Raw genomic sequence first — 85405 nt, 5'->3', positions numbered from 1 at the left:
CGTTTAAAATGTTTGATGAAGAAGTGCTGAAAGCACTGCAGCTTCAGTACATAGCACCTGATGATGTGGTACTAAGCCCGAAGCTGCTTAAGCATTAAACGATAAAAATACAAGCCACCATATCCCGGACAACTTTCACATCATCATGTCCGACCTGTAGGAGTTAGTCTTGCAAGTCGATCTCCCAGAGGTCTGTTTGCTGTACCCGGTTTATGGAGTTTCTTATAAATTCATATTTATTTTAGCACGTAATGGCGCAAATGTGATGAAAAATTTCTTTAAATCAGTACGTTTTTTAATGGTACGTGGGATTTAGTCTTGCATACAGGGTTCAGTTTTGGAATTCACGAATATTTATTTACGTTTTTTACCCTCAGATTACTTTCTGTGGGTTGAGCAGTCCTTTTGGATCGAATACGCGTTTTATCTCCCGCATCAGCCGTATCTGTTCATCTCCCACCTGTTTCCTGAGATATTTTTTCTTCGCATATCCGACGCCGTGTTCGCCCGAAACCGCTCCTCCCAGTTTTAACGCCTTTTCGTACATTTCCGCGAAAACTTCTGACAAAGTACATTTCCACTCTTGTTCTGCAAGCCGGTCCCGGCAGATATAGATATGCAGGTTGCCGTCTCCCGCATGCCCGAAACTGGGAATCCTGATATTGAATTTCTTAGAAAGGCTGTGGGTAAATAGTATAAATTCGGCCACACAATTTCTCGGCACCACCACATCACACTCATCCATCTCCGTAGTTGATGCTTTGATCGCTTCTAGAAAAGCCCCCCTTGCAGACCATACCGCGTCTCTGCGCTCCGGCGTGTCTACAATAAAGACATCTCTGGCTCCATGCTCCAGACAATACTGTGCTACTGTCTCGTATTCTGACTCAACCTGCACAGAAGAACTACCGTCGAATGTAAGCAGAAGGTAAGCTTCACTTTTTGTATCCGGAAACTTTCTTCCCAGAAATTCTTCCGCAAAAAGCAGGACATTTCTCTCCATAAATTCAATAGCCGTGGGAGTCGTTTTTAATTTGATAATCTTTGGTACTGTTTCGATCGCATCTTCTATTTTTTCATAGGGAACCAGTAAACTTACACTTTTGTTTGGTAAAGGCACTAATTTCAAAATCGCCTCTGTAATGATACCAAGCGTACCCTCCGAGCCGACGATCAGATCTTTTAAGCTGTACCCCGAACTATTCTTTACTATTTTGCCGCCAAATTTCTCTACTTTCCCATTGGGAAGCACCACCGTCAGTCCTCTTACATAATCTCTTGTAACACCATACTTCACCGCCCTCATTCCTCCGGCGTTTGTACTTATATTTCCCCCTATAGTCGCCGACTTTTCCCCTGGATCAGGCGGATACAGAAAACTGTGTTCCTCTGCAAACTGTGCCAGTTCCATCAAAAGGACACCGGGTTCAACCGTCACTGTGAGATTCTCTTCATCCAGTTCTAGCACATGATTCATCAAGGTTGTCTCGATCATGATCCCCCCGCATACGGCTACTGCCGCACCTACAAGTCCGGTCCCTGCGCCCCTGACTACAACGGGAATATCCTGTTTATATGCATATGTCATGATTTTTGAAACTTCTTCTGTCGATATCACTTTTATAAGAACATCCGGATACGCGGTGATACCTCCCAGCTCATCATGACTGTAGTCTTCTCCGATCTCTTTTCCTGTCTGTATTCTTGCTGGCTCTATCAGCCTTTTTAAATAAATGAGCTGTTCCTCGTTTAACTTCATTTCGCACCGCCTTTCAATTGTCTCAGTAATACCGGGAGCACTTCATACAGATCTCCTGCAAATCCGTAATGGGCTACATCAAAAATACCTGCATGCTTATCCGTATTCACCGCAATGATACACTCTGCCGCCCTCATTCCCGCGACAAATTGAACAGAACCTGAAATGCCCAGAGTTATCAGCAGTTTCGGCTTTACGGTCCTCCCGCTTAATCCGATCTGATGTCTGGCATCAAACCATCCTGCTTCAATCAGTGGTCTTGTACATGCCACCTGTGCATTCAGCAGGCCCGCAAGCTCTTTCACCATGAGAAGGTCACTCTGGGTCCGGATTCCCCGGCCGACTGCTATAATTGTCTCTGCCTCTGCAAGATCAACCTCTCTGGGTTTTTCAACTCTGTGAAGTACTTCTATTCCTGATTTCATCTTCTCTTCCGGAATATCCATACTCTTGATGATGCCATCTGCGCCCTCATTTCGCTCAGGCGCGGTGAACACTTTGTACCGGACGGTACATAGCTGCGGGCGGGAGTTTGGTGTATTTATCTGCGCCATGATATTCCCTCCGAAGGCTGGTCGGATCTGTACAAGATCTGTGTTGCTTTTCATTTCAAGCGATGTACAGTCGGCTGTCAGTCCTGTCCTGAATCTGGCCGCAATCCGTGGTGCCAGCGACCTGCCTTTTATCGTTGCTCCAAACAGCATGACTGATGGGTGGACTTTTTCCACAAAGTTCTCTACAATATTGGCATAAAGAGATGCTTTAAATTCGAGGAATCTCTGATCCTCATAAGTATAAATGCAGTCAACCCCGTAATGTCTGAGTTCCTCCCCCGCTTTTCCCAGCTTGTCCCCAATCAGAAGGACCGATACCGGCTGCCTGTTTACCTCCGCCAGCTCCCGTGCCTTTCCGATCAGTTCAAATGTCACAGGATGAATACGGTCATCCTCCCATTCAGCATATACTACAATTCCTTTCCACGCATCTTTGTCTATCTCCGGCCTCTGAAATTCCTCATATGTAATGACACCTGAACTCCCCTTCTTTACACACGCTTTACACATCCGGCATCCGGCCCCGATTTCCAGCTTTTTACCTTCATATGTGATCGCATGGAAAGGGCACATTTTGCACATTTCCTCCGCCGTTTCTTCATTTACCCGGTCCTGATGCACTTTTAAAACTCCCATATCTTATCCTCCTGAGTCTTTGCAAAACCGTTATCCACCTAAACTACAAACTTCTTCAGTTTCAAAATCTCAAATATCCGGTCACCAAGCTCCCTGCCCGGACCTTCAAATAACTGTCTGGATTCATTCTTCTCGGGAGGGAAAATTCGCTCTACCTGAGTCGGAGAACCCAGCAGCCCATAATTTTCTTCATTTACATCCTCAAAATCTGAGAGCGACAATTCAACTATATCCGGGTTTTTCATTTCCGTCTTTCGTTTATAAGAAGGCAGTCTGGGAGAGTTTACATCTTTTTCAATTGTCAGGAGGCAAGGCGTTTTCAGACGGATTTTTCTAAAACAATTTTCTTGATTTTCCGTCACCAGAACCTCATAACCTTCGACTGCTGATATCTCCTTTACATTTGTTACATGCTCCATATCAAGGAACTCCGCTGTTTCCGGTCCGACCTGGGCTGTATCTCCATCTGTTGTCTGCTTCCCGCAGAGAATCAGGTCATACTGTCCTGCCTTTTTGATCCCCTGAGAGAGTGTATAACTGGTTGCAACAACATCAGCCCCGGCAAATTTCCGGTCACTGATCAAAATTCCTCTGTCAGCCCCCATATAAATAGCTTCCTCGAGAACCGCCTTTGCCTGGGCTGGTCCCATTGTAATTACATCTACATTTCCACCGTACTTTTCCTGCAGGATAAGCGCCTGTTCGACCGCATAGAGATCAAATGGGTTCATTTTTGATTCTACGCCATCCCTCTTCAGGACACCCGTCTCAGGATCGATTTCTACAGAAGTTGTTCCGGGAACCTGTTTAATACAAACTAGAATTTTCACTGTATCCCTCCTAAATCCGGGTATACAAAAAATGCCTCAAAATATCCTGTTGTCTACTTCGAGGCTTCTTTTGTATCCGGCACAGTTTGCTAATACATTTTATCTATGATAGACTGTGCAGTTTTCTGATTATACTCATAGCTGGATTCATATGTTTTTCGATAGTATTCGATATAAACAACCTCCATGATATACATCTGGCTCATCACAGCCGTTGTTGAGCCCCCCTGCAGGGGGCCCTCATTTGCGCCGCACAGTAAAACAACATCCGCATAATTCGTAAGAGGTGATTTTGCAAATCTTGTAATATCTGCTACATAGGCTCCTGCCGCCTTTGCCAGTTTGGCAATTAAAATCGAATCTTTTGTTGAACCGGAGTAAGAGATTACGATTGCCACATCATCCTCTGTCAGTGTAGATGCCACCATCGTCTGCATGTGTGAATCTGTATAGCAGTAAACTTTATTGACAATCCTCAGGAACTTATTTGCCGACATCATCGCCATAATCTGGCTCGCCCCCACACCAAAGAAGAAGATCCTCCGTGCCTGAATCAGCTTGTCTGTAAGTTCTTCTATTTTCCCGTAATCGAGCAGAGCCTGCGTTTCCATAAGCACACTGACATTCGAATTCAGAAGTTTTTGGGACATAACCTGAAAGCTGTCTTCCATACTGACGTTTTCTGTCAGAATTTCCTGGCCTTTATTCCTGTCTTCATCCTGAATACTAAGGGAGAGCTGAATCTTAAATTCCTGATACCCCTGCAGTTTCAAGCTTTTACAAAAACGAAATACTGTCGTTTCCCCGACTTTGCACGCATCAGCCAGATCTGTAATCGACATGTACAGAACTTCAGAAGCTTTCTCCAGTATGTAATCTGCAACTTTTTTCTCCGCCTTTGTTAAATGAGGATATGCCGAGCGTATCTGCATTGTAAAGTTATCCTGGCTCATATTTCTACCTCTCCCATATGATCTTGCTTAACGCATAAGTTTTAATCTCATTTTAACCCCTGTTCTCAGTGCAGCACAACAACTTTATTCATAAATTTTTATTCTGATCCGCTATCTCTTTATAAAACCTCGACAAATTTTTTCGTAATTTCCATCGGCCGCGTAATTGCCGTTCCTACTACCGCAGCCAGAACACCCGTATCTAATGCGGCTTTCAACTGCCTGGGCGTCCAGATGCCTCCCTCTGCTATAACCGGTTTTTCTACCTTTTCTACCAGCGTCCTCATCATCTCAAGATCCGGGAGGCGGACATCCTTTGTATACTCTGTATACCCCCTCAAAGTAGTCCCGATAAGGTCAAATCCTAATTCTGCTGCCCTAACCCCTTCTTCCAGCGTAGAACAGTCCGCCATAAATAACTGGTCTTTGTATTTTTCCCTGACTTCTTTAAAGAAATCTTCCAGACTGATATTACCGGGTCTCCTTCTGTCTGTGCCGTCGAGTGCAACAATCTCAGGACGAATCACCATTAACTGATCAATCTCTTTCATAGTAGGTGTAATGAAAACATCTGAATCGCCGTATACTTTTTTTATAATCCCGATCACAGGAAGATCTACCACTTCTTTAATTTGAACGATATCTTCGACCGTATTGGCGCGAATTCCTGCCGCACCTCCCTGCATAGCTGCAACAGCCATCCTCTGCATAATAAAAGAACTGTGCAGAGGTTCATCTTCTAATGCCTGACAGGAAACGATCAGGCCGCCTCTGACCGCATCCAATATTTTGTTTCCCATATAAATTCCTCCCTGAGCGATTATGATATTCTAATGTCAGATAATTTCCTGAAAAGCAAGGTTTAACCGCTTCAGGTCATCTTCATGTACAATATTATTTTTCATAATATTATATTCCCTTAGTTTTGCCACGTTTCCTTCCGTCGGTTCGACCCCTATATCCTTCAGTTTTGTAGGCATATTCATTTCTTTCATCATGGAAAGGATATTCTGGTATTCCTCCTCCGGGTCCCCATTAAAGCGCATCTGCATCAAAATCCCTACTGCCACAATCTCTCCGTGAAGCGCCCCTTTTGATTCTTCCGGGAAGAACATCCGCGTCCCGTCATACAGCCCGTGCGCAACCGCAAGCTGATCGGAACCACTGGAGAAGCCGCTCACCATAGATGTAATAATCAGATTTATGAGCACCAGGTCCGTGAGGAGTCTCTCATCTGCCTCTGGGTTCTGGTACACCTTTAATCCGTTTTCCGTTAAAAACTTATATATAAATCTGGAGTTCGTATATGCCATATATTTATAGATCGTAACCTCGGGGTAATCCATCTCTTTTCTGCCATTTACGATTTCGGGAAGCTTCGCTATTGAGTCCATGATTCCGGAAGCAAAAAGCCGCTTCGGAGATTTCCCGATAATATCCAGATCTGCAAGTACGGAATCCACTTCTTTTTCTTTCGGAATCGAACAGTCATAACGCCCCTCTTCTTTTGTATACATAATACTTACAGCCGATGCCCCTGCACATGTAGCTACAGATGTCGGCACTGTTATAAGCGGCAGGCCGGCCAGATCTGAAAATACTTTACACAGGTCCATACATTTACCGCCGCCAATTGCTACGATAACCTCTGCCTTCTCTTTACCTGCATCTGCTGCCAGCCTTTTTGCAAAATCAACAGAATTTGGTTCATCCATGATTACCCAGACCACTGCAATCTTTTTCTCCCTCATCTGTGTATCTACCAGACCTCTGACTAAGGGCAGTGTGGTCTTCCCCCCAACCATAAATGCCTTGCTTCCATACCTCAAAATCTCGTCCGGCAGTTGTTGAATCACACCTTTTCCATATAGGAACCTGCTGACACCAATCTTTAAAATCCCTGTTCCATCCATATTTTCCTCTCCTTTTTGTTATTCTCTTTCCCTGATTACATATAAACACGACTCCACACAATAGCCACTATTTATCGCTGCCAGCCGTCAGGCCCCCAATCAGATATTTCTGCGCCATCAGATAGATCAGGATTGGTGGAACGATAGCCAGCACAGTTCCTGCCATAATCCAGTTCCAAGGTGTTACAATATCAACCATTCTGGATAACCCGACTGTCATAGAAACTTTCCCAGCCGAGGATGTCAGAATCATTGGATACAAATAGGCATCCCACCCCGTAAAGAAGGATAACGCGAATGCAGTTGTCACTGCCGGCAATGAAATCGGTAAAATTATTTTCACAAGCGCCATTACTTTCGTACATCCGTCAACCGCCGCAGCCTCCTCCAGATTTACTGAAATACTATCGAAAAATCCTTTCAGCAATAGGATTGGATTTGCTATTGCAGACGCCACCATCGCCAGAATTACAACAATGTACGTATCATACAGACCTGTGGAATTAGAGATTCCATATAATGGCGTTACTATTACGATCTGTGGAATAACCTGGATAGCGACGATCAGCATCATAAACGCTACCCTGAATTTAAATTTAAATCTGGATAACGCGTACGCTGCCAGAATTGAAATCACTATTGTAAAGATACTGGTACCGAGGGCATAAATGACGGAAGCCTTTAAGTACTCCCACATCGGCGTCTGTCCGGCCAGTTCCACATAATTCTGCCAGTGAAAGTACTTCGGATACAACATTTTTTCTCCCAGTTTTTCAAATGGGGTTAAAGAAGTCATTACCGCTGTATAAATTGGAAGAAGGGCAATGATTACCCACATAATTATAATAAAATACCGGATGACATAGTTTTTTATCTTTTTACGCTTCTTTATATTCATCATCTAATTCTCCTCCTTCGCGTTATGTCTCATAAGGAAGAATGCTATAATAGACACGAATATCATTGTAAAGATTGCTATAGCCGCCGCACCGCCTAAGTCAGAATTGATAAATGCCTTTTTGTATATGGTAATACTCAACAGTTCCGTTACATTTAAAGGACCGCCTCCTGTTATGACATATACCAGATCAAAGATCGTGAATGACCACGCCATCAAAATGGTACCGCTCATAATCATGACCGGTTTCAAAAGCGGAAGTGTAATGTGCCAAAAATATTTCAGACCAAGAGCACCATCAAGCCTTGCAGCCTCTTCCACTTCAGAAGGTATCGTCTGTAGTGCAGACAAGAGGCTCATAACAAGGAACGGTACACCTTTCCAGATTCTGATAAAAATAACCGTAGCAAGTGCAAGGTCCGCCCCCAGAAAACTAATCGGCTGATTTATAATCCCCAGACTCAGAAGAATGGTATTTACAATCCCATTTGAAGAATTCAGCACCCAGCTCCACATCGTGCCTGCGAACACATGCGGTATGACCCAGGGAATAATAACAACTGTACGGAAAAAACCTCTTCCCGGTATCGGTTTATTAAGGGCCAGCGCCAGTGTCGTCCCCACTAAAAAGATTCCGGCGATACCGCATACTACCCAGATCAGAGTCCTGACCAACGTTTTTCCAAACGCCGGGGTGAGCAGGTATTCATAGTTTTTCAGCCCGACCCATCCTCGGAAATTACCGATCAAATCTACCTTGGCAAAAGAATACCATAACAAATTGAAAAGGGGGATCGCGAAAATTGCAACAATGATAACAACTGCCGGTATCAGATAAATATAAGGCAGCTTATTTCTTTTTTTCTTTGGTTTCATATACCTGCCACCTTCCAAAAATGTTATTAAAACTGATGGGCAGTTATCCTGCCCATCATAAAATAACTAATCGCTGTAATTTGAGTTTACAGTTTCAATCATATAATCAATCGCCTCGTTGGCACTCATCTTTCTCGTAGCTGCTGCCTGCGCTCCGTCTGCAACTGCCTGTTCAATCATGGCTACATTTTTATCCTTCGGTCTGGAAGCAACTGTCTGCTCCTGCTCTACCAATGCATTCCAGTATTCACCTGAGAACTCTTCCTTTCCTTTCTCTGATTCGAGTATTGGAAGCAGCCCCCACTGAGAAGCATGTCTCGTCTGGTTATCGGAAGACATCAGGTGCTGGATCAGTTTCCACGCCTCATCCTTATTCTTGCAGGCCTCCGGAATTGCCCAGCCATCACAGCCCATGATCGGATGTGAACCGGCCGGACCTTCCGGGAACAATCCTGTATTAAACTTACTTTCTTCGCCTTTATTCAGCTCGTCCAGCAGTTCTTTCACTGCCCACACACCATCAAGATACATACCAACTTCACCGTCTCTGAATAACGTCCTGATTGCATAAGGGTTGTATTCGATCACATTCGCCTGTGTGATTCCATAATCGTTTGTAATGGCAGCTAATTCGTCCAAAGCCTCTGCAAATAACTTACGGTTCTTATCGTCCTTTTCAAATGTAAAACACTTGTCCTTGTCGCTCCAAATATCTGTACCTGTATAGCTGGAATAAAAGCTTTCTACTACGTTTGCGAAATCTTCTGTTGCAGATATCCCCCAGCCTAACCCGGGAACGCCTGTCTTCTCAGTAATGGTTTTGGCATAGGACACCATATCCTCCACCGTCTTCGGAGGCGTTTCAGGGTCGAGTCCTGCCTGCTTATATAAATCTTTATTGTACCAGAGTCCGAAAGCGCCTGTAGCCGCGGGTACCCAGTACATCTTTCCATCTTCTGTAGTTGCAATATCAATAACAGACTGCGGTAATTCAGCACTCATTGTTTCATCTGATGCCAGCATATCGGACAAATCCATCAAATATCCTTCCGAAGCCAGATCCCATCCATTTGCTATATTTGTAAATGTCACATCCGGTAAATCGCCCTGTGCACCGAGAAGTTTCAGTTTTGTTGTAGCCTCTGCCCATGCCATCGCCTCAAAGTTGACCTTAACACCCGGATTCTCCTGTTCAAAACTTTCAACAATCGGCTTGAAAATAGGTTCTGCTTTTGTCAGGTCGCCCAGTCTTAATAAAGTTAATTCTGTCTTGCCGTCTTTAGAACCGCCTTCTTCTTTTTCCGCCTTCTTGTCTGATGATCCGCCGCATGCAGTCATAGAAATAACCATTGCAGCACAAACTAGCAATGCCAGTATTCTCTTTTTCATAAATATTCCCTCATTTCTATTTTATACTAATCCTACTTCCTCCAGCATCCTCTTAATTTTGGCATCCAGTACTTCATCAATCTCCGGAAGTGGTATCCTGCCCGGTCCACAATTAGAACCTACAAGTGTAGCTGCCCGTTTCAATATTGCAAGCACTACCGGTTCACCGCCTGTCGCACTCTCGGAAGCGGCCAGATCAAGATACGGGGTAAGTCTGTCTCGGATAGCCTTCGCTTTTACATAATCCCCCACACTTCTGGCTTTCCACATCTCCACTGCAATTTCAGGTGCAAAATTAGATGTACTGGAAATAAAACCTGCTGTACCTGCAATCGCCGCAAATGGTTCAAGAAACTCCCCATGTCCATTAATAACCGTGATCTTATCTCCGATTTTACGCGCCACCTTTTCCATCTTTGCAAAGTTTGGTGTACATTCTTTAATGCCTACTACATTTGACGCGCCAACCAACTGCTCCATTACTTCAAGCGGTACATCTTTATGTGTAACCTCAAGGTTGTTATATAGTAAGATTCCAATATTCGTACCTTTGGAAATCTCTTTATAGAATCTTAAGACAGCTTCATCTGTCGGTACGTAATAATAAGGAGAAAGCACCATTACTCCGGCTGCGCCGGCCTGTTCTGCATGAGAAATCAGATCTTTTACGTCTTCAATATTGCTGTGGTTACAGCCTGCTATGATCGGCAGTTCTTCCCCCGCCTCTGCAACTGCAGTCTCAATAAGCCTCTTTCTCTCTGGAATCGTAAGCGCCCCGCACTCACCGGTACTTCCGCCGACAACCAGTGTACAGTGATTATCACGGCTGATCCCCTTGCTCTTCAGAAAACGAATATGTTTTTTCATCCCCTCATAATCAACCTGCCGTTCTTCTGTCATTGGTGTTACTGCAATCGCGCAAATACCTTTCAATGCTTCTTTTAACTCTTCTGGTTTCATCATGTTTTCCTCCTTTTTGAATCCTTTTGTTTTCCTTCTGTTTTCTCTGTTTTTTTAATGTTTCGTTGTAACTTATTTTCATCATATCATTCGATCCGTAAATTACAATACTTTTTAGGAAAAAATTTCTTTTTCGTTGAATATAAATAAAAAATCTTTTCTTTTTTGTGCACTTTTCAAAAATTATGAAAGTATTTTCAGATAACATTTGTAATTTAGATTATAGAATAGTAGGAAAACGGAATCTGCATACATCATTACGTTGCATTCCCGGATATATACGTCTTGAGTCAGGCACATTAAAAAAAGAACCAGAAAGCTCCGGTTCTTTTTTATTCATATTCAATACCCACTAGCATCAGTCCATGCGGCGGCGCAGTGACCCCTGCCGCCTGACGGTCCTTTGCTTCTAATATGTCTTCCACCTGCTCAGGTGTATAGAAGTTCCTTCCGACACGTAAAAGTGTCCCCACGATGATCCTCACCATATTGTACAAAAACCCGTTTCCCCTGATGCGGATCGTGATCTCATCTTTCTCTTCGATCACACTCAGCTCATAAATCGTGCGCACGGTATCTTCCACGTTCGTTCTCACATTACAGAAACTTGCGAAATCGTGTGTTCCTATAAGATATCCCGCCGCCCTGCGCATTTTCTCCAGATCCAGATGATAGGATACGAAGTACCTCGTCAGTCTTCTTGTCGGGTCCTGGATCTTTGCATTCAGAATATGGTACTCATATGTCTTTGTGCAGTTACAGTAACGCGGATGCCAGTCTAAAGGGACCTCTTCAGATTTCGTTATTACGATATCGTCTGGAAGCCTCTGGTTCAGCGCGTAGGCCAGACGTTCCGGCGGGATGCCGGTTTCAGAATCAAATACCGCCACGTTTCCGAGCGCATGCACTCCCGAATCGGTACGGCTTGCCCCGATGATCCGTATGTCCTCCCCTGTCAGTTTGGATAATTTCTTATTCAATACTTCTTCTATCGTAATTCCGTTTGGCTGTATCTGCCAGCCGCAGTAATTTGTGCCGTCATAGGCTACCGTAAGTTTGATTCTTCTCATAGCTTCACTTTCAGTTTTTATTATTTTTCCGCTCATTCAACGTTTTCTAGAAAATCCACAGATGGAAGGGGACATAACGCCCAATGCAGAACACGAGCACTACATAAATCAGCGTAGCCGCATAAGCCATGCGGTCTCTGCCCTGATAAACAAGGGGCTTCATCTTCGTCCTGCCGTCTCCGCCCCGGTAACAGCGTGCTTCCATTGCCATTGCCAGATCGTTGGCCCTCCGGAATGCGGATACAAACAGCGGCACGAGAATCGGTATCATCGCCTTCGCCTTCTGTATGATATTTCCACTCTCCAGATCAGCCCCGCGCGCAATCTGTGCTTTCATAATCTTGTCTGTCTCTTCCAGCAAAATGGGGATAAACCGCAGGGCGATGGACATGATCATCGCGACTTCATGTACCGGGACCCTGATCTTATTCAGAGGGTGAAGCAGCTTTTCGATCCCGTCTGTCAGGGAATTTGGGGTCGTCGTAAATGTCATAATGGAGGAACCCATGATCAGGTAAGTCAGCCTGATAGCCATGTATACTGCTACATTAAGCCCTTTATCTGTGATGCGGAAGATCCATACGTGAACGAGTTCGTTCCCTTCTCTTGTCAGGAACAGATTGAACAGCACCGTAATCAGAAGGAGCATTATAATGGGCTTAAGTCCCTTTACAATGTACTTAAACGGTACTCTGCTCATGCAGATAACACCCCCGAGAAATGCTGTTGCAATCACATACCCCAGAATGCTGCTCTGCAAAAACAGAGAGATTAGAAACAGAAGGGTACAGACGATCTTCACCCTTGGGTCCAATCTGTGAATGACACTTTTTGCCGGATAATACTGTCCGATTGTAATATCTCTAATCATGCAAACTCCTCATAATTTCTTCTGCCGCTTCCTCCACAGTTGTTGCATCAGTATGCACATCCAGCCCGAGGGCCTTCAAAGCGTGCATGATGTATGTCACCTGTGGTGCTGCAAGTCCTACTTCTTCCAGTTCTTTGTAATGTGCAAACACCCTTTTCGGAATGTCATCCAGCATCTTTTCGCCGTGGTTCATGACAATGATCCGGTCAACATATCTGGCGATATCTTCCATACTGTGGGATACGAGAATCACAGTCATGTTAGTGTTTTTGTGCAGATATTCAACCTGATCGAGAATCTCATCCCTGCCTCTGGGATCCAGCCCCGCCGTGGGCTCATCCAATACAAGGACTTTCGGCCGCATCGCCAGAACTCCCGCTATCGCTGCACGACGTTTCTGGCCGCCGGACAGCTCGAATGGGGACTGTTTATAATATTTCTCCGGAAAACCGACTAATTCCAGAGCCTCTTTGGCCCTTTTTTCACACTCTTCAGGAGGAAGTCCCTGATTCTTCGGCCCGAAACAGACATCGCTGAGTACATCAACTTCAAAAAGCTGGTGCTCCGGATACTGAAAGACAAGTCCGACCTGATTCCTCAATTCTTTCATGTTATATCCGCTGTCGTAAATATTTTTTCCTTCATAATATAAGACGCCGTCTGTTGCTTTCATCAGGCCATTGAAATGCTGGATCAGTGTAGATTTACCGGACCCTGTATGCCCGATGATGCCGACAAATTCCCCCTGCGTGATTTCCAGACTGACGTCCTTTAATGCCTGCTTTTCATACGCGGTTCCGGGGCTGTATATATAATTAATGTGCTCTAATTTAATTGACATAATGCCTCCACCAGCTCCTGTGTCCTTAGGATTCCTTTCGGGAGCTTCAAGCCTCTTTTTCTCAGTTCTTCTGCAAGCATGGTCACCTGTGGAACATCCAGCCTGTACTTTTTAAGCTCTTCTACCTGACTGAAGATTTCCTTCGGTGTGCCATGCATGACAATATGGCCGCTGTCCATGACATACACCTGATCAGCGTCAATGACCTCTTCCATATAGTGTGTGATGAGGATGACCGTGACCTTCTTGCGTCTGCGCAGTTCCTGAATGGTACGGATGACTTCCTTCCGGCCGTTCGGGTCCAGCATGGCGGTTGGCTCATCGAGCACAATACATTCCGGCTCCATTGCAATGACTCCCGCAATTGCAACACGCTGTTTCTGTCCTCCGGACAGCTTATTCGGCGAATTTGTCCGGTACTCCAGCATACCAACCGACTTCAGGCTGTCTTCAACCCGTTTCCAGATTTCCTCTGTCGGCACCCCGAGATTTTCTGGACCGAATCCTACGTCCTCTTCCACCACGGTGCCAATGATCTGGTTATCCGGATTCTGGAACACCATCCCTGCAGACTGACGGACGTTCCACAATTCTGCCGGATCCTTCGTGTCCCTGCCGTTCACCCACATCGTACCACCCGTAGGGATCAGTATCGCATTCATGTGTTTCGCGAGAGTCGATTTTCCGGAACCATTGTGTCCAAGTATCGCCACGAAGTCCCCCGGTGCGATCTGGATGTCTACCCCGTCGACTGCACGGTTCATCCCTGTCACATTGCCTTCTTCATCACGCTTTTCATATTCAAAAATCAGTTTTTCTGATCGGACCATATCCATATCAGCTGTGCCTCCGTTATTTTTTCATCCCCGGCCATTCTTGCCTGACCGTACAGGAAATATTTTTGATTATACTACGCAGGTATGCCTGCTGTCCACTATTGTACGGTATCAACTGGCTTTTGGCAAGGTACAATTATGCGTAGTCAGGCAAGGCCAGTTTGTCTGTTACTGCGTATACCTTTTAGTATACAAAGCAACGTACACAGTATTCATTTGCATCCTTCTGGGTTTCCAAGCTTGTTTAAACGAATTTTATGTATTATAATAGCAAATAAAAAACCGGGTTTCACCATGCCGGTAATTTGGAGATCTGCATATGGAATTTTCAAAAATAAGTTCACCCTCACTTCGGGATTTGTTTGTGGAACAGTTGGAACATTTGATTCTGTCAGGAAAATTAAAAATCGGGGAAAAGCTTCCGCCCGAGCGTCAGCTGGCTGAAATGATGCAGGTGAGCCGGGCCGTAGTAAACGGGGGTCTGGGGGAACTGGAGCGGAAAGGGTTTCTGGTCGTAAAACCGAGAATCGGAACCTTTGTAGCCGATTACCGGCGCAAAGGCACATTGGATACTTTGATGGCGATTATGAAATATAACGGCGGGCGTCTGCGCAACGAAGAAATCCGCTCTATTCTGGAGGTCCGGATTGCTCTGGATACCCTTGCAGCACAATTATGTATTGACCGGATTTCTGATGAGGAAGTGGAACTCCTCCGTGAAAAAAAGGAGCGGATACGGGAGACGGATTCTATCACAGAAGCCTCCCAGGCAGCTTTTGAATTCCAGCATGAATTTGCTCTGCTCTCCCATAATACACTGATCCCGCTGATCTTCCAGTCCTTCCGCACGCCGGTTTCCACTCTCTGGGAGCGTTTCTGTACCCTCTACGGGATACCTGCACTCTACGAGAATACACATACGCTCTGGACCTTTATCCGGGATCGCGATACAGACGGCGCCATCGAATGGATACAGGCTTCAATCGGGAATACAATAGACGGAAGCCGGAAAATCTACTATGACTGATTTTCCGGCTTTACCTAAGTACTTATATTTGTTTGTCTCCGTCACACAGTGCTGCTATTTAGACGGTGCTGTGTGATTTTTTGTTACGGACTTCGTACTGTTGACGATCAGTATTCCTACGCTGACGAGTATCAGCGCAGACAGGTTTTTCAGGGAAACGAACTGTTCCCCGAGGAAAATGGCTGAGAGCACGACGCCGAATACCGGAATCGTAAAGCCATAAATCGCCACCCTGCCCACCGGGTTATACTTCAGCAGCAGCGTCCAAAGGCTGAATGCAACTGCAGAGATCAGTGCCATATAAATCAGGAGGATCGTAGATTTCAGGGTAAATCCCTCTACATGTCCCCCGAGTGCCAGACCGATTATGATCAGGAGTACACTTCCGAATAAAATCTGATAAGAAGTAATCGTCATCGGGCTTTCCTTATTGGAGATGATTTTCAGCACAACCGTGCTCACCCCATAGGCAACAGTACAAATAAACACCATACCTTCACCTTTGAGCGAAAATCCCGTTCCCCATGCCCCCGGAGCCAGATTGATCACAACCACCCCTGCGAGTCCCAGCAAACACCCGATCCCCTTCTTCCATGTCATTTTCTCCGACTTAATCATAAAATGTGCGGCAACAATGGAGACAAATGCATTCGATGCATTGATAATTGATCCCTTTGTTCCCGTCGTATTCGCCAGCCCAACGTAAAAGAAGAAATATTGTATCGTAGTCTGTAAGAGTCCCTGTCTGAGGATATAGGGAATAGAAGAACGTTTCATCGTCAGGAACCGTCTTTCCAAAATACATCCAAACACAAAAGTCAGGACACCGGCGAGGAAAAACCGGTAGCCAGCAAATAAAATCTGGCTCCCGGTTCCTTCTATTCCAAACCACTCATATCCAACTTTAATGCATGGGAATGCACTTCCCCATAACGCACAGCAGATTAACGCCAGCAGACAGACGACTGCCGGTTTCTGTAATCGCTTTTCCATTGGTAATTCCTTCTCCTATGCCTTCTCCGGCTCGCCGTAATCCTCACCGAAAGTATCGACAGTCACCTTTTTCATCACCTGTGCCTCTAACGGCTTATCACTATAATCCGTTGCAGTCTCGGCAATCTTATTCACAACATCCATCCCCTCCGTGATCTTGCCAAATGCTGCATAAGAACCATCCAGATGCGGAGAATTCTTGTGCATAATAAAGAACTGGGATCCTGCTGAATCCGGATGCATTGCACGTGCCATAGAGAGCACTCCCGCTTCATGGGCCAGATCATTCGCAAACGCATTCTGTGAAAACTCACCCTTAATCGTATATCCCGGACCGCCCATGCCTGTCCCGTCCGGGCATCCGCCCTGAATCATAAATCCGCTGATAACACGGTGGAAAATCAGACCATCATAAAACCCTTTATTTACAAGAGATACAAAGTTTTTCACCGTATTCGGTGCGATCTCCGGGTATAATTCCGCCTTCATAATATCCCCATTTTCCATTTCGAACGTAACAATTGGATTAGCCATAATAAACTCCTCTTTTCTTATAAATTCAATACGTCTATTGTAGCGGATAAAGTCAGATTAGTCAATTAGGTACACCACTTAAGTCAATTGGGGACGTAGTATACTTAAGGTTTACTACGTCCCCAATTGACTTAAAATTGATATTTATATACACGGTATATGAACTTTTCCGCATTCATTTTATAACTTGCTATTAGTTTGTGTTCTTTGTTATATTCTCTGAATTCCCCCGCAAACCCTGAATCTGCCAGTACATTCCCGCTAATTTCCTGTACACTGCTTACATAACCTGAATATGGTACTTTGAAGGAATCTGCCAGTTTGAATGTTCTGTTGTTTTCGTCTACAAGGTATTTATAATAGTAGGAAGTGCTTCCGTCTTTTGCGCTTGTTTCGGTCAGGCCTGTGCTGCTCCAGTCGAAGCCGGGCCTTGTCTCGCTGTAGCCGATGTTGTTATTGAACATATAGAGATAATATTGTCCCTCTTTGAGCGTATCGTCTTTTACATATGTAACTGAATGCTGTCCGCCCTGTATTGTGAAGCTGCCGTCTTTTGTGAAAAGGAGGTTTTCGTATCCGGTACCGGCCCAGAACTTGTCCGCCCCTATCATGTAATCGAGCCGGGGAGCTGTATACAGATTGCTGACTTTTAGTATCGTCGATGTCTCCCTTGAGCTTAGCAGAACTTGTCCTGATCCCATCCATTGAATCGTATTGATGTGCATCCAGTCTAAGTCTCCGTCTGCATTTGCCACACAGGAGGCTTTATAGTTTCCGAGGAGGTCGCCGAGATCGAGTACCTCTGTCACCTGGCCGGTCCTGATATCCAGTTTTACCACTACATCTTCTACGCTGTCCTGTTTATTATCGGTTGCCAGTATCAGGATGTTCCCGTCATCATCGAAGACATAATCGTGATGCAGGCTGTAATCACCCAGGTCATATACGGAGACAACCTGTCCCAGCCGGTTTACTGCGGCTATTTTGGATTCTGATATGCTGTAGTACATCGCGCTCTCATCAAATAAAATCCTGTGGCTCCGGTAGCCGAGCAGGGGGACTTCGCCTCTGAGGATGCCGTCATTATCATAATAATACATGAAATCAAGATGCGAGTCATCGTTCCCGAGTATGACATACAATCCATCTGATAGCTCTTCCTCTGCCTTCTCATCAATATCTGTCTCAAGCTTCACTTCCTCGTCTCCCAGCAGGCTCCCCATATTATAGGCATAGGAGCGGGTTGTCACCATCCCGTTTTCTTCCGTAATTGTGAACTTTACTTTATTTTCCATATCTGGAATGAGCCCGATCACCTGAAACTCATGCTCTGTCTGGTATTCCTCTTCCTGAGAAACCTCACGCGTAAAATCTTTGATTTCTTTGTCTGAAACACTGACGGTGTATGTAATCTTCGCGGGATTCTCTGTCTTGAAGTAGACATATGCCGACTGTGTATTCGTACCAAACGGATTATACTGAATCAGCATATTGTCTATCGTATATTCATTTTTAGCTTTTTTCGCCTCAAGTTTTTTAACGATCTTAGCCTGCCCCGCTGTATCGTAAGTCTTCTTGACCTCTTCCAGCTGCTTTTCTTCTTCCTCTGTAAGCGCCACGGTCTGTTCTTCATCCGGAGTGCCCAATATCCTGCTGACAGTCGCCTCCATCGCAGAAATGGCCGTGGTTCTCCCAAATATCCCGATTCCTGCAATGATCAGCAGCGTCGGTACAATCCACTTTTTCTTCTTTCCCGGTTCTTTTAACATAAAACATTTCCTTTCACTGCGATAAACTAGCCTCTGAACATTCATATTGTAAAAGAAATTTGTGCCCATTCTATGAAATCTTTTTGAAATTTCATTTTTTATTATGGCTAAAATCAATTCTTTTACCTGACGCAGTATTGTATCAGACCGCCTTTTTCTTCATATCCCGTATTCCAAAGGTCCTTCAGTGAGAAGGTTGACGCCTCTCCGTACGTTGCCACGGTGATTAGGAAATCATCCTCTTTTTCCTCGTACCCGTAACACAAGAACCAGTGCCATACAAAATCTTTATATTCCGGCTTTTTATGCCGCAGCATCAGATAAGGCACCGGAAATCCGGCATTGATCTGCTTTTTGATAAGATCTGCCGCCTCAGTGGAGGTATGCTCTCCGGCAAACTCCTGCATACTCAGCCAGTCGTCCCCTGTGTCATTTAAATATTTTGAAAATCCGTCAATGAACATGCTTAGTTTTTTCACCCCGCCGGCGCGTGGTCTTAAGTACGGCTTCATCTTCATCGAGAACTGTATATAATCTTCCTTTTCCAGATTATGGACATCATAGGGGTACAAGTGGGCCTGCCCCTGATGCAGCGCAAAGTATATACAGCTGTCACACGCGGTCGCTGCCGCACAGCCGCCGACATACATGACCACATTCCGGAACCATTCCTGATTCCCGCCGATTTCACCATCTATTGTAAAATAATCCAGTAATTTTTTCATATCTGCCTCCTGAGTTCTCCCGACGAGCCGGCTTCACCTGTTACTGTACATCCCATAGGTATGTACAGTAATTACTCTTCCCGGGATGATAAACGCGTCGAATAAAAGACTACACCCAAAATAATCACGCCGCCCGCAAGTTCTTTGATCCCCGGCTTTTCACCAAGGAACAGAAACGCCGCTATAATTCCATATACAGATTCCAGACCAGATATGATTCCCGCGGTCTGGACCTTCACATGTTTTAATCCTTCTATATACATAGTATGTGCAAAAGCAGTAAAAACTACCCCAAGCAGAACCAAAACGAGGATATCCTTCCCGGAAACCACCGGCTTCAAAAGGAACAGGGACGGCAGCAGTACAACAGCCGCAGTTGCCTGTTCGTAAAATGCAGTCAGGCTGCTTGTATATTTCTCCATAAACATCCGGTTCATCAGGGACAGGACTGCGTAGGACAGACTGCCCGCCATTCCCCAGATAACTCCCTGTGTCATCGTATTCCCCAGATGGAATTCCGGAACAATAAGCAGCACACCAGCCAGCATAACTACTGCCGAGACTACACTGGAAGACTTCAGCCTTTCATGGAAAAGTACCGGTTCCAAAAATGTAACAAACAGCGGGAATGTAGAAAACGTAAGTGTCCCGACCGCAACCGTGGAGGTCTGGATCGACTGCATAAACGTCGTCCAGTGGACCGCCAGTACAATCCCGGCGGTAATCATCAGTATATAATCTCTCCCCTTATCAAGACGGACCCGGGCCCTTTTCACTTTCAATAGAAAGAACAGGGAGAGAGAGGAAAAAATAACCCGTCCCAGAACAATGATCACGGCCGGCAGCAGGACCCATTTTGCAAACAGGCCTGCAAGTCCAAACAGCAGGACAGCGATATGTATTGATATCAGACTCTTCTTCTGGTTCTTCATTTATTCTCCTTTATCAGCTTTATCATCATCCACCGCTATGCGTGGAATTCTTTTCAAACCTTTCATAGTATATCATACTCCTTTTCATCTTCCAAACAACATTTTTCCATTTCTTTACTAATCTTTTTTCTTTCCTCCGGAGATCCGGAATGAATGCAAGGGCATGTATAGTTGTTATGTACATTTTTTTTCGGATTTTTTGGTTACTCGTGACATTGTCCCATTCTCTCTTTTTAGATATACTTATCTCAGAAAACAACGAAACAACATTTTTTCAAGGAGGCTATTAAAATGGCAAGTTTATCATTAAAAGGAATTCAAAAAGTATATCCTAACGGATTTCAGGCAGTAAAAGATTTCAATCTGGATATTGAAGATAAAGAATTTATCATCTTCGTAGGACCATCTGGATGTGGTAAGTCAACTACTCTTCGTATGATTGCAGGTCTGGAAGATATTTCAGGCGGTACTCTTGAGATTGACGGAAAAGTTATGAACGATGTTGAGCCAAAGGACCGTGATATCGCGATGGTATTCCAGAACTACGCTCTGTATCCTCATATGACAGTATATGACAACATGGCATTCGGACTGAAGCTGCGCAAGGTTCCGAAAGATGAGATCGATAAGAAGGTTCGTGAGGCTGCAAGAATCCTTGACCTTGAGAAATTATTAGACCGTAAGCCAAAGGCTTTATCAGGTGGACAGAGACAGCGTGTTGCTATGGGACGTGCAATCGTGCGTAATCCTAAGGTATTCCTTATGGATGAGCCTCTTTCCAACTTGGATGCAAAACTGAGAGTTCAGATGCGTATCGAGATTTCCAAGCTTCATGAAAATCTGGGCGCAACCATCATCTATGTAACACATGACCAGACAGAGGCTATGACACTTGGTACAAGAATCGTAGTTATGAAAGACGGAGTTGTTCAGCAGGTAGATACACCTCAGAACCTTTACAATACACCTTGCAACCTGTTCGTTGCCGGATTCATCGGATCACCTCAGATGAACTTTATGGATGCTGTTGTAAAAGTAAATGGCAGCGATGTAACTCTTACAGTTGGAGAACACGTACTGAAAGTTCCTGCTTCTAAGAAAAAAGCTCTTATTGATGGCGGTTATGACGGAAAGACAGTTGTTCTTGGAATTCGTCCGGAAGATGTACATGATTCAGAATCATTCATCGCAAACTCACCTGACAGTGTGATCAGATCCAAGATCAAAGTTTATGAGCTGCTCGGTGCAGAAGTATACTTATACTTTGATGTAGAAGGTACTCAGATGACAGCCCGCGTTAATCCTCGTACACCTTTGAGAAATGGTGATGATGCAGTATTCGCTCTGGATATGGAAAAGATTCATGCATTTGATAAAGATACAGAGTTGACGATTTTAAATTAATGCTTTAGAATAAGAATATATAAATGAGAGGGGCTGTGCTATTAAGTGCGGCCTCTTTGATTCTATTATTTGATATCTATAATTCTTAGACAAAAGGAGATTCGTATGGAACCTGCGCAGGAACTCGAAAAGGCACTGGCGGAATTAAAACGGATTACTGGTATTGCCCTTGAAGTCAGGGCAGATACCCCGGAAGAACTGGAACTCGCCCTCAATCAGGTGCATTGTCTTTCACTTGCCTATAAGGAGAAGTATAATAAGAACCACTTTCTGCAGAATTTAATGGCAGATGGGATACCGGCATATGATATATTCGAACGCTCGGCGCGCCTCCATATCGAACCGGAGACCTCCAGAGTCCTGTTTCTGATTGAGACAAAGAACCCTGTGGACGACACCATTACAGAGGTCCTGAAGAACCTGTTCCCCTCTCAGTCCAAGACTTATCAGGTCAGCATGGGGGAACGCAGCCTTGTCATCCTGCGCCCTCTGAAATCATCTGAGACACCGGAGGATATCAGCCATATTGCACATATGATCGTGGATACGCTCAATATGGAGGCACTGGCCCATGTTCAGGTAGCATACAGCGGCACGATAGACACACTCATGGATCTGCCGGGTGCCTATAGGGAGACAAGCCTTGCGCTGAAAGTCGGCAGACTGTTCTACTCCGAGCAGACTGTTTTTCCGCACAACCAGCTCGGGATTGGCCGTCTGATCTACCAGCTCCCTGTAACCATCTGTGAGAACTTCCTGAAAGAAATTTTCCGCGGTGAGGTTCCCGATACCTTTGATGAAGAGACTACTGCCACGATCAACAAGTTTTTTCAGAATAACCTGAATATCGCCGAGACTTCGCGGCAGCTGCATATGCACAGAAACACCCTGATTTACCGCCTCGAACAGATTGAAAGACGGACAGGCCTGGACATCCGAAGGTTCGAAGACGCCATGACATTTAAAATAGCCACTATGGTTATCAACTATTTACAGACAGAAAGGAATTCCTGATATGAATGATGCTTTTTACGAACAACTTGTAGCCCGCAAATCCCGTCCCACAGATATGGTAATCCGCATTGCGATTATTGTGCTTCTTGCGCTCATCCTGCTTATTACCTTTCCCCTGTTAGGCTTTTTAGGCATCCTCATCACTGTGGTCCTTGCCTTCCTCGCCTATTATTTCGTGTTTCCAAAATTGAATGTGGAATATGAATATACTCTGCTGAATCATGATATGCAGGTAGATGCGATTTACAATAAGGCAAAAAGAAAGAAACTAATCACTTTTGATATCCAGCAGGCCGAGATTATCGCCCCGAAAGGATCACCGAGACTGGGATCCAGCCGTCCGGAGAAGACGATTGACTATTCTTCCGGAGATGCCAGTGCGAAAGCATACGCCATCATGATCTCTCTGGACCAGAAGAATACATGTATCATTATCGAACCTGACCAGACAATGCTCGGACACATCCGCGGCTGGATGGGCTCCAAGTTTTATATGGATTAGACACCTCATAGAATTAAAACAAAAAACGTTCCGCCTGCTGATTCGGTTAAGAAAGTCAGCAGACAGAACGTTTTTTATTGTCTATATACTATTATGCCCCTGCCAGATACTTGCATGCAGCGAGCGCCGCAACTGCTCCATCAGCTGCAGCCGTTGTCAGCTGGCGTACTTCTTTTGTACGGCAGTCACCGGCTGCATAGACGCCCGGACGTGAGGTCATGCAGTCTTCCGAGGCCTGAATGAAACCATCCGCATCCAGTCTGACATATTCTCTGAAGATGTTATTCTGTGGAATCTGGCCGATCGCGACGAAGACCCCTGACACATCTATTGTAAAGTCCTCCCCTGTCTTTTTATTATTCAGGATCAGTCCTTCTACCATTGTCTCACCGACAATATCCTTTACAGTTGCGCTTAAAACAAACTCTACGTTGTCTTTTCCTTTTAACACATTCACAAGACTGCTGTCTCCGCGGAACTCGTCTCTCCTGTGAACCACATAAACCTTGCTGCAGTAATTAGACAAAAACTCTGCATCCTGCAGTGCGGTATTCCCGCCTCCGATCACTGCTACATCTTTCCCCCGGAAAAACGCCCCGTCACATGTCGCACAGTAGGAAACTCCGGATCCTGTCAGTTTCGTTTCTTTCTCGATGCCAAGATGTCTGTGTGTCACCCCTGTTGCCAGAATCACCGTTCTGCAGGGATACTCTTTGCCTGTTGTCTCTATGATCCTGATTCCGTCTTCGTCGCGGATTCCTGTCACCTGTTCCATGACAGTCTCGGTTCCAAGTTTCATAGCCTGGTCCAGAAGATTCATGGAAAATTCACTTCCGCTTACACTGGCAATTCCCGGGTAATTCTCTACATTATGGGATGCCGTGATCTGTCCGCCAAAGTTCATGCTTTCGATGATCACCGTGCGTTTCCCGGCCCTCTGGCCGTATATGGCAGCGGTCATGCCTGCCGTACCACCTCCGATAATTCCAATATCATACATAGTTATTCCTCCATGCCATTTCAAAACTGCCGTTTATATTCTTATTCTAGTGTTTCTCAGCGTATGCTTTTATATTCGAAGCATTTGCCATTTTCTGCACACCGGACTCGCTGATTACGATCAGGGTCGGTGCCTGCATCACACCATATTTCTTTACTAATTCCTCATTTTCCTCGGCATCAACTACTTCATATGCAATATTTGCCTTTTCCAGTGAACTGCTCGCTATCCTGCAGTTCGGACAGGTCTTTGTTGTAAACAGAAGTGTTCTCATCTCACCTTCCGGTGCCGCAGTCTCACACTCCACTTTTTTTGCCTCAGGCGTATGCACGTTCAAATGGGAATTGGAAATATCATATACCTTACGGTCCTTGAACTCCTGTGCTTTTCCGTCATTCCAGTTCTTTACCGGACGGTAGTATCCCGTAATACGGCTGTAAACCTCTGTCTCTTCCCCGCAGTCCGGGCACTTGAAGTGCTCGCCGGAAATATACCCGTGGTTCTTACAGATCGAATATGTTGGTGACATCGTGTAATAAGGAAGTTTATAATTCTCAGCAATCTTCTTCACCAGTGACGCCGCCGACTTCCAGCTCGGAAGCTTTTCACCCAGGAATGTATGGAATACGGTTCCTGATGTGTATAATGTCTGGAGCTCGTCCTGAATATCCAGTGCCTCGAATACATCCTCCGTATATCCTACCGGCAGGTGGGAACTATTCGTATAGTACGGTGTTCCGTCGCCTTCTGCAGCTGTGATAATATCCGGGAACTGTTCCACGTCATGCTTAGCAAGGCGGTATGTCGTTGACTCGGCAGGAGTTGCCTCCAGATTATATAATTCGCCGTACATTTCCTGATAATCGGAGAGGCGCGCCCTCATATGGTTCAGAACTTCCTTTGTAAATTCCTGCGTCTCGGTACTTGTCATGTCCTTTCTGATCCATTTTGCATTCAGTCCGGCTTCGTTCATACCGATCAGCCCGATCGTTGAAAAATGGTTCTCGAATGAGCCGAGATATCTCTTTGTATACGGATATAATCCCTCATCCATTAACTTGGAAATGACAGTCCGCTTTGTATGGAGGGAGTCAGCCGCAATGTCCATCATCTTGTCCAGCCTCTTGTAGAATTCCTCTTCATTCGCCGCCAGATAGGCAATTCTCGGCATATTAATCGTAACGACACCGATAGACCCTGTACTCTCACCGCTTCCGAAGAATCCGCCGGATTTCTTCCTAAGTTCACGCAGGTCCAGACGCAGGCGGCAGCACATACTCCTTACATCGCTCGGCTCCATGTCGCTATTGATGTAGTTTGAAAAATAAGGTGTACCATACTTGGCAGTCATCTCGAACAGCAGACGGTTATTCTCTGTATCCGCCCAGTCAAAATCTCTTGTGATAGAGTATGTCGGAATCGGATACTGGAATCCACGTCCGTCTGCATCTCCCTCGATCATCGTCTCGATGAAAGCCTTGTTGATCATATCCATCTCTTCCTTACAGTCGCCATAGGTGAAGTCCTGCTCTTTCCCGCCGACAATTGCCGGAAGGTTTGCCAGGTCGTCCGGCACGGTCCAGTCCAGAGTGATATTTGAAAATGGTGCCTGTGTTCCCCAGCGTGACGGGATATTCACACCGTAAATAAAGGATTCAATGCATTTTTTTACTTCCGGGTAAGTCAGGTTATCGGCCTTTGCAAACGGCGCCAGATAGGTATCAAAGGATGAAAATGCCTGAGCTCCGGCCCATTCATTCTGCATAATGCCAAGGAAGTTTACCATCTGGTTACAAAGTACACTCAGATGCTTTGCCGGTGATGATGTGATCCTTCCCGTAATGCCGCCAAGCCCTTCCTGAATCAGCTGCTTCAGTGACCATCCCGCGCAGTATCCTGTCAGCATGGACAAGTCGTGGATATGGATATCCGCATTCTTATGTGCCTTCCCGATCTCCTCATCATAAATCTCAGAGAGCCAGTAGTTAGCCGTGATTGCGCCGGAGTTGCTTAAGATCAGTCCCCCGACAGAGTATGTGACTGTAGAATTCTCTTTTACCCTCCAGTCCGTGATCTTAACATAACTGTCCACGATTTCTTTATAGTCGAGCAGTGTAGAGTTCAGATTACGAATCTTCTCCCTCTGCTTTCTGTATAAGATATAGCCTTTCGCTACATCTGCATAACCGGTCTTGATCAGCACAGACTCTACGCTGTCCTGAATATCCTCCACTGACACAAGGCTGTTCTTTACTTTTGGTTCAAAATCTGCTGTAACTTTCAATGCAAGCAGATCAATAATGTCCTGATTGTACTCCCTCTCCTGGGCCTCAAATGCTTTTCTGATCGCCTCGCTGATCTTAGCCAGATTGAAGTCCGCTATTTTTCCGTCTCTTTTTGTAACCTGATACATACTGTACGGTCGCCCCTTTCTCTTATACTCGAATCGAATTGAGATAATTTTTGCCCAACCTTTTCAGTTGGGCACCTGAAATTATTCTATCACTGAGCTAATATCTTGTCAATATAAAACAACAATATGTAGTATGCAACTTTTTAGTTTCTAACTACATATTGTTGTTCACTTGTCCAAACGAAATGTGTCATTCCACACCGCGCAGTTCTGCACCCGGTATATTCCTTTTCACAATTTCCAGAGCCTGCTCCATAATCTCCTTTGTATATGCCCTCAGCCCGGGCCGGATCAGGTCCCCCGAATCCACAAACCCCTGAAGGTAATAGCGCTCTGCCCCCTTCAGCCACCGGCCGATCGCGGCAAAGTCTTCCCTTTTATGGAATTCCCTGACAACGGTCGTCCGGAATTCATAAGAGACTGCCCCCGACTTTAAGTAATCCACACTCTGCAGAATATTTTCCAGATTGTATTCCTTGATTCCGATCGTCTCACCATATTTATTCGGGGCGTTTTTAATATCCATAGCAACATAATCAACCAGATTCTGTTCCACAAGCTGTCTAAGCCTGCCAATATTACTTCCGTTTGTATCCAGCTTGACCGAATAGCCGAGTGCCTTCACTTTTTCCATAAATGCTGCGAGATCCGGCTGCAGCAGTGGCTCCCCGCCTGTAATGCATACACCGTCGAGGACTCCCTTCCTTTTTTGCAGGAAGGCCAGCACCTCTTCTTCCGGTATATGATTATCCGGATCCACATGAGTAACCAGTGAAGCATTATGGCAGAACGGACATCTGAAGTTACAGCCGGCAGTAAAAATCGTGCAGGCCACCTTTTCCGGATAATCTAAAAGTGTAAGTTTCTGTAATCCCTGAATATTCATCACGGTTCTCCTTCCCTGTTCATGCGCCGTATGCATCTGTAACTCATACGGATATTCTGTTAAAAACCGCTTCAGGCCTTAAAGTGCTCCATCATAATCGGCATATATGCCTTGCTGTACTCTCCCAGTGAATAATCCCCCCTGCTCAGACACCAGTCAGAAATCAGCGCTCGCTCACACAGCGAATAATATTTTGTAATCTCACTGATTGACTTGTCCTGACGTATCTGCCCTTTTTTCTGCCCGTCCTCGATAATTCCTGATATCAGCCGGTAATATACCCTGTTCTGGTCAAGAAGGTGCCTCTGTCCTTTTGCAATCAGCTGTGTAGAATAAAGAGAAGCAAGAAGATCGATGCTGATCCGCTCCTCAATCATGGAATGTACTTTATAATTCAGATACAGGAGCTTGTCGTAATTATTCATCTCCTTGTCCATATCCACATGCAGTTCTTCGTAGTAATCATCCAGAACCGTGGACAGCGTGCTGAGCAGCTCATCCTTTGTATTAAAATAATAGTAGAAAGATCCCTTCGAAGTTCCCGATAATTCAATAATATCATCCACTGTCGTATGATCATATCCTTTATCATGGAACAGCTGCCATGCCGCCGACACGATTCTGGCTTTTACACCTTTATTCTCCGTAGTTTCCATAATCCCCAGCCCTTCTTTTTCATAGATTTCATATATACCATTCTACCATAAAATCACAAGTCTGCAATCGGAAGTTAAGGGACAATTTTTTTGACTTATTCTTGATTCCTGTCTTTTATACGGATTTTAAATACAATCTTCTTCACTTTTTCCTTCCGCCCCGTCTGAATACAGGGCATGTGGCTGTCCTGGGGGAACAGCAGCACAAACATTCCTTTTTTTGCTTTCACCCTCACATCCGGCTCACCACACTCAAGGAATATGACATCTTTTTCCGGCGTCATATCCTCTTTTACTTTACATTCAGAAGTCTCGTGGATATAAAAATATTCTTCTCCTTCTGCAATATACTGCAAATCCAGATACTCCCTGTGCGCCTCCATGACAGACTCTTCTCTCTTCCTTGTATCATAAATCTGTACAAGGGCATATAAGCCCCCGCCATAAAAGTCTGCTCTTCCCTCTTCTGTATCTTCTTCCACTGCTTTTCTACAGAAATCCAGGATAAAGTCCAATTCATCCGCCCTGAATAATTGGTACTGCGGCAAATGTTCTATCTTATCAACGATCATCGTCCCTCTCCTTCCTCAACTGACAGTACGATCTGTTCCATGAGTCCATAAGGCTCTGTTACATATTGCGGGGTATAAAGATTCCCTTCTGTCCTGAAATCTTCCCAGCTTAACCTGCTGCATCCGGTATACGTCTGGTGGAACGGCCCCATAAGGTTCCTCAGGCTGCCGGTGACTGTCAGGGTTATCTCATTCACTTTCTTCTTCAGATACGGCGTGATTTCCATAGCTTCACACGACCTGCCAATCAGGACCCCCGCCTCTTCACCATTGACCCGGACGCTGACAAGCACTCCTTTATATGCACCTGGTTTCAGCATAATCCGTGCCCCTGCCGGAACTTCCTCCTGTATCAGGAACCGGTAAGAGACATCACCCGCATAGTGGAACAGCCCCTGCAGACACCAGTCTCCAAAATAAAGGTGTCTCACCGGCTTTACGATGTACCTCCTGACATCGACACCGAAATCTCCTGTCAGGTATATGTCCTCCAGTTCCATATCATTCTTATAATTACCGGATACAGTCAATGTGTTGGTCCCTTCCGTCAGCCCGGACACCTTAAATTTTTGTATCCCCCGCTCAAGGAACCAGTCTCCGGATGCCGGGCATATTACACCGTTGCAGGATACTTCCAGTCCTTCCGGGTGCTCCACGGCCAGATAAATGTCTCCTTCCGGCACGTCCTGCACCTTGGCTTCAAATTCCAGCTTAAATGCGTTTCCGCCGTTCTCACACGGTGTGTGGACCCACGTATATCTCTGGGGTGCACCGTTATAGTAAACCTGCCGCATCCCCAGTGTTTCCCTCAAAAGCTTCTGTGCTTTCCACACCGGAAGTTCCTCCTCCGACAACAGTTTGAGACAGTTTTCCCCCATATACACCCTGCATGTATCTAATGTCAGTGCATTCTCCATATTTAAGGATATGTCCGCCTCTGGTCCCAGCACACACCATACTTTGTCTGCCCTGTGCGGATGAAGGTAAGGGAATTCCAATACTCCCGGCCCTTGTCCGCAGGCAGACGCCTCCGTTTTCTTTCCACACTTTAAAAAGAACACTTTACTTTCAGCAGGTGAGAAATGGATCTGTAATCTGGTCCGGTTCTGATCCGCGTAAAACGATGCTTTTTTTATTTTTCCTGTCAGCGGTATATATTCTTCAATCTGGTTACAGTCTGGGAAAGAAGCTCTGACCGATACTCCATGTTCCCGGTTGTGGTTGACCAGAAATACAACATATCCATCCACTGTTTTCCTTACCATCGTCAGGATATCCCCTGCCTCACAGCCTTTCGGGTCTTTCAGGGAAATGATGCGCGGCTGCACTTTCTCAAGCATCCGGTAAGCATGCTCCTCATCCTCCGCCTGACAGAACCCTTCATAATTTCTCAGCACGCCGGCCATTCTTGACGGCGCCCCCTCAATCATGCCGATCATGCCGCCGATCCAGATTACATTTCCACCTGCACGGAGAAATTCCTCCAACTTATCCACAGTCGAAGCGAATAATGTAGTAACTGGGGGGACAATTACAACTGAATACGCCGCCTCCTTCACCCAGAACTTCCCTGATTCCACACGAGCTTCCTTTGCCATGATCATTTCATCCCCAAAATCAAAGTCATAGTGCATCCCTGCCAGTGCCGCTGCCAGACGGTTATAGCGCTCGCCTTCCCTGTTCAGGCCAAAAAGATTCTCATCGAGCCATCCCATGTTCATTTCCACCCGGTTCAAATCTTCCCACGGCGCCGAACGGCTTTTTGTCCATATCGTTGTCAGCGGGTGGATCACCAGAACATTCCTTACTGCTTTCCCCGCCGTGCTGCATACGGCAAGCCTTGCAAAATAGTCTTCCAGCACATGCAGGTCCTTCCACCAGGTATTCTGATAGTTGAACACCGGCGGATAATCCCGTTTCCTGCATCCGGTAATAGAGTAAAGTGCAAGGTGCTGGCATCGCCTCGTCACGCCGAGCACAAACTGCCAGTCCCCCAGCCACTTCTGTCCTTCAAAGGTCAGCCCCCAGCCTGTGCATCCATAAGTCTCAGATACAACCATCTCTCTGCCATACTGGTTTGCCACACTGGTACACTGTTTCACCGTCAGATATTCCTGCGCCTGCTCCCCCAAAATGTCAATTCCGGGCGCGTGCATATACTGGTAGTGCGGCATAGCGCCCCCGCTGACCCGGACCCCATAACCCAAGTCGTTTTCATACAGCACATGTCCGGTCAGCATAAGCTGACGGTCACTGCACCAGTCATACAGCTGTTTCATATAGTTTTCCCCGAACAGCTCTGTCAGGGTCCACCAGTAATCATGGCGGGTTTTCTTGCAGTCCCCACAGTCATAGAACAGTCCGGGAAGCTTTTCCAGCAGGTCATACCCGCGGCGTTTTCTGAATTCTTTCGCAAATCCCCCGCTCCAGGGAAGCCAGGGACGCCCCTTAGTAAAAACGCTGAAAAAATCGCAGAAATTAGGTTCATCCGTGAAAAATCCCTTTACCGTTTTTCCAAATGCATCCCCGCATGCCTCCTGATACATTTCATGGGTCATTTGGAGGAATGTCTTCACGGCATCCGGATTCAGATTATCCGTCGGGGCCATCCCGTTGTACCATTCACTCGAGCCTGAGGTCTCCTGCCGGAATACCAGCGTCTTTCCCTCCTGCCGGAATATGCCGAGGATATCACCGTCTTCCACCACCCGGGCATTTTTTCCGTCCAGTACCTCCAGTGTCAGTCCCTTTGCAGTAAACCGCTCCGGATCGGAAGCGCTCACCATCCCTCCCGCACTACCGGAAGGCCATTTATCCTCGTCATATATCCATGCCTCCAGCCCGTGTGATTCTGCGTACGCCACGGAATCTCTTACAAGATCCATCCACTCCTTTGACAGGTACTCTGTCTCCAGTCCCTCCCGGGAATGAATGAAGAATCCCCCCATTTTTTCTTTTTTCATCTCCTGCATCTGCCGGTGCAGTTCCTGTTTTTCTAATTTTGCATTCCATCCCCAGAAAGGTGCACTCCTGTATATGTTGTCCGGGTCTGCAAGCATTTCCTGTATTTCTTTCAAGCTTTTTAATCCCATATCAGTCTCCATACAGCAAGAAGGCCCTCATCCCTCAGAACGGAGCCTTCTTAAAATTTTTATTTTAGTTACATAAAATGATTCGGTATATACAGGATAATGTCCGGTATATAAGTCACAAGGAACAACAGGCCAATCATGATTGCGACCATCGGAATGATCTCCCTTATGACGCCCTGTATCTTCGTCCGCCCAAGACCGGATACGATGAACAGCAGCATGCCGAAAGGAGGTGTTGACAGTCCGATCATCATGTTCAGGCAGATCACTACGCCAAAGTGGACCAGATCGATGCCGAATGCATTCACAAGAGGCAGCACCATCGGTACGAATACAAGCTGGATCGTACTGACATCCAGTACACATCCCAGCAGAAGGAAAATAATATTCACAACAAAAAGGAAGATATACTTATTGTCTGTCAGTCCTGTAAACAGGGCTGCAACTGCGTTCGGCACCTGCTCCAGTGAAATGATGTAGGAAAACAGCATGGAGGTTCCACACAGCAGTGCAAGTGTTGCCGTATTCGCCGCTGATTTCTTAATGATTCCAAACAGTTTTTTCCATCCCAGAGTTCTGTATACAAATGCAGAGATCAGTAACGCATACGCTGATGCAACCGCCCCGGCTTCTGTCGGTGTACATATACCTGAGTAAATACCTCCCAGCAGGAGGATTACGGTAAAGAGTGCTGGTGCTGCAACAAGGGTCGCACGTCCGAACTGTTTCAGGCTCATTTTCACCCCTGCCGGATAGTTGCGTTTATGTGAAACGAATCCTACATAGATCATCAGCAGGATTGCCAGAAGCACTCCGGGCACCATACCGCCCATGAACAGCTTGCCTACGGATGCACCGGAAAGCATGGCATAGATGACCATCGGGATAGACGGCGGGAAAATAGGTCCAACCGTTGCGGATGCTGCCGTAATCGCGCAGCTGAATTCCGGATCATATCCCTCTTTTTTCATCTGTTCAATCTCCATCAGGCCGATTCCGGATGCATCTGCAATCGCCGATCCTGTCATTCCAGAGAAGATTAGGGAAATAAATACATTTACCTGTGCCGTGCCACCCTTCAGCCGTCCCAGAAGTCCGTTGCAGAAAGAAAATATCTTATCCGTAACCTCACCCTCATTCAGCACATTTGCCATGAAGATGAACAGCGGCGCTGCCAGCATGGTGTAGTTTGAAAACATGTTTCCCGTAATAACAGAAAATACCTGCCCTAAATTATCCGGTGCGGAAATCAGGAAATACACGATAGACGCCGCCAGCATAGATAACGATACCGGCATACGTATTATAAAACAGACTGCCATAACTACGAACAGTACAATCACGGCTGTATTCATAATTTCGCACCTCCCTGTGATTCTTTGTATGTCTTAAATGCCTCGGCGATTTTCAGTGCAGATCGGATAATCATTTCTGCAAGCATGTAGATAAATGGTGCAAATATAACGGTATAAGGCAGTTTCAGTACCCCCGTCACCATCTGCTTGCCAAGCAGTGTCCTGCAGCATGGTATAAACGTAATCGCCAGCAGTATAACCAGGGCGACATTATAAACGACCATGCAGATAAACTGCCCTCTTGGCTTCAATGTGTCGTATACGAGCCCGAACACGACATGCTCGTCCGCCTTAATTGCCTGCCCCACCCCGAAAAACATCGTCCACATGTAACCCAGCACGGATATTTCATAGCTCCATGTCACGGGCTGTTTTAAGAAATATCTGCAGATAATGGAAACCATGAACACAACGAAAATCACAGTGAATGTGACGCTGGGCACAAAATATCCCAGAAAATCCATGATTTTCTTTCCCGCCTTCTTGAATGCCTCCAATGTAAAGCCTCCCTTCCTCTCAGTCGGAGAATATACAGCGAAGCCTCACGGATCGCTGTATTTCTCTATCTCTTTTATTTCAGATACGTTTACTCGTATTTCGCGCCTTCATCCTGAATCTTGTTATACATATCCATGTCCCATGTGGATGTCTGGTCATCATGGCCTTCGTAATAAGCTGTAACCTTTTCTTTGAATGCCTTCAGGTCCGGATAAGTAACTGTGCAGCCTTCAGACTCAAGAGTCTCGATGGCAGATTCCTCGTCGGCGATTCTTGCCTCGTCATTGGTTGTCCTTGCGTATTCCATTGCCTCTGTCACTGCCTTCTGCTGGTCTTCTGACATGCTGTTCCATGTATCTGTGTTGATGCATGGGATGACAGAGTCTACTACATGGTTAGTGATTGCAAAGTAAGGTGCAACTTCATAGAATTTTGCACTGATACATGTCGGAAGCGGGTTGTCCTGCGCATCCACGGCACCTGTCTGTAGCGCGGTATACAGCTCTGAGAAGGAAAGCGGGGTCGGGTTCGCGCCGAGTGCTTCCCCTAAGTTCAGCCATGCCTCGGAATTTGGCATTCTCAAAAGCTGTCCTGACATATCTTCATATTTATTTACTTCTTTTGCCCTTGTATTGATGATACGGCTTCCCAGATAGAATGCAGAAAGCGGCTTGCAGTTTACATTGTCTGAAATCTTATCAAAGATTTCCTGTCCGGTCTCACCGTTTAATGTTCCTGTCATATGGTCATAGGAATCCCAGAAATATCCGGAACCAAACATGGAACACCACTCCAGCCCTGACTGCGTGGAAAGTGTCTGGAAGGAAATATACGCCAGATCCGCTTCCCCGGAGAGAAGTGCATCAAATTCGTTTTCAGAAGAAAACAGTGTGCCATCTGAATATGTCTTGCATGTCACGCTTCCGTCAGAAAGCTCTTCCACCTTATCGGCAAACTCCTGCATTGCCTTTGTATGGGAATCGCCTGATACAGATACAGATGTGAAGATCAGCTCCACCTTTTCCCCGGAAGATGCACCGTCAGCTTTTTTGTCTCCTGCGTCCTCAGACTTTCCACTTCCGCACCCTGCCAGTAAGCTTGCTGTCATTGCCACGGTCAACAATACTGTCACTAATTTTTTTCTCATAATAATATCCTCCATACCTCTTTCATGATTTTCCTTTTCAGGAATCCTATTTTCGTTTATCTCATGCCCCTTCCTGCACAGATGGCTGCCTACTGAGCCGCGCCGGAGCTATGATTCTTTTTTATTCTCTTTCCTGTTCCCGCCGTATTTATCCAGCGGTATTATGACTTAAAAAAATTCTCCCTGAACGCCTGCTCCATTGCCCTGAACTGTACAATTTCCATCTGTTTACTTGCAGTCAGCTCTGCGGCGTCTTTTGTCCGGCAGTATGTAGACATTTCAAGCCCTTCCAGCTGCATATGGTATTTTGCATTGACCGGATAGACCTGGCATTCCACCAATGACGCAGCTCCTAAGAAGTTCTGCATTCTCTCCGCCTTCTCCGGCTCTTTTTCAAAATTCTCACAGAGCCATGTATATAGGTCCGCGTGAAAGTTTGCCATCACACCACTGTATCCCGCACATCCCATTTTCAGGCTTTCAAGCAGTGTAGCTGCATTCGCGTTAAAAATCTTAAGGTCTGTATGTTTCACAGCATCTGTCTTCGCTTTTAACTGGGCCAGGTCACAGCACGTATCCTTCAGGAATGAAAACTTTCCGGTTTCCGCACAGAATTTCAGCAGTTCCGGCGACAGTACCCGCTTATAAGGGAATGGGCATTCATAAATGCCAAAACTCTCCGCCGGGATCTGGCTGATCAGAGTTTCAATTCCTCTTTTTGCCTCATCCTCACTTCCGCCTTCCTTCGCAAACTGGTTAGATATAAACACATAAGAATCTGCACCTGCATCAATTACGGCTTTTGCTTCTTCTACCTGATCTTCCACTGTTTCTGCAACATGTCCGGAAGCAACAACCCCCATATTTTCCGGGGCATTGTCGATGATAAACTTAGCCAGTTCAAATCTCTCCTGCTTTGTCAGGAAAAACATCTCACTTGACTGACATACTGCAAAGACCCCGGCTACTCCCTGTCCTTCATACCATTCCAGAAGTTTCAGTACCTGATTATAGTCGATTTTGTTGTCTTCTGTAAATGGTGTGATCATGACCGGCCATACACCGTCCTGAATTACTCTCATATACACCCTCACTTTCTTTGGTCAAATCTGTAACATCTTTGAAGTCCAATTGATTATTTTGTATAAAACAATTATAATATCGTTTTATTTTTTGCGCATTTAACATCATCCCGAGTACAATTTTATACTATTTGTGCATAATGCATATGTTTTTGCTGTACTTTTTTTCATTTCAGGAGCTGTTTTTATCATTTTTGCATAATTAAGTTGTTTTTTATGGTATCATAAATTATAATATCAGACAGGAGGATGATCATATTGAGGGAAATATTTGACGAGTATTGCTGGGAGAAACATAAGCAGGTCCTTACATTTGACTTTCATCAGATTGTAGGGCTTAAAAACTTTGCACATTGGAATATCAACCATGCCTCAAAGCCGACTCCCCTTCATTATCATTCTGACATCGTTGAAATCCACTGTCTGGCCAAGGGCACCCGGGAGACTACGGTAGGCAATAATCATTACATCATTACAGGGAACGAGCTGTTTATTACGTTCCCCTATGAACTGCACCAGACCACTGCAAGCGCAGAATCCCCCTGTGAATTCTACGGATTCCAGATCGACCTTAAGGAGAAGCAGAGCCTGCTCGGGCTGGATGCCAAGTACAGCCGATTTTTAGCCGACATGCTCACCTCACTCCCTAACAGGCATCTGAAAGTAACAAGCACCGGGATCCATATGCTGAAAAAGGCATTCGAGGGGCTTCAATCCAAGAACACGGCCCGCTACTATGCCGGTGTCCAGTATCTCTGCTGCTTTCTGTTCGAACTGCAGAACCTAAAACCGGTGACGGAAGAAGAGGCCCATTCTGACACCCCAATACAAAAAGTTGTTTCTTACATAGACGGGCATTTCCGCGAGGAGCTCAGTCTGGAACAGCTCGCTGATGTCTCCGGATATTCACTCTCGCGTTTTAAGATGAAATTCAAGGAAGAGGTCGGTATAACCCCCGCCGAGTTCCTGACCAGGAGAAGGGTGGAATACGCCAAGCAGCAGCTGGAACTGACATCACGGCCGATCATAGACATTGCTTTTGATACTGGGTTCTCATCCAGCAACTACTTCTGTTCCGTGTTTAAAAAATATGTATACTGCAGTCCGTTGTCATATCGAAGGCGGTTCCGCACCTGATGCAGAAGATGATAAATATCCTAAAACAGGACAGGCCCACTCCAAATGCTTCTATATGCATTTGGAGTGGGCCTGTCCTTGTATGATAAAAAAATCTTAATCTTTAAACAGATTACATGTTTTTGGAAATCTCGGCACACGCTTTCATTGCCTCGATTACTGCACTTCTGAATCCCATGTTCTCGAGAACCCTAACAGCTTCGATCGTGGTTCCTCCCGGTGAGCATACCATATCTTTTAATTCGCCCGGGTGTTTGCCTGTCTCAAGTACCATCTTCGCACTTCCGTATACAGCCTGTGCTGCGAACTTGTAAGCCTGTGCTCTCGGCATTCCGTCTGCAACTGCTGCGTCCGCCATCGCTTCGATGAACATGAACACGTATGCCGGTGAACTTCCACTTGTAGAAACAACAACATCCATCAGTCTTTCCGGAACTACTTCGACTTTACCGAACGCACTCAAAATGCTGACCGCATACTTCAGTTCCTCTTCTGTTACATGCTCATTCGGGCATGCTGCCGTCATACCTTCGCCGACCATAGCCGGTGTATTCGGCATTGTACGAATGATCTTCACTGCTTTGCCAAACTGCTCTCCCAGCCATTCCAGAGTCTTGCCCGGTGCAATCGTAATGATGATCTGGCCTTCTTTTACACTATCTTTGATCTCCGCAATTGTAGATGCGTAGAACTGTGGTTTTACAGAAAGGACTACAATCTCAGAACTTTCTACTACTTCTTTATTATCTGCTGTCACATTGATGCCGTATTCAGCCTTCGCTCTTTCTCTTCCCGGCTCAAAGATGTCAGAACCGATAATCTCCTCTGGTTTGAAGATTCCTTTTTTGATGATTCCGCCCATGATGGCTCCTGCCATGTTACCTGTACCAATAAATCCTAATTTCATAATCATTCTCCTCGTTTCTTTTTTGTTCATCAGATCCAAAGGGAGTATTTCTCTCCGAGTCTGTCTTAAAGCTTCATAATTGTATACATATTCATAATTTGTATACAATTCTTTCTCTTGCATACAATATAGCATTTTCAGTGCTTTATGTCAATCGTTATTTCATGAAATTCTATCGTACATAGAAGCTGCTCTCCTTCTCCAATGGTATCTCCTTTGTGTCCATCCATTCTATAGAAATAAAGCTGCCTTGATTCAGGCCCACAAGGAGCTTATTAATCATTGGCTCACGTCCCTGCACTTCCATCGTAACGGTGCCGTCCCATTCATTTTTCACCCATCCGGTAAGCTGCAGTGACTGGGCAAGATATTTTGCCGTATAGCGGAAACCTACACCCTGCACTCTTCCGTAGAAGGTAATATGCTTTCTTACCTCTGCCATATTCTCTTCCCCTTCCCTTTCTGATTTCCAAATAACTTACTCAAGCACCTTCCAATAACCAGTCTTTTTAGAACCAACTCTTTCTACATATCCATTTTCTTTCAAAAATGTAAGATTATTTTCCACTGCCGTTTCACTAACGCCCAGTATTTGATGTAATTCGCTGGTAGTAATATTAGGATTATCTCTCATTTCTGTTAGGATTGTTTGTCTTCTCAAATTTAATTCTTTTTTATTCCCTACTTTTTTCCCTACTTTTTTTATTCGCTGAAGCGGTATTGTAACAACAATCGAATTTTCTCTAAAAGTAAATGCTTCCTTCCCATAAGTTTCAATAATCTTAGGCACACCACGACCAGATTTTTCACTGATATGCAGCTGTAAAAAGATTTCTGATAACTTTTCGTTTACCGGGATTGATTCTCCCAAGAAAAACCCTTCCATAGTCTGTGCCGGTGCCAGTGTTCCTCTTGACAAAATTTCTATCCTATTCGAGAAGACAGAAATCATTGGTTCATTTCCACTTATCCATAGATTATGCAAAATGGCATTTATAATTGCTTCTCTAAAGGCTTTGTTATCAAACAGTGGTATTTCCGGACGTTCCACTACACGCTCGCTCTCATCTGCCTGAATCAAATTTAATACATCCGCATATCTTAAAACCTCATCCAAAGTATAAAGCAGGCAATTATTTCCAAATTCTCTTACAGAAAATAAATTGGAGCCTTTAGTCTCGCCTTCAAAAATAGATACTCTTAATGGAAAATGTGAATTGTCTGAAAGCAACTGTGCCAACAGGTTATATTCTCCGTCTTTATTTCTTAATCCAAGATTTTTCTCAAAAGTTTTTTCCTTTAAAACTATTCCTTTAGAACCATAATATCCAAACAATTTAGAAAATGTCAATTCCTGATATTTAGCCGGTAACGTTTCCACAGTCTCTACTCTTCCGTCCAAAATTTTGAACAACTGAATTTCCCTTTTCGGATAATCTTTCAAATTTGCTTTAGAAGAGCCAATACGGATATATCGCTTTTCTTTAAAAGCTGATGGAATTTCTTCCGCAGCAGGAATCATCAAAACAACAACCCTCTTATCATTTATCGTTGTTTCCTCAAACGAAAAATTAATACTCGGAAACAGATTTCTCGCCAGAAAATTTTGATATGGTTCTTTGTTATGGTCGCAATACTGATTGAATGTCGTGCCTACAATTTCATGAGTTTCATTATTAACGCCCCACACAAAATATGCCTGGGCCTTATGGTGGAATGCGGCTGCATTTGACAAGGCTGATACATATTCACCAAGTACTTCCGGCTGAAACCAATTTTCTTTAAATTCAAACCATTCCTGCTCATCGGCATATGCACATAAGTCTAAAACTAATTTTTCGATATTCATAAACATCATCCTTTTCCCAACTTTTATTCCCAATGTTGATATTATAACACGTTGGGAATAACGTTGGGAATATTTTATACATTTATTAAAAAAATATTCCTTCCATTCTTTCAATGTATCTGGAATGATATTGCATTCTGTTCTGATTTACTTTATAATTTGTATACAATTAGGAATTTTCCGTGCCGTGCACCCTGCTGCGCGGCATCATAATCTATATAAACGAGGTATCATTATGGCCGAAAAACATGTTTCTCTGGCGGACCAGGCTTACGAGACGATCCGCACGAATATTCTGAATCTTACTTATCCGCCCGGCATGCAGCTGACCGAGGCAAAGCTCACCGCCGATCTCAATATGAGCCGGAATCCAGTGCGCACAGCCATCAAAATGCTGCAGGCAGAGGGGCTGATCGTCACCGATTATTATAAGTCCATGACCGTGAAGGAAATCACGGAAAAGGACATCCGGGAAATCTACCAGCTGCGGGAACTTCTGGAGGGCAATGCATTCCAGCTCATATTCACCTCCGGCCGCTATGAAGAGTACTCCTACCGGATCGAGGAAAAAATCGTGCGTATGTGCGCCGCGGCCGGGGATATTTACCAGTGGGAAGTTGCCGATACGAACATGCATCTGGAGATCGTCAGCGTCTATGAAAACGACCGCATTAACCGTATTTATGAAAACAATCTCTCAGAACTCATCCGCATGGGACAGAATTCCGTAAAGAACGGAATGGATATTGTAAAAACGAATGAAAATTTAAAAACAATGGTCCAGTACATGCGCGAAAATAATTATGAAAAAGCCTACGCAATACTGAAAGCAGATCATTTTACAATAGGGAAAGAGACCGCACTGGGATAGCCAGGCAGTCTCTTTTTTCATTTATGAATCAATGTTCTGTTCAGATTGGTTCTTAATTAAAACTCTGTTCTGTTCTTTCAATAATCTCATCCTGCAGTGCCTTGCTCAGATTTCTGAAGTGGTCACTGTAACCTGCCACACGCACAATCAGGTCTTTATAATCCTCAGGATGCTTCTGTGCCTGAATTAATGTCTCTTTATCAATGACATTGAACTGAATATGGTGTCCGTCCATGTTGAAGTACGCACGGACTAAGTTCGCCATCTGTTCCAGGCCTTCTTCTCCTGCCACGACACTTGGGGTAAACTTCTGGTTCAGCAGTGTACCGCCTGTCTGCAGGTGGTCCATCTTCGCGCAGGATTTTACAACAGCTGTAGGACCGTTTGTATCTGCACCCTTCTCCGGGGAAATTCCTTCGGATACCGGTTTGTGTGCCAGACGTCCGTTGGCGCTTGCCATCATGACGTCACCGAAGTAAACATGGCAGGTTGTCGGCAGCATGTTGATTCTGTACATTCCGCCCAGCATATTCGGCCGTCCCGTTACCTGGCTCCTGTAATATTCAAACACGGATCTCATGATATCATCTGCATAATCATCGTCATTACCGTATTTCGGCGTCTTGTTTCGAACCAGATTTGCGATTCTGTCGTGTCCCTCGAAGTTGTCATCCAGCGCTTTCATCAGTTCTTCCATTGTAAATGTCTTCTGGTCGTAGACGTTATATTTTACAGCTGCAAGGCAGTCTGTGATTGTTCCGATACCTACGCCCTGCAGATACTTGGTATTGTACCTTGCACCGCCGCCGTTGTAATCCTTCCCTTTGGAAATACAATCATTTGTGATGATAGAGAGGAACGGAACCGGCATATTTTCTGCATAGATCTTCTCGATCACGTTGCTTCCCTGCACCTTGATGTCTATGAAATACTTCATCTGTTTCTGGAAAGCTTCAAACAGCTCTTCATATGACTTGAAATCTACTGCATTCCCCAGCTTCAGTCCGAGCTGTTTGCCCGTCATTTTATCGAAACCATTGTTCAGTGTCAGTTCAAATACTTTCGGGATATTGAAATATCCTGTGAGGATATAAGCCTCGTTTCCGAATGCCCCTGTCTCCACACATCCACTTGTTCCGCCGCGTCTTGCGTCTTCCAGAGATTTTCCTGCGTTCAAAAGCTCCTGCACGATTGCCTCGGTGTTGTAGAATGCAGGCTGTCCCCATCCTTTTCTGGAAATCTCACATGCACGTTTGAGGAACTTCTGTGGTGTCTTTCTGCTGATCTGGACATTGGAGCTTGGCTGGAGGAGTTTCATCTCGTCCATGCAGTCCAGAATCAGGTAGCTGACATTGTTGACGCCATTTTCCCCGTTCGGTGTGATTCCGCCTGTGTTCAGGTTTGCGAAATCGGTGTATGTGCTGCTCTCTTTTAGCGTAATTCCTACTTTCGGTGGTGCCGGCTGGTTATTGAATTTCACCCACAGGCATTCCAGCAGTTCGAGGGCTCTGTCGTCGTCCATGATTCCTGCTTCTGTATCTTTCTCATAGAACGGATTCAGGTGCTGGTCAAGGCGTCCCGGGCTGTAAGCATCCCACGGGTTTAATTCGCTTGTAACTCCAAGGTGTACAAACCAGTACATCTGGATCGCCTGCCAGTAGGTCTCCGGCTTGTGTGCCGGCACGACATCGCAGTTTACCGCAATCTGGAGCAGTTCTTCTTTTCTCTTTGCATCCGTCTCTTTTTCGGCTAATTCCCTTGCATAGGCTGCATATCTCTCGCCCAGGATCATGATGGCATCGCAGGCAAGTTTCATACCTTCTAACTCATTCTTCTTGTCCAGTGCCTCCGGATCATTCATGAAGTCCAGACTGTCGATTGACTTCTGGATATCTTCTTTGTAGTCAAGGAAACCTTTCTCATAAATCTTAACAGATCCGACTGTATGCCCGGGTCCTCTCTGTTCCATAAATTCCGTGAAAATTCCTGCCTCATAAGCGTCCTTCCATTCCGGTGTCATCTGGCGCAGGATCTTGTTTCTCATAGAACGCTTATCCCAGTACGGGATCATAACATCTTCCTGAATCTTATAATCTTCTTCCTTAACTTTGAAGTTGATCAGGTCTCTGTCATTCATAACATGCATATCTTCCACCGTATGGCAGCAAAGCTCCGGGAAAGTAGGCGCCGCCTGCGGAGAGTCACCTTTTTCTCCGACAATCAGTTCTCCTTCACCGATATATAATGTTTTATTTGAAAAATAATCCTTCAGCACCTGTCCGCGCAGTTCCGGCACTGACAGTTCTCCTTCATACTTCTTATAAGTCTCCGTCTCACTGAGCGCACGCTCCAGATCAATGTGCGCAGGAGTATCCAGACTTAACTTTCTCAGTTTTTTGATACGTTCGTTCATTCCTCTTTCTTCCATTTTCTTAACCTCCTATTTTTACATTATGGTATCCGGCCTGTTGGAACAACTCCACAAAATGATTCATCTCTTCTTTATCCGGTGCATGAAGGTCATTGCCTTCGTAACACATCCCGACTTTCGGGTATTTTCCTGATCCCGTATTGTGATAAGGGAGAAGGTTTACCTTCGCCGCATGAATGTTCTTTTCCTGAAGCCATGCAATAATTGCTTTCATTGCTTCGTCATTTCCATTTACTTCTTTTATCGTAGGGATACGGATATAGATCCTTGCCCCTGCCTGGCTTAGTTTTTCCAGATTTCCGAGTATAACTTCGTTTCCCGCACCCATGTATCGCTTATGTATCTCATTATCCATCGTCTTGATGTCATATAAAAACGCATCCACAAAGGGCAGTATCCGCTCAAAGTTCCCATAAGGCGCCTGGCCGCAGGTATCGATCATGACGGAAATCCCCATGCGGTGCAGCTTTTTGACAAGTGCTTCCACATAATCCATGTCTGCTGTCATAACCTCTCCGCCTGACAAAGTGACGCCGCCGCCTGACTCTTCATAAAACATCTCATCTTTTTTCAGTTCTTTAACCAGGTCATTCACGGAATATTCATCACCTGCGATCTCCCGCAGATTCAGGTTGCAGACGTCTATACACTGTCCGCACACCGTGCACTTCTCCCGGTCAGTGACCGCTTTCCCGCCGGATATCGTGACTGCCCCGTTCGGACAGGCCGCCGCGCATGCTCCGCAGCCTACACACTTCTCCTGATCAAAAAGCAGCTCTTTTTTATAATTCTGTGTCTCCGGATTATGGCACCAGACACACTTAAGACGGCATCCTTTGAAAAAAACCGTCGTCCGTATCCCGTCTCCGTCATGGATAGAATACTTCTGGATATCAGTGATCAGACTCATGATTTAATCCCTCTCTTAACCTTGTCGGGAACAGCAGTTTTTCTCCTTTTAGACTGCCGTTCGTACTATAGTCTAAAAGTAACATATAAACCATTGTTTGTCAATAATTTATCAATATAAAAATGCACTTTTTATAAACATTTTATAACTTTCTTTTTATTCTTAATTTTAGTAACGTACTGCCTCTTCCCTGGTCATCCAGAAATGAATCCCAGTCGTTGACTCATTCCACCTGTCTTCATCAAAGTCCTGTACTTCCACCCACTCCCCTGTCCGGTAAACAAAATTCTCATCCACCGTAGACCATGCCTCGTCAAAATAAACCGAGCAGTCAATACTCTTAATCACAAGCACCTTTGCCCTGCTGCACCTGCATGAACTGCGGGTTGCAGATGTCCTCTTCGCATCTGCTGGAATCAGAAGTTCCGCAATCCTATTGTCACAGCATTTTTATAACCAACAAACGCCCCCTCTTCCGGACAGTACAGCCGGAAAAATTTTGTATTTTCATCCGAAATACAGTTCTCCAGCTTTGCCTTCTCCAGTACCGCGCAAAACAGGTTCGCACCCCGGATGTCACACGCCCTCATGTCCGCCCCGCGAAGCGCACTTGCTTCCAGATCGGCCTCCCGAAGCACTGCACCACAGAAGGAACACTGCTCAAACAAGACATTTTTCAGAATACAGCCCGAGAGGTCTGCCCTGTCAAAACAGATATGATGAAACGAAGCACGCGAAAAATCTATCCCCCTGAGATCCATGCCGGATAAGTCCATATTTCTTAAAACGATACCCTGCATATTCCGCCTTCTTTCTAAACTTTTTATTCGTATATATCATACCACATCCTGTCCCATACCCGGTCACTTAAGTCCTGTAGTTAGACAACGAAAACACCATCGTTATAGAAGCACATTTTTGAACACTTTGCACAAAAAGAAAAACATTTTCCTGTTGATATTGTGAATAATGATCCTCTGTGTTATAGTTTATTATATATTTGTTCTGATTACGAAGGGTCACACCTGAGTAAAAAGGCGCACAGACAACATACAAAATGGGTTCCCTTATCACTTTTTGTGGATAATTAGGGGGAAAGTTTACCCTTTGGATACCTGCGCCTTCTGGTGCGGGTATTTTTTATTTCAAGCGAAACTCAATTTTGTTCCCTCGGGCAACGAGGTAAGTGAACAGTAACAAATATTTGACTTGAAAACAAGGAGGTCTTATGGAAACAAGAATCGCTCAGGTAGGAATCATCCTCAACAGTAACGAATCCGTAGATGAACTGAACCACCTGCTCAGCCAGTACGCACAGTATATCATCGGCAGGATGGGGATTCCGTACCGCGAGAAAAACATCTCCATCATCAGCATCGCAATGGATGCGCCGGGTGATGTCATCAGCGCCCTCTCCGGCAAGCTCGGAATGCTGCCCGGAGTCAGCACAAAGACTATATATGCAAAAACAAAACAGACAGATTAACAAATGAAGCTCGTTAAATTATTAACTATGCACGTAGTATTTCTAAGGTTTACTACGTCCCCAATGAGGTACTCAAATATGAATAACTTGGTGAATAAATTAGAGCAAACGCAGTTTCTTTCTAAGGAGGAATGGTCTGCTCTTATCCGCGGCCGGACGCCCGGGACGGCGGATTACTTGTTTGAACGGGCCCGTGAGGTCAGGCACAGGTATTATCAACACGATGTGTATATCCGTGGACTGATTGAGTTCACAAATTATTGCAAAAATGACTGTTATTACTGCGGTATCCGCAGAAGTAACCGGCATGCACACAGGTACAGGCTTTCCAAAGAGCAGATTCTGGATTGCTGTGAAACCGGCTACCGGCTTGGTTTCCGGACTTTCGTCCTGCAGGGCGGGGAAGATGGACACTATACGGATGAGATGCTGGCGGATATTGTGAAGACAATCAAGAGCCGGTATACTGACTGTGCCATCACGCTTTCGGTCGGTGAACGTTCTTATGAGAGTTACCGGCTGTTGTTTGAAGCCGGGGCCGACCGGTATCTCCTGCGCCATGAGACTTATGATCCCCAGCATTACAGTAAGCTTCATCCGCAGGAGCTGACAGCCGCCCACCGGCAGCAGTGTCTCCGGGATCTAAAGGAGATCGGATACCAGGTTGGAACCGGATTTATGGTCGGTTCTCCGTGGCAGACGCCAGAAAATCTGGCGGATGATATGTTGTTTTTGAAAGAGCTTAATCCGCAGATGGTTGGGATCGGGCCCTTTATCCCGCACCACGATACCCCCTTTGCAGACCAGAAAGCCGGTACATTGGAATTGACACTGTTTATGCTGGGACTGATCCGGCTGATGCTTCCAAAAGTCCTCCTCCCTTCAACAACTGCCCTCGGCACAATTGCCCCGGACGGCAGGGAAAGAGGGATCCTCGCGGGTGCAAATGTTGTGATGCCGAACCTGTCCCCTACCGATGTCCGGAAAGATTATTTACTCTATGACAACAAAATCTGTACGGGGGATGAAGCCGCCGAATGCAGGGGCTGTATGGAAAGACGGATGAACTCGATTGGTTACAATGTAGTTGTCGCACGCGGGGATTCACTGAATGTGGATACACGGCCGTAAGTGTAACGATATATGACAGCTTTTAAAAAATATTTGAACCCTAATACAATTTTCAATGAAAGATGGAGGTAACAAAATATGTATGATGTAAACTCAAAACATGCGGACGATTTTATTAACCATGAGGAAATCGAAGAAACACTTGCTTACGCAGACGAAAACAAAGACAATGTGGAATTAATCGATGCCCTGATCGAGAAGGCAAAAAAGAGAAAGGGACTTACGCACAGGGAGGCTTCTGTTCTTTTAGCCTGTCAGATTCCGGAAAAGAACGAGGAAATCTTTAAGCTGGCGGAGCAGATCAAAAAAGATTTCTATGGCAACAGAATCGTTATGTTTGCCCCTCTTTACCTCTCCAATTACTGCATCAATGGATGTACATACTGCCCGTATCACAGTAAGAACAAACACATTGCCAGAAAACAGCTTTCGCAGGATGAAATCCGCCGCGAGGTTATCGCGCTGCAGGATATGGGGCACAAGCGTCTCGCACTGGAAGCGGGTGAAGACCCGGTCCGCAATACGATGGATTATTATCTGGAATCAATCAAGACTATTTACAGTATCAAGCATAAAAACGGGGCAATCCGCCGTGTCAATATTAATATTGCGGCAACGACTGTCGATAATTACCGCCTGCTGAAAGAAGCCGGAATCGGAACTTACATCCTGTTTCAGGAGACATATCACAAGGAGAGCTATCTTCAGCTTCATCCGACCGGGCCGAAGCACGACTATGATTATCACACAGAGGCTATGGACCGCGCTATGGAGGGCGGCATCGATGATGTTGGTGTTGGCGTACTGTTCGGGCTGGATAAGTACCGCTACGAATTTGCAGGACTTCTGATGCACGCCGAGCATCTGGAAGCTGCTTTCGGAGTCGGGCCTCATACAATCAGCGTTCCCCGACTGCGCCATGCAGATGATATCGACGCCGATGCATTTGACAACGGGATCGATGATGATACGTTTGCCAAGATCGTAGCCTGTATCCGGATTGCCGTGCCTTACACCGGCATGATCATTTCTACAAGAGAAAGCCAGAAATGCCGTGAGCGTGTACTCCACCTCGGGATTTCCCAGGTCAGCGGCGGGTCCCGCACAAGTGTAGGCGGTTACTGCGAGCCGGAACCGGACGATGAAAAATCAGAACAGTTTGATGTCAGTGACAAACGAACTCTGGATGAAGTTGTGCGCTGGCTGATGGAAATGGATTACATACCGAGTTTTTGTACGGCATGCTACCGTGAGGGACGTACCGGTGACCGTTTCATGTCTTTATGCAAGAGCGGCCAGATCCAGAACTGCTGCCATCCTAACGCACTGATGACATTAAAAGAATATCTGATGGACTATGCATCTCCTGAAACAAAGGCAATCGGTGACAAACTGATCGAAAAAGAAGTGTTAAATGTACCTAATGAAAAAGCCCGTGCGGTAGTAGAGGAAAACCTGCGCCTGATCGCACAGGATAACCGCAGGGATTTCAGATTTTAACATATGGTTATAAATTTTGGAATCCAGATTCATAACGACTCTGGATTCTAAATTTTTCAGACAGACTTAAGGAGGTTTTACATGAGCTTAAATTCCACACCCTCATCCGACCGGATCCACATCGGAATATTTGGCAGGCGAAACGCAGGAAAGTCCAGTATTATCAACGCGATAACCGGGCAGAATCTTGCAATCGTCTCAGACATCAAAGGCACAACAACAGACCCTGTGACTAAGGCGATGGAACTTTTGCCTCTGGGCCCCGTTGTCATCATCGACACCCCCGGGCTGGACGATGAAGGCGAACTTGGCCTGCTGCGGATCCAGAAAGCCTACCAGGTACTGAACAAGACAGACATTGCCGTACTCGTTATCGATGCATCCGTCGGAATGACTGCGGCAGATGAAAAAATCCTCGGGCGGATACAGAAAAAGCAAATCCCGTATGTCGTCGTATGCAATAAGGCAGATTTGTCTTCCGAAAAACAGCTGGGCAGTCTGTCAGGCACCGCCAAGATTGCCGCCGGCCAGTTTATCGCCGTAAGCACAGTCACTGGGGAAAACATCTATGAACTAAAAGAACTGATTGCGCGCCAGGCCCCTGTTCCTGACGAGCAGCACCGGATCGTGGCTGATCTGATCAGGCCGTCAGATTTCATCGTACTCGTGGTTCCTATTGATAAATCCGCACCTAAGGGTCGTCTGATTCTGCCGCAGCAGCAGACGATACGCGATATTCTGGATACGGGTGCCGTTTCCATCGTTGTCAGGGACAGCGAGCTGAAAGATACGCTTGCCGGTCTGGGGAAAAAACCGTCCCTTGTCATAACGGACAGCCAGGCATTCGGAAAGGTTTCCAGAGAAGTCCCTGCAGACGTCCCTCTCACATCATTTTCCATCCTCTTCGCAAGGTATAAAGGAAATCTGGAAACCGTGGTACATGGCGCAGGCACGCTGGACGAACTACAGGACGGTGATACAATCCTGATATCCGAAGGCTGTACTCACCACCGCCAATGCGAGGATATCGGCACGGTAAAACTTCCCCTCCTTGTAAAGAAACATACAGGAAAAGAAATAAACTTTGAGTTTACGAGCGGGACCGAGTTTCCTCTGGACCTTTCAAAATACAGAATGATCATCCATTGCGGCGGCTGTACCCTAAACGAGCGCGAGATGAAATACCGTCTGAAATGTGCCGGAGATCAGGAAATCCCGATCACAAACTACGGGATTGCCATAGCTCATATGAACGGGATTCTAAAAAGAAGCATAGAAATGTTTCCAGACCTGTAAATCCACAAAAACAAAAGGCCGGATTAAATCAAAGTAACAGGCATGTGCATCATGCCGAACAAAAATAGCACCAAACCTCCGATAAACAGCATTCCCGATGCGGCCACGAGAAAAATAACGATCCCGGGCTTTCCGCCCGGGAAAAGTTTATCCCGGTATCCCGGCCTGCCGCTGTGAAGAAGATAATTTCCTATGTACAGACACGACGGCGCGGCAGCACACATCATCATATAGAGGCCCGCACTCAGCATAAACGTATAGCTGCCCTGCACCGCCGCCATATTCAATGAACCTTGGGAATCCCACACTCCCAGCTTCTCATATACCCCGCTCATTCCAAACAGCAGGATGATTGGGAGAAGATTATTGATAAAGTGAAAAATACTATTATAGACCATATTTTCACTTTCCAACAGAATATAGGCCATCACTGCACCACCGATCGCTGTCGGCACAAACCGGACCGGGTCCCCGTGGAAAATTCCGAATACCGCTGCACAGACGACGATTGCGGCCCATCTATGTTTTTCCGGATTCATGCTCCGCAAAAAGACGCCCCTGAATATGGCCTCCTCACAGATGGCCGGAGTAACCGCAACAATCAGAAATGCGGCTATAAAGGGAACATTGATCATCTGGGTACTTAACCCGATATTCACATTCAGGATTCGTTCCGGAAAGAAGATACTCAGCAGCAGCACTAATGTCATTTCAATCAAAAGCGCTCCCACCCACATCAGAACCGTACCCAAAATCCCGCCGGCAGACGGCCTTTTCACCGGAAACAGCTGTTTAGGATCTCCCCTGAATACCAGAACGAGCAGCAGCGCCCCGGCAAGCATAAGCCACTCCGCAAGCAGCGTTCCATATAACCCGAAAGGCGCCAGCATCTTCGGCGAAACAACAAAAATGATCAATGCTGCAAAAGCCAGCACGACCAGTCCCTGCCATAGTTTTAATTGTTTATAATTTTTATCCATTTTACCTCCCAACCATAAAAGCCTGACTTCATGATAAACAATTCTGAAAACGGAACGCAAAGGGGTCAGACCCCTTTGCGGAAGGGTCTCCCCCTCCACTTAAGTATCTGACCTCACGCTCCTGTATTTACAGCCATCATCTTCTTTTTCCGCATTCTGGCCGAACATGGTATCTGCGGTGATCTGTATCTGCTCCTCCACTTTTTCCTCAGGAGGCTTCTCCCGCTTCGGAAATATGATATCCGCCTTGAATAAATCGGCCTCAGTGGATATCTTCAGTGTGCCATACTGCAGCTCTGTAAAGCTCTTTGCGATCGCAAGCCCGAGTCCTGAGCCCTCGGTATTTCTTGAGGAGTCTCCGCGGACAAACCTGTCGGTAATCTCTTCTGTATTGAAGTTCAGTTCTGTGGCTGAAATATTCTTCATGGAGATGTGTACCTCCTGGTCTGTCTCCTGCATATCGATGTATACCCGTGTATGCGGCATTGCATATTTGGTAATGTTTACGATCATATTTTCAAAAATCCGATAGGTCTTCTGGCTGTCCAGCCAGAGTACGATCTTGTGTTCAGGCAGTTTCCATCTGAAATCCAGATTTGATTCTTTTATCTTATTATCATACTCTAAACCTACCTGTTTAAGCAAGCCCACGATGTCTACATCCATAAAGTTCATGGCGACATTCTTGCTGGCTGCCTTGCTGATCTCGAATAAATCTTCGATCAGGACCTTCAGCCTCAGGGATTTTCTGTCTAATACTTCGATATACTCCTTTCTCTTATCTTCATTCTTCTCATTCTTCAGCAAATCCGTATAGGTGATAATCGCTGTCAGCGGAGTCTTTAAATCATGAGAGACATTTGTGATAAGTTCTGTCTTCATACGTTCACTCTTTACTTCTTCCTCCACCGCCTTTTTAAAGCCATTCTGAATCTTTTTCAGTTCCTCCTCGATCGGGTTGAAGATTCCCATGTCGCCCTCGATCGGTGTATCCAGATCCCCTTCTGCCAGCTGGTTCGTCGCCCGCAATAGCAGCTTATACTTCTTCTGGGTATCGTGGAAATACTTCCTCAGGAATAAAAACAGGACGATGGAATAAATAACCAGTGCCACCATTCCATAATACCAGAGTGCACAAACAACAATCAGAACTGCAAAGTTTATCAGTACAATCTTTAAAATCGTGCGGTTGGTCCGGTCCTGGAAATCCAGATGTATCAGCGCGTTATACTGTTTTTTGAAAAACGCTTTTCCCCTGCTCCAGAGACTGTCTGCTCCATCCTTTACTTTTTTACCATACGCGTCTCCACCTCTTTTCGACCAGCGTATCACTCTCGCACATAATGTCCTCTGCATCCAATACTCCTTTTTCATTGTAAATATAGAACTTAGACAGACAAAACACCAGAAAACAATACCGTATACGAGCAGCCATGCCGCCGCATTTATCACAAATGACAGAATATCCTTTGCGGGATATCCGGCATTGGATGATATCAAAGGGAGCTGGCTGCTGATTGTAAGCCACACTAATTTTGACATCAGATATCCGCTGCCAGTTACAAATCCCATTACGCACAGTACAATTTCAAAAGGTACATTGTTTATCTTCCCCCTGCCAAATGCAAAGCTCTCTTTCACAGTCAGGAATACCGCTGTGAATGCAAGAAGAACAACAAATGCTGTAATAAAGCCGTTATAAGTGATATTCCCATTTAAATCATAGATGTGATATTCCTGGGTAAATTCATTATCATTTAAATAGGCATTCAGATTCTCTTCTGTAAAACCATAAATCACCTGTACTGTGGATGGTTCTGAAATCGACTGCCATTCATTCGCATCCGTCTGTGACTCCAAAAGATATTGTTCCACCTCATACTGTGAGCGGGCATTCAACTGGTTCCCGCCAACTTCGATATCTGTCAGTTCACCGTCTTCATCGAAAGTAAATGCTGCCCTGAACGCATACGGGGTATTATTCCTTTTTCCCAGATCGGCTATCACATCACCGCTGTTCTTATCCAGCAGTGCATCACCACTCCAGTCAAAGATTTCATAATCCATGTATTTGCGCAGGAGATCGAATTGGTCTCCCCCGTACTCCTGCAGTATATATGCTTTGTCCGTTTCTTCATTTACTTCGTTGTATAAAATATAGTTCCCTTCGATCAGCGCTACTGACATATTCCTGAGAGAATCCAGATTGGCATCATTCCCGTCCAGTCCGTCCTGCATCTGATCCGAAAAAACAGGGTATGCCGCAATCATCCCCAGAGAACAGATGAGCAGTACAACCACTGCCAGTATGACTGCCAGCCTATGACTGTTTTTCAATTTTGTATCCAACTCCCCACACCACCTTCAAGTATTTTGGATTCTTTGGATCTACTTCAATCTTCTCACGGATGTTCCTGACATGCACCATGATCGTATCTGTACTGATCGCCTTCTCCTGCCACACTCTTTCATAAATCTCCTCGGCAGAAAATACACGCCCCGGATTCTTCGCAAGCAGCAGCAGAATCTTATATTCTATCGGAGTCATTTTCACCGGATTCCCATCCACCGAAACCTCCACCGTATCTTCGTTTATCTCAAGCCCGCCGATCACATGCACATTTTCCTTCGGTTCCAGTTTTTCCATAAACCGCCTGTAACGCCGAAGCTGTGAATTTACTCTGGCCATAAGCTCCATCGGCGTAAAAGGCTTCGTCACATAATCGTCGGCGCCAATATTCAATCCCATAATCTTATCTACTTCTTCTGATTTTGCGGAAAGCATAATCACCGGGAAATCGTACTTCTCCCGCAGTTTCATCGTCATGCGGATTCCATCCATTCTCGGCATCATAACATCTACAATAGCAAGATGGATTTCTTCCCTCTCCATCACTTCAAGTCCTTCCACACCATCTGCCGCCTGAAACACCTGATATCCCTGGCTCTGCAGGTAAATCTGTACACCTTCTCTGATCTCTTTGTCGTCTTCTACAATTAAAATATGATTTGTTTCCATCTCTTCCTCCCTGGTATATATTAAATGAGTATTTATGCTGAAAGTACTTTCAGCAATTCAATGATGTCTGCAGAGGGGTCTGACCCCTTTGCTTAGATTTCTTTTACCAGTATACCACATTCTGGTGCATTTGCACTTGTAGGAAGCTCTGGAATATGCTTTTTATCAACTTCTCCATAGTTATGGGCAGCTACTGTTACGGTAGAAAACGGAAGCGGTATCACGTATTTATCCCATCTCCAGCCCAGACGCAGCTTGGAGGAATAAGAAACGGATATGCCGACAAAATCCTCCTGTGCCTGCTCTGACAAGTAGAATGCCAGTTTCTTCGGCTCATGTCTTGGTCCCAGCGGTCCGTCCAGTGCAACTGCAATGGAACGTGTCCTTTCATAAGCATTCTGTAAAATTCCTTTCAATGCACCGAAACTTGCGAAGCCGTCCGGAACCCTGAGTGCACTGCCGCCGCAGCGCTTTATCATCTTTTCTATATAATCGCCCCTTGTATCTGCGGTCACAATCACATCTACCGGGCTGGTCTGCTTTGCCAGCTCCGCGAGCACGAGATTCATAAAGAAACTGTCTTCATGCCAGAAACCGAATATCTGGCTGCCTCCGCACATGGAATTTTCGGCCCACTGTACGTTTACCGTTTTTTCAAGAAGCTTTAAATAACCTGTAAATAGATGCACTAAGATTTCCTGCCCAATTTGCCTCATTCTCATATTCTCTTCCCTCTTCTTTTCTCTGATTGATACACTGTGTGTAAAGCAGTTCCTCATATACTGCCAGACTGGATGAGCGGAAACCGGCTGCTGTTATCTCTGCCTGCTGTTTTAATTTCTGATACCGTTCTTCATTCAGCGCTTCTAGAACTTTTCCCGTCCATTCTTCAATATCTTCATTCGTCATATAACCGTTCTTCCCATCTGCCACGATATCTTCCACACCGGTTGCCTTAACCGCGACTACCGGATTCCCGGCTGCAAAAGCCTCTGCCAATACGATTCCCTGTGTCTCTGATTTTGATGCAAAAAGGAATAATTCACATGCATTCAGATAATGCTTCATTTCTGTATTTTCTACATTCCCGACAAATACAACTTCTTCAGAAATACCAAGTTCTGCCGCCATTTCTTCTAACTCGTCCCTCATGCTTCCTTCGCCGATAAGAAGCAGCCTGAAAGATTCGTCCATTCTCTCTTTCAGCCTTGCAATTCCTCTTAACAGGAACTTCGGATTCTTTTCCGCCTCCAGACGGGATACCGAACAAAACAGATGCTTTCTTCCCTGAAGGTACTTTTCCCTCAGTTCTGCCGACTTCTCTTCATCTTTAATATAAAATGAATCTTCCAGCCCTGTCGGGAAAACAGCCGTGGGAGTCTTTGTCCCGCCTTTTCTCATAGCCTCCTGCATGCTGGCCGTCGGCGCAAGTATCAGGTCACACTGATTCGTAAACCATTTCATATATCCGGGTACTAGCTTTTCCTTTCCGAACCTGTAAACATTTTGCCTTGCAGCGCTTCTTTCCTCCACATTTTCAAAAAGACGTATATAATGCAGATAATCTTCGTACTTCGTATGGTAGGTATAGATTACCGGGAGATTATATCTTTTTCCAAGGTACAGGGCCATCGGTCCTACATACATCGGGTGGTGCACATGGATGCAGTCAAATTTCTCTGTTTCAAATGCTTCGAGAATCTCTCTGCTTATCATACGCGGATATACCATTCCGTTATCCATCTTCCGCCTGCTGGTCCGGTACCGGATAACGTGTTCCTCACTGTACTCGTCACAATCCTGCGGTAACTCCTTATATTCAGGGGCAAAAACCATCACCTGATGTCCGAGCTTTGCCAGTTCCTTTGCCTGCCTCTCTACCGAGATCGGCACGCCGCCTACAAATGGTTTATAATTATTCGTCAACATTGCAATCCTCATTGTTACTCCTCCTTTATCCCAAAACCTTTATAGCTGCTTCACCGAAGAAATACCCGGCCCCTACAAATACCAGGTTCCATATAAAGATCCCCATTGCCGAGCTTATTGTATATTTCATAAAATCCATTTTTACCATACCTGCCGGGATAGAAATGATCGTCCTTACCATTGGGAGCAACTTGCTGACAAAAACACCGGTGCTTCCCTTCTCACGGATCATCTCCATCTTATTTTCAATCACGGCCTGCTGTTTTGGGAACTTTTTAAAATAGAATCCCATCACTTTCGGTCCGCCCAGTCTTCCAAGGAAATATAAAACCCAGCTCCCGGTCAGCCCTGCTGCCAGAGTCAGTATCATCACGACCGGAAAACTAATTTCTCCTTTCGCTGCCCAGATTCCCGCCAGCGGCATTATCAGGCCTGCCGGAAATCCCGGGAGGTTCATATACTCCAAAAGGACAATCAGGTAGATAAAAAAGGCACCATACTGCAAAAAATATTGAGTTAATGTTTGGATATTCATAGAATCAGCCTCCTTTAACTGTTTATAGAATAAAACAGATTTCTAAAGGAGGCTTACATAAGAATCAAAAGAATTTCTTAACAAGTTATAAGAATTTATGAATCGTGTGCCATCTTCCAGAACACAGGTATATAAGAAACAAAAGAGAAAAGCATCAGCACCCCGCAAAGGGCAATCATTCCATTCGCCGCGCCCATCGGGATCTGCGGAAACAGGATCAGGATGAACATAACCACATACAGGACAGCCGTACAGACTTTCCCGAACCATTTTGCCCCGTCCAGCATTTTTCCTCTGCGAAGCATAACAATTCCCATGATGGCCATGAATCCTTCTTTTACAATGAACAAAATAATCAAAGGTATCATCCAGCGGAACCGGAAGGAAAGTGCCAGCACGATCGCTCCCTGTGTCAGCTTATCCGCAATCGGGTCCAATGCTTTGCCGACCTTCGTAATCATATGGAATTTGCGAGCCACAAAACCGTCCAGAAAGTCAGTAATGCCCGAAATCCCTATAATGACCGCTGCCGCGTAGTAATCGTTGATTGTCTCTGCTGTTACATATCTCCACACAATAAACGGAATCAATATGATTCTGAAATAGCCCATTAGGTTAGGTATTGAAAATAATTGTCTGCGGATCGGTGTATCTTCATTCATCTTCTGACGCTCCCTCTTGTAATGCCTTTGTCTTTTGCTGCACCTTATCGCTCATTTCTAAGCGTGGGGGATATCTGTAAATTCGGAAATCTCCCTGCTGATCGTACACAGGTCTTCTGTACTCAGATCATGGATGTCTTCATGTCCTGTGATTCTGGCGAATGTCTTCAGTTCCTCAAAACTGCACGTTAAAAAGTTTCCGACCCTTCTCGATGCAGCATCTACTTTCAGTCTTTCCCGCAGTTCCGGATTCTGTGTCGCAACTCCTACCGGACAGTTGCCGCTTCCGCATATACGGTACTGCTGACATGCCGCAGCGATTAATCCTGCGGAAGCAACAGCCACGGCATCTGCCCCCATTGCAATCGCCTTTGCAAAATCAGAAGATACGCGGAGCCCCCCGGTAATCACAAGACTGATATCTTCGGCGCCGTGCTCGCGCAGATACTTCTTTGCACGGTACAGGGCATAAATAGTCGGAACACTCGTTGCATCACGCACAAGACGCGGACTTGCACCTGTGGCGCCGCCGCGGCCGTCAATGGTAATAAAGTCCGGCTCAGCATACACGCAGTACTCAAGGTCCTTCTCCAGCTTTCCCGCCGCAATCTTGATTCCAACCGGCCGGCCGTCTGACGCAATGCGCAGTTGTGTGACAAGATCTTTTAGGTCTTCCTTGGAATTGACCTCTTCAAATTTTGAAGGGCTGATCACATCCTTGCCGAGCGGTTTGTTTCTGACCGCCGCAATCTCAGGAGTAACCTTTTCTCCCGGAAGGTGGCCGCCCATGCCGGGCTTTGTCCCCTGCCCGATCTTCAGCTCGATCGCATCGGCATTGCGCAGGTTCTCAGGTGTCACGCTGTATTTATTCGGAACATATTCGAATATGTACTTATGTGCCGCTTCCATTTCCTCCGGCAGAATACCGCCCTCGCCGCTGCACATTGCCGTCCCTGCCAGAGCCGATCCTTTTGCCAGCGATATCTTCGTCTCTCTGGAGAGCGCACCAAACGACATGTGGGAAATATATACAGGCCCGTCCAGCACCATCGGCTTCTTCGCATTCTTACCGATCACAGTCTTAATATTGACTTCTGCATGTTCATCCAGCGGAGGAGGATTCAGCTGTGCCCCCAGCAAGAGAATATCATCCCAATTCGGCATCGGCATCTTTGTCCCCATCGCCTCGATGATGGATTTCCCGCTCACTGCCATCTGGTGGATCTCTTCCATATACCGGCAGGAATCATCCTTTCTGTAGAACTCCGGGGAATAAGCGAGAGGGTCCTGCTCTTTCTCAACGGACGGAATCTCATGTTCCTTTTTCTCCTCTTCCCCCTCTTCCTTCTGGAATACACGTACCGGCTGTCTGCACACCGGACATGCCGTCAGCTCAGAAAACGGAACCTCTTCTTTCTCCTCATCATAAATGAATCCACATACTCCACACTTAAACTTTGCCATGCCGTATCCTCCTTTTACCAAATGTAATCTGCATCATATTGATTTCATTATAAACCCGGAAAATCATAAGGTCAACAAAAACAGGAATAATTCTTATTTTCAAATATAACATCACTGCTCTTCTGTAAGTACGAATCAATCACTTTATCGTTCCCGATGCCGTGCAGCTAGGTACACGGCACGGTGTGAACAGTAGCGGTCAGTTCCGCGCCTCCCTCTTCATACCACTTCTGCACAAATTCATCAAAATAATTAAGCGGCTTCTCACCGCAGATAATCTGCAGGAATGTTTCGGTTTCCAGCCTTTTCAAATGATGCGGAATCTCCCCGTCTGCATCCCCCATCGGCAGCGGCAGCGTCCCCCTTCCGGATTCGGACAGCAGGCTGACCGCCTGAATCCGGGATGCATAGGCCGCCCATGCATTTACAGTCGTCAGCGTCCCGTTCATATAGGATTTACTTGTCTCATAATAAGCTCTCTCCATCCCGTTTAGTTCCTGAACGCGCATCTCCCCATCCATCACCTGTTTGATATTCGCAGTTGTCCGGTAAAGGCTGTCCCAGTAATCCACATTGATATTCATGGGCCGGGCAGTAGGGTCTACATTCATGGAGAAATAATCATTAATATCGTGGGCATTGAGATCCTCATACCTCGTATAGTCAAAGAGGACACTCACATACTTCCCTACTACCTCCGGATGTTCATAGCCCTTCCTCACAACCACATACTGCCAGTCGTTATAAGACTCCAGTACAGCTTTTTTCTGCCCACTTAAGAGATAGGGTTTCCAGACTGCTGCTCTGTTCCCTTTGCTTGTCGTGCTCAGCGGATTGTTTGGCGCCCACCAGTAACCGAACAGGGCGCCGCACTTTCCTTCCGCTACCATCTGGTCCAGATTCTCCGTACTGCGCAGGAGGAACCGCGGGTCAAGTATCTTCTCTGTATACAATTCGTGCATATAGCCAAGGGCCGCTTTTGTCTCTTCCATCACAGAACCATAGACGACATTTCCCGTATCATCCAGTGTCCATTTGCCCGGGACTGCACCGAACTCTGTGAAAATCGGGTCCGCCCCGTAAGTCGAACTGCTCCCTGAGATCAGCTCCGTGCTGCAGGCCAGCCCCACAGTACTGTTGTCCCCTGCCATGTCCTCTTCCACAAAACGCCGGGCAATCTCCATCGCATCTTCCATTGTCTCTGGTTCCGGAAGGCCGAGCTCCTCGATCCAGTCGGCGCGCATCCAGAGCAGCATCGTACCGTGGTCAATTACCGTATCCGGAAATGCATACAGCTTCCCGTCAAATGTTGCCGAACCAAGAAGTCCGTCCCCGTAGCTTTCATACATTTCCTTAATACGGTCTGTTGTGCATTCCTCGTATACCTGGGATAAATCCTCGATCATCCCCCTGTCTGCCAGACGTTTCAGGGTGTCACGCCCTTTAATGACCAGCACATCAGGAATATCGTTGTCCTCGATAGCCATCTCCACCGCCTGTTCATATGTAGAACCATCCTCCAGTTCAAAAACATCCTTATTCTGGATATTCAGCATCTCTTTTAAATACTGGGTATATGCATTGTCCTCATAGGTCGCCCCGACGGGAAGATTAGCGTGATTCGCCCCTGATATTTTCCCCAGTGTATAAGTAACCGTTTCGGGATATTTGCCATACGGTGTGTGGATAGCCTCCACCATCTGGACGGAATCCTTTTTTTCCTGTTCTGTCCTTGATGCGGCCGGAACATCAGCCTTTGAAGCTGTACGTTCCTGTCCCTCCGATTTTCCACAGCTGCCCAGCAAAAGCGCAGCCAGCCCCGCAGAAATAAAACACTTGGTCAGCAGGGATTTCCTCAAGCGCTTCTTACACCTTTTTTTCCTCATGCCGTCTCAATCCCGCTCCTTTCCTGTGGTTCGTCTATCTGTTTTGGAATACAGATCTCCACGCTGGTCCCTTCCCCTTCTCTGCTTTCAATCGTCACACTGCCCTTCTCTTTATAAAGCAGTTTAATCCTGTCATATACATTATGTACGCCGTATCCGGGAGACTGATATCCCAAAATCTGTTCTGCCTGATCCTTTGGCATCCCGTTTCCGTTATCTCTGACAATAAACGACAGCATGTCCTGTTCTTCCTTCACGATAATCCACAGCTGCCTGTCATCCTTTTCCGAAGGGTCCAGACCGTGGTCGATCGCATTTTCGACAAGCGGCTGGAGAATCAGTTTCGGAATCTCACAGCCAAATACCGCCTCATCCACGTCCTCAATTACCCGGAAGCTGTTGTCATGCATGATCAGCTGGATCCGAAGATAGGCACGGATATTGTTCACTTCACTCTCAACCGTAGTCATCGTTTCCCCACGGTTCAGACTTGTCCGGTAATAGGTGGACAGGTCTAATGTAACCCTGCTGATGTCATCCTCACCTGCCTCGATTGCCTTCCAGTTGATGATAGACAGCGAGTTATACAGGAAGTGGGGATTAATCTGCGCCTGAAGCGCACGCATCTCTGTATGCTGGAGTTCGATCTTTGCCTCGTATACCTCTGAAATCAGCTTATCAAGCTCATCCATCATGCGGCTGAAAGAACGGATCAGCGTCCCGACTTCATCCTTAGAGTCACTGTGCACAGTTACCTTGCGGAATCCCAGATGCACCTGGTTCATATTTTCTGTCAGGCGTTCCAGACAGGACACAAGCCTTTTGGAAAAGAAATAACTAAGCGCCGCAAGCAGGATAATGCAGATTCCGATAATGGGAATGTTGCGCATAACCAGAAGATATGTGGATTTCGTAATGATTTTTTCCGGGCGGTATATGCAGAACGTCCAGTCTGTATTGGACATCTTCTGCTCGGAACAGACGTAATTCTCACGGAGGTATTCCAAAGACTCCGCCTTCTCTGGCCGGTAGTCCGGTTCCATCGAATAACTGGAATAGACGACATTCCCCTCGGCGTCAAACACAAGTCCCCCCGTATTGTCCTTCAGCAGGTTGCTGAAGGGCTCCAGTACTTTCGCATAGTCCAGACGCATCTCAAGGACCGCCGAGATATCTTCATTCCCGTAGAACTTCCTCGCGGCCACGATCTCACGGTCGGCCCCCCTCTTCACAAACCATTCCAGAAGGCTGCGTCCTGTCAGCCGTGAATACCATTCCTGATCACGGATCTCAGACATCGGAATCAGGGTAGTCCCGTGCGCCACCTCGATATTGTCGGAATATATTGTGATCCCCTTGATTTCCTGATGGTAGACAAGCGGCATCTCAAGGAGGGGGTCAACGACATCCGTATAGCGGATATAGGTTTCATAGTCCCGGCTCTCCTTCTGGCTCAGGACATTGCGCAGATCCTGGGAATACGACAGATAATCAATCAGGTTCTCATAGATCTGCACCTGGTTCTCGATACTCTCCACGGCCTGGTTCACTGACTTATCCATACTGTCAGTCTCCCGCTCCTTCAACTGCCTGATCATACCCGTCTGCATGTAGGCAACAATGATAATAACCGGCAGAATCCCCGCCGCGATCGTAAGCAGCGCAATCTTGTAGCGGTATTTTAAATCTTTATACTTCTGAAGTATTTTCCTGTTCATTCGCATCTCCCCGCCTGCAGGATTCCGGCGAAGTCCCGAAGAACTCCCGGAAACTCCTGCAGAAATAAGACGTATTTGAAAATCCCACCGACTTTGCAATCTGCGTAATCTTCATGTTTGTATCCTGCAGCATTTCCTTTGCTTTGTTCATCCTCACGTCCCTTATAAAACGGTTCAGGTTCATCCCGGTCTCTTCTTTGAAAACTGCACTTAAATAACCGGCGGACAGGTAAACCTGTTCGGCCAGCATCTCCACACTCAGGTTTTTATCATAGTTATGGTAAATATAACTTTTCACCTGCGTGATTTCTCTCCTGAATCCTTCATTCGTCTCCTGCTGGTAAGCCTCCAGTTCCCGGATCGACTTCTCGGTAATATCCAGCACCTCACGGATTGTCTTGCAGCGGTACAGCCTGTCCACGGTTTTGGACAGTTCCTTTTCTGCATCAGAAGACATGGCCTGAAAGATTTCTTTCACAATGCTTGAAAAGACAAATTTTACATACATCTCTGAAAACTGCTTCTCCGTGCGGTACTTCTGTTCGAGCCTGTGAAAATCCTGCCGCAGGTGCGTCATATCTTTATATTTGATATCCTCTGAAATGCTCCCGAGGATTTCTGCATCCTTCACGGCCGCCGTACTAACATCTTCCTGCTCCTGCCCCACAGTGAACACATGCTGCTTCGGCTGGTAGAACTGCTCCTCCAAAAGTTCTTCCATCCGCTGGAACTGTCCGGGCAGCTTCGAGGTATCCCCTGTCTCTTCACTGATCACAAAATAGCACTCCGTATCGTAACGCTGGCGGAAGAACTGGTACATCTGGTTCGCAAGCATTTCATAATCCGCGTACTTCTCCCTGAACAAAAAGAGGGACTCATTCGAATTCAGGTTCAGGTAAAAAAAGGCCCTGCCGGTCTGCTCTTTCAGGCTTGAAACGAAATGCTCCTCCTCTGTCTCGAAAAAATTATCGGAACTCGCCGCAAGAATCATCCTCACATATCCATCGAGCTCCCCGCCCGCTATTTCATCCAGTTTCCGTTCTTCCTCCTCATTTCCCGTATAGAGATAATTCAGCAGAAAATACTTCTTCAGATAACTTTCTTCCACAGTCCGCTTTTTCTCCTGTTCGAACCGTGCCTTAAGCTTCTCTGTAATCCTTGTAAATGTTTTATGAAACTCCGCGGGGTCTACCGGCTTAAGGACGTAATCCACAACACCGTACCGCAGTGCATCTCTTGCATATGTAAAATCGTTATAGCCGCTGAAGATCACGATCTCCATATCGGGATACATCTCCCTCGCCTTCTTCGTCAGCTCCAGTCCGTTCATATAAGGCATCTTGATATCGGAAAACAAAATATCAACCGGCCCTGCGCTCAAAATCCCAAGGGCCGCCTTCCCATTTTCCGCCTCCAGGATCTCCAGTTCTTCTTCCTCCCGTTTCAAAAGAAATTTGATTCCGTTTCTCTCCAGTTTCTCATCGTCTACAATCAATATCGTAATCATTTCCCATTCCCTTTTACATGTCCGAAAACAGCAGTATTCCTCTGCCACACCTGACAGAAGAATACTGCTGCTTCCATATTAACGAGTCCCTTTTATTGTAAATCATATAACTCAGGATTACAAGCTTATTAGCCCTTCACTGCCCCTGCGACAACGCCTTCGATGATGTATTTCTGGCAGGCAAGATAGAAAATGATAATCGGCACGATCGCCAGTACGAGTGTTCCCATCATTGCCCCCATATCTACAGAGCCGTACCCGCCTTTTAAGTACTGCACCGCGATCGGAATTGTCTTATACTTCCTTGTATCCAGTACAAGTGACGGGAGAAGGTAGTCATTCCAGATCCACATGGCCTGCAGGATGGTGACTGTAACACAAGTCGGTTTCGTGACAGGCATAACGATCCTGAAAAATGTCTGGATCGGCGTACATCCGTCCATCATTGCCGCTTCCTCGATCTCCAGCGGGATGGATTTCATGAACCCGGTAAACATAAAAACCGATAGTCCCGCCCCGAATCCCAGATAGATAATAATAATCCCCCAGGGATTTCCCAGTTTGAGCATGTTTGCAATCTTGGACAGTGTATACATCTCCATCTGGAACGGCACGATCATCGCAAACAGACACATCAGATACAAGATCTTGGTAAACTTCGTATGCACTCTGCTGATATACCATGCACACATTGAGCAGCAAAGTATAATCACAGCTACCGATCCGATTGTGATAAACAAACTCCAGCCGAATGCCTCGAGCAGACCAGTTTTTTCGATACCGCGTACATAGTTCTCCAGACCTACAAACATATTGTCCGTCGGGATCTTAAACGGGAATTTACTGATATATGCCTTCTTCTTAAAAGAATTGAGAATAACCAGCGCGATCGGATATAAGTACAGCAGGCTGATGATTGTAAATATCAGGGTCAAGAGCCATCCGTGTTTCGTTTTTCTTGGATTCATTACTGCTGCACCTCCTTCGACCTCGTCAGTTTATTCTGTAAGACTGCAATGACGCCTACAATGATGAAGAATACAACGGCTTTCGCCTGTCCGACGCCTTCATACCCGGTCCTTCCATAAAATGTATTATAGATATTCAGGGCGAGCAGTTCAGACATCTTGGACGGAGCACCGTTCGTCAGTGCCAGGTTCTGGTCAAAGAGCTTGAATCCGTTTGTCAGCGTCAGGAATGTACAGATCGTTATCGACGGCATAACCATAGGAATTGTAACGCTCTTTAAAATCTGCCGTGGGCTTGCGCCGTCAATCTTGGCCGCCTCGATCAGTTCCCCCGGTATGTTCTGGATACCAGAAATGTAAATAATCATCATGTATCCGACCTGCTGCCAGCACATCAGGATTACCAGCCCCCAGAACCCGTAGACGGATGAATATGTCAGTGTCCGCTCAAACTTTGCCAGAATACCGTTCAGCAGCAGCTGCCAGATATACCCGAGCACGATACCACCGATCAGGTTCGGCATAAAGAAGACTGTACGGAAGATATTCGTCCCCTTAATTCCTTTTGTCAGAAGAAGCGCCACCGCAAAAGCAAGCACGTTTATAAGCAGCACGGATGCAACCGTGAACAGCGCCGTATACCACATCGAATGCAGAAAGGTCGGGTCATCCAGTATCTTAACATAGTTCTTCAAACCGACAAATGTTCCGTCCGTCACCGTTGTAAACTTACAAAAGGATAAATAGATTCCCAGCAAAAACGGGGCTATGAATCCAATTGTAAATGCAATCAGTGTAGGAAGTACAAACACCGGAAAATATTTCTTTATCGCTTTTTCCATCTTCTCACTCCTCACTTAGATAAAAAGCTCCGCCAGAACTGCCGGAGCTTTTTTACTATGCCATTTCTTCAGGTCTACTCGTTTGCTGCCTTGTATTCTTCAGCCCAGCCGTCAACGAATGCTGTCTTCACTGCATCCCATTCTCCGGTTCCCTGTGCGTATTCCAGAAGAGCGCTTCCCACATTATTCTTCCAGTTTTCGGAAGGCATTGTTGTGAAATTCCAGCTTACAGGTGTTTTGCCTGCTTTTGTGTACTCGTCGTTTGCTTCTACAAGCGGATTGGATGGAAGGTAATCATCAAAAGTAGTAAACGGTGTTACGAATCCCATCTCAGTTGACAGAGCTTCGCGTCCTGCATCGCTCTCAACTACCCATTTCATAAAGTCCAGAGTTGCCTGAATATCTTCTTCGGATGCATTCTTATTCACACACCAGTAGTTTTCAGAACCTGTGCAGAGTCCCTGATCTTCCTCGCCCTTTGCACCGATGTAGATTGGAAGCATTCCAAGGTCTTCGTCTGCTACTTCATTGTCTTTAATATCATTATAAGCCCATGTACCGTTCTGATAGAATACAGCCTCACCGAGTGCAAACTCAGATGCCGCATCATCACCTGTCTTAGAAGAGATCAGGTTTGGTTCACATGTTGAATCTGTGATATAGAGATCCCAGATATTTTTGTAGTTGTCCAGATATGTTCCTTTAATTGCATCTGTAGATGTGATTCCCTCATCCTTATATTCGTAATAAATCGGCAGGTTAGCCAGATGAGTCTTGAATCTCCAGTCAGAGGAAGAGTCCATTCCTGCTGATGTAAACGCGCCTTCTACGCCCAGATCATCCTTATGTGCCTGAATGCCGTCTGCAACCTTCTTAAGAGCATCAAAGCTGTTGAGGTCATCAATCGATTTCACTTCTGCATCTGGCAGTTCAAAATATTTATTCAGCAGCGCTTTGTTGTAGATGATGCCGTAAGTCTCGATTACATATGCGATTCCTTTAACTTCATCGCCTTCCTTCAATACATAATCATCGCTCTGTACATCTTTATAAACATCACTGTCTGCAAGATCATAGCAGTAGTCTTTCCATGTTGCCAGACCTACCGGACCGTTTACCTGGAATAACGTAGGAGCTTCGTCCTTGGCCATTTCAGATTTCAGCTGTGACTCGTATGTTCCAGAAGCTGCTGTCTGTACGTCTACCTGTACCCCGGTTTCATCTGTATATTGCTTCGCGAGGTCAACCCACTGGTCTGCCTGCTCCGGCTTGAAGTTCAGATAATACACCTTTCCGCTTCCGCCGCCCTTATCATCTGTTTTGGCTTTTTCCTCCCCGCCTTTACTGCCGCATCCTGCAACAAGGCCCGCTGCCATTGCTGCTGTCAACAGAACTGCAATCAATCTTTTCTTTTTCATAGTTTCTTCCTCCTTTTGATAAAACCTATGTTGTATCTGTTGAGTTCATTATAAGAAAATTCAGTAAATCAGGATATAATAAAAAATTCAGAAACATGTTCAATTTCCATGAACCTGTTTCTGAACTCTTATTTCCGCCCGCCATTTAAAATATCATCAATGATTCTGGATGCCTCACTTTTTGTAATCGTCTCCGGATCCCATTCCAGAGTCACGCCATTGTTGCGGATAAGGCGTTTCAGGAATCCGATCTGCTTGGGTGTAGCAGCCGTCTCCTTTTTCTGTTTATAATTCAGGGTTACCGGCTGAAACAGCTTAGGCTCCTTCTCCTCGAAATAGTGTGCCAGCGTCTGGTAAAGCTTCGCCGTAGCCAGCGCGTCATGATATGCCCGGTGCGCAGCCTGATTGTCGATATGGTAATAGTTACACAGGCTTCCAAGGCTTTTGGACTCCATGTCCTTATGCACCTTGCGGGCAATTTTCAGTGTGTCGATTCCTTCTCTTTCAAAAGTAAGCCCTTGGGAAAGCGCGCAGACCTTCACGAAACTATAATCAAAGATCACGTTATGCCCAATCAGGATATCCTCCTCACAAAAATCGAGGAAATCCCGGACCACATCCTTGCTGCATCTTGCGCCGGATACCATGTCATTCGTAATCCCCGTCAGATTCGTGATCACGGGTGATATCTCCTCCTTCGGGCATGCAAACTCCATGAAACGGTCCTGTACCCTGCCGTCCCGGACTTTCAGCGCCCCGATCTCTATAATCTCATTCTGGTCAGGGCGAAGCCCTGTTGTCTCCAAATCAAATGCGATATATGACCTTAACATGTCTCTCCTTCCTTTAACAGCGAAAGAACATCCAAAAGCGTATCATACCTGTGCCATGCCATGTTCAGAATCTCCTGATCCGGCTCTACCAGATCCGGTATGATGACAGCCCTCATTCCCGCAGCCACGGCAGAACGGATCCCCGACGGGGCATCCTCCAGTGCCAGTGCATGCTCCGGGGCAACACCGATTCCGGCGCATGCCTTCTGGTAAATTTCAGGGTCTGGTTTGCCGGCTGAAACCATATCCCCGTAAACCGCACCGTCAAAATACTTTAAAAGGCCGTGTTCTGCCATCAGGCTTGAGGCATGGGCCCTTCTGGAAGAAGTTGCAAGAGCGGCCTTATACCCCTCTTCCTTTGCAAATCTCAAAAGCTCTTCTGCTCCCGGTTTTACCTCCAGCCCTTCCTCGTCCACGATCTGGTGGTACTTTTCACGTGTCAGGACAGAAAATCTGTCCATCGGGAAGTCCGGGCATACATGCTCCCGGAAATACGCTTCCCTCCGCTTCACATTGAACCCGATCGTATTATAAATATGTTCTCCGAACCTTTCATACCCCAGCACTTCACCCGCATAATCCCAGGAGCGCTGGACGACTCTCTCGGAATTGAAAATGAGCCCGTCCATATCGAAGACAAGCCCATATATAGGTGTTTGAAACTGATTACTCAAAATAAATCCCTCTGCCTGTACAATCATTAATATAAGTGACAACCGCTTCCAATTTACCCACTGCAGTTTCCATTTCTTCCAGCTCTTCCCCGCGGAGGTCCTTTGAAACAAGAGATTTCTTTACATCCTTAAGCATATGAATAAGTTCCTGATTTTTACTGGCCATAATGACTTCTCCCTTCGTGCTTGTCTGATTCTGTATATTACTGTTCACTGAAAACAATCTTCCCTGTCTTCGCGTCCATACTCTCCACAATCGCCAGAGATTCCAGCTGGAATCCCAGATTACGGATACTGCGCCCGCCTGTCTGGAACCCCTTTTCCACTGCGATCCCGATTCCTTCCACCGTGGCGCCGGCTGACTGTACGATCTGGATCAGTCCCTGCAATGCACACCCGTTTGCAAGAAAGTCATCGATAATCAGCACATGGTCATCCGGTGACAGGAACTTCTGAGCCACAATCACATTGTTCTTACATTTATGAGTAAAAGATTCCACCTCGGCCACATACATCTCACCTTCCAGATTGATGCTCTTTGCCTTCTTGGCAAACACAACCGGAACATGGAAATGCTGTGCCACGACACATGCGATGCCAATACCCGAAGCCTCGATTGTTAAAATTTTATTGATCGGTTTATCCGCAAAACGCCTCTTGAACTCTTTCCCCATCTCGTCAAACAAATCGATGTCCATCTGGTGGTTCAGGAAACTGTCGACTTTCAGTACATTTCCTTCTTTCACAATCCCGTCTTTTAAAATTCTTTCCTCTAAAATATTCATCCCTGCGGCTCCTTTTGTTCTTTATCCCTGCTTTATTTTAATATCTTAATATCCTTTTCCGGCATGTTGGCCTGTACAATCTCCAAAACGCCCTGCTCGTCAAACGCCTTTCTTGTCATAACAAGGGCATACTGCCTCTCATAATAAAAACCGGCTGCCTTTTTCGTAATCCGTACCTTCCTGATCTCTTTCCATGTAAAGAACTTCTTATTCTTGTTCTGTATCACAGCAATCCCCCGGTCTGAAACAGAAAATGTAACGGGCTCGCGGTAAATCTGATTATTCCGCATCTGCCTTGCTGCATCGGTCCTCAGCTGAAACGGCGTGGAAAAAGCCATTGCAGCGGCAATTACGATCAGTGCAATCATCCAGCTTATACTGATTCTCCCAACCGCATACATCACCACCCCCGCTATCAAAAATGCAATGGAAAAAACTATGGAAAAAATTCCGGTTAATCCCGAATAGGAGTGGTGCAGCATAAAATCATACAGTGAATCTTTCGTCATCTGCATCTTAAATTTCTTTTCTCTGTTCCCCATGATAAAATAACCTCTCTTTTAATTTTCTTCTTCATCCTTATGGAAGATCTCAAAGACCTTGCGCATAAGATAAGAATTCAGCCATGTGACCAGTGACACCCCTATCACGATCCAAAGCGCAATCCCTATCATCAGGGTACTTGTATTCAGAAATGTCAGAATCACAGGCCCCGCCGTTATCACGAGCATAAGCAGTGTATAAGGCAGTTTTGCCACTGACAGTATCAGGGCGTTCTTAAATGTATTCCGAATCGAGTTCTCGTAACGGGCAGTCAGCGGGAACACATAGATTACTACGCAGAGCCATACAATGCTGAATATAATAAAAATACTCTGGAACACGGTCCTCATCGTAGACGACATTCCTGCAGCCACTCTGGAATCAATTCCGATTATGATACCGAGTACGGCCAGAATCAGCCAGATAAGCGTACTCTTTTTAAAGTTCTCTTTAAAAGCCCCCAGAAACCCTTTTACAATATAGCCTTCTTCATTCTTTACGACCTTCAGCATCACTGTATAAAGAGCCGTGGTCGATGCCCCTATCGTCACAAGCGGGATAGAACATACGACCCAGAGAATATTCAGCAGCATAAAATCACAAAGTCTGCCCAAAGCCCGCATTACTACATTATCTGTCCAATTCATGTTACTCCTCTTTTCTTGCTGTACTATACTTTCTGTTTCCATATCTGTCCGCAATTTGGACAAAATGGAATTCCGGCACACCTTGTCGAATCACGCCGGATTTTGAAACATAAAATAATTATACTTGAAAAGGCCAAAGGACACAACACACATTTCAAGAAATTTTTTATCTAGATACTGATAGCCGCTCTGCCTGTAAATTGTAAGATTTAAGGGCCGGGCGGCTATTACCTTTTATTCCTATTGTATTGGCTCAAAATCGGAGGCCGGGTGCTTGCAGATTGGACATATAAAATCGGCCGGAAGTTCTTCCCCCTCATATACATATCCACAGATCTTGCAGATCCACCCCTTTTTCTTCACCGGCTGCGGAGCCGGCTTGATATTCTTGTGGTAATAAGTATATGTTACCGATTCGGCGTCGGACAATATTTCCGCATCTGTAACATCCGCAAGGAACATCGTATGGCTTCCCAGATCTGTTTCAGAAATCACTTTTCCTGAAATATATCCGTTCACCATATTGTCCGGATAAGTGATCCCGTTCGCTGCACGTGAAAAGGCGAAATCTGCCATCTTATCAACATCTCTCCCGCTCTGGAAACCGAAATGTTTAAAGAGCTCAAAATCAGCCTCTGTATCGATCATTGAAACATTGAATTCCTTCGTCTTCATAATCATGTCGTGCGTATAGTTCTGCTTGTTAACTACAATAATGATCCTGTTCGGCTCCGCCGTCACCTGCATCGCCGTATTGATAATGCATCCGTTGTCCTTTTCCCCGTCTTTTGCCGTTAGTACAAATAAGCCGTACGTCAGCTTAAACATTGCCGCCTGATTCATATGATGTCCTCCTCTATATTCTTTCTTTTCTTTTAAACTGTATAAAGCAAGTATATCATAGAAGGGCACAAAAAAACAGCCGGATTATTCCGACTGTACTTTATAAGCGGGTGATGGGAATCGAACCCACGTATCTAGCTTGGAAGGCTAGTGTTCTACCATTGAACTACACCCGCGTCATCTCTGACACGAGTGATATCATACCATACCTTTTTTTATATTGCAATACCTAATTTAAAATTTTTTTAATTTTTTTGTATTTCTTATTTTTTCCATGCGCCTTTCACTGGGGGTTCCTTTTCAGACTGTGTCGCTCCTTCCCTCTTGCCAATCCCTGAAAATTGTTTTATATTAATAACTGTTCAGATGCCTGAACAAAAATATATAGAGAGGAGTTAAAGAGATGAATCTGAACCAGATTGCCATGCTCCAGAAGTTCAAAAGCAGCATCGACCAGTTCCGCAGTAACCATCCGAAATTTCCAATGTTTGTACAGGCGGTTGCACAGGATGCCCTTGTGGAAGGCACAATTATAGAAATAGCTGTAACATCTCCCGGAGGGAAACATTACAGCTCTAATATTAAATTAAAGGAAGAGGATATTGAGCTTATGAAGATGATTCAGCAGATGAACGTCTGAATCATGCCCTTTTTTGCAGGACACCCGGTATTTTTCTAAAATACGTGGTGTCCCCCGAATTTCTCAAGAAAAACTTCCCGGGGCAGCGGTTCTGAAAAAAAGTACCCCTGCCCTACATCACAATGAAATTCTTTCAGGATATTTAGCTGGTCTTCATTTTCAATACCTTCTGCCGTGGATATTACCTGATTCAGTCTCCTGCACATATCAATCGAATTTTCAACCACAATCCTTGCCTTTGGATTACTTTTCAGATCATCCACCAGACTTTTATCCAGCTTCAGTTCCACGAAATTCATGTTAATAAGGATCGCCAGATTTGAATACTGGTAGCCATAGTCATCAAGTGATACAACAAACTTGTACTTTTCAAAATCTTCCATCAGCCCCTTTAAGGCTCTTGGCTCCATCTGGCTGACACTCTCAGTCACTTCGATCACGAGCAGCTCGGGCGGTACTTCATACCGTTCCCTGATCTCGGCAAGCCTGTTCACGACGCGGCTTCCCATCAGGCTGAGCCGTGAGAAATTAACAGATACCGGAACCGGGGTGCCCCCGCTTTTTATCCATTCCTGAAGCAGCTTACACACTTCTTCGAAGGCATAGCAGTCCAGATACTGGATCACGCCCTCCGTTTCGTAAAGTGAAATAAACTTATCCGGAAGAAGGATTTCTCCGTCTTCGCCCTCACGCCGCATCAGTGCTTCTGCACCGACCATCGCGCCCGTTTCCAGATTGATCTTCGGCTGGAGGTAGATTTCAAACCGTCCTGCCTCGATGTCACGGACCAGTTTTCTGGCAAGTGCTTTATGCTGCAGGCGCCTGCCATCCAGTACGGATCCATAATAGACCTGCTTTTCCACATACATCATGCTGTCGCTGTAACCAATCTGTTCCTCAATATTGACGTTTCCCCTGCCAAAATTAACCCCCATAGAGAAATCGCAGATACATTCATCCTCCGCATAATCTCTCAGGCCGTCCAGACGCTCCTCAAATTCTTCCTTCGTCCCGTCTATATACAATGCAATAAACTCATCCCCACCGATCCGGTAGGAATATTCCGGGAAATACCGCCGTATCCCCTGTGCCACGCTCCGGATCATTTCATCTCCATATGGATGGCCAAAATGGTCATTTGCATACTTCAAACCATTAATATCCACGAATACTACGCCCAGTGACTTTAAGTGTGCAGCTTTCAGGTCCTCGATTTTCTCCAGATAACTATTCCGGTTTCCCAATCCTGTCAGCGCATCGACATGGCTTAAATCCTTCAGTTTATAAATCATCCGGCGTTTGTAAATATCATTACTCACAAAGAATGCAACCGAATGAAGCAGGCTGACCTGTTCTATATCCTTCGTCGGGTTATCCACACCGATAAATCCGGCAATCTTCTTTTCACCCCCATACTTTTCAGAAGTCTCCTCCCAGATCGGCGCCGCCATATGCCTCCTAACGCCCAGCCCCTGAAGTATCTCTGGCAGCCTGGCCTCCCCTTCTTCACAGTATTTTGGGAAACAAACCGCCTCTTCCTCCTCAAAATGCTCTTTCCACTGGGCCACATACTCCATCGGTATATCCTGAAGTTTCTCCTTTCTGGACATCAGATCTTTCCTGTGCCATTCATAGGTATTAGACACCGTGTTTTCAGAATAATTACATTCATAGATAAATGCATGCTCTGCCCTGTAAAAGCCCCCGATAATCTCCAGAAGACTATGGATCGCCACATCCATGTCTTCATTCCCGGAAAGCGCATGAATACACTGTACAACTGTCTCCTCGGCAGAAAGCTGCCGCTCCAGATCTTTATTGTGTACCTCACTATCCGTGATATCCACGCAGATCTCCAGCCTGTAATCCTTCCCGTCGATCTCAACAAGCTTATCACGCAATTTAAAATATTTCCCCAGTTTTTCATTATAATGTTTCCATGTATAAAAACGCTCTTTTGTTATGCGGTCATTCGTACAAAAGGGGCACGGGGTTTTCCGGTTCTGAAAGAGATCATAACAATATCTGCCCTTATAATCTTCCCCCAAAGCCAGGTCAAGAGTTTCCCGCATAGCCTGATTCAGATAAATCACTTCATATGTTTCCGGATCAGAGATATAGGCTATATTTTCACTTTCATCCACAATCAGAGGATATATCTTTTCTTTTTCAACCATATCATTCACCTGTTTATCCTTCCGCGCCTGCATAAAACATAAGGCATCTCATATTAATTATTCAGCATGTAAAAGAGCTGCCATCTTCCAGACGTATACTGCTATGCTCTGATATTCTTTTTATTATACTATATTTTTTCACGATTTCCTATACAGATTCATGGAAATTTGACAAATGCTTCTTTGACTTATCCTGATAAAAGTAATATAATTCCATAAGACATAATAGAAAAGGGAGTAGTGAAAGATGAGCAAAAGAATCGATAAGAAAAAACTGAAGAGACAAAGTGACGTAACCTCAGGCAATGCAGGCGCAACACTTGCCGCACCAGTATCTGAACCGGCACCATCCGTCAATCCGAAGGCCTGCATGCAGACAGACTTCTTCATCCAATATCAGAATCAGGAATATCTGGAGAGGGAGATTATAGACAAGATCAGGGAAAAATGCAAAGCTGAAGGAACCGAGCTTTCGGCTGCCGGGAAGCTTTGTGTATATCTGAAACCTGAAGAGGGGAAGGCTTACTACACATATGGTGATATCAGCGGATTTGTAGAAGCATAGTCCGTGTTCCTTTCCCGCAAAAAACTCCCCGCAGAGCCTGTTCTGCCGGGAGTTTTCTTATATCCATTTTAATCAGGTCCTATTCTTTTCCGTCAAAGCAGTACGTACAGAGCTTGCATGCCGGAAGCCCGATAGATTCCACCAGGTCATCCAGCCTGTGATAGCGCAGGCTCGTGAAATTCTGGCGTCTGCGAACTTCTTCCACCATTTCCTCATAGCGCTTGCAGCATGGGTCTGCATACTCGGCCAGGATTTCAGGTGTTACTTCCTCCTCACGCTCTTCAATGATTCTTCTGGTAATCAGGTCCAGTTCTGATTTAGAGCGGGAGAAATTCAAATATTTACATCCAAACAATAACGGCGGGCATGCCGGACGCACATGTACTTCTTTTGCACCGCTCTGGTAAAGAAATTCCGTCGTCTCCCTTAACTGTGTCCCTCTTACGATAGAGTCATCAATGAGAAGCAGTTTTTTATTTTCAATCAGTGCCTGAACCGGGATCAGCTTCATCTTTGCAATCAGATTTCTCTGGCTCTGGTTGGTCGGCATGAAAGAACGGGGCCAGGTTGGTGTATATTTAATAAACGGGCGGGCATAGGGGATCCCTGATTCATTGGCATAACCAATCGCATGGGCGATTCCGGAATCAGGCACCCCGGCAACAACATCGGGTGTTACACTGCCGGCATCACGCTTTGCAAGCATACTTCCACATTTGTAGCGCATCTCCTCTACATTGACCCCTTCGTAAGAAGACGTGGGATAACCATAATATACCCATAGGAAAGAACACATTTTCATCTCTTCTCCCGGAGGGCTTACCGTCTCAACACCGTCCGGTGTGATAAATACGATCTCAGAAGGTCCCAGTTCTTTATAATCACTGTATCCAAGATTAATGTATGCGAAATTTTCGAAGGAAACACAGTATGCGTCCTCTTTTTTGCCAACTACAAGCGGAGTTCTGCCATACCTGTCTCTGGCCGCATATAGTCCTTCCGGCGTCATCAGAAGCAGAGTCATCGACCCGTCTACAATCTTCTGTACATATTGTATTCCGGCGGTAATCGTGTCAGCTTTACAGATCAGGGATGCAATCAGTTCCGTAGCGTTAATCTGGCCGCCGCTCATCTCCTGGAAATGAGTGTGTCCGTTCTCATATACCTTATCCAGCAGTTCATCCATATTGTTAATCTTACCGACCGTTGTAATTGCAAAACTTCCAAGATGTGACTGGATTAAAAGCGGCTGCGGCTCATAATCGGAAATACAGCCGATCCCTAAATTTCCACTTAATTCTTCCACATCTTTATCAAACTTGGTACGGAACGGTGAGTTCTCAATATTGTGAATCGCTCTTTGAAATCCGTCTTCTCCAAATGTTGCCATTCCACCTCTTCTGGTTCCCAGATGAGAATGGTAGTCCACGCCGTAGAAAAGCTCTAATGTACAGTTAGTCTTAGACGCCACACCAAAAAAACCACCCATGTTTTATTCTCCTTCTCAAAACAAATTTTCATCAGTACAGTACGGGTCTGCACAGTAACAGCCCGTGACAGCATACAGTGTACCACATTAAACTTCCAGACGTAAAGTAACAGTCTGTCATTTTTCGAGATATTTATCCCGGAGTTTTTGTTTATTATCAACAGAAAGCCCAAGCTGGTTTTCCAGATAAGCATCCATCGACCCGTAGTTTTTATCAATCGTATCCAGTGCTTTTTCCAGATATGCCTGTTCTGCCCCGGCCATTGACTTCGCCGCTTTTACGGCCTCTTCTGGGAGCCCTTTGCTTCGGATAAACTGTTCTAACTGCTCAATGTTTTCGCGGTAATACTGGTTCGTAAGTATGTAGTCTTCCAGAATTGTTTCCCTGTCTACGCCCAATGCAGACAAAATCAATACAGAACCAAATCCCGCCCTGTCTTTTCCTGCTGTACAATGCCACAGAATGGCTCCCTCCCCATGATTGAGAAGGACCTCAAAAAAGTTAGAATATCCTTTCTGTGATACCGGGCTTAGTGCAATATCTACATACATATTCTCCATCGCACCGCTCGTAATGAACCCCATCACCTTTTCCAGCGGAAACGCACCTCCTGCCGCAGCCGCCGCCATTCCCTGATTCTCTTTCGCTGATTCGTCAAGAATACCAAAGTGGTAGCTGCACACACCCTCAATCTCAGGGTCAGGCGCCGCCTCTCTCTCAAATGTTGTCCTGAAATCTACCACTTCCGTCAGGTGATATACATTCTTCAGACGGTCCAGATCCCCTTCTTTAGCATCCGCCAATTTTCCCGTGCGCAGCAGTACGTCCTTTTTAATGCGCCTTGAATCCGCCCCGGTATAGCCGCCGAGCTGTCTGGCATTGCCGATACCGGTAAGGCCTATTGATTTTAAATCCATACCTGCCTCCTGTTTTTACATCATACTTTTTTCGTGCTTTTTGAAAAAAGCACACTCTGTTTTATATTATAGCCTGTTTTCACGTGTTGTACAAGAAGCGTTACTCTTCGGACCGGGTTTCCAGCCTAAACTGATTTTTCTTATACGTCAGCAGCCCATCCTTCTGCATTCTGGACAGTTCCGCCGACAAGGCGCTTCGTTCCACTGACAGATAGTCGGCCAGCTGCTGCCGGTTGAATGGTATCACCACACTTTGTCCTCCCTGGCGCAGGGCCTCCTGTGACAAATAGGACAAAAGCCTCTCCCTGATCGTTTTCGGTGTAATATGATTGATCTTCTGCGTCAGATTCAGGTTCTTCGACGCCATGATCGTCACCAGATTCCTAATCAGACGCTGATGGTGGCTGCACGAGGAAGCACATGTGCTCATAACCTTCCATACATCCAGAAACAGGACTTCCGATGGCCTGACCGCAATCACATCCGCGAACATCGGCTCTTCAGATATACAGGCATAAGTCTCCGCAAACACCTCCCCCGGCATTATATTCCCGATAATGTTCTGGTTCCCCCACACATCTGTCCTCACAATGTGAATCCCGCCTGACAGCAGCAGTCCCATTTTGTGTATGGCCTGCCCCGCATGAAAGATGGTGTACTCCTTCGGAAAAGATTTTTCCTGCGCCCCCAGGCACCCCAGCATCTCTTCTGCCTCCTGCTTTGTGCATCCCTTAAATAATTCTGTATCCGCAATAAACTGATAATCCATTTTTTTCACCTATACAATCTTTTTCTAATTTCGTTGTTTTAACAACATGATTATATTTTAAAGTATAGTACAATACGTATATCAAGTCAAAGTCCTGCATCAGACTGTGGGTATGAATGCTTGTAGAAATGCTTGTAGAAAACCAGGAGGATTCAAAATGATACGAAAAATTATAGAAATCAACGAAGAAAAGTGTAACGGCTGCGGTCTGTGTGCCGAAGCCTGTCACGAAGGTGCAATCGAAATGGTTGACGGCAAAGCCCGTCTCATGAGGGACGATTATTGTGACGGACTGGGGGACTGCCTTCCGGTCTGCCCCGCCAATGCCATCAGTTTTGTAGAGCGCAAGGCCGCTGCCTATGATGCCGATGCTGTAAAAAAGCATCAGGAAGAAAAAACGGATGGCCAGCTGCGTCAATGGCCGGTACAGATCAGGCTTGCCCCTGTCACAGCCCCTTATTTTGAAGATGCGAAGCTTCTGATTGCTGCCGACTGCACCGCCTACGCTTATGCAAACTTCCACAAAGATTTCATGCGCGGGAAAATCACACTGGTGGGCTGTCCGAAACTTGACGCGGTGGATTATGCAGAAAAACTGACCGAAATCCTGACCCATAACCATTTTCAGAGTGTCACCGTCGCACGCATGGAAGTCCCTTGCTGCGGCGGACTTGAGCAGGCTGTGAAAACTGCGCTGATTAACAGTAAAAAAATGATCCCGTGGCAGGTTGTCACATTCACTACCGATGGAAAAATACTGGATGTATAAATAAACACCCCGAAAAGGGAATGCGCTTCTTATGTGAAGGCATCCCCTTTTTCATACCCTATGACAATTTTGCGGCCCAGTATTCAACTGCTGCCTTTAAGAATCCTGCACAGCCCGGTACGTCACTGTCATAATATTTCGTAAACCGTTCATCTGCCGTGTACATCTGCACCACACCAATATGTGCCTGTACGGAATATTTCTTCCAGATCATACACAGCCATTCCTTATGAAGCCCGGCAATTCTTTTTCCTGCTTCGCTCTCGGGTTCTTCCTCAGTCCGTACGGCCGCATTCAAACTTTCACAAATCTCTTTTTCCAGCCTCTGAAAGTCTTCATATTCCTCTTCTGTCATATTCAACAGTTTCTGATTTGATCCATCCACTTCTGCATCCCCGTATCTGCTTCTGATCTCCTGACCATAAGCCTCCTCGTTTTTCATAACAGCATCCCTTTTGAATGCTTCGAATTTTTCCTGATTGCTCATCGTAATTTCTCCCTTCATTGACGAGATCGTCTTCTTCACGGCAGTTATCATACTGTTGATCCTAAGCTGCTGTTTTTCAAGCTCCTCAAGATGTTCATGGAGAGCATCCATGATATCGAAATTGTCACCATACAGAATCTCTGCAATCTGTTCCAGCTTAAGCCCGCGTTCACGGTAAAATAAAATCTGCTGCAGCAGCTCCAGTTCCCGCTCCCCGTAGTAACGGTATCCCGATTCCCGGACACCTGCCGGCTTCAATAATCCGATGCTGTCGTAGTAACGCAGGGTACGTGCACTGATACCCGCGATTTCCGATACCTGTCTGATACTGTATTCCATAAGTCTTACCTCCTGCCGTAATTCGAATATACCAGTTGACGCAGCGTCAAAGTCAAGTGGGGATTTATATTTTTATTTTGTATTTCAGGATAAGTGATCCTGTTTCTTCTATATTTATTATATCTGCTTATTAAGAATTATTACAGGCCTTTATATGCTTTTCATATTTAGACATTTTTTTACAATATACGCTCATCTTCGCGATAATTTTCTTTACTTCCACTGCCCTTGTCTACTATAATGTTATTTGACAGGTTATGCCAATTCATAAATTTAAAATAAATAGGAGGACAAAGTATGTCACAGAGAACAGACATTCACAAAGTACTTATCATCGGGTCAGGCCCGATCATCATCGGGCAGGCATGTGAGTTTGACTACTCCGGCACCCAGGCTTGTAAGGCACTCAGAAATTTAGGTTATGAAATCGTTTTGGTGAACTCCAATCCCGCGACTATTATGACGGACCCGGAAACAGCAGATGTTACCTACATCGAACCGCTGAACGTGGAGAGACTGGAACAGATTATCGCAAAGGAACGTCCTGACGCGCTGCTCCCGAACCTTGGCGGCCAGTCCGGACTGAATTTATGTTCGGAGCTTGCTTCGGCAGGTATTCTGGAAAAATACGACGTAGAGGTTATCGGTGTTCAGGTAGATGCCATTGAACGCGGGGAAGACCGTATCGAATTTAAAAAAGCCATGAATGAACTTGGTATCGAAATGGCAAGAAGTGAAGTTGCCTATACCGTTGAGGAAGCACTTGCAATCGCTGACGAACTTGGATACCCGGTTGTTCTGCGCCCCGCATACACGATGGGCGGCGCCGGCGGCGGACTTGTTTATAACAGGGATGAATTAAGGACCGTATGTGCACGCGGTCTCCAGGCCAGCCTTGTCGGACAAGTACTGGTGGAAGAATCGATCCTTGGCTGGGAAGAGCTGGAGCTTGAGATTGTCCGCGACAAAGATAACAACATGATCACCGTCTGCTTCATCGAAAACATCGACCCGCTCGGAGTGCATACCGGTGATTCCTTCTGTTCCGCGCCGATGCTGACAATCTCTGAAGAGTGCCAGAAACGTCTTCAGGAACAGGCCTACAAGATCGTGGAATCCGTACAGGTAATCGGCGGTACAAACGTACAGTTTGCACACGATCCGGTGAGCGACAGAATCATCGTCATTGAAATTAACCCGAGAACCTCACGTTCCTCCGCCCTTGCTTCCAAAGCAACTGGTTTCCCAATCGCACTTGTCTCCGCTATGCTTGCTACCGGACTGACCTTAAAAGATATCCCGTGCGGCAAATACGGTACCCTGGATAAGTACGTTCCTGACGGAGATTATGTAGTCATCAAATTCGCACGCTGGGCATTTGAAAAGTTCAAAGGCGTCGAGGACAAACTCGGGACACAGATGCGTGCAGTCGGTGAAGTTATGAGCATCGGAAAGACATATAAAGAAGCTTTCCAGAAAGCAATCCGCAGTCTGGAAACCGGACGTTACGGACTTGGCTATGCAAAAGACTTCGCTTCCAAAACAAAAGAAGAACTCCTCCATCTCCTGATCACGCCATCCAGCGAGCGCCATTTCATTATGTATGAGGCACTCCGTAAGGGTGCATCTGTGGAAGAAATCCACGGGATCACAAAAGTGAAGGAATGGTTCATTACACAGATGAAAGAACTGGTTGAGGAAGAGGAAGCTGTCGCAAAAGAAAAAGGACACCTCCCTTCAGATGAACTGCTGGCTTCCGCAAAGAAAGACGGATTCTCCGATAAATATTTAAGCCAGATTCTGGAGATTCCGGAAGATGATATCAGAAACCGCCGCATTGAGATCGGCGTGGAAGAGGCATGGGAAGGCGTTCACGTTAGCGGCACACCGGACAGTGCTTACTACTACTCCACCTACAATGCAGAAGATAAAAACCCGGTAAACGAAGACAAGCCGAAGATCATGATTCTGGGCGGAGGTCCAAACCGTATCGGACAGGGAATCGAGTTCGATTACTGCTGTGTACATGCATCACTTGCATTAAAGAAACTTGGCTTTGAGACGATTATCGTAAACTGCAACCCGGAAACAGTTTCCACAGACTACGATACCTCAGACAAGCTTTACTTCGAGCCTCTGACTCTGGAAGACGTCTTAAGTATCTATAAGAAAGAAAAACCGGTCGGTGTCATCGCGCAGTTTGGCGGGCAGACACCACTGAACCTTGCGGCAGACCTAGAAAAGAACGGCGTGAAGATTCTGGGAACCGCACCGTCTGTCATCGACCTTGCAGAAGACCGTGACCTGTTCCGTGCAATGATGGAAAAACTGGAAATCCCGATGCCGGAATCCGGAATGGCTGTTAACGTAGACGAAGCAATCAATATCGCAAAGGAAATCGGCTACCCGGTTATGGTTCGCCCGTCCTATGTATTAGGCGGACGTGGAATGGAAGTTGTGTATGATGATGAAAGTATGTCCAACTACATGCAGACTGCGGTAGGCGTTACACCTGACCGCCCGATCCTGATCGACCGTTTCCTGAATCACGCAATGGAGTGTGAAGCAGATGCAATCAGTGACGGAACACATGCATTCGTTCCTGCAGTTATGGAGCATATCGAGCTTGCCGGCGTACACTCCGGTGACTCCGCATGTATCATCCCTTCTGTACACATTTCAGAAGAAAATGTAAAAACGATCAAAGAATATACAAGAAAAATTGCAGAAGAAATGCATGTCAAGGGCCTCATGAACATGCAGTACGCAATCGAGAATGGAAAAGTATATGTACTGGAGGCTAACCCACGTGCATCCAGAACCGTGCCGCTTGTATCCAAGGTCTGCAACATCCGCATGGTGCCGCTCGCTACCGACATTATCACTTCCGAAATTACAGGAAGACCGTCTCCGGTGCCGTCATTAAAGGAACAGAACATCCCGAACTACGGTGTCAAAGAGGCCGTATTCCCGTTCAACATGTTCCAGGAAGTAGACCCGGTACTCGGACCTGAAATGCGTTCCACAGGAGAAGTGTTAGGACTCTCTGCCTCCTACGGTGAAGCCTTCTACAAGGCTCAGGAAGCAACCCAGACAAAACTCCCGCTGTCAGGAACTGTACTGATCTCCGTAAGCCGCAAGGACAAACCAGAAGTTGTAGAGATCGCAAAAAGCTTTGCTGAAGACGGATTTAAAATTGTAGCGACAGGAACGACCTACGACCTGATCCGTGAAAACGGAATCGAAGCTGAGAAAGTAAAGAAACTCTACGAAGGCAGACCAAACATCCTGGACCTGATCACCAACGGAAAGATAGACCTCATCGTCAACACACCGGTAGGAAAAGACAGCGCCCACGATGACAGTTACTTAAGAAAAGCAGCAATCAAAGGAAAAATCCCATACATGACCACAATGGCAGCCGCAAGAGCCACAGCCAAAGGAATCAAGTACGTGAAAGAACACGGCAACGGGGATGTAAAATCCTTACAGGAACTGCACAGCGAAATCACAGATAAATAGGAATCATTTCTCATTTGAGTCACTACCTTCCGATTCGAATAAAGCAGCCCGGAGTAACCGGGGAAGAGGCTTATGGGAATGCGTCTTTTGATGATTAGCAGCCCTAAATGAAAACGAGCGGGAAATGAAGGCTGAAATCAGGCTTACAAAGCCTGATTTCAAGCCGGCCTACAGAGTAAACGCATCCAGCGTTTACTCGCATGCCGGCGGTGCCGCCATTTCCCGCTCGTTTTCATATAGGGCTGCTTTTCGTCAAAACCCGTATTCCCATAAGCCCCTTCCCCGGTTACGCCGGGCGGACTCTATTCGAAACCTAAGGCAGTATATGCCCCGCACTCAAATAAATCTGATACCACTCTTCCCGCGTCAGGTTTATTTCGCTTCCCTGTGCGATCTCTTCCAGCCTGTTCAGGTTGGTTGTCCCTGCGATCATCTGAACATGGGCCGGATGTCTTAATATCCATGCTGTTGCTATTGTAGTTGGTGTGGCATCATAACGCTCAGCCAGATCCTCCAGCTGCTGGTTCAGTTCCGGATACTTGCTGCTGCCGATAAACACGCCTTCAAAGAATCCATACTGGAATGGTGACCATGCCTGAATCGTCATATCTTTCAGCCTGCAGTAGTCCAGAACACTGCCGTCACGGTCTACTGCCCCGTCTGTCAGCATGTTCACTTCCAGACCGTTGGCGATCATATTGGAAAATGGAATACTCATCTGAAGCTGGTCTGTCACAATGTCCTGCTTGACATACTTCTTCAGCAATTCTATCTGCATCGGCTTGTGATTCGATACACCAAAGTTTCTGACCTTCCCTGATGCGTTTAGAAGGTCAAATGCTTCCGCAACCTCCTCTGGCTCTACAAGGGCATCCGGACGGTGGAGCACCAGAACATCCAGAAAATCTGTGTTCAGTCTTTTCAGGCTGTTTTCTACGGATTTAATAATATGTTCCTTGGAAAAGTCATACATAACACCAGGCACGATTCCGCATTTGGACTGGAGGATAATATCCTCGCGTCTGAACTCTGTATGTTCAAATGCTTCTGCAAACAGCGTCTCACATTTTCCGCTGCCGTAAATATCTGCATGTTCAAAGAAGTTCATGCCAAGTTCCATGCATTTATTGATATAATTCTCCAGGCCTTCCTCATCCAGAGCATTAATTCTCATGCATCCCGCCGCGATTACCGGAACTTCCAGACTGCTGGTTCCCAATGTCATTCTCTTCATCTCTTGTATCCTCCTGCATAATAATCGACTTCATTATAGTATCAAAATAAGGAAAAGACCCAACGTAGTCCGCTTGATAAAGTGGCATGTTGGGTTTTCGTTTCTATTATTATATGCTTACCAAAATAGCTTCGTCAAGAGCTTTCAGGGAAATCAGAGACGAAGCTACAAAAACGGCTTCATATCCTTCATGAAATCTTCAAGGGCTTTGACTAATTTTTTTGCTATGGACTTCGCCGGTTCTTCCGCCTCCGTATTGCTGTTGAGGGCCTCGCTAATTGATTTGATTCCCATGCTGCAGCCATCTATCATGAGTTTTGCCACCTCTCTGCGGTTACCCTTGACCATAAGTTTCATCTCTGTCGTCATCCAGGAAAAGGCTTCCGCCATTATGGGTGGTTCTTTTTCGGGTTCCCCGCATTTACGGAGCTGCTGTACGGTTTCTTCGTCCAGCCTCTTGTATTTTTCATCATAATGCCCGATTACTTTCTCCAATTCTGCATCTTCCGTGATGAACTTCCTGACCTGTTCGATGCTGTCGATTCCCATTTTACAGCCTTTGCTGCATTCATTCAATAGTTTTACCGTCTGTTCTCCCACACATAATACCTTCTTTCATTTTTTCTTTAGTGTGGGCTTTTTTTGTAAAAATATTCCTCTTCTTGTAAGATCAATTCTGTTGAAAAACGAAAAAGCGTGAGACCTTTCGATCTCACGCAGGGTAGTTATTTCTTTAATTTGTTCTTTCTGAAGTTATTATAGTAGTCGTCATGTACGCTCTTAACTACCTTACTTAAGAATACAAGGCCGATGATATTCGGAATAACCATCATACTGTTAAAGCAGTCTGCCATATCCCATACAAGGCTTACCTTTGCAACAGAACCAAGTACTACACATACACATACCAGAACTGTGTAAATCTTTACGGCTTTCGGTCCGAATAAGTATTTTATATTTGCTTCTCCAAAGAAATACCATCCAATAATGGTAGAGAATGCAAAGAAGAACATACAAATCGCGATAAAGATTGATCCGAATTTACCGAATACTGCTGTAAATCCTGCCTGTGTCAGCGCTGTTCCTGTTAAAGAACCATCTGGTGTTACCGAGCGTGTTGTGATGATAACAAGTGCTGTTAATGTAAGGATAACGAATGTATCAATGAAGACTCCCATCATTGCTACAAAGCCCTGCTCTGCCGGATGATCTACTTTTGCAATTGCATGTGCATGAGGTGTGGAACCCATACCTGCTTCATTTGAGAACAGTCCACGCGCAACACCTTTCTGCATTGCTCTCTGGATTGTTGCCCCAAGTACACCGCCGCCGATTGCCTGAGGAGCAAATGCACCTACAAAGATTTCTTCAAATGCAAGCGGAATATTCTTGAAGTTAGCAAAAATTACGATAAGTGAACCAATGATATAGAACAATGCCATAATTGGTACGACTTTTTCTGTTACAGAAGCGATACGTTTGATACCTCCTGCAAAAATCAGGAATGCAAGGATGGCAACAATCACGCCTACGATAACAGGATTGATACCAAATGCTCCGTTGAATGCGTCTCCGATGGAGTTGGCCTGTACCGCATTTCCCATGAAGCCTAATGCAAAAATAATTAAAACTGCAAAGATCCCGGCAAGTATCTTACCGAACATATTGTTGTTAAAGGCTGCCTTTATGTAGTATACCGGACCGCCGGTAACCACGCCGTCTTTTCCGACAACTTTGT

The 85405-nt window shown here is 45.8% G+C and carries 79 protein-coding genes and 1 tRNA gene (1 of these 80 only partly in view); 14 read left to right on the top strand and 66 right to left on the bottom strand.

Annotation, left to right across the window (positions count from 1 at the left end; translation table 11 throughout):
* Positions 1–373: 373 nt before the first annotated feature.
* From A8806_RS05785 to A8806_RS05720, 14 genes are all read right to left on the bottom strand, one after another.
* Complete coding sequence (locus tag A8806_RS05785) at positions 374–1759, bottom strand: FAD-binding oxidoreductase (RefSeq protein ID WP_109730220.1); 1386 nt, start codon at positions 1757–1759, stop codon at positions 374–376.
* Positions 1756–2949 (bottom strand): electron transfer flavoprotein subunit alpha/FixB family protein, encoded by a 1194-nt coding sequence (locus tag A8806_RS05780; RefSeq protein ID WP_109730219.1) that lies wholly within the window; start codon positions 2947–2949, stop codon positions 1756–1758. Before A8806_RS05780 ends, A8806_RS05785 begins: the two co-directional genes overlap by 4 nt.
* Positions 2950–2987: 38 nt before the next feature.
* On the bottom strand, positions 2988–3779 hold the full coding sequence (locus A8806_RS05775; RefSeq protein WP_109730218.1) for an electron transfer flavoprotein subunit beta/FixA family protein: 792 nt from the start codon (positions 3777–3779) through the stop codon (positions 2988–2990).
* 89 nt (positions 3780–3868) lie between these two features.
* The gene (locus tag A8806_RS05770; RefSeq protein ID WP_109730217.1) at positions 3869–4732 is read right to left on the bottom strand and encodes a MurR/RpiR family transcriptional regulator; all 864 of its coding nucleotides are present in this window, start codon (positions 4730–4732) and stop codon (positions 3869–3871) included.
* 119 nt (positions 4733–4851) lie between these two features.
* Entirely contained in the window at positions 4852–5532 is a 681-nt protein-coding gene (locus tag A8806_RS05765; protein WP_109730216.1) for an N-acetylmannosamine-6-phosphate 2-epimerase, read from the bottom strand.
* Positions 5533–5568: 36 nt separating this feature from the next.
* Complete coding sequence (locus A8806_RS05760) at positions 5569–6645, bottom strand: iron-containing alcohol dehydrogenase (protein ID WP_109730215.1); 1077 nt, start codon at positions 6643–6645, stop codon at positions 5569–5571.
* Positions 6646–6712: 67 nt separating this feature from the next.
* Positions 6713–7546: a carbohydrate ABC transporter permease gene (locus A8806_RS05755; RefSeq protein ID WP_109730214.1), complete on the bottom strand. Its 834-nt coding sequence runs from the start codon at positions 7544–7546 to the stop codon at positions 6713–6715.
* Positions 7547–8419 (bottom strand): carbohydrate ABC transporter permease, encoded by an 873-nt coding sequence (locus tag A8806_RS05750; protein ID WP_109730213.1) that lies wholly within the window; start codon positions 8417–8419, stop codon positions 7547–7549. It lies immediately after the preceding gene.
* Positions 8420–8485: 66 nt separating this feature from the next.
* Positions 8486–9808 (bottom strand): ABC transporter substrate-binding protein, encoded by a 1323-nt coding sequence (locus A8806_RS05745; protein WP_109730212.1) that lies wholly within the window; start codon positions 9806–9808, stop codon positions 8486–8488.
* Positions 9809–9829: 21 nt separating this feature from the next.
* Entirely contained in the window at positions 9830–10771 is a 942-nt protein-coding gene (locus tag A8806_RS05740) for a dihydrodipicolinate synthase family protein (protein ID WP_109730211.1), read from the bottom strand.
* Positions 10772–11100: 329 nt separating this feature from the next.
* Positions 11101–11838 carry a tRNA pseudouridine(38-40) synthase TruA gene (truA, locus tag A8806_RS05735; protein WP_109730248.1) on the bottom strand — a complete coding sequence of 246 codons (738 nt, stop codon included), beginning with the start codon at positions 11836–11838 and terminating at the stop codon, positions 11101–11103.
* Between the two features lie 46 nt (positions 11839–11884).
* Entirely contained in the window at positions 11885–12709 is an 825-nt protein-coding gene (locus A8806_RS05730; protein ID WP_109730210.1) for an energy-coupling factor transporter transmembrane component T family protein, read from the bottom strand.
* Positions 12702–13550: an energy-coupling factor transporter ATPase gene (locus A8806_RS05725; protein WP_109730209.1), complete on the bottom strand. Its 849-nt coding sequence runs from the start codon at positions 13548–13550 to the stop codon at positions 12702–12704. Before A8806_RS05725 ends, A8806_RS05730 begins: the two co-directional genes overlap by 8 nt.
* A complete protein-coding gene (locus A8806_RS05720; protein WP_109730208.1) occupies positions 13535–14386 on the bottom strand; it encodes an energy-coupling factor transporter ATPase in 852 nt (283 codons plus the stop codon). Before A8806_RS05720 ends, A8806_RS05725 begins: the two co-directional genes overlap by 16 nt.
* Positions 14387–14705: 319 nt before the next feature.
* On the opposite strand from A8806_RS05720, the gene A8806_RS05715 reads away from it, so the two are divergent.
* A complete protein-coding gene (locus tag A8806_RS05715) occupies positions 14706–15413 on the top strand; it encodes a FadR/GntR family transcriptional regulator (protein ID WP_109730207.1) in 708 nt (235 codons plus the stop codon).
* Between the two features lie 54 nt (positions 15414–15467).
* Here A8806_RS05715 and A8806_RS05710 read toward each other — a convergent pair whose 3' ends face one another.
* The 5 genes from A8806_RS05710 to A8806_RS05690 all read right to left on the bottom strand — a co-directional run bounded on the left by A8806_RS05710 (position 15468) and on the right by A8806_RS05690 (position 20366).
* Positions 15468–16406 carry a DMT family transporter gene (locus A8806_RS05710; RefSeq protein WP_109730206.1) on the bottom strand — a complete coding sequence of 313 codons (939 nt, stop codon included), beginning with the start codon at positions 16404–16406 and terminating at the stop codon, positions 15468–15470.
* 15 nt (positions 16407–16421) lie between these two features.
* Complete coding sequence (locus tag A8806_RS05705) at positions 16422–16940, bottom strand: peptidylprolyl isomerase (RefSeq protein ID WP_109730205.1); 519 nt, start codon at positions 16938–16940, stop codon at positions 16422–16424.
* A gap of 131 nt (positions 16941–17071) precedes the next feature.
* Positions 17072–18709, bottom strand: coding sequence for an aryl-sulfate sulfotransferase (locus A8806_RS05700; protein WP_242995958.1), 1638 nt, complete (start codon positions 18707–18709; stop codon positions 17072–17074).
* A 122-nt stretch (positions 18710–18831) separates the two neighbouring features.
* Positions 18832–19434, bottom strand: coding sequence for a hypothetical protein (locus tag A8806_RS05695; protein WP_109730204.1), 603 nt, complete (start codon positions 19432–19434; stop codon positions 18832–18834).
* A gap of 71 nt (positions 19435–19505) precedes the next feature.
* Positions 19506–20366 carry a DMT family transporter gene (locus A8806_RS05690; protein WP_109730203.1) on the bottom strand — a complete coding sequence of 287 codons (861 nt, stop codon included), beginning with the start codon at positions 20364–20366 and terminating at the stop codon, positions 19506–19508.
* A gap of 291 nt (positions 20367–20657) precedes the next feature.
* Here A8806_RS05690 and A8806_RS05685 point away from each other — a divergent pair, with 291 nt between their 5' ends.
* The 3 genes from A8806_RS05685 to A8806_RS05675 all read left to right on the top strand — a co-directional run bounded on the left by A8806_RS05685 (position 20658) and on the right by A8806_RS05675 (position 23286).
* On the top strand, positions 20658–21770 hold the full coding sequence (locus A8806_RS05685) for an ABC transporter ATP-binding protein (protein ID WP_109730202.1): 1113 nt from the start codon (positions 20658–20660) through the stop codon (positions 21768–21770).
* Between the two features lie 105 nt (positions 21771–21875).
* Entirely contained in the window at positions 21876–22784 is a 909-nt protein-coding gene (locus tag A8806_RS05680) for a PucR family transcriptional regulator (protein ID WP_109730201.1), read from the top strand.
* Between the two features lies 1 nt (position 22785).
* On the top strand, positions 22786–23286 hold the full coding sequence (locus tag A8806_RS05675) for a DUF6106 family protein (protein WP_109730200.1): 501 nt from the start codon (positions 22786–22788) through the stop codon (positions 23284–23286).
* Between the two features lie 91 nt (positions 23287–23377).
* On the opposite strand, the gene trxB is transcribed toward A8806_RS05675, so the two are convergent.
* The 10 genes from trxB to A8806_RS05625 all read right to left on the bottom strand — a co-directional run bounded on the left by trxB (position 23378) and on the right by A8806_RS05625 (position 35987).
* A complete protein-coding gene (gene trxB / locus A8806_RS05670; RefSeq protein WP_109730199.1) occupies positions 23378–24286 on the bottom strand; it encodes a thioredoxin-disulfide reductase in 909 nt (302 codons plus the stop codon).
* A gap of 46 nt (positions 24287–24332) precedes the next feature.
* On the bottom strand, positions 24333–26699 hold the full coding sequence (locus tag A8806_RS05665; protein WP_109730198.1) for a ribonucleoside triphosphate reductase: 2367 nt from the start codon (positions 26697–26699) through the stop codon (positions 24333–24335).
* Positions 26700–26889: 190 nt separating this feature from the next.
* The gene (locus A8806_RS05660) at positions 26890–27585 is read right to left on the bottom strand and encodes an anaerobic ribonucleoside-triphosphate reductase activating protein (protein WP_109730197.1); all 696 of its coding nucleotides are present in this window, start codon (positions 27583–27585) and stop codon (positions 26890–26892) included.
* A gap of 71 nt (positions 27586–27656) precedes the next feature.
* On the bottom strand, positions 27657–28241 hold the full coding sequence (locus A8806_RS05655) for a TetR/AcrR family transcriptional regulator (protein WP_181368597.1): 585 nt from the start codon (positions 28239–28241) through the stop codon (positions 27657–27659).
* 95 nt (positions 28242–28336) lie between these two features.
* A complete protein-coding gene (locus A8806_RS05650; protein ID WP_109730195.1) occupies positions 28337–28813 on the bottom strand; it encodes a NanQ anomerase/TabA/YiaL family protein in 477 nt (158 codons plus the stop codon).
* Complete coding sequence (locus A8806_RS05645) at positions 28810–31905, bottom strand: glycosyl hydrolase (RefSeq protein ID WP_109730194.1); 3096 nt, start codon at positions 31903–31905, stop codon at positions 28810–28812. Before A8806_RS05645 ends, A8806_RS05650 begins: the two co-directional genes overlap by 4 nt.
* Positions 31906–31973: 68 nt before the next feature.
* Positions 31974–33260, bottom strand: coding sequence for a TRAP transporter large permease (locus A8806_RS05640; RefSeq protein WP_109730193.1), 1287 nt, complete (start codon positions 33258–33260; stop codon positions 31974–31976).
* Positions 33257–33757 carry a TRAP transporter small permease gene (locus A8806_RS05635; protein WP_109730192.1) on the bottom strand — a complete coding sequence of 167 codons (501 nt, stop codon included), beginning with the start codon at positions 33755–33757 and terminating at the stop codon, positions 33257–33259. The genes A8806_RS05640 and A8806_RS05635 overlap by 4 nt, the downstream gene beginning before the upstream one ends.
* Positions 33758–33846: 89 nt before the next feature.
* Entirely contained in the window at positions 33847–34905 is a 1059-nt protein-coding gene (locus A8806_RS05630; protein ID WP_181368596.1) for a sialic acid TRAP transporter substrate-binding protein SiaP, read from the bottom strand.
* Between the two features lie 161 nt (positions 34906–35066).
* Positions 35067–35987 (bottom strand): dihydrodipicolinate synthase family protein, encoded by a 921-nt coding sequence (locus A8806_RS05625; protein ID WP_109730190.1) that lies wholly within the window; start codon positions 35985–35987, stop codon positions 35067–35069.
* A 258-nt stretch (positions 35988–36245) separates the two neighbouring features.
* Here A8806_RS05625 and A8806_RS05620 point away from each other — a divergent pair, with 258 nt between their 5' ends.
* Entirely contained in the window at positions 36246–37124 is an 879-nt protein-coding gene (locus A8806_RS05620) for a helix-turn-helix domain-containing protein (RefSeq protein ID WP_181368595.1), read from the top strand.
* A 112-nt stretch (positions 37125–37236) separates the two neighbouring features.
* On the opposite strand, the gene proC is transcribed toward A8806_RS05620, so the two are convergent.
* The 3 genes from proC to A8806_RS05605 all read right to left on the bottom strand — a co-directional run bounded on the left by proC (position 37237) and on the right by A8806_RS05605 (position 39880).
* The gene (proC, locus tag A8806_RS05615) at positions 37237–38031 is read right to left on the bottom strand and encodes a pyrroline-5-carboxylate reductase (RefSeq protein WP_109730246.1); all 795 of its coding nucleotides are present in this window, start codon (positions 38029–38031) and stop codon (positions 37237–37239) included.
* Positions 38032–38203: 172 nt separating this feature from the next.
* Positions 38204–38473, bottom strand: a complete 270-nt coding sequence (locus A8806_RS05610) for an acylphosphatase (protein WP_109730188.1) — start codon at positions 38471–38473, stop codon at positions 38204–38206.
* A 36-nt stretch (positions 38474–38509) separates the two neighbouring features.
* Complete coding sequence (locus A8806_RS05605; RefSeq protein WP_109730187.1) at positions 38510–39880, bottom strand: RNA-binding domain-containing protein; 1371 nt, start codon at positions 39878–39880, stop codon at positions 38510–38512.
* Positions 39881–40115: 235 nt separating this feature from the next.
* On the opposite strand from A8806_RS05605, the gene A8806_RS05600 reads away from it, so the two are divergent.
* Positions 40116–40751 (top strand): GntR family transcriptional regulator, encoded by a 636-nt coding sequence (locus A8806_RS05600; RefSeq protein ID WP_109730186.1) that lies wholly within the window; start codon positions 40116–40118, stop codon positions 40749–40751.
* A gap of 52 nt (positions 40752–40803) precedes the next feature.
* Here the strand turns inward: A8806_RS05600 and hypD are convergent, their stop codons facing one another.
* The 4 genes from hypD to A8806_RS26555 form a co-directional block, all read right to left on the bottom strand.
* Positions 40804–43179, bottom strand: coding sequence for a trans-4-hydroxy-L-proline dehydratase (gene hypD, locus A8806_RS05595; RefSeq protein ID WP_109730185.1), 2376 nt, complete (start codon positions 43177–43179; stop codon positions 40804–40806).
* Positions 43180–43183: 4 nt separating this feature from the next.
* Complete coding sequence (locus A8806_RS05590) at positions 43184–44092, bottom strand: trans-4-hydroxy-L-proline dehydratase activase (RefSeq protein ID WP_109730184.1); 909 nt, start codon at positions 44090–44092, stop codon at positions 43184–43186.
* 168 nt (positions 44093–44260) lie between these two features.
* The gene (locus tag A8806_RS26560; RefSeq protein ID WP_242995959.1) at positions 44261–44509 is read right to left on the bottom strand and encodes a DUF5758 domain-containing protein; all 249 of its coding nucleotides are present in this window, start codon (positions 44507–44509) and stop codon (positions 44261–44263) included.
* A complete protein-coding gene (locus tag A8806_RS26555) occupies positions 44509–44892 on the bottom strand; it encodes a pentapeptide repeat-containing protein (protein ID WP_242995957.1) in 384 nt (127 codons plus the stop codon). The genes A8806_RS26560 and A8806_RS26555 overlap by 1 nt, the downstream gene beginning before the upstream one ends.
* Positions 44893–45320: 428 nt before the next feature.
* Between A8806_RS26555 and A8806_RS05580 the strand changes: the two genes are divergently transcribed.
* From A8806_RS05580 to hydF, 4 genes are all read left to right on the top strand, one after another.
* Positions 45321–45578 (top strand): TM1266 family iron-only hydrogenase system putative regulator, encoded by a 258-nt coding sequence (locus tag A8806_RS05580; protein WP_109730183.1) that lies wholly within the window; start codon positions 45321–45323, stop codon positions 45576–45578.
* A 78-nt stretch (positions 45579–45656) separates the two neighbouring features.
* Positions 45657–46709: a [FeFe] hydrogenase H-cluster radical SAM maturase HydE gene (gene hydE / locus A8806_RS05575; RefSeq protein ID WP_109730182.1), complete on the top strand. Its 1053-nt coding sequence runs from the start codon at positions 45657–45659 to the stop codon at positions 46707–46709.
* Between the two features lie 78 nt (positions 46710–46787).
* Entirely contained in the window at positions 46788–48209 is a 1422-nt protein-coding gene (gene hydG / locus A8806_RS05570) for a [FeFe] hydrogenase H-cluster radical SAM maturase HydG (RefSeq protein WP_109730181.1), read from the top strand.
* Between the two features lie 81 nt (positions 48210–48290).
* Entirely contained in the window at positions 48291–49505 is a 1215-nt protein-coding gene (gene hydF / locus A8806_RS05565) for a [FeFe] hydrogenase H-cluster maturation GTPase HydF (protein WP_109730180.1), read from the top strand.
* Positions 49506–49528: 23 nt separating this feature from the next.
* On the opposite strand, the gene A8806_RS05560 is transcribed toward hydF, so the two are convergent.
* The 22 genes from A8806_RS05560 to A8806_RS05455 all read right to left on the bottom strand — a co-directional run bounded on the left by A8806_RS05560 (position 49529) and on the right by A8806_RS05455 (position 70934).
* A complete protein-coding gene (locus tag A8806_RS05560; RefSeq protein WP_109730179.1) occupies positions 49529–50485 on the bottom strand; it encodes a type II CAAX endopeptidase family protein in 957 nt (318 codons plus the stop codon).
* A gap of 99 nt (positions 50486–50584) precedes the next feature.
* On the bottom strand, positions 50585–52834 hold the full coding sequence (locus tag A8806_RS05555; RefSeq protein ID WP_109730178.1) for a sensor histidine kinase: 2250 nt from the start codon (positions 52832–52834) through the stop codon (positions 50585–50587).
* On the bottom strand, positions 52806–53504 hold the full coding sequence (locus tag A8806_RS05550; protein WP_109730177.1) for a response regulator transcription factor: 699 nt from the start codon (positions 53502–53504) through the stop codon (positions 52806–52808). The genes A8806_RS05555 and A8806_RS05550 overlap by 29 nt, the downstream gene beginning before the upstream one ends.
* Before the next feature lie 92 nt (positions 53505–53596).
* On the bottom strand, positions 53597–54226 hold the full coding sequence (locus tag A8806_RS05545) for a lysophospholipid acyltransferase family protein (protein ID WP_181368594.1): 630 nt from the start codon (positions 54224–54226) through the stop codon (positions 53597–53599).
* On the bottom strand, positions 54159–55445 hold the full coding sequence (locus tag A8806_RS05540; protein WP_109730176.1) for a glycosyltransferase: 1287 nt from the start codon (positions 55443–55445) through the stop codon (positions 54159–54161). Before A8806_RS05540 ends, A8806_RS05545 begins: the two co-directional genes overlap by 68 nt.
* 13 nt (positions 55446–55458) lie before the next feature.
* Positions 55459–55968 (bottom strand): DedA family protein, encoded by a 510-nt coding sequence (locus A8806_RS05535; protein ID WP_109730175.1) that lies wholly within the window; start codon positions 55966–55968, stop codon positions 55459–55461.
* A gap of 95 nt (positions 55969–56063) precedes the next feature.
* Positions 56064–56630, bottom strand: a complete 567-nt coding sequence (locus tag A8806_RS05530) for a CDP-alcohol phosphatidyltransferase family protein (protein WP_109730174.1) — start codon at positions 56628–56630, stop codon at positions 56064–56066.
* A gap of 57 nt (positions 56631–56687) precedes the next feature.
* A complete protein-coding gene (locus A8806_RS05525; protein WP_109730173.1) occupies positions 56688–58094 on the bottom strand; it encodes a glutamate synthase-related protein in 1407 nt (468 codons plus the stop codon).
* 167 nt (positions 58095–58261) lie between these two features.
* The gene (locus tag A8806_RS05520) at positions 58262–59980 is read right to left on the bottom strand and encodes an extracellular solute-binding protein (protein ID WP_109730172.1); all 1719 of its coding nucleotides are present in this window, start codon (positions 59978–59980) and stop codon (positions 58262–58264) included.
* Positions 59977–61698 (bottom strand): sensor histidine kinase, encoded by a 1722-nt coding sequence (locus A8806_RS05515; protein ID WP_109730171.1) that lies wholly within the window; start codon positions 61696–61698, stop codon positions 59977–59979. The genes A8806_RS05520 and A8806_RS05515 overlap by 4 nt, the downstream gene beginning before the upstream one ends.
* Positions 61670–63205, bottom strand: a complete 1536-nt coding sequence (locus A8806_RS05510) for a response regulator transcription factor (protein ID WP_109730170.1) — start codon at positions 63203–63205, stop codon at positions 61670–61672. Before A8806_RS05510 ends, A8806_RS05515 begins: the two co-directional genes overlap by 29 nt.
* A 128-nt stretch (positions 63206–63333) precedes the next feature.
* Complete coding sequence (locus tag A8806_RS05505; protein WP_109730169.1) at positions 63334–64173, bottom strand: carbohydrate ABC transporter permease; 840 nt, start codon at positions 64171–64173, stop codon at positions 63334–63336.
* Positions 64173–65015, bottom strand: a complete 843-nt coding sequence (locus tag A8806_RS05500; protein ID WP_109730168.1) for a carbohydrate ABC transporter permease — start codon at positions 65013–65015, stop codon at positions 64173–64175. The genes A8806_RS05505 and A8806_RS05500 overlap by 1 nt, the downstream gene beginning before the upstream one ends.
* Positions 65016–65089: 74 nt before the next feature.
* On the bottom strand, positions 65090–66433 hold the full coding sequence (locus tag A8806_RS05495) for an ABC transporter substrate-binding protein (protein WP_109730167.1): 1344 nt from the start codon (positions 66431–66433) through the stop codon (positions 65090–65092).
* A 128-nt stretch (positions 66434–66561) separates the two neighbouring features.
* A complete protein-coding gene (locus tag A8806_RS05490) occupies positions 66562–67266 on the bottom strand; it encodes a 3'-5' exonuclease (protein ID WP_109730166.1) in 705 nt (234 codons plus the stop codon).
* On the bottom strand, positions 67260–67895 hold the full coding sequence (locus A8806_RS05485; protein WP_109730244.1) for an HAD family hydrolase: 636 nt from the start codon (positions 67893–67895) through the stop codon (positions 67260–67262). Before A8806_RS05485 ends, A8806_RS05490 begins: the two co-directional genes overlap by 7 nt.
* A gap of 37 nt (positions 67896–67932) precedes the next feature.
* Positions 67933–68106, bottom strand: a complete 174-nt coding sequence (locus tag A8806_RS05480) for a hypothetical protein (RefSeq protein ID WP_181368593.1) — start codon at positions 68104–68106, stop codon at positions 67933–67935.
* A 37-nt stretch (positions 68107–68143) separates the two neighbouring features.
* Positions 68144–68725 carry a xanthine phosphoribosyltransferase gene (locus A8806_RS05475; protein WP_109730164.1) on the bottom strand — a complete coding sequence of 194 codons (582 nt, stop codon included), beginning with the start codon at positions 68723–68725 and terminating at the stop codon, positions 68144–68146.
* 32 nt (positions 68726–68757) lie between these two features.
* Positions 68758–69267: a hypothetical protein gene (locus A8806_RS05470; RefSeq protein ID WP_109730163.1), complete on the bottom strand. Its 510-nt coding sequence runs from the start codon at positions 69265–69267 to the stop codon at positions 68758–68760.
* Positions 69268–69285: 18 nt separating this feature from the next.
* On the bottom strand, positions 69286–69915 hold the full coding sequence (locus A8806_RS05465) for a YesL family protein (RefSeq protein WP_109730162.1): 630 nt from the start codon (positions 69913–69915) through the stop codon (positions 69286–69288).
* A gap of 240 nt (positions 69916–70155) precedes the next feature.
* Complete coding sequence (locus A8806_RS05460; protein WP_109730161.1) at positions 70156–70758, bottom strand: flavin reductase; 603 nt, start codon at positions 70756–70758, stop codon at positions 70156–70158.
* A 105-nt stretch (positions 70759–70863) separates the two neighbouring features.
* Positions 70864–70934: transfer RNA gene (locus A8806_RS05455), tRNA-Gly, on the bottom strand.
* Positions 70935–71161: 227 nt separating this feature from the next.
* On the opposite strand from A8806_RS05455, the gene A8806_RS05450 reads away from it, so the two are divergent.
* Positions 71162–71398: a hypothetical protein gene (locus A8806_RS05450; protein ID WP_109730160.1), complete on the top strand. Its 237-nt coding sequence runs from the start codon at positions 71162–71164 to the stop codon at positions 71396–71398.
* A 35-nt stretch (positions 71399–71433) separates the two neighbouring features.
* On the opposite strand, the gene A8806_RS05445 is transcribed toward A8806_RS05450, so the two are convergent.
* A complete protein-coding gene (locus A8806_RS05445; protein ID WP_109730243.1) occupies positions 71434–73575 on the bottom strand; it encodes an EAL domain-containing protein in 2142 nt (713 codons plus the stop codon).
* Positions 73576–73822: 247 nt separating this feature from the next.
* On the opposite strand from A8806_RS05445, the gene A8806_RS05440 reads away from it, so the two are divergent.
* Positions 73823–74140, top strand: a complete 318-nt coding sequence (locus A8806_RS05440; RefSeq protein WP_109730159.1) for a DUF6465 family protein — start codon at positions 73823–73825, stop codon at positions 74138–74140.
* A gap of 79 nt (positions 74141–74219) precedes the next feature.
* Here the strand turns inward: A8806_RS05440 and A8806_RS05435 are convergent, their stop codons facing one another.
* From A8806_RS05435 to A8806_RS05425, 3 genes are all read right to left on the bottom strand, one after another.
* A complete protein-coding gene (locus A8806_RS05435; protein ID WP_109730158.1) occupies positions 74220–75629 on the bottom strand; it encodes an amidophosphoribosyltransferase in 1410 nt (469 codons plus the stop codon).
* Between the two features lie 117 nt (positions 75630–75746).
* Positions 75747–76547, bottom strand: coding sequence for a tyrosine-protein phosphatase (locus tag A8806_RS05430; protein ID WP_109730157.1), 801 nt, complete (start codon positions 76545–76547; stop codon positions 75747–75749).
* A gap of 100 nt (positions 76548–76647) precedes the next feature.
* Positions 76648–77316, bottom strand: coding sequence for a Crp/Fnr family transcriptional regulator (locus A8806_RS05425; RefSeq protein WP_109730156.1), 669 nt, complete (start codon positions 77314–77316; stop codon positions 76648–76650).
* 157 nt (positions 77317–77473) lie between these two features.
* On the opposite strand from A8806_RS05425, the gene A8806_RS05420 reads away from it, so the two are divergent.
* Positions 77474–78085: a 4Fe-4S binding protein gene (locus A8806_RS05420; RefSeq protein ID WP_109730155.1), complete on the top strand. Its 612-nt coding sequence runs from the start codon at positions 77474–77476 to the stop codon at positions 78083–78085.
* A 58-nt stretch (positions 78086–78143) separates the two neighbouring features.
* Here A8806_RS05420 and A8806_RS05415 read toward each other — a convergent pair whose 3' ends face one another.
* Complete coding sequence (locus A8806_RS05415; RefSeq protein ID WP_109730154.1) at positions 78144–78911, bottom strand: MerR family transcriptional regulator; 768 nt, start codon at positions 78909–78911, stop codon at positions 78144–78146.
* 297 nt (positions 78912–79208) lie between these two features.
* Here A8806_RS05415 and carB point away from each other — a divergent pair, with 297 nt between their 5' ends.
* Positions 79209–82433 carry a carbamoyl-phosphate synthase large subunit gene (gene carB / locus A8806_RS05410; protein WP_109730153.1) on the top strand — a complete coding sequence of 1075 codons (3225 nt, stop codon included), beginning with the start codon at positions 79209–79211 and terminating at the stop codon, positions 82431–82433.
* A gap of 313 nt (positions 82434–82746) precedes the next feature.
* Here carB and A8806_RS05405 read toward each other — a convergent pair whose 3' ends face one another.
* From A8806_RS05405 to A8806_RS05395, 3 genes are all read right to left on the bottom strand, one after another.
* Positions 82747–83667, bottom strand: coding sequence for an aldo/keto reductase (locus A8806_RS05405; RefSeq protein WP_109730152.1), 921 nt, complete (start codon positions 83665–83667; stop codon positions 82747–82749).
* A gap of 165 nt (positions 83668–83832) precedes the next feature.
* Positions 83833–84267 carry a hypothetical protein gene (locus tag A8806_RS05400; RefSeq protein ID WP_109730151.1) on the bottom strand — a complete coding sequence of 145 codons (435 nt, stop codon included), beginning with the start codon at positions 84265–84267 and terminating at the stop codon, positions 83833–83835.
* Between the two features lie 125 nt (positions 84268–84392).
* Positions 84393–85405, bottom strand: the 3' portion of a protein-coding gene (locus A8806_RS05395; RefSeq protein WP_109730150.1) for an alanine/glycine:cation symporter family protein. The gene runs 370 nt beyond the window's last position; 1013 of the gene's 1383 nt are visible here — the last part of the coding sequence; its start codon lies beyond the right edge, outside the window — the gene reads right to left on this strand; it ends in the stop codon at positions 84393–84395.

This window comes from Faecalicatena orotica (assembly GCF_003149245.1).
Lineage (GTDB): Bacteria > Bacillota > Clostridia > Lachnospirales > Lachnospiraceae > Faecalicatena_A > Faecalicatena_A orotica.
This window is presented reverse-complemented; position numbering and strand designations above follow the sequence as displayed.

Excerpts from the sequence above, each read along its gene's own strand:
- A8806_RS05725 (WP_109730209.1), bottom strand. The coding sequence starts at position 13,550 with ATGTCAATTAAATTAGAGCACATTAATTATATATACAGCCCCGGAACC.
- trxB (WP_109730199.1), bottom strand. The coding sequence starts at position 24,286 with ATGTATGATATTGGAATTATCGGAGGTGGTACGGCAGGCATGACCGCT.
- A8806_RS05770 (WP_109730217.1), bottom strand. The coding sequence starts at position 4,732 with ATGAGCCAGGATAACTTTACAATGCAGATACGCTCGGCATATCCTCAT.
- A8806_RS05605 (WP_109730187.1), bottom strand. The coding sequence starts at position 39,880 with ATGAATATCGAAAAATTAGTTTTAGACTTATGTGCATATGCCGATGAG.
- hypD (WP_109730185.1), bottom strand. The coding sequence starts at position 43,179 with ATGGAAGAAAGAGGAATGAACGAACGTATCAAAAAACTGAGAAAGTTA.
- A8806_RS26555 (WP_242995957.1), bottom strand. The coding sequence starts at position 44,892 with ATGCAGGGTATCGTTTTAAGAAATATGGACTTATCCGGCATGGATCTC.
- A8806_RS05495 (WP_109730167.1), bottom strand. The coding sequence starts at position 66,433 with ATGAAAAAGAAAAGATTGATTGCAGTTCTGTTGACAGCAGCAATGGCA.
- A8806_RS05485 (WP_109730244.1), bottom strand. The coding sequence starts at position 67,895 with ATGGACGGGCTCATTTTCAATTCCGAGAGAGTCGTCCAGCGCTCCTGG.
- A8806_RS05445 (WP_109730243.1), bottom strand. The coding sequence starts at position 73,575 with ATGGTTGAAAAAGAAAAGATATATCCTCTGATTGTGGATGAAAGTGAA.
- carB (WP_109730153.1), top strand. The coding sequence starts at position 79,209 with ATGTCACAGAGAACAGACATTCACAAAGTACTTATCATCGGGTCAGGC.
- A8806_RS05715 (WP_109730207.1), top strand. The coding sequence starts at position 14,706 with ATGGAATTTTCAAAAATAAGTTCACCCTCACTTCGGGATTTGTTTGTG.
- A8806_RS05580 (WP_109730183.1), top strand. The coding sequence starts at position 45,321 with ATGGAAACAAGAATCGCTCAGGTAGGAATCATCCTCAACAGTAACGAA.
- A8806_RS05550 (WP_109730177.1), bottom strand. The coding sequence starts at position 53,504 with ATGGAAACAAATCATATTTTAATTGTAGAAGACGACAAAGAGATCAGA.
- A8806_RS05650 (WP_109730195.1), bottom strand. The coding sequence starts at position 28,813 with ATGATCGTTGATAAGATAGAACATTTGCCGCAGTACCAATTATTCAGG.
- A8806_RS05405 (WP_109730152.1), bottom strand. The coding sequence starts at position 83,667 with ATGAAGAGAATGACATTGGGAACCAGCAGTCTGGAAGTTCCGGTAATC.
- A8806_RS05610 (WP_109730188.1), bottom strand. The coding sequence starts at position 38,473 with ATGGCAGAGGTAAGAAAGCATATTACCTTCTACGGAAGAGTGCAGGGT.
- A8806_RS05450 (WP_109730160.1), top strand. The coding sequence starts at position 71,162 with ATGAATCTGAACCAGATTGCCATGCTCCAGAAGTTCAAAAGCAGCATC.
- A8806_RS05730 (WP_109730210.1), bottom strand. The coding sequence starts at position 12,709 with ATGATTAGAGATATTACAATCGGACAGTATTATCCGGCAAAAAGTGTC.
- A8806_RS05675 (WP_109730200.1), top strand. The coding sequence starts at position 22,786 with ATGAATGATGCTTTTTACGAACAACTTGTAGCCCGCAAATCCCGTCCC.
- A8806_RS05625 (WP_109730190.1), bottom strand. The coding sequence starts at position 35,987 with ATGAGAGTAATTCAGGACGGTGTATGGCCGGTCATGATCACACCATTT.
- A8806_RS05560 (WP_109730179.1), bottom strand. The coding sequence starts at position 50,485 with ATGGATAAAAATTATAAACAATTAAAACTATGGCAGGGACTGGTCGTG.
- A8806_RS05755 (WP_109730214.1), bottom strand. The coding sequence starts at position 7,546 with ATGATGAATATAAAGAAGCGTAAAAAGATAAAAAACTATGTCATCCGG.
- A8806_RS05510 (WP_109730170.1), bottom strand. The coding sequence starts at position 63,205 with ATGATTACGATATTGATTGTAGACGATGAGAAACTGGAGAGAAACGGA.
- A8806_RS05700 (WP_242995958.1), bottom strand. The coding sequence starts at position 18,709 with ATGTTAAAAGAACCGGGAAAGAAGAAAAAGTGGATTGTACCGACGCTG.
- A8806_RS05475 (WP_109730164.1), bottom strand. The coding sequence starts at position 68,725 with ATGAATATTTTAGAGGAAAGAATTTTAAAAGACGGGATTGTGAAAGAA.
- A8806_RS05740 (WP_109730211.1), bottom strand. The coding sequence starts at position 10,771 with ATGATGAAACCAGAAGAGTTAAAAGAAGCATTGAAAGGTATTTGCGCG.
- A8806_RS05655 (WP_181368597.1), bottom strand. The coding sequence starts at position 28,241 with ATGGAAACTACGGAGAATAAAGGTGTAAAAGCCAGAATCGTGTCGGCG.
- A8806_RS05505 (WP_109730169.1), bottom strand. The coding sequence starts at position 64,173 with ATGAATCCAAGAAAAACGAAACACGGATGGCTCTTGACCCTGATATTT.
- A8806_RS05425 (WP_109730156.1), bottom strand. The coding sequence starts at position 77,316 with ATGGATTATCAGTTTATTGCGGATACAGAATTATTTAAGGGATGCACA.
- A8806_RS05435 (WP_109730158.1), bottom strand. The coding sequence starts at position 75,629 with ATGGGTGGTTTTTTTGGTGTGGCGTCTAAGACTAACTGTACATTAGAG.
- A8806_RS05520 (WP_109730172.1), bottom strand. The coding sequence starts at position 59,980 with ATGAGGAAAAAAAGGTGTAAGAAGCGCTTGAGGAAATCCCTGCTGACC.
- A8806_RS05685 (WP_109730202.1), top strand. The coding sequence starts at position 20,658 with ATGGCAAGTTTATCATTAAAAGGAATTCAAAAAGTATATCCTAACGGA.
- A8806_RS05780 (WP_109730219.1), bottom strand. The coding sequence starts at position 2,949 with ATGGGAGTTTTAAAAGTGCATCAGGACCGGGTAAATGAAGAAACGGCG.
- A8806_RS05460 (WP_109730161.1), bottom strand. The coding sequence starts at position 70,758 with ATGAATCAGGCGGCAATGTTTAAGCTGACGTACGGCTTATTTGTACTA.
- A8806_RS05750 (WP_109730213.1), bottom strand. The coding sequence starts at position 8,419 with ATGAAACCAAAGAAAAAAAGAAATAAGCTGCCTTATATTTATCTGATA.
- A8806_RS05470 (WP_109730163.1), bottom strand. The coding sequence starts at position 69,267 with ATGGGGAACAGAGAAAAGAAATTTAAGATGCAGATGACGAAAGATTCA.
- A8806_RS05665 (WP_109730198.1), bottom strand. The coding sequence starts at position 26,699 with ATGTATCAGGTTACAAAAAGAGACGGAAAAATAGCGGACTTCAATCTG.
- A8806_RS05440 (WP_109730159.1), top strand. The coding sequence starts at position 73,823 with ATGAGCAAAAGAATCGATAAGAAAAAACTGAAGAGACAAAGTGACGTA.
- A8806_RS05760 (WP_109730215.1), bottom strand. The coding sequence starts at position 6,645 with ATGGATGGAACAGGGATTTTAAAGATTGGTGTCAGCAGGTTCCTATAT.
- A8806_RS05745 (WP_109730212.1), bottom strand. The coding sequence starts at position 9,808 with ATGAAAAAGAGAATACTGGCATTGCTAGTTTGTGCTGCAATGGTTATT.
- A8806_RS05430 (WP_109730157.1), bottom strand. The coding sequence starts at position 76,547 with ATGGATTTAAAATCAATAGGCCTTACCGGTATCGGCAATGCCAGACAG.
- A8806_RS05660 (WP_109730197.1), bottom strand. The coding sequence starts at position 27,585 with ATGAATATTCAGGGATTACAGAAACTTACACTTTTAGATTATCCGGAA.
- A8806_RS05525 (WP_109730173.1), bottom strand. The coding sequence starts at position 58,094 with ATGGCAAAGTTTAAGTGTGGAGTATGTGGATTCATTTATGATGAGGAG.
- A8806_RS05480 (WP_181368593.1), bottom strand. The coding sequence starts at position 68,106 with ATGGCCAGTAAAAATCAGGAACTTATTCATATGCTTAAGGATGTAAAG.
- A8806_RS05710 (WP_109730206.1), bottom strand. The coding sequence starts at position 16,406 with ATGGAAAAGCGATTACAGAAACCGGCAGTCGTCTGTCTGCTGGCGTTA.
- A8806_RS05695 (WP_109730204.1), bottom strand. The coding sequence starts at position 19,434 with ATGAAAAAATTACTGGATTATTTTACAATAGATGGTGAAATCGGCGGG.
- A8806_RS05415 (WP_109730154.1), bottom strand. The coding sequence starts at position 78,911 with ATGGAATACAGTATCAGACAGGTATCGGAAATCGCGGGTATCAGTGCA.
- A8806_RS05690 (WP_109730203.1), bottom strand. The coding sequence starts at position 20,366 with ATGAAGAACCAGAAGAAGAGTCTGATATCAATACATATCGCTGTCCTG.
- A8806_RS05645 (WP_109730194.1), bottom strand. The coding sequence starts at position 31,905 with ATGGGATTAAAAAGCTTGAAAGAAATACAGGAAATGCTTGCAGACCCG.
- A8806_RS05640 (WP_109730193.1), bottom strand. The coding sequence starts at position 33,260 with ATGAATACAGCCGTGATTGTACTGTTCGTAGTTATGGCAGTCTGTTTT.
- A8806_RS05535 (WP_109730175.1), bottom strand. The coding sequence starts at position 55,968 with ATGAATATCCAAACATTAACTCAATATTTTTTGCAGTATGGTGCCTTT.
- A8806_RS05530 (WP_109730174.1), bottom strand. The coding sequence starts at position 56,630 with ATGAATGAAGATACACCGATCCGCAGACAATTATTTTCAATACCTAAC.
- hydF (WP_109730180.1), top strand. The coding sequence starts at position 48,291 with ATGAGCTTAAATTCCACACCCTCATCCGACCGGATCCACATCGGAATA.
- A8806_RS05630 (WP_181368596.1), bottom strand. The coding sequence starts at position 34,905 with ATGAGAAAAAAATTAGTGACAGTATTGTTGACCGTGGCAATGACAGCA.
- hydE (WP_109730182.1), top strand. The coding sequence starts at position 45,657 with ATGAATAACTTGGTGAATAAATTAGAGCAAACGCAGTTTCTTTCTAAG.
- A8806_RS05600 (WP_109730186.1), top strand. The coding sequence starts at position 40,116 with ATGGCCGAAAAACATGTTTCTCTGGCGGACCAGGCTTACGAGACGATC.
- proC (WP_109730246.1), bottom strand. The coding sequence starts at position 38,031 with ATGAAATTAGGATTTATTGGTACAGGTAACATGGCAGGAGCCATCATG.
- A8806_RS05465 (WP_109730162.1), bottom strand. The coding sequence starts at position 69,915 with ATGAATTGGACAGATAATGTAGTAATGCGGGCTTTGGGCAGACTTTGT.
- A8806_RS05590 (WP_109730184.1), bottom strand. The coding sequence starts at position 44,092 with ATGAGTCTGATCACTGATATCCAGAAGTATTCTATCCATGACGGAGAC.
- A8806_RS05785 (WP_109730220.1), bottom strand. The coding sequence starts at position 1,759 with ATGAAGTTAAACGAGGAACAGCTCATTTATTTAAAAAGGCTGATAGAG.
- A8806_RS05720 (WP_109730208.1), bottom strand. The coding sequence starts at position 14,386 with ATGGATATGGTCCGATCAGAAAAACTGATTTTTGAATATGAAAAGCGT.
- A8806_RS05490 (WP_109730166.1), bottom strand. The coding sequence starts at position 67,266 with ATGTTAAGGTCATATATCGCATTTGATTTGGAGACAACAGGGCTTCGC.
- A8806_RS05765 (WP_109730216.1), bottom strand. The coding sequence starts at position 5,532 with ATGGGAAACAAAATATTGGATGCGGTCAGAGGCGGCCTGATCGTTTCC.
- A8806_RS05705 (WP_109730205.1), bottom strand. The coding sequence starts at position 16,940 with ATGGCTAATCCAATTGTTACGTTCGAAATGGAAAATGGGGATATTATG.
- hydG (WP_109730181.1), top strand. The coding sequence starts at position 46,788 with ATGTATGATGTAAACTCAAAACATGCGGACGATTTTATTAACCATGAG.
- truA (WP_109730248.1), bottom strand. The coding sequence starts at position 11,838 with ATGAGAAGAATCAAACTTACGGTAGCCTATGACGGCACAAATTACTGC.
- A8806_RS05680 (WP_109730201.1), top strand. The coding sequence starts at position 21,876 with ATGGAACCTGCGCAGGAACTCGAAAAGGCACTGGCGGAATTAAAACGG.
- A8806_RS05540 (WP_109730176.1), bottom strand. The coding sequence starts at position 55,445 with ATGAGGATTGCAATGTTGACGAATAATTATAAACCATTTGTAGGCGGC.
- A8806_RS05420 (WP_109730155.1), top strand. The coding sequence starts at position 77,474 with ATGATACGAAAAATTATAGAAATCAACGAAGAAAAGTGTAACGGCTGC.
- A8806_RS05515 (WP_109730171.1), bottom strand. The coding sequence starts at position 61,698 with ATGAACAGGAAAATACTTCAGAAGTATAAAGATTTAAAATACCGCTAC.
- A8806_RS05500 (WP_109730168.1), bottom strand. The coding sequence starts at position 65,015 with ATGGAAAAAGCGATAAAGAAATATTTTCCGGTGTTTGTACTTCCTACA.
- A8806_RS05545 (WP_181368594.1), bottom strand. The coding sequence starts at position 54,226 with ATGAGAATGAGGCAAATTGGGCAGGAAATCTTAGTGCATCTATTTACA.